Raw genomic sequence first — 115,343 nt, 5'->3', positions numbered from 1 at the left:
CCGGATCGCGTCCGGCCGCCGCCCACCGGCGAGGCTGCGTCGGCTCGCTGGGCCCCGATGCATCACCCGGCCCGCCCCGGCGTCGCGCCAAGCCGTTCTGCCCAAAGGAGGCCCACGACCTGCAGGGCGACCGCGAGAACCGCACAGGCTCCACCGACCGTGCTGTGCAGGAGCACCGCCACGGGGTCGACACCTATCCCGTAGCCGAGGCCGATCCCGCCGATCGGCAGGGCCGCCAACAGCCAGGCCGTGGCACGGGCGCCGGCTGCCTGGGCCGCTGCGGCCGCCAGACCCCGGTCGGTCGCCCGAGCGTCCGCCTCGATTCGCTCGACGAGTTCCGCCAGCGGTGCGCCGGTCCGGTCAGCCAGTCGCACTGCCGCCGTGGTCAGCTGGCGCAGCCGGTCCGACCCGTCCCGCCCAGCGGCGGCGGCCGCGACCGCGTGCTGGACGGGCAGGCCGGCCCGGAGGTCCGCCGCCAGGCCACACAGTTGGTCCAGCCCATGTCGTCGGCTTCGCTCGGCGCTCCGGTTGAGTCGCCACCGCAGCACGGCCCGCACGGCCAGCGCGCCGTACCCACCCAGCGCTACGGCGGCCACCGGGCCTCCAACCACGGCACCGACGCCCCCTCCCAGCAGACCGACCAACGGCAGCACACGCCGCGCCGATAGTGAGACGCGCTCCGGTGAACCCGCGCTCGGCTCGCCGGCCGTCAGGTCGACCGAGCCGACGAACCGCTCGTCACCGCGAACGACACCCCCGGCCCCCTCGGCCGTAGCAGGCCCGGACGTGTCGCCCAGGCAGCTCATTTCGACACCGCCGCTGTCGATCGCGACCACGGATGTGCCACCCTGCGGTGTCGCGTCCAAGGTCGTGGCCGCCTGCCCGGCGGCGCTCGGGCGCCGGGGGTCCCGACGGATCGGCGGGCGGCTCGGGCCCGCCGGACGCGTCGACCCCATCGACCCACCCGCCGCCCCGGGCCAGCCCTGCCTGCCGGTGACGTCCCGGCTGGGCCAGCCGAGCGCCGTCCGTCTCCCGTTCGAACCCGCAATGGTTTGCGGCTGATACGGGACGCCGGCCAGCTGACCCGGAGTCGGCGAGTCACCTGCCCCGTCGGTCGGCCCGTCGGGCGTACGGCCGAGTTCCCGGATCCACTCCACGAGCACGTCATCGGGGTCGACGACGCCACTCGCACGCCCCGTCGCCAGCACGCGGCGCCGGCGGGCCCGGATGCTGTGCACGGGCCACGCCACCAGGGTGGCGGCGACCAGGAGCAGCGCCGCCACCAGCACCGTCCCGCCGGTCATGCCGGGCCCGCCGATCCGGGCCACGGCTCGCTGAGGATCGGCGGCACCGCCACCCCACGCTCCCGTAGCAGCGCCCCGAGTGCACGGGCGGCCAGCCCGAGCCCGCGGCCGCGCACCCAGGCGGGCACCACGGTCACCAACCGTTCCGGCCCTTCGGGCAGCAGTAGGCAAACCGATTCGAGCACCCGGCCCCGATCACCGCGCCGGACCTGGAACAGCACCTGCAATGCCGCCGCCACCTGGGCGTGCAGCGCGGAGCGGGGAAGCCCACCCAACATGCCCAGCGCCTCCAGCCGGGCCGGAACATCGGACGGGGTGTTCGCGTGCAGCGTGCCAGCGCCCCCGTCGTGGCCGGTGTTGAGCGCGGCCAGCAGGTCGACCACCTCACCGCCCCGGCATTCCCCGACCACCAGCCGGTCCGGGCGCATCCGCAATGCCTGCCGGACCAGGTCGCCGAGGCTGACCACGCCCGTTCCCTCCACATTGGCGGTCCGCGCCTGGAGCCCCACCACGTGCGGGTGCCCCGGACGCAGCTCGGCGGCGTCCTCCACCAGCACGATCCGCTCGGTGGCCGGCACCATCCCCAGCAACGTGTTGAGCAGGGTCGTCTTGCCCGACCCCGTGCCCCCCGTCACCAGATACGCCAGCCGGGCAGCGACGACGGCGGCGAGCAGCGGTGCCACCGGACGCGGCACCGTCCCGTGCCGCACCAACTCGTCGAGGGTGAACGGCCGGTGCCGGAAGGTCCGCAGGGACAGGTAAGGCCCCTCGGTCGCCACCGGCGGCAGCACGGCGTGCAGCCGAGTGCCGTCCGGGAGCCGGGCATCCGCGTACGGAGAGCCGTCGTCGAGCCGCCGGCCAGCGCTGGCGATCAGTCGCTGCGCCAACCGGCGTACGTCCTCCATCGAGCCCACCGGCACCGCGACCTGCTGTAGCCCCGAGCCACGGTCGACCCAGACCCGGGTCCCGTTGACGAGAACGTCAGTGACCTCCGGGTCGGCGAGCAGTGGGGCCAGCGGCCCGGCGCCGACGAGATCGTCGTGCACCCGGTCGGCGATCCGCAGCACGGCGGTGTCGCCGAGCACCGCGGCGTTTGGCTCGGCCCGTACGGCGGAGACGATCGCCGCCGGTGTCACCGGAGTGGTGGCGGCGGCAATCCGTTGCCGCACCCGGGCGGCGAGGGTGCCGTCGGCCGGCTGGCCGGTCATGCCGCACCCGTCGCGGGCACACCGGTCAGGTCGGTGACGATCCGTTGGCAGAGGGCCGCCAGTGGACCCTTGCCCCCGGCGGCCGGCGCCTCGCCTCGTTCCAGCCCACGGCAGAGCCCCGGCTCGGGGCGCAGCGTGCCAGCCAGGGGTAGCCCGAGCGCGCGTGCCACCTCGGTGGCGCGCAGCCGGCCCGGGGCGGGCCCGCGCACCACCACCGAGAGCGCAGCGCAGTGCGGGGCGGCTGCGGCCACAACCCGGGCGGCCGCTGCGGTGGCACGCAGCTCGGCGGGGACAACGACAAAGGCCTGGTCGGTCGCCTGCAACGCCACCAAGGCTGCGTCATCCAACTGTCGGGGCAGGTCGACCACCACGAAGTCTCGCCCACGCCGGGCGGCGTCGACGGTCGCCGCCATTGCCGCCGCCGGCAACGGCAGCATCTCGCCGCGGTCCCAAGAGAGGACCACCAGGTCACCTCGGCTGGGTAGGGCCTGCACCAGCGCCGGAGCGTCCACTCGTCCGTCGGCACCGGTGAGCGACGGCCATCGCAAACCTTCCAACTGCTCCCAGCCCAGCACGAGGTCGAGGCCACCGCCGAGCGGGTCGGCGTCGACCAGCAGGGTGCGCAACCGGGCCCGGGCGGCAGTCACGGCAAGACCACCGGCGAGCACACTCGCGCCTGCACCGCCCCGACCACCGAACACCGCGACGACCCGGGCGCCGACGCCGTCCGAACGGTCCGGACCGTGTTCGGCGAACCGATCCACAAGCCACGGCTCTGCGGCGGGCAGCATGGCGACGTGCTCAGCCCCGATCAGCTCGGCGATCTGCCAGCCGGGGTCGAACTGACCAGCCCGGCCAACCAGCACCAGCCGAGGCCGCTGCGGCATCCGGGCACGCAGACACGACTGCGCCTGGTCGGCGCCGAGCAGGACCAGCGGCGCGGTTTGCCAGCGGGTACGGGCCGCTGCCGGGTCGGCCGCGAGCTCCACCTCGGTGCCGCCGGCAGCGGCGAGCCGGAGCACATCGTCGAGTAGATCTTCGTCGCCGGTGACGACCAGCGGAAGCCGGCGGATCGGCGGAACCGAGGTACGGGATGGCATCGCGGCCTCCAGCGGTCGGGCTCTGGTATGCCGCCGACCCTGCTCGGAAACCGCCCTGCAAGCCGCCCCGACCGCGCCGCCTGTGGACAACCAGGTGGGCTGTGGACAACGCCCGCCACGACAGTTGATCTGCTACGCGCGCGGCTTGTCCGGCCACAACTCAAGCTGCTGGGAGAACGCAGCGGGGCCGCTCCCGAAAGGAGCGGCCCCGGAAGCGGACGGTCAGCCGGGTTGGTCGGTCCAGGCGGCATCGAGGATCACCTTGTACGAGCTGATCCGCACGGGCGACAGCGTCAGCCGCTCGTGGGCGAGCAGCTCACCCGTCTTCGGGTCGAAGATCAGGAGGGACTGCGCATCGTGTTCGCGGTCGTCGAAGGTGACAGCGACCCCGGCGCGGCCGGCGCGGTCCGTCACCTGTCCCCGCCAGCGGAAGCCGGGCACGTCGGCGAGGACCCGCAGGATCTCCGCGCGGGTCGCACGCGACACCACGTACCGCGAGTAGAGCGTGCTGACCTCCTTGCTCGCCGCACCCGGGCCGTACTCGACCTTCAGCAGTTCACGCAGCCGTGACGTGTCGGCCGGCGGTGGCGTGAGTTCCATGGGCGGCAGCGGGATCATGGCCGGGGTGCTGGTGACTGCCGGCTCAGAATCGATTCTGCGCTGCCAGTAGTCCTGCGATTCCTGGTCCGGGTACTGCGGCTCCAACTGGATGTTGATCTGACTGCCGGTGCCGTCTGCGGCCTGCCAGACCTTCGACTCCCCGGCGTAGGCGATGTGGTGACGGCCGTCGGCGGAGGTCATCACCGGGTCGCCCCACAGCTTCGTGTGGTGATACATGTAGCGCCCGCCGCTGTGGTCGTACTCCGCGTCCTTGATCTTGTCGGCCAGGGCGCGGAGCTGCGGGCCGGCCGCCGGCGGGTCCGCGTCGAACTGGTAGGCGACCGGCACGAGTACCAACCCCACCGCGTTTCCCGGGGCGTCCGGTGCGGGCCCGTCGAAAGGCTGGAGGACCGCCACGGCACCGGCCGCGACCGCCAGCGTCCCGGCCGTCAGGACCAGGCGGCGAGTCGGGCGTACGCGGCGACGCCCGGCGACCATTTCGGTGGTGCCGGCGCGGTCGATCAGTTCGCGTGCCGGGACCAGCGGCGGCGCGACGGCGGCGGTCCGGGCCGGGTCGACCGGGCCGAGGAGAATACGGGTGCGCGCTGCTCCGAACATCACAGATCCTCTCGAAGGGTCGCCAACATCGGGCGCCGGGCGTGGATGGTCTGGTCCGACATCGCTTCGGCGAGCCGGCGACGGGCGCGGTGCAGGCGCACCGCCGCAGCCGCCCGGGTGCAACCAAGAACCTTGGCTGCCTCGGACACTGTCAACTCCTCCCAGCCGACCAGCCGGAGGATCTCCTGATCGAGTTCGCTGAGGATGGCCAGCGCGGCCCGGACATCGGCGACCCCGACGGTCACGTCGGCACCTGATGAACTGGCCACTCGCGCCAGGTCCGCGTCGGTGATCGGCAGGACATCCGGGGCACCGCGCCGCGAGCGCCACTGGTTCGCCAGCAGGCGCCGGGCAACCCCGTACAGCCAGGGCAGGCTGCGGTCTGGCACCTCGCCGCGACGCCGCCAGGCGACGACGAAGACCTCCTGGGCCAGCTCCGCCGACGCGTCGGCGTCCGCGAGTCGGCGCAGGCCGTACCTCACGATGTGCGCGTACTCGGCGGCGTAGAGACTGGTGAACCAGTCCTCGTCCCGCATCTTCGGTGGACCCACCCCGAACCCCCATTGCCTCGGCGACTCTCACCCTGGCTTGTGTCACGGCGAGGCCGATGATTACCGATGGATCGGTCCTGGTGGTCGGGTACGGGCGCAAACGGCTTCATCAGTGCGAGCGATCGTTGGCTGGCGGGCTCCAATTGATGGAGTCGGTACCCTGCATCCCGTGGTCAGTCGGGTGTTCGTTGACGACAACGGCATCAGCCTGGCGGAAGTGGCCGGCACAGTGCTATATCGATGGCCCGAGATAGCCGAGGTCTCCGTGCAAGCTTGGCGGCTGCCGCCGGAGAATCAGCGGTTCGTGGAGCTGGACATCAGTCATGTCTCGGGTGACTTCGTCACGGCCAACGAACTGTTTGAGGGCTTCTACGACGCTGTGGCCGCCATCGCGGCACAGGCTGGTGCCCGGCTCCCTGACTTGGCGGCCCTGGATCCCTCGGACGGCGTCGTTCAGATCTATCCCTAAGCAGGGCCAGGGCAGAACAGGGCGGCGATGTGGCGTTTGCCGTGGGCTCTCAGAGGGTGGTCCGCAGTAACTTGATCTGATCTATGGGGTCTGCTGCACCCTTGTTACGCAGAGCAGCGGCGGCGTGACTGCGGTTGGTAGCTTCGCCGGCATGAGTCGTGGGCGAAGGCCGGGCAACCGCAGCGTTTGGCAGAAGGTTCCTGAGGAGGAACAAGCCGAGGCAGCGGAGGTCTACCGCGACTCGGTTGCGTGGTTGCAGGCGACGGCCTATCGGAACCTACGACAGTCGATCGCCTTCGGGACGATAATCTGGGCTGTCCTGGTCGCTCTGATGTTCGTCATCGGTGAAGTCACTGGTGCGCGTCTGCCCTGGTACGCCGCCTCCATCGTGGGCGGGGCGCTCGGACTGAGCACCTACGCCGTGCGGGAGCCTCGTGCGCGCTTCTACGTGCTCGTAGCTGCCGTCGCTTTTACTGTCGCCGGCCTGGTCGGCGTCTTCCTCGTGAATTAGGCGACGAGATGACGCTGTTCGTTCAGCCCGATGCCCTGGTCGGCTTCGCACGTCAGGTCGACCCGCGCGGGCGCAGAAGGCGTCGACGACGCTGGACCGGTACACGCACATGCCCGAGGACTACGCCGACCTGGGCCGGCTGACCTTCGCTGACTTCCCGCCCACCCCTCCACCGGCCTACCCCGGAGACACGCCTTCACCTGGCCGGGAGCGCTCCCCGCAAAGGGACGACCCCCGTCGGGGGGAGACGGGGGTCGTCGAAGGTTCGGCTCCGGGGGGGTCGAGCCGAACCACTCAGCGGTCACGGGGGGTGCAACCGCTGAGGGTCTGTCTGTTTTCGAAGATGTGAAGGCTCGTCGTACGGGCAAGTCTGCCTGAGCGGGCCCGTCACGTCGAGTGGTGCCGACCCCACGCACTGCGAAAATCTCCTCGCAGAGTGTGATCGTGATCACGCGGAGCGGAGATCGTGGCGCCAGCCCGCAGGTCTGAGGCGTGGCCTGACCCCGGGCACCCGCCGACGATAGACCATCCGGCTAGACTTTCGCGCCGTGGGCCGAAGTGCCGCTTTCTTCGATCTGGACAAGACCGTCATCGCCAAGTCGAGCGCCCTGGCGTTCGGTCGGCCGTTCTACCGGGACGGGCTGATCACCCGGCGTGACGTCGTCAAGTCGGCGTACGCGCAGCTGATGTTCCGGCTGGGCGGCACCGACGAGCAGACCATGGCCCGAACACGGGACTACCTGGCTGCGCTCTGCAAGGGCTGGCAGGTCGAGCAGGTCCGCCAGATCGTCGCGGAGACACTGCACGAGCTGATCAACCCCTACGTGTACGCCGAAGCCGCCGCTTTGATCGAGGAGCACCAGGCGGCCGGGCGGGACGTGGTGCTGGTCTCAGCGTCCGGCGAGGAGATGGTCCGGCCGATCGGCGAGCTGCTCGGGGTGACCGATGTGATCGCCACCCGGATGACGGTGCAGGACGGCCGGTACAGCGGCGAGGTCGAGTTCTACGCGGCCGGTCCGAGCAAGGTCGAGGCGGTCGACGAGTTGGCTGCCGCCCGGGGTTACGACCTGGCCGACTCGTACGCCTACTCCGACTCGTACAGCGATCGCCCGCTCTTGGAGTGTGTCGGCCACCCGAGCGTGGTCAACCCGGACCGGCAACTGCGCAAGCTGGCCTCGGAGAACGCGTGGCCGGTGCTGGAGTTCCGGCACCCGATTCCGCTGGGCCGCCGCCTGCGGGAGCGGCCCGCCGTCCCGGTGGCCGCGGCGGCCCTGGGTGTCGGCGTGGGCGTGGCCATCGGCATCGCGTGGTACGGCCGGCACCGTCGCACCCGCGCCGCCGCCAGCGCCTGACCTCTGAGCGTTCAGTCGGCGGCGAGGATCTCGTCGCCGATGGTGGCGAGTTGGTCGGCGCCCACCTCGACGGCCGCCATGTAGTGGCGTAGCCAGGAGCGCAGCCCATCGTGGGTGCCGGTGGCGAAGGCGCCGGCCGACCCGACGTACTCGGGCTCCCGCTCGCGGTGCCCGACGTCGACGGCGAGCAGGCCCCGCGGGTCGAGGCCGCTGGCGAGCAGCACCAGGCGGGCGGCCCCGCGTGCCACCACGCCGGACGGCCCGGCGAACGGGCGCAGGTTCAGCAACTCCCCGTGTACGACGGCGGCGAGCACCAGTGGGGAGACCTTCGTGCCACCGGCGACCAGCCCGGCCAGCCCGTCGAGCCGGGTGGCGACCACCGGGTCGGCTACCGGGCGGCCCAGCTCGGCTTCCGGCACCAGGTCCCGGGCTGCGAGCACGTGCAGTTTCGCGAGAGCCTGCCGTGGGGCTTTCGGCCAGAGTTCGCTCAGGCCGGGCAGCGCCCCGGCGACCCGCAGCGCCCCCTGGAGCACGGGGTCGGTGACGGTGCCGGCGCGGACCCCCTCGCGTTCGTGCACGGCCCCCTCGAGGGCGGCGCTGGCCACCGCTGAGCGGAGGCTGACCTCGGCCGCGACCTGTCCACCGTGCCGGCGCAGCGCACGGTGCCCGAGCGCCTGGTCGAACCGCTCGCGGGAACACTCGACGGCGGCGGTGATGTCGGCGAGCGCGAGCAGGGGTGCGAGCGGGTCGGTGGTCACCCCGCCACGCTAGCGACCCGGCCCGGCCGCCCGGGCCGCACCCGCCCGCATCGCGGCTCCCGCCACCGGACGATCCGGGCAAGGTCAACACGAGGTCGCCGATGTGGGGGTATCCCACCGCCGAGATACCGCCACATCGCCGACCTCGTGTCGATCAAGCGCGAGGCGAGGCCCGCGGGCGCTGGGGCGCGGGCGCTGGGGCGCGGGCGCTGGGGCGCGGGGTGGGCGCGGGGTGGGCGCGGGGTGGGCGCGGGGTGGGCGCGGGGTGGGCGCGGGGTGGGCGCGGGGTGGGCGCGGGGCCGGGCACGGGCTACGACGCCCGTCGGGCGCGTAGCGGGGGCCGCTCGGCGCGACGGAGTGGGCAGCCGTGGCCGGTCGAGGACCCCGCGACTACCCTCGTGCCATCGAGACGCAGGTCACCCCGAGGACGAGGAGTCACGGCATGAGCGAGGCATTGGCCAATCTGCTGAGTGAGACGCGCCAGTTCCCGCCGCCGGCCGAACTCGCCGCGCACGCCAACGTCACCGTCGACGCGTACGCCGAGGCCGAGGCCGACCGGCTCGTTTTCTGGGCGAAGCAGGCCGATCGTCTGGCCTGGTCGAAGAAGTGGGACGAGGTGCTCGACTGGTCGAACCCTCCGTTCGCGAAGTGGTTCGTCGGCGGGCAACTCAACGTGGCGTACAACTGCCTGGACCGGCATGTCGAGGCGGGTCGCGGCGACAAGGTGGCGATCCACTGGGAGGGCGAGCCAGGCGACACCCGCACCATCACGTACGCCGATCTGCACGAGTTGACCTGCCGGGCGGCGAACGCGCTCACCGACCTGGGGGTGACCGCTGGCGACCGGGTGGCCATCTACCTGCCGATGATCCCCGAGGCGGCGGTGGCCATGTTGGCGTGCGCCCGGATCGGCGCCGCGCACAGCGTGGTCTTCGGCGGTTTCTCGGCCGACTCGCTGAGCAACCGGATCCAGGACGCCAGCGCCAAGGTGGTGATCACGGCCGATGGTGGCTACCGGCGGGGCAAGCCGTCGGCGTTGAAGCCCACCGTCGACGAGGCGGTGGCGAGCTGCCCGTCGGTGGAGCACGTGCTGGTGGTGCGCCGGACCGGTGAGGAGGTGGCGTGGTCGGAGAAGGACCTCTGGTGGCACGAGACGGTCGAGACCGCGTCGGCTGAGCACACCGCGCAGCCGTTCGACGCCGAGCACCCGCTGTTCATCCTCTACACCAGCGGCACGACGGCCCGACCGAAGGGCATCCTGCACACCACCGGCGGCTACCTCACCCAGGCGTCGTACACCGCGAATGCGGTCTTCGACCTGAAGCCGGAGACGGACGTCTACTGGTGCACGGCCGACATCGGCTGGGTCACCGGTCACTCCTACATCGTGTACGGCCCGCTCTCCAACGGCGTCACCCAGGTGATGTACGAAGGCACCCCGGACACGCCGCACAAGGGCCGTTTCTGGGACATCGTCGAGAAGTACCGGGTGAGCATCCTCTACACCGCGCCGACGTTGATCCGCACCATGATGAAGTGGGGCGAGGACATCCCGGCCGGCCACGACCTCTCGTCGCTGCGGCTGCTCGGCAGCGTCGGTGAGCCGATCAACCCTGAGGCCTGGATGTGGTACAGGGAGCACATCGGCGGCGGTGCACTGCCCGTCGTGGACACCTGGTGGCAGACCGAGACGGGCGCCATCATGATCTCCCCGTTGCCGGGTGTGACCGCGGCCAAGCCGGGTTCGGCGATGACCCCGCTGCCGGGCATCGTGGCCGACGTGGTGGACGACCAGGGCCAGTCGGTGCCGAACGGTGGTGGCGGCTACCTGGTGCTGCGGGAGCCGTGGCCGTCGATGCTGCGCACCATCTGGGGTGACGACGACCGGTTCATCGACACGTACTGGTCTCGGTTCGAGGGCATGTACTTCGCTGGTGACGGGGCGAAGAAGGACGACGACGGGCACATCTGGCTGCTCGGCCGGGTCGACGACGTGATGTTGGTGTCGGGGCACAACATCTCGACGACCGAGGTGGAGTCGGCGTTGGTGTCGCACCCGTCGGTCGCCGAGGCGGCGGTGGTGGGCGCGACCGACCCGACCACGGGTCAGGCGATCGTCGCGTTCGCCATCCCACGGGGCAGCACGGACATCGCCGGCGAGGCGGGTGAGCAGCTCATCGCCGACCTGCGCAACCATGTGTCGAAGACGCTCGGCCCGATCGCCAAGCCGAGGCAGATCATGCTGGTGCCGGAGCTGCCGAAGACCCGCTCCGGCAAGATCATGCGCCGGTTGCTGCGGGACGTGGCGGAGCACCGGTCACTGGGTGACGTGACCACGCTGCAGGACTCGTCGGTGATGGACCTCATCTCCTCCGGGATGACCGGCGCGAAGTCCGACGAGGACTGACGGCAGACGTACCCCAGCGGTGGGTGGCGGTCCGGACGGACCGTCACCCACCGTTGTCTTGTGTGGAGGTACGCCACGCAGCGCCCCGACCGAACGGGTAACGCATCGATCACGATCCCGCCGTGCGCGTTGATTCTCATCTAGTTTCACGCGCGTTGGGCGGTATCGACGCGCCTCACCGCGCTCGGAGCCGGCCGACGTCCTCTGCCCGAGAACGGAGTGGCATGAACAGAACCTCCCATCCGGGGTCGCGCCGACGACTACTCGTCGCGCTGCCCGTCATCGCCCTTGCGGCCACGTCACTGACCGTGAGTGGCAGCGCGGCCGCCCAGTCGTCGTCCGTCACCCCCCGGGCGGTGATCGGGGCCGATGAGCACTACATCAACTACGCCGAGCCGGAGGTGCAGCCGGACACCACCGGCCGTGAGGTGAAGGGCAAGGGTGGCGTCTACACCCCTGCTGCGGAATCCGCGCGCGCGTTCGACCAGAAGCACGCCCGGGGCAACCCGGTGACCGCGCGGCAGTTGGCCAAGGACGAAGCCAAGTCGATCAAGACGGGCAAGAACCCCCGTGAGTTCAAGAAGTCGCCGACGACCCAGACGGCGAAGCTGCTCACGCTGCTGGTCGAGTTCAACGACAAGGCTAACGACGACTTCACCGGGGTGATGGTCCCCAAGACGGTGTTCGAGGACCGGACCTGCGTCCCCGGCACCGTGCAGAACGGCCCGAAGCACAACAACATCCCGAACCCGGCGACCCTCGGGTACGAGGACAACAACTCGATGTGGGTGCCGGACTTCTCGCCGACCCACTACAACAAGATGCTCTACAGCAAGGAGGGCATCACCGAGCGGGTCCGCAAGGACCTGAAGGGGCCGGACAACAAGAAGGGCATCGACCTGTCCGGTCGCACCATGCACAACATGTACCTGGAGATGTCGAAGAACGCGTACACAGTGGCCGGGCAGGCCAGCCCGTGGATCACCGTGCCGCACTCGGAGGGCTGGTACGCGGCCAACCGCTGCTTCCAGGACGAGACCGGCGCCTGGGTTCCCGGCCGTGAGCAGTCGATGAACGGCCACCCGGACAACCCGGCCGGCGCGGGTCGCCTGGCGACCGACGCGATCGACGCGCTCGCCGCGAAGGACCCGAGCTTCCCCTGGGCCGACTACGACATCGAAGATCAGGCCGACCGCGACGGTGACGGAAACGTCTTCGAGCCGGACGGCGTGATCGACCACCTCGTGCTGGTGCACGCCGGTCAGGGCAAGTCCCGCGGTGGCGGCGCCGAGGGTGTGTACGCCGTGTGGGCGCACTCCTCCACCGTCGCCGGTGGCTACAGCATCCCGGGCACCAACCTCAAGGTGTCGAACTACATCGTGCAGCCGGAGGACGCCGGTGTCGGTGTCTTCGCCCACGAGTTCGGTCACGACCTGGGCCTGCCGGACCTCTACGACACGTCCGGCAATGCCGACTCCGACGTGGACTTCTGGGACCTGATGGCCTCGGGCTCGCACTCGGGTGAGATCTTCCAGGCGTTGCCGACGCACATGGGCATCTGGGACAAGTGGGTGCTCGGCTGGGCCGACCCGCTGGCCATCCGCCCCGGGTCGAACCCCCGCGAGGTGAAGCTCGGCCAGACGTCGCGGACGCCGATCGACGCCGAGGACGGCATCAAGGTCGACCTGCCGGACAAGGTGACGACGCTTGCCACGCCGCACAGCGGCACGAAGATGTGGCACAGCAACAACGACCAGGAGTGGGCTGACGTCAAGCTGAGTCGCTCGGTCGACGTGCCGGCCGCGGCCGACTCGAAGTTCTGGATGTGGAACAACTACATCATCGAGGAGGACTGGGACTACGGCTTCGTCGAGCTCTCGACGGACGGCGGGACGACCTGGACCGAGCAGAAGGTGTACGACGAGGCCGGCACGGTGGTCACCACGCCGGACGGCTACCCGGACCCGAACGGCCGGATGAACGACTTCGGCGGCAAGAAGTACGGGCTGACCGGCAGCACCAATGGCTGGCGGCACGACTACGTCGACCTGTCGGCGTACGCGGGCACGACCGTGCAACTGCGGCTGCGCCAGGCCACCGACGAGGCGTTCCAGGAGCGCAACTGGTTCGCCGACGACTTCTCGGTCACCGGCGGCGGTGCCACCACCTGGAGTGACGACGTCGAGGGCGGCGCCAACGGCTGGACGGCCACCGTGGGCACCTTCGTCGACACCACCGGCGCCGGCTGGAAGGTTTCCTCCGGCACCGAGGTCCACGCCCAGTACTACCTGGCGGAGTGGCGCAACTTCGACGGCTTCGACAAGGGTCTGCAGTACGCCTATGACACGATCTACTCGCACGACGCGTGGAAGGTCGACCGGATCTCGTACAACGCGCCGGGCATGCTGGTCTGGTACCGGGACACCGCGCTGGGCGACGTCAACCACGTCACCGGGCAGATGACCGCGCTGCCCAGCTACGGCGCGAAGGGCGGGCTGCTCATCGTCGACTCGCACTTCGACCCGCTCCGGCGCACGGGCGTGGCGGCTGCGAAGGACCCGTCGGTGACGGACAACCTGCCCAGCCGCCCGCAGTCGGCGAACGCGGCCTTCACGCTCCAGAAGACGTACCCCTTCACGGAGTGCCTGGAGGCGGCGGGCGAGCCGTACAGCGCGTACTGCACGAAGTTCAAGGCGCAGCCGCCGGTGAAGGCGTTCACCGACGCCAAGGGCTGGTACCCGGGCATCGAGATGCGCGACGGTGCTCCCTACGCCCGGGACAACGACGCGTCGGTGGTGCTGCCGTCGCGGAACAATGCGCCGTACACCACCCGGGTCACCCACCCGGACGGCAGCCCCGCGCCGGAGTTCTACGGCGTGACCCTCAGCGGTGGCGCGATCGTGCTGGGCACCGGCAACCCCGGTGACCTGGGCGTGAACTATGGCGTCTCGCTCACGATCAAGAAGGCGGCACGGGACAACTCGTCCGCCACGATCTTCGTCACCCCGGCGAAGAAGTGACCCGCAACAGCTCCGTCGTCTGACGGATCAACGCGGCGGCCCGCCCGGAGCAGCATGCTCCGGGCGGGCCGTTCCGCGTTCGGGCCCACCGCAGGACGTGACGTTTCCGTCGGCTCGGGCGCTAGGTATCGGGAACCTCGTAATCCCGCGAGGAATCGACGATCTTGACATCACCGTCGTGTAAATAGTTGCCTCGGGCCACGACCGTTTCGTCATGATTTATCGCTCCGAAACCACTCAAAATCACCTTCGGCCCGCTTGATCGACTCGTGACAACCGGTCGGATGCTCTGTAAAGGTGTGTATCGCACGACATGACAGTGACTGCTTCGACGATCACTGTCATGTAACACAGGTCCACAAAGGAGGAGACCTTTGAGGCGACGAGTCACAGCCGGTCTGGCCACCGCCACGGCCGCGCTGCTGGCAGCGGGAGTCATGGCGACGCCAGCCTCCGGCGCCCCGGCGGCAAACCCGACCCCCTCATCCGACAAGGCGAAGCACGGCCGGGAGAACCTCCCCGACCCGAAGGCGGATCAGCAGCGGGAGATCCGCAAGCAGGCCATCGCCGACCTGCTCTCCGGCAAGGCCAAGCTGGAAACCCGCAACGGCTCAAAGGTCATCAAGATCAAGGACCGGTTCGTCGAGTACCAGCAGCCGCCGAAGGTCGACCCGATCTTCACCATGCTGGTGAACTTCGGCGACAAGACCGACCCGCGCACCGGCGGGGCGGCCGGCCCGACGGTCGGCCAGATCCAGGAGCCGGACCGGAACTGGGACGGCGGCGCGACCGACGACAACACCACCTCGTGGTCGTCGAACTACGACCGCCAGCACTACCTGGACACGTTCTACGGTACTGGCGGCGAGTCGATGCGGGACTTCTACCTGAAGCAGTCCGGCGGCCGCTACACCGTCGGTGGCGATGTCAGCGACTGGGTCACCGTGCCGTTCAACGAGGCGCGGTACGGCAGCAACGCCATCCCAGAGAGCGACGGCTCCTGGAACTTCATCAAGGACAGCGCCACGTCCTGGTACGACTCCCAGATCGGACTGGGCAAGACCCCGGAGCAGATCAAGCAGTACCTCTCCCAGTTCGACATCTGGGACAGGTACGACTTCGACGGCGACGGCAATTTCAACGAGCCCGACGGCTACATCGACCACTTCCAGGCGGTGCACGCCGGTAAGGGCGAGGAGGCCGGCGGTGGCGCCGAGGGCGAGGATGCCATCTGGTCGCACCGCTGGGGTGCCTTCACCGACCTGGCGGGCAAGGCCGGGCCGGCCGGCAACCTGGCTGGTGGCGTGCAGATCGGCGACACCGGTCTCTGGATCCGCGACTACACCACGGAGCCGGAGAACGGCGGCCTGGGCGTGTTCGCCCACGAGTACGGCCACGACCTCGGCCTGCCGGACCTGTACGACACGGTCGGCGGCGACAACGGCGTCGGGTTCTGGAGCCTGATGTCCGCTGGTTCGTGGCTGAGCCGCGGCAAGGACGACATCGGGACGACCCCGGGCTACATGGACCCCTGGTCGAAGCTCTTCCTCGGCTGGCTGAACTACTCCACCGTGGAGTACGGCAAGGGCACCACCCAGGTGACGCTCGGGCCGGCCGGTGACAGCGATGGGCCGAAGGCCCAGGCGGTCGTCGTCAACCTGCCGCCGCAGGAGAAGACCAGCACCTACAACACGCCGTTCGCTGGGTCGAACGAGTGGTGGGGCGGCAGCGCGGACAACCTGAACAGCAGCCTGACCCGCCAACTCGACCTGACCGGCGCCAGCTCGGCCTCGATCAACGCCAAGGCCTGGTACGACACCGAGGAAGACTACGACTTCTTCTACGCCGAGGTGTCGACCGACAACGGTGCCACCTGGGCGTCGCTGGACAGCCCGCTCATCGACGCCGGGGAGACCGGTCTCGACGGGTCGTCCGGCGGCAAGTGGGTGGACCTGAACTACGACCTCGCGGCGTACGCCGGAAAGGTCATCCAGTTCCGCTACCGCTACCAGAGCGACAACGGGACGAACCTGACGGGCGTGTTCCTGGACAACATTTCGCTGGTCAAGGACGGCACGGCGGCGTGGACCGACGACGCCGAGACGCTGGCTGCCGAGTGGACCGCCGACGGCTTCACCCGGATGGGCGGCTCGGTGACCGCCTCGTACCCCCGCTTCTACATCGCGGAGAACCGGACCTACGTCGGGTACGACGACGCCCTGCGGACCGGTGGGTACAACTACGGCTTCAGCAACACCCGGCCGAGCTGGGTGGAGCGGTACGCGAACCAGCCCGGCATGCTGGTCTGGTACGTGAACTACGCCTACGGCGACAACAACACCTCGGAGCACCCGGGGTACGGCCTGGACCTGCCGGTCGACGTCCGCCCGGGCGCGATCACGGTCAAGGGCCAGGGCACCGTCACCAACCGCCGTAACGGCTTCGACGCGGCGTTCAGCCGGCACGACAAGCCCGCCCAGACCTTCCACCTCAACGGGGTGCCGGTCACCCTGCCGAAGTTGAAGGCCAACCCGGTCTTCAACGACAGCGCGGTGGACCGCTACTGGACGGCGGACAACGAGCAGAACTCGGTGAAGGTGGCCGGCACCGGCACCCGGATCGAGATCGTCAAGCAAGGCAAGAAGCCGACCGATGACATGGTCGTGCAGATCAGGAACTGATCACTGAGTGGACAGTGGGGCCGGTGGCGGAAACGCCGCCGGCCCCACTGTCGTACGCCGACCGAATTGATCGATGCTGGTCACTGCAAACCGGAGCCGCCCGCCCTCGGCTGACCAGCGTGGCTGATGAAGCCCCGGTGTGTGACGGTGAAAAGCATTGCCAACAAAATCTTGCAACAAATCGACGCGCGCGTCTTCCCACCCGTCGCAGCAGTGTCTATGTTCACCTTTGGTCCCACTAGTGGGATCGATATCCCACCGGCCCGTACCCCCGTTGGGCCGGTTCCCTCAAACCGGAGGTACCACGTGCGCAAAGTCGCAGTGGGTCTGCTCGGGCTCTCACTGACGGCGACGGGCCTGTTCTACGGCCCGTCCGCCTCGGCGGCGCCTCAGCCCAAACTGCCGGCGGCACCGGCCGCCGCCGAGCCACAGGCGTTGAAGGACGAACTCCCCGACAAGCTCGAGGACAAGCGCCGCGCGCTGCTTCAGCAGGGTCTGAGCGACGTGCTGAGCGGTCGGAGCAAGCCGATTGAGCGCAACGGAAGCACGGTCGTCAAGGTCGGCGAGACGAGCGACACGAGCGGCACCAACGCCCGCGCCGCCGCCGGAGCGAAGAAGACCAAGGATCAGTACGTCGAGCTCAAGCGCCAGCAGACCGACAAGATCTTTGTGATCCTCGCCGAGTTCGGTGACGAGCGGCACCCGTCCTACCCGGACAAGGACATGAACCCGGACGTCGCCGGGCCGGCGACCTTCCAGGGGCCGCTGCATAACAAGATCCCCGAGCCCAACCGGGCCGTGGACAACTCCACCATCTGGCAGCCGGACTTCAGCCCGGAGCACTTCCGCCAGGTCTACTTCGGCACCAACCCGGGCGACGAGTCGCTCAAGCAGTACTACGAGGCACAGTCCTCGGGTCGCTACACCGTCGAGGGTGAGGTGACCGACTGGGTCAAGGTCCGGTACAACGAGGCCCGCTACGGTCGCTCCGACGACCCGAAGGCCGACGACGACCCGACCGGCGACCCCGCCGTCTGTGGCGACAACGTCTGCCCGAACACCTGGAACCTGATCCAGGACGCCGCGAACCAGTGGGTCGTCGACCAGAAGGCCAAGGGCCGGACGGACGCGCAGATCGCCACGGAGATGAAGTCCTTCGACAAGTGGGACCGGTTCGACTACGACGGTGACGGCGACTTCAACGAGTCGGACGGCTACATCGACCACTTCCAGATCGTCCACTCCGGCGGCGACCAGGCCGACGGCGACCCGCAGCAGGGTGAGGACGCCATCTGGAGCCACCGCTGGTCTGCCTTCAACAGCTCGCCCGTCGGCCCGCCGAACTTCCCGATCGGCGGCACCCAGATCGGCAACACCGGCGTCTGGATCCGCGACTACACGATCCAGCCGGAAAACGGCGGCCGCAGCGTCTTCTACCACGAGTACGGCCACGACCTGGGCCTGCCGGACGACTACGGATCGACGGACAACAACAACGAGCACTGGACCCTGATGGCCCAGAGCCGGCTCGGTGCCAAGAACGACGTCGGCATCGGCGACCGTGGCGGCGACCTCGGCGCGTGGAACAAGCTCCAGCTCGGCTGGCTCGACCACGAGACGGTCATCGCCGGGGACAAGCAGACGCTGAAGCTCGGCCCGCAGGAGTACAACTCGAAGGAAGCGCAGGCCGTCGTGGTCGTGCTGCCCAAGAGGGAATACACCTTCAACTACGGCGCACCGTTCCAAGGCTCCAAGCAGTACTTCTCCGGTAACGAGGACAACCTCAACAGCAAGATGACGAGGACGTTCGACCTCACCGGCAAGTCCACGGCGGCGCTGTCGCTCAAGGGCAAGTACAGCATCGAGACGACCTACGACTACCTCTACTTCGAGGCGTCGACGGACGGCGGTCAGACCTGGACCGACCTCGATGGCACGGTCAACGGCGCGCCGATCGGCACGGACGGCGCCGGCCGTCCGGCTCTCGACGGCAGCAGCAATGGCGCCTGGGCGGACATCAACATCCCGCTGACGTCGGTCGCCGGCAAGGTGGCGCAGGTCCGCCTGCACTACGTCACCGACGGTGGCGTCTCCGAGGGCGGCTTCTTCGGTGACGCGATCACCGTGACCGCCGACGGTCAGACCATCCTCAGCGACGGCGCCGAGACCGACGCGGGTTGGGCCCTCGACAAGTTCCAGGTGGTCGGGGCGACCTACACCCGGCTGTTCGACAACTACTACATCGCGGGTAACCGGTCGTACGTGTCGTACGACAAGTACCTGAAGACCGGCCCGTACTTCTTCGGCTACGCGAACACCCGCCCGGACTGGGTGGACCACTACGCGTACCAGGAGGGTCTGCTCATCTCGTACTGGAACACCCGTTGGGCCGACAACGACACGGGCGCCCACCCGGGTGAGGGTCGCAACCTGTACATCGACGCGCACCCGCGCCCGCTCTACAACCTGACCGGGGAGCCGTGGCGCGCCCGGATCCAGGTGTACGACGCACCGTTCAGCCTGAACAAGGCTGACTCGTTCACCCTGCACCTCAACAGCCAGGCGCAGTACGTCCGCGGCCAGGCTGCGGAGCCGCTGTTCGACGACACCAAGAAGTTCTTCTACGAGGAGTTGCCGAACCACGGCGTCAAGCTCCCCGCAGCCGGTGTCAAGATCAAGGTTCTGGAGCAGGACGGCACCTCGATGAAGATCAAGCTCGGCTAACCACTGATCCCGCACCAACAGCGACGCCCGGGCAGGTTGACCTGCCCGGGCGTCGCCCTTTGTCGAGCATCCGCGCCAGCCTCATCGCGCATTGACGGTGCCTCCCGCCCGCTAGGGGACAACCCGGGCTTCTCCCTGTTCAACGCGACCACCAGGGCCGTCATCGGTGACCAAGTCCTAGGCTGTCTGCCATGACCGACCAGCGCGGCGGAGCCGTCGACGAGTCCTGCGTCCTCACCGAGGGGCCGTGGACGCACCGCTTCGTCGGCGCCAACGGCACCCGGTTCCATGTGGTCGAGGCCGGCACCGGGCCGATGGTGCTCTTCCTGCACGGTTTCCCGGAGCACTGGTGGGCGTGGCACCAGATGCTGCCGGCGGTCGCCGACGCCGGTTTCCGGGCGGTCGCCGTCGACCTGCGCGGCTACGGCGCCAGCGACAAACCACCCCGGGGGTACGACGGCTACACCCTCGCCGCCGACATCGCCGGGTTGATCCGCGCGCTCGGTGAACGGTCGACGACGATCGTCGGTAGCGGGGTCGGCGGCATGGTCGGCTGGACGGTGGCCTCATTCCACCCGGCCCTGGTCCGCCGGCTCGTCGTGCTGGGGGCGCCACACCCGCTGCGACTGCGCGCCGGCATCTTCGCCGACCCGCGCGGGCAGTTCGCCGCCTCCACCCCTGCGCTGAAGTTCCAGCTCCCCCGCTACGAGCACGTACTGACCCGGGACGGCGCGGCGGCCGTCGCGGAGATCCTGCGCCGCTGGGGCGGGCCACGCTGGGTGGCCGGGCCTGATTTCGAGGCGTACGCCGAGCGTTGCCGGGAGGCGATGTGCATTCCACAGGCCGCGTTCTGCGCGTTGGAGGGGTACCGCTGGGCGTTCCGCTCGTTGCTGCGGTTGCACGGCTACCGGTTCGTGCGTCTGATGCAGAAACCGCTGGCCACCCCGACCCTGCAACTGCACGGTGCGCTGGACGTCGCCTCCCTGCCGCGCACCGCCCTGGGCTCCGGCCGCTACGTCGTCGCACCCTACGAGTGGCGGCTGCTCGACGGGGTGGGGCACTTCCCGCACCTGGAGGCACCGGAGTTGGTGCTCGGCGAAATCCTGCGCTGGGCCAAGAGTTGACCGCTCAGACCCGTTGCTCCCGCAGGTCGGTGACCTCGGCTGCCGGTGCCCAACCCTGGTAGACGCCGAAGTCGAAGACCTCCAGCCGCATTGCCTCAGCCACCGGCCAACGGCCACCGGTGTATTCCACCCGCAGCCAGGCGTCGTGCTCGCCGAGCACGATGAACGGCTGCCCCTGCCAGGTGCAGGTGGTCCGCACGTACGCCAGATCCTCGATCTCACTCGCCGGCAGCACCCGGACATACCGGCCCGCGCGGATCTCCTCGAAGCCCTCGCCCGGCTCGGGCTGGTAGAGGCGGATGTCGTCACCATCTGGGCTGGCCTGGTATTCCCGGCCCTGCCAGCGGGCCACGTAACCGTCGCGCATCACGCCTCACCGACCCGTCGCCAGAGCACCGCGTCGGTGTCCAACTCCGCGACCACCCGCTCGGTGCCGTCCGCGCCGATCCGCCACAACTGTGTGCCGTGCGGGAGGCGCGCGCTGTCCACTTTGAACTCCGCCACCACGTCGCTGCTCTCGCCCGGGGCGAAGCCGTTGCCCCGGAAGGGTGGACGCTCGATGACCCAGCCCTCCATGGCCCGCATCGCCGCCTCGTTCTGACCGCCGTACGGGATCCGGTAGAGGCTCGGCCGATGTGCCGGCCAGCGCAGCACGTAGATCTCGTCGGCGTCCGGGGTGAACGGCGAGCCGGGGTAGCTGAGGCCGAGCGCTTCGTGCACCTGAGCCGGCGTGGTCAGGTGGGCCAGCTCACCGGCCCGGTGCACGAAACCGGAAACCCGGTCGTATCCCCGGTCCAGGTAGTACGCGAGCTGACTGGGCGCGATCGCCTTCTGCATGACTGTCGGTCGGGTCGGGTCGACCGCCGTTGGGGCGTACCGGGGGCGGGCGGTGGGCTCGGCCACGGCCGGCGCTTCCTCCGGGTCCACCTCCAGGTCGTCACCGAGCCCCACCTCGGCGGCCCAGTTGGCCAACGCGACGATCTGCTCGCCGGGCAACTTGGCACCGACCGGAGTGCCCGGGTTGACGGCGAACGACCAATCCTCGTCCGGCCAACGCCGAATCAGTTGGGCGAACTTCACCCGGACCGTGTCGACGTCGCCCTCGACGTGGTCGGCGAGGCGCTCCGGCGACGTGTAGACCACCACGTACGTTTCGCCGTCGAGCTCCGCCGTACGCCAGACGAAGCCCGAATCACCGGGGCGGCTGCCCGGCACCGAATCCGGTGCCGCCGGCAGCAGCACGCGGGCCAGCAGCAGGGTGGACAGGAACGTGTCGGTGCTGCCGGCACCGGCGGCACCGAGCAGGTCTTCCTCGACAGTGTTGGCCGGATCGAACTCGACCGGCACGGGCTCGTCGGCGGGCGGGCGCTGCCCGTCGCCGTCTGCGGTCGGGCTCTCGCCGCTGACGGTCCGATCCGAGCCGGTCGCGTCGACCGACGAACCCTCGATGTCGGTGCCATCGCCACCAACCGGGAAGCCACTGTGCTGATCGGTGTGCAGACCGCCCAAGCCAGCGTCGCCCAAGCCAGCGTCGCCCAAGCCAGCGTCGCCCAAGCCGGCGCCGCCCAGGCCATCGTCGCCCAAGCCGGCGCCGTTCAGGCCATCGTCGGCGGGGCCGGTCTCTGCCGGACCCGTGGCGGGCGGCGCGAACGGGCCTGGAGCGGGCTGGCTGGGGCTGAATGACGCGGGACCGGACGGGCTGGGGCGGTAAGACGACGGGCTGAACAGGTCCGGACCGGAGGGCGAGGAACCGAACGGTGGCGGGGCCGCCTCGGCGGGGCGGGGCCGCCGAACCTCGTCGAATGGGCCGCTGGTCTCGACCGGGTCGGCGAGGTCGCGGGACTCGATGATGGTGCCCTCGATCACGATGGGCGTGAAGCCGCGGCGCGGAGCGGGCGGGCTGGAGACCGGCTCTGCGACCGATGCCGGCAACTCCTCCACCGGCCCGAATCGGCTCGGCCGGTCACGCGGGATCGCCTGGGTCTCCTCCGCCGAGGGGCTGGGCCGCTGCGCCACCCTGGTCATCGGCGGCTCGCCCGTCATTCGGAAGGCGCGGGTGGGCTCCTCTGCCACCGGATCGGGTCGGCGCGGAGGCAGAGGCTGGGTGACTTCCTCGCCTGGTGCCGGTGCGCGTACCCCTCGGGACGCACCGAGGTCGCCTGCCGGCTGCCGCAGCGGCCGGGTGGCGTCCGTGCCCATCATCGGGAAGGCCCGTGTCGCAGCCTCCTCGGCCGGCGCGTCGGCCGGGCGGCGGCGTGGGAAGGGCTGGCTGCCCGGCCCGAATCGAGTTGGTGGGACCGCGCGGTCACCGGATCGGCCCCCACTCGGCGTCGCGTCGGACACCCGATCGCGGGGGGTGGGTTCGAAGAAGGAGCGTCGAGCCGCCGGGGGCCCGCCGTTGCCGTTGCCCGCAGTCAGGCCGTCGACTTCGCCCGGTCGATTCGCTGCCGGCCAACCCACGCCCGGGCCCGGTTGATCGGCCGGACCGACACCGGGACGGTCAGCGGGCGCCAACGGTGTGAACCGGGAAGGCCGGCCGGTGCGGGGCAGGGCGCCGGTGCCCGACACGCCTGGTCGGGTCGGGTCGCTCGGGTACCGCTGACCGGCGGCGGGCATGTCCTCCTCGCCGGGTCGACGCGGCGGTTCAGCGGGGCGGGGCGTCCACGGCGCTGGGCCGGGCGCCGACGGGGCGCTCGCCGCCCGGGGCATCGCACCCCGCGCGGCCCTGAGGGGTGAGACCGGAGCAGGCGGATTCGAGGCGGGTGGGACCGCAGCGGGTGGGAACGGAGGAGGTGGGACCGCAGCGGGTGGGAACGGAGGAGGTGGGACCGCGGCGGGCGGAACCGGGGCGGGACCGGGCGGCGATCCAGCGGCTGGCGCTGCGTCCCGGCCGGGCGCGCCGGTCCGGGTGCGGGCCAGGGTTTCCGCCCGCTCCAGGCGAGCGCGGGCACCCATGGCGCGACCAGGCAGTCGCACGTCACCCCGGGAGAGCTGAGCCACGAACCAGGCCGGCAGGTAGCCCTCGACCGGCAGACCCGGGTTGACGGCGAGCCACCACTCCTGGTTGGGCCAGCCGATCGCGAGGTCGGCGAAGGGAATGCGGCGATTACTTCCGGGGTGCTCGCCAAGGCAGGCGCGCAGCGCGGCGGCGGAGGTGAAGGCCAGCACGTGGGTCCGGCCCCCGGTGGTCCAGGTGCCCCAGCCAGAGGGTGCCTGGCCGGGCTGCGTCGGCGCGGAGACCGGCAACAACAGATCTGCGCGGGACAGCAGCCGGAAGTACAGCTCCTGGTCGTTGGCGCGCAGCGCGTCGCGCATCGCCACCTCGGCCTCCGTGGCCGGCTCCCATTCGGTCACGGCCACCTCTCCTTCCGAGAACAGGCCACAGGTATCGCGTACAACCTACAAGGTGGTACCAAGATCACAATGGCTGGCCGCCAGCGGTCTGCCTGGGCGCGGGCGAGGCGATAACATCCCGTCCCGGAGCCGACACGATACGGAGGCTGTCGATGTCCCGATCGATCATGCGCCCGGTCCTCGCAGGTCTCGCCGCCAGCCTGCTGACCGTACCGGCCCTCCCGACCGTTGCCGCCACCGCCAGGCTCCGGACGGCACCGGCGTGCGCGACCCCCCTCGCCCCCGTCCGACCGGTCACGGCCGCACCGTGGCCACAGCAACGGTACGACCCCGCTCGGCTCGCGCCGCTGGCCACTGGCGCCGGGGTGATCGTCGCGGTGGTCGACTCCGGGGTGGATCGGGTGCACCCTCAGCTGGCCGGGCGCGTGCTGGCCGGCACCGACCTGCTCGACCCCGGCGGGGACGGCAGTCAGGACTGCGCTGGGCACGGCACCGGCGTGGCGAGCATCATCGCGGCGGCACCCCAGCCCGGCGTCGCCTTCCGCGGTTTGGCGCCGGGTGCCCGGATCATGCCGGTGCGGGTGAGTGAGCAGCAGGTGGTGCAGGGGCGGGAGTCGGGGCGTACGGTCAGCGCCGGGGAGTTCGCCCAGGCCATCCGGTGGGCTGTCGATCACGATGCCGACGTGGTGAACCTGTCCGTGGTGCTGTACGCGGACGACCCGGAAGTCCGTTCGGCCGTGCAGTATGCGGTCGACCGGAATGTGGTGCTGGTGGCCGCCGCTGGCAACCTGCACGACAGCGGGGACCCCCGACCGTTTCCCGCCGGCTACGAAGGGGTGCTCGGCGTCGGGGCGATCGGCGCGGACGGTGGGCGGGCGACCTTCTCGCAGACCGGCTCGTACGTCGACCTGGTCGCACCGGGCAGCGAGGTGCTGACCGCAGCCCCCGGGGCAGGCCATCATCAGGTCGAGGGCACCAGCTACGCCGCGCCCTTCGTGGCCGCCACGGCGGCGTTGCTGCGCCAGTATCGGCCCGAGTTGACCGCTGCCCAGGTGGCGGAACGCATCATCGCGACCGCCGATCCAGCTCCCGGCGCGGGCCACGGCGGCGGGTACGGTGCCGGCGTGCTGAACCCGTACCGGGCGGTCACCGAGACCAGCGGCGGCCGCGCGGCCGACCCTCAGCCGGTCGCCGTGCTCGCCGACGACCGGACCGATCCGGCACTGCTCGCCCGTCAGGCTCGCCGTGCGACCGCGCGGGACCGGGCCCTGTTGCTCGGTGCGGTGGTCGGCACGACGGCAGCCACCGTGGTGCTGCTCGCCCTGGTGTTGCCCCGCGGTGCCCGCCGACGCTGGCGCCCGGCCGATCCAGCCTGACCCTGCGAGCTGACCGCCTCGACCTCTGCGACGCAGCGGCCGGGGCACTGACCCAGACACGATCAGCGCTCCCGGCCGACCGCGCTCACTGGAACAGCCCGGTGTTCTTCTTCTCGGTGTCCAGGTAGTCGGTCGCGGAGTCGTCCACCGCCAACTTGATGTCACGCAGCATCGCCTGGAGGTCCTGCGAGGCGGAGCGCCACCGGGCCTGCCGCTGCTCGTATGCCTGTCGGGCCTCACCCGTCCAGCTCGCCACCAGTGGTGCGGCATCTCGTTCGAGTTGGCCGAGCTGCGAGTCGAGTGTGTTCAACGCCTTCTGAATGTCTGCGCCGGCCTGCTGAAGCGCGGCGAAGTTGACGACCAGCACACCGTGGTCCATCGGATTTCCCTCCTTAACAGGATCAGAGCGGCAGCTGGATGCCGCCGCGGTTGGTGCCGGCTACCCGGCTGGCCACGTCGTCGTCGGAGACGTCGTACTGCCGGCCGGCGGTACGGATTGCCCCGGCGGTCTCCCGCAGCGCTCGGTGCAGCGCCGCCTGGTCCTGTGACCACTGCTGTTTGACCTGCTCGAAAGACCGGCCACCAGCGCCACGCCAGGCCTGCTGCAACACCTGCAGCTCGGCCAGCAGGCCGGTCAGCATGGTTTGCAACGACTGGTCCACCTGCTCGAACTTCGCGGCGGTCTGCTGCATCACCGCGGCTTCTGCCTGGGTCTGGGACACCCGGACGTCACCTCGTCTCTCTGATCGCACCTTGGCCGTCGACGCGCCCGCCCTGGGGACGCGTCGTTCGCTTGGCCCGGTCGTCGAGCACTGGCAGACGCGGGTCAGCGACGGACTTCGTGGCTGACGGTAGCGACCTCCTAGCGGTTCTGCTACCCCCTACGCCTCCCCTGTGGACAACCATGGCAGCCATCGGTCGCTTACGATGTGCGGCAGCCACGTCGCGGCGTGTGACGGGCCGCCGGAGGGTGGCCGCCGACCCGCCACGGTCCCCACTGGTCGAGGAGGCACGGTGCCGGCGATCACCACCGGAGGCCCGCACCCGACGACCCCGGTCGGGTCCGGGCCAAGCGCCGTTCCGGGAGCAGTCAGGCGCGACGAGCCGAGCCGGCCCTCCGCTGGCGGGCTGGGCTCGGCCGGTCAGCGCACACCCCGTCGCCGACCGCTCATCGAGCGCTGGGCCTCGTCCAGTCGACGGGCGGGCGCAGGCGTACGGGCCGGGCAACTGGTTACCGCGCAGGTCGCGGCGGTGCTCGTCCTCAGCGCCCTCGGCCGGCCCGCACCCGTCGTCGCCGCGGCCGCACTCGTGGCGGTGTTGCTGGTGGCGGTCGCCGGGGTCCGGCTGCGGGGCCGATGGCTCTTCGAATGGCTGGGCACCGCCGTCGCGCACCTGACCCGACGGCGGGCGCTGGCCGGGCCGGCCGGAGCCGCCGACCTGCTCGACCTGGTCGCCCCGGGCACCGTCGTCCTCTCGACGGAGCTGACCGGCGGGGCGGCGGCTGTTCTCGAGGACACCGCGGGCATGGTCGCGCTGCTAGAGCTCGGCGACCCCGGCGATCTGCTCGGCGACGTGTCTCGGGCGATACCCGCACCGTCCGCGTTGCTGCCCCCGGCCGGGCCGGACGTGCCCCCACTGCGGGTCCAACTCCTGCTCGGCGGGGTGCCGGCGCCGGTGCCGGCCGCGGGCGGCACAGTCGGCACGTCGTACCGGCAGCTCACCGATGGGCGACTCGCCGGACGGGAGCGGGCGGTGGTGGCGGTCCGGGTGCTGCGGGTGGACGGGTGGTCTGAGGAAGACCTGCGCCGCGTCCTCGCCGGCACGGTGCGCCGCATCGTCCGCCGGCTCGGCTCGCTGACCGCGCGGCCACTCGGCGTGCCTGCGGCGCTGCGTGTCCTGGGCGAGTTGGCTCACCATGACGGCCAGCCGGTTCGGGAGTCCTGGCCGGCGCTCCGGTCCGGTGCCCTGCTCCAGGCCACCTTCCGACTGATCCAGTGGCCGGAGCCGGACGGTGCGGGTGGACGACGGCTGGTGCCCCGGCTGCTTGCGCTGCCGGCGACCGCGACGACGGTGTCGATCACCGCGGGTCCACCGTCGGTCACCGGTGCCGGTGGAGTGCCGACCGAGCTGACCGTACGCCTGGCCGCCGGCACGGCGACCGAGTTGGCCGTGGCCAGCGAGGCACTGGGTCGTCTGGTGACCGACCTGGGCGGGGAGTTGCAACGGCTCGACGGCGCACACCTGTTCGGGTTGGCCGCCACGCTGCCATTGGCGCTGACCGCACCCGGGGCGCAGCCCCGCCCCGCAGTCGAGGACTGGGAGCTGACCCTGGGCGACGCCGGGATGATGGTCGGCACGAACAGGCACGGCAGAGCCGTCACCGTGCGGCTGTTCCGGCCGGAGAGCACCCGGGTGCTGCTGGTCGGCGGAGTGCGCGTCGCCCAGTTGGTGGCCCTGCGCGCTTTGGCGCTCGGTGCCCTGGTGGTGGTGCAGACCGCACGGCCGCGCGCCTGGGAGCCATTCGTCCGAGGGGTGGGCGCGCCGGGCGGCACGATCCCGCTGATCCCACCCGGTCGACCCATCGCCGACGGGGTGGGCACCGCGCTGCGTCCGTTGCTGCTTGTCGTCGACGCCGGGCCGGTGTCGGCCGAGGCCGAGCCGGGCCCACCGTGGCGGGCCACTCTGGTGGTGCGGGACGAGCTGACCGCAGCGGACGTGGACGCGTTGAGCCGGGCCGACCTGGCATTGCTTCAGCCGCTGAACGCCGCCGAGGCCGCGCTGGCCGGCGCTGCGCTGGGGCTGGGTGGCTCGGCCGAGTGGCTGACCCGGATCCGGGACGACATGGTCGCCGTGGTCAACCGGCGGGCGCTGCGCTGGGCGCTGGTCTCTCCCACTCCGATCGAGGCGCAACTGATCGGGCGGCCGGCGCGGGGGTGATCCACCAGGATCGTCATCTGCCGGGTTACGGCGGTGCCAGGTCCGTGGCACGATCCCCGCCATGGGTTTTCTGAAAGGTCTGCTGATTCGGCTGGCCAGCACAGCGTTGGCTTTCTGGCTGGCCACACTCCTCATTCCGGGCATCTCTCTGGAATCCGACTCCGCCGGCGAGACGGTGACCACGCTGCTCCTGGTGGCGGTGATCTTCGGCGTGGTCAACGCGGTTCTCCAGCCGGTCATCAAGACCGTCGGCTGCGGCTTCTACCTACTGACCCTTGGTCTCATCGCGCTGGTGGTGAACGGGCTGCTGTTCCTGCTCACCAGCTGGATCGCCGATCAGGCCGGGCTGCCGTTCTCTGTGGACGGCTTCTGGCCGGCCGCCGTGCTCGGTGCTCTCTTCGTGAGCATCGTGACCTGGATCCTCGGCGCCGTCCTCGACCGGGACTGACCGTCCACCGGCCAGCACCGACCCGGCCCGTCCGGGGCTCCGACCAAGGCCGGAGCCCCGGCGGGCCAATGACCAGAGTTCGGGAATTGGTCGGTACGGGAGCCCACCTCGGCGGTTAACGTCGAGGGGTGTTCTCGCTGACCCGCACCGACGGCCACCTGCTCAGCACCGATCCCGCCCGGCTCGATCTGGACCTGGTGCACCTCTGGTTGTCCACCGACGCGTATTGGGCGCTTGGCCGGGACCGGGAGACCGTCGCGCGGGCGTTCGCCGGCTCACTGCCGTTCGGCGTCTACCGGCCTGAGGACGGCCGCCAGGTGGCGGTCGCCCGGGTGGTCACCGATGGTGCCACCTTCGCGTGGCTCTGCGACGTGTACGTCGACCGCGCCTCCCGGGGCCGTGGGTTGGGTGGGTGGCTGGCCGGCAGCATCCGCGACCATCTGGCCGAGCTGGGCGTACGCCGGATCCTGCTCTGCACGAAGGACGCACACCAGGTGTACGCGCGAGCGGGTTTCACGCCCTTGGACGTGCCGGAACGGTGGATGCAGCTCGACCAGCGTCCGCCGGTGACCCCGGTCACCGGAAAGGAGCAAAGCAGCGGCATGCCCCTTACGGTGGAGGCGTGACGCCACTCCGTCTGGGATACCTCTACGGCCTCGGCGCGTACCTGCTCTGGGGTTTCTTTCCGCTCTATCTCAAGCTGTTGCGCCCGGCTGGCCCGCTGGAGATCCTGGCCCACCGGATCGTCTGGTCGGTGCTCTTCGTGGCCCTGTTGCTGGCCGCGTTGCGCAACGTCGGCTTCCTGCGGGCGCTGCTGCGACGCCCCTGGGCGGTGGCCGGGATCGTCGCCGCCGCCGCGCTGATCGCTGTCAACTGGGGCACCTACATCTACGGGGTCAACTCGGACCGAGTGGTGGAGACCGCGCTCGGTTACTTCATCAACCCGCTGGTCGTGGTGCTGCTCGGGGTGACGGTGCTGCGCGAGCGACTACGCGCGACACAGTGGGTGGCGCTGGGGATCGGTGCCTCGGCGGTTGTGGTGCTCACGGTGGACTACGGCCGGCTGCCGTGGTTGGCGTTGACCCTGGCGTTCAGCTTCGCCGGCTACGGCCTGGTCAAGAAGCGGCTCGGGCTGCCTGCGGCGGAAGGGCTCTTCGTCGAGTCGGCGGTGCTGGCGCTGCCGGCGCTGGGTTACCTGGCCTGGCTGACGAGTCGGGCCGAGTCCACCTTCGGGCACGTCTCGGCCGGGCACACCGCGCTGCTGGTGCTGGCCGGTGCGGCCACGGCGATCCCGCTGCTCCTGTTCGCCGGGTCGGCCAACCGGCTGCCCCTGAGCAGCCTCGGCATGATCCAGTATCTGGCTCCGATCCTCCAGCTCGGCTGCGGCGTGCTGATCTTCCACGAGCCGATGCCTCCGGCCCGCCTCGCCGGCTTCGCGCTGGTCTGGCTCGCCCTCGTAGTCTTCACCGCCGACGCAGTGAGAAACTCCCGCCAAACCCGAACGGAAACCCGCAAACTGCTCATCCCCGCCCCGTAACCCACCCCGCCCCCGCCCCCACCCCCGCGATCTTGCAGTTTCGGTCGCCGATATAGGCACTTCGCCCCTTATGGCAGCACAGAAAGTGCAAGATCGGCGCGCGACGGGTGGGGTGAGGGAGGGCGAGGGCGAGGGGCGGGGCGGGGCGGGGGCGGGCGGGGCGGGCGGGGCGGGTTACGGGACTGCGTAGGTGAGGATTGGTGTGCCGTCGGCTCTTTGGAGTTCGACGCTTACCAGTTCGGCATCGGTGAACCTCGTGGCACCGGTGAACTGGAGGGCGTCGCCCGGTGCGGCCAGCCAGGAGCCGATCTGCTCGCTGGCACCGTTCGGGCCGCGCGCCATCAGCCGGAACGGGTACGCCTTGCCATAGCTCGTCCGCGCGTCGTACCCGCAACGCATGGTCACCTCGGTGCCCCACTCGGTGCCGGTGAGTCCAATGTCGGCATGCACCGGCCCGGCGGCGGCCACCGGTCGCATGGCGACCATCGACACCTGCGGTGCGGTCGTGCTGCCCTGCGCTTCCGGAGGGCCGGGCGGGCTCGCAGGGCCGGGCAGCACCACGGCTGTGCCCACACCGACAACCAGGGCCAGCCCGGCCGCAGCCAGCGTGGTCAGCGCGTACCGTCGTCGGCCCGCAGTGCGTTCCCGACGCCGGCGACGCCGGGCCTCCTCGAGCAGCGCGGGCACCCGGGGCGGAGCCGGCGGCGGCAGGATCTGCTCCAATCCCGCCGGGTCGAGGCGCCCGAGCAACCCGGGCAGGACGGCGATCTCGGCGACCGCCTCCCGGCAGGAGGCGCAACCGCCAAGGTGCCGCTCGTAGGCAGCCCGCTCGGCGGGAGCCAGGGCACCCAGCACGTACGCGCCATCGTCGTGCGCGAACTCGCACCGGGTCATCCCGTCACTCCCATCTCAGCCAGGACCAACCGTAGAGACCGCAGCGCGTAGTGGGTGCGGGACTTCACGGTCCCTGGGGGTACGCCCAGGCGGGACGCGGCCTCAGCCACCGACCGTCCCTGATAGAAGCACTCAACCAGCACTTCCCGGTGGGTCGGGCTGAGTCGGTTCAGCGCCTCGGCGACGGTCCACGCCTCCACCGCCCGCTCGGCCTCGTCGATCACCTCGGGCGGTTCGGGCAGGTCGTCGGTGAACACCTCGCCGACCCGGGAGGACCGCCGCCGCCAGGCGTCGATGGCCAGGTTGCGGGCGGTGGTGAAGAGCCAGGACCGCACCGAACCGCGTTGCGGGTCCAGTGACTCCGGGTGTCGCCAGGCCCGCAGCAACGTCTCCTGCACCAGGTCCTCGGCTCGCTGCCGGTCCCCGTTGACCAGCCGCAGGGCATGGGCGTACAGCGCCTCCGCGTGCTCGTCGTGCAGCGCGCGCAGCAGTTGGGCGTCGTGGTCGCTGATGGCGGTCTCCTCGCTTCCGGCGCGCGTCCGGCGGTGCGTTCGATCAGAAGTACGCGCAGTCACGCCGATCAGTTCAGCCCGAGGTCACACCGGTCACATGCCGGTTGCCGCCCGTGAATGTGTTCACGCCCGGTTCAGCTCAAGGCCGACGAGCGCTCACCACGTTCTCCTAGCGTCCGCCTGGTACGCGCCGCCTGTCGTGCCACCGACTTTTCTGGAGGCTTCTCTCATGAGCGACCGTCCCCGGCTGCTCCCCCTGTTGACTGGCACCCGCCATGGGACCCGTGACGCCATGACCTGCTTGTACCGCTGCGGAAACGCCTGTGACCACCCGGTCCCGAACACCTCCGAGAACGCGTACTTCGGGGACGTCGTCAACGCGGAGGTCTCGCGGCGCGGCGTGGTCCGGGCCGGCGCGGTCGGGGCGCTGGTCCTCGGTTTCGGCGGCGCGGCTGCCGGCGCGCTGGCCGGCGCGGCCCCCGCCATGGCGGCCCCCACCACCCCGGACGTCCCAGAGGCCTTCGGCTTCGGCCGTCCCAGCACCGGTGTCGGCAACGGCGCGTTGACCTTCAAGCCGATCCCGCCGAACAAGCTGGACACCCTGGTCGTTCCGAACGGCTACGACCATGCCGTGGTGATCAAGTGGGGTGACCCGGTGGTGCCGGGCGCGCCGGAGTTCAACCTGCACCACCAGACCGCCGCGGCGCAGTCCAAGCAGTTCGGTTACAACAACGACTTCGTGGGCGTGCTGCCGCTGGACAAGCAGGGCAAGCGGGCGCTGCTCGTGGTCAACCACGAGTACACCAACGAGGACCTGATGTTCCCGGGCTTCCCCGGCCTGGACGGGCTCTCCGTGGAGCAGTTGCGCATCGCCATGGCCGCGCACGGCATGTCCGTGGTCGAGTTGGAGCGGGTCGCTGGCACCGGGCAGTGGAAGCCGGTCGACAACGGCCGCCGGCCGTACAACCGGCGGGTCACCGCGCTCAGCACCAAGTTCGATCTGACCGGCCCGGCTGCTGGCTCGGCTTGGCTGAAGACTGCCGCCGACCCCAAGGGTCGTACGGTCGTCGGCACGCTGAACAACTGCGCCGGTGGCGTGACCCCGTGGGGCACGGTGCTCTCCGGTGAGGAGAACTTCAACCAGTACTTCGTCGGCGCGGATGCCGCTCCGGCCGAGCTGAAGCCGAAGCTGGACCGCTACGGCATCAGCACCGCCAGCCGCTACCCCAGTGGCAGCCGCAAGTGGGAGCGCGCCGACGACCGCTTCGACCTGGCCAAGCACCCCAACGAGGCGCACCGGTTCGGTTGGATCGTCGAGATCGACCCGTTCGACCCGGAGAGCCGCCCGCGCAAGCACACCGCGATGGGCCGGTTCAAGCACGAGGGCGCGAACGTGATCGTGGCCAAGGACGGCCACGTGGTCGCGTACATGGGCGACGACGAGCGGTTCGACTACCTGTACAAGTTCGTTTCGGACAAGAAGTTCATGAAGGGCAACTCCTGGGCTGCCCGTAAGCACAACCTGACCCTGCTGGAGTCCGGCACGCTCTACGTGGCGAAGCTCGACCAGACCAGCGCTGCCGAGATCGACGGCTCGGGCAAGCTCCCCACCGACGGCGCATTCAACGGTCGGGGTCGCTGGATCAAGCTGGTCAGCGGCAACCGGTCGTTCGTCGACGGGATGACCGCCGCGGACGTGCTCACCTTTACCCGGCTCGCCGGTGACAAGGTCGGCGCGACCAAGATGGACCGCCCCGAGGACGTCGAGCCGAGCCTGCTCACCGGCAAGGTGTACGTGGCGCTGACCAACAACACCGACCGCGGCAAGGCCGGCAAGGCGGCAGCCGACGAGGCCAACCCGCGCAACGAGAACAAGCACGGGCAGATCCTGGAGCTGGTCGAGGACCGCAACGACAACACCGCCGAGACCTTCGCCTGGTCACTGCCGATCGTCTGCGGCGACCCGACCGACCCGTCGACCTTCTTCGCCGGGTACGACAAGACCAAGGTCTCCCCGATCTCCTGCCCGGACAACGTCGCCTTCGACGCCACCGGCAACCTGTGGATCTCCACCGACGGCAACCAGCTGGGCAGCAACGACGGCCTGTTCGCCACCGCTGTGGAGGGCCCGGAGAAGGGTCACCTCAAGCAGTTCCTGACCGTGCCGCTCGGTGCGGAGACCTGCGGGCCGTTCATCACCGGCGACAACCGCTCGGTCTTCGTCGCGGTGCAGCACCCGGGTGAGATCACCGGCGCCTCGGTGGAGAACCCGGCGTCGAACTGGCCCGACGGCGACTACGCCAAGCCGGGCGTGGTGGTCACCTGGCGCCTCGACGGCGGCCCAGTCGGCAGCTGACGCCGTACCCACGGCCGAGAGGCCGCTGACGTTGCTCCGGCGGTCCGGCGCTGGACCGCCCCGAGAGGCCCTCTCCCAGCCCGGGAGAGGGCCTCTCGGCGGTCAGCTGTCGGCGGCGATGCCGTCGGCGACGCTGCGGGCCACGGTGAGCAGCTTGGCTCGTACCACCCGGGCGGAGGTCATCATCTCGCTGGCCGGCAACGCGCAGGCCAGCACGACGCGACGCTCCATGTCCTTGTCCGGTGCGACGAGCACCGCCGCGCAGGCCACCCCCTGGCGGAACTGCCCCATCTCCAACTGCATGCCGCGCCGGTCACCGGCGGCCAGGTCGGCCTCGAACGTCTCGGTGGTCGTCAGCGTGGCGGTGGTGAACGGACGCATGCCGTACTCGCGCAGATAGCGGTGACGTTGGTCGGCGGTGAGAGTGGCGAGCAGCGACTTGCCGAGGGCAGTCGCGTGCGCCCCCTCGTCGAAGCCGGGGACCAGGTCCTCCAGGTAGGGCGAGCGGTGCCCCTCGGCGACCGCCGTGAGGGCCACCTGACCGCCGACGAAGCGACCAAGGTAGTGGCTGTAGCCGGTGTCCAGAGCAGCCCGCCGTAGCGTCTCACCGACCGCTGGCGGGCCCCGGAACGCGGTCACCAGCTCCCGGTAACGGTCGGCCACTTCCAACCCCACGATGTACGTGCCGTCCTCGCGACGGATCACGTAGCCCTCGTAGGCGAGGGTGCGGACGAGGTGGTAGGTGGTGGCCACGGTCAGCTCGCACCGCCGGGCGATCTGCTTGACGGTCAGGCCTTTCGGGGCGCGACCGACCGACTCCAGCACCCGCAGCGCTCGGGACACGCTGCGGATCAGGTCCGAAGGTTCTGCCAAGGGGTCGCGCACAACCACCTCCGCCGCCGGGGACTTACACCATATGAAAAACAGGCCCGGTGTGAAATGCCCGTTCGGGTGGAGGATGCCAGATCACCATCCACAGCTTGTGCCCCGTCGGTCACCAAGAGTGGTCTGAGCAGGATTCGCGTAGGTTTGCCGGACGATGACCAACACCGACCTCACTCCCGAAACGCCAAGCGCCCGGCCCCGCCCGATCAGGGCGAGTGCTGGCGCAGTCGTCACCACCGTGGCCTGCGTACTGCCCGTCTTCCTGCTCGGCGGTCTCGCCGTGCAGATGGGCACGGACCTGAACTTCTCCCCGGCCGGCCTGGGCCTGGCCGTGGCCGTCTACTTCGGGGTCAGCGCGCTGGCCTCGGTGCCCTCCGGCCGCCTGGTCGAGCGGTACGGGCCGGCCCTGGTGGCCCGCTGCGGCATCCTGCTGGCCGCCGGGTCGATGCTGGCCGTGGCCGCTCTCGCCCGGTCGTACCCGGTGCTGGTCGGGCTGCTGGCGCTCAGCGCTGCGGCGAACGCGCTCGGCCAGTTGGCCAGCAACGCCGCGCTGGCCCAGCATGTGCCGGCCCGGCGGCAAGGGCTGTCGTTCGGCGTCAAGCAGGCCGCCATTCCGTTCTCCACCCTGCTGGCCGGGGCTGCGGTGCCCACCATCGCGCTCACCGTCGGCTGGCGCTGGGCGTTCGTGGCCGCCGCCGTCGCCGCGTTGACGACGCTGCCCGCCGTACCCCGGCAGTTGCCCGGCCTGGCGCGGCGGGCCGGCGCAACGCGCGCTGGCCGGGCGACCACGGCGCTGGTGGTGATCGGCGCGGCGGCGACACTGGCCGCGGCCGCGGCCAACGCGCTGGGCACCTTCCTGGTGGACTCCGCCGCGGCTCGCGGGCTGTCGCCGGGCCTCGCCGGCCTCACCCTGACCCTGGGCAGCGCGGTCTGCATGGTGGCCCGGGTGGGTGCCGGCTGGCTGGCCGATCGCCGCGACACCGGTCACGTCGCCCTCATCGCGGCGATGCTCGTCGTCGGCGCGGCCGGCCTGGGCCTTCTCGCGATGACCGGCGCGGTGCCGCTGGTGGCCGGCGTGCTGCTCGGCTTCGGCCTGGGTTGGGCCTGGCCCGGCCTGATGAACTTCGCGGTGGTCCGGCTCCACCCACAGTCACCGGCCGCCGCCACCTCGATCACCCAGACCGGGGTGTACGCGGGCGGCTGTCTCGGCCCGCTGAGCCTCGGCCCACTCGCCGCTCACCTCGGCTACCCCGCCATGTGGACAACCGCAGCGGTGGCGATGCTGCTCGCCGCCGCCCTCATGCTCGTCGGCAGCCGCCTGTTGACCCGCGTCGCCGCCGAGGCGAGCGCGGACGCGGATCAGCTGGTGCGGTCGGCGATGTAGTCGCAGAGCGATTCGAGAGCCTGGCGGGACGGGCCCTGCGGAAGCGGGGCCAGGCGCGCACGGGCGTCCTCGGCGTAACTGCGAACGGTTTCCCGGGCCCGCTTGAGCGCCGGGCTCTCCCGCAGCAGCCCCAACGCCTCCGCGTGCAGGGCGTCATCGGTCAGCGCACCGGTCGCCAGGATTTCCCGCAGACGCATCGAGGACGCGTCGGAGTCGTCCGCCGCGCGGGCGTAGAGCACCGGCAACGTCGGGACACCCTCGCGCAGGTCCGTGCCGGGCGTCTTGCCCGACTGCACCGACTCGGAGGCGATGTCCAGCAGGTCGTCGGAGAGCTGGAAGGCGACGCCGATCGTCTCGCCGTATCCGGCGAGGGCCTCGACGTGCTGCACGGGGGCGCCACCGAACATGCCGCCGAAACGGGCCGATGTGGCGATCAGCGAGCCGGTCTTCTCGGCGATCACGTGCAGGTAGTGAGCCACCGGATCGTCGCCCGGGCGCGGCCCCACGGTCTCTGCGATCTGGCCGTGCACCAGGCGGGCGAAGGTGCGCGCCTGCAACCGGACCGCTTCGGGGCCCAGCTCGGCGGCGATGTCCGCCGCCCGGGCGAAGAGGTAGTCGCCGACCAGGATGGCGACCGAGTTGGTCCAGCGGGAGTTCGCGCTCGGCGCGCCCCGGCGGACGGCAGCCTCGTCCATCACGTCGTCGTGGTAGAGCGTGGCGAGGTGGGTGAGCTCCATCACCACGGCAGCCGGGACCACCTGCGGGCCACTGGGGTCACCGAACTGGGCTCCGAGCGCCACAAGCAGCGGCCGGAAGCGCTTCCCGCCGGCCTCGACGAGGTGCCGGGCAGCCTCGGTGACGAACGGGTCGGAGCTGGCCACACTGGCCCGCAACTCGACCTCGACCGCGTCCAGCACACCCAGCACGGACGCCTCGACGCGAGGATCGACGAGGTTGAGACCGACCGCGCCAAACTGACTCGTGCTCGCCCGACCCCGCCGACCGCCGGAGCCGGAGGCACCTGAACGCTCGCCCGCCGGATTCACCACGCTATCAACCATGCCACATGCGTTCGACCTGCTCCGGGTCGGGGATACGCACCGAGGGCCGGCACGTGAACACGTGCCGGCCCTCGGTGATCGAACCCTCGGTCAACGAACGAATTCGGCAGCTCCGGTAGCCAGATCGAGCAGCGGCGCCGGGGCGACACCGAGCACCAGAGTGGCCAGCACGCCGATCATCAGCGCGGCGGCGGTGAGCCCACCGGGCACCGTGACCGTCGGGGTGGACTCGCCCGGCTCGGAGAGCCACATCATCACCACGACCCGCAGGTACGGGAACGCCAGCACCATGCTGGTCAGCACACCGGCGATCACCAACCAGGCCTGACCGCCCTCCAGCGCCGGGCCGAAGATGGCGAACTTGCTGGTGAAGCCGCTGGTCAGCGGGATACCGGCGAAGGCCAGCAGGATGAAGGTGAACAGCCCTGCGAAGAACGGCGACCGCCGGCCCAGCCCGGCCCAACGGGACAGGTGGGTGGCCTCCCCGTCGGCGTCACGCACCAGGGTCACCACCGCGAACGCGGCCAGCACCGAGAAGCCGTACGCGACCAGGTAGAACATCGTGCCGGAGAGCCCGTCACGGCTCGGCGCCAGCACACCGACCAGCAGGTAGCCGGCGTTGGCGATCGAGGAGTACGCGAGCAGCCGCTTGATGTCGGTCTGGGTGACCGCGAGCACCGCACCGACCAACATGGTCAGCACCGCCACCGCGCCGAGGACCGGCGTGAAGTCCCAGGAGGCGTCGGCGAACGCGACGTGGAAGACGCGCAGCAGCGCACCGAACGCGGCGACCTTGGTGCAGGCCGCCATGAAGCCGGTGACCGGGGTCGGCGCACCCTGGTAGACGTCCGGAGTCCAGACGTGGAACGGTGCCGCCGCGGCCTTGAAGAGCAGGCCGATGGAGAGCAGCGCCATGCCGGCGAAAAGCAGCACCTGACTGGCCGGCGAACCGGTCACCGCCGCGTCGATGGTGGCGAAGTCGACGCCAGCCGTGCGGCCCGGGGTGCCTGCGGTGAAGCCGTAGATCAGGGCCACGCCGAACAGGAAGAACGCGGAGGCGTACGCGCCGAGCAGGAAGTACTTCATCGCCGCCTCCTGGCTCAGCAGGCGCCGGCGACGGGCCAGCGCGCAGAGCAGGTAGAGCGGCAGGGAGAAGACCTCAAGCGCGATGAACATGGTCAGCAGGTCGTTCGCCGCCACGAAGATCAGCATGCCGCCGATCGCGAACGTGGCGAGGGGGTAGACCTCGGTGAGGCCGTTGCGCCCCTCGGCCTGCCGCCTGTCGTCGGCCGACTCGGCGGTCACCGCCGCCTGGGCGACGAACGCCCCGCCCCGCTCCACCGAGCGGTCACCGATCAGCAGCAGCGCCATCGCGGCCAGCACCAGGATCGCGCCCTGGAGGAAGAGCGTCGGCCCGTCGATCGCGAGGGCCTGGCCGGCGGTGATGATCCGCTCGTCGGCGTTGAGGACCACCATGGTCAGCGCCGCGAGCACCGCCAGCAGCGCCAGCGTCAGCTGCACCACGTGTCGCCAACGCCGAGGCACGAATGCCTCCACCAGCACACCGAGCAGCGCGGTACCCAGCATGATCAGGATCGGAGAGACCGCCGAATAGTTGATCGACGGCAGGTTCAGCTCGGTCACAGTGCCGGCCTTTCGTTCGCGACTGCGCAACACGTTGCCCGCGACTGCGGGGCTCGCTTCGCTCTCTCCTCGCGCGGGCGGATGGGGCTCGCAAGCTCACTCCTCGCGCTCACCGGCCTGCCTCCTGGACGGTGCCGCCCACGGACGGGGCCGGGTCGGTTCTGCCGATGTCGTCCATGGTCGCCTGGACGGCCGGGTTGATCACGTCAGTGACCGGCTTGGGGAAGAAGCCGAGCAGCACGATCAGTGCGATCAATGGGGCGACCACGACCTTCTCGCGCAGGTTGAGGTCCCGGCGCATGCCGTCGACCTCGGTCAGCGCCGGGTTGAGCGTGCCCTGGGTGGTGCGCTGCACCATCCACAGCACGTACGCGGCGGCCAGGATGATGCCGACCGTGGCGATGACGGCCACCGGCTTGTTCACCGTGAAGGTGCCGATCAGCACCAGGAACTCGGAGATGAACGGCGCGGTCCCCGGCAGCGCGAGCGAGGCGAGACCGGCGAAGAAGAGCACCCCGGCGAGCAACGGCACCAACTTGCCGGCACCACCGAAGTCGCTGATCAGCGACGAGCCTCGCCGGGAGATCAGCATGCCGACCACCAGGAACAGCAGGCCGGTCGCCAGACCATGGTTGAGCATGTAGAGCACCGCACCAGTGCCGGCCTGCGTGGTGAACGCGAAGATGCCCACCCCGATGAAACCGAAGTGCGCGATCGAGGTGTACGACACCAGCCGCTTGAGGTCGTTCTGGCCGACCGCCAGCAGCGCGGCGTAGACGATGCCGATCACGCCCAGCGCCAGCGCCCACGGCGCGAACCACTTCGACGCCTCAGGGAACAGCGGCAGGCAGTAGCGCAGGATCCCGAACGTGCCGACCTTGTCGAGCACACCGACGAGCAGTGCTGCGGCGCCCGCCGGGGCCGCACCACCGGCATCGGGCAGCCAGGTGTGGAACGGGAAGAACGGGGCCTTGATGGCGAACGCGAGGAAGAAGCCGAGGAACAGCCAACGCTCGGTGCCGGTGCTGATGTCGACCTGCGAGAGAGCCTGCCAGTCGAAGGTCTTTCCACCGACCACCCACAGCCCGATCACCGCGGCCAGCATGAAGAGGCCGCCGACGAGGGAGTAGAGGAAGAACTTCACGGCCGCGTACTGCCGCTGGTGGCCGCCGTAGCTGCCGATGAGGAAGTACATCGGGACCAGCATGACCTCGAAGAACACGTAGAACAGGAAGACGTCGGCGGCCGCGAAGACGCCGATCATCGTGCACTCGAGGACCAGCAGCAGCGCGAAGTAGACGGGCACCGACCGCTTCGACGACTCGGCGTCGTGCCAGGACGCCAGGATCACCAGCGGCACCAGCACCGCGATCAGCATCAGCATCACCAGCGCGATGCCGTCGGCGGCGAAGGTGAAGCTGACACCCCAGTTCGGGATCCACGAGTACGACTCGCGGAACTGGAAACGGTCACCGCCGGCGTTGAAGCTGACCCACATCACCACCGAGAGCACCAGCACGAGCAGCGACCAGGCGAACGCCACCTGCTTGGCCAGCTCCGGCCGGTGGCGCGGCAGGAAGGCCACCACCAGGGCGCCCACCAGTGGCGCCACGGTGAGCACCGAGAGGAACGGGAAGTTGGACATTATGCGGCCTTACCTCCGTCGTCACTGCGTGGTCCGCCGGCACGGGCGGCCGGAAAGAGGTCGATCACGCCAACCACCCCGCCTGCACCGCCAGGAACGCCGCCATCACCAGCAGCGCACCGGCCAGGATCGAGGTGGCGTACGAGCGGACGAAGCCGGTCTGCATCCGCCGAAGCCGACCCGAGCCCCCGCCGACCGCGGCGGCGAGCCCGTTGACGAGCCCGTCGATGCCCCGGTTGTCGAGGTAGACCAGGGCCCGGGTGAGGAAGATGCCCGGCTTCTCGAAGACCGCCTCGTTGACCGCGTCGGTGTAGAGGTTGCGCCGGGCGGCGGTGACCAGCACCCCGGCCGGCTGCGGCGCGGTGGCCGTGCCAGCCCGGAACAGGAACCAGGCCAGGCCCGCGCCGAGCGCGGTGACCAGCAGCGACAGGATGGTGACCACCTCGTGGGAGAGCACCCCGTGCGCCTCGCCGGCGGCTTCCTCGCCGAGCACCGGAGTCAACCAGGAGGCGACGCCGCCGTTCCAGACCATCAGTCCGCCGGCCGCCATCGACCCAACCGCCAGGAGGATCAGCGGGATGGTCATCAGCATCGGCGACTCGTGCGGATGCTCGATGTCCTCGGTCCACCGCTTCGGGCCGTGGAACGTGAGCACGAAGAGCCGGGTCATGTAGAACGCGGTCAGCCCGGCGCCGAGCAGCGCCGCACCGCCGAAGAGCCAGGCGGTCCAGTCCTCCCGCTCGAAGGCGCTCGCGATGATCGGTTCCTTCGAGAAGTAGCCGGAGAGGCCCGGGAAGCCGATGATCGCCAGCCAGCCCATCATGAAGGTCAGCCAAGTGATCTTCATGTGCTTCCAGAGGCCACCGAAGCGCCGGATGTCCACCTGGTCCTTCATGCCGTGCATGACCGAGCCTGCGCCCAGGAACATGTTGGCCTTGAAGAATCCGTGTGCCAGCAGGTGGATGATCGCCAACGCGTACGCGCCACCGCCCAGGCCGACACCGACGAACATGTAACCGATCTGGCTCACCGTCGACCAGGCGAGCACCCGCTTGATGTCGTCCTTCGCCGCACCGATGATGCAGCCCACCAGCAGGGTGAGCGCACCGACGCTGAGCACCACGAGCTGGAGGGTCGAGTTGGCGGAGAAGATCGGGTTGGAGCGGGCGATCAGGTAGACACCCGCGGTGACCATGGTGGCCGCGTGGATGAGCGCCGACACCGGGGTCGGGCCCTCCATCGCGTCCGGCAACCACGCCTGCAGCGGGAACTGACCGGACTTGCCGGTCGCACCGAGCAGCAGCAACAGGCCGAGGACCAGCACGGTGGCGCCGGTCAGCGAACCGACACCGTTGAACACCTCGTCGTACTGCGTGGTGCCCAGCGTGGCGAACATGATGAAGATGCCGATGGCCAGGCCGGCGTCGCCGACCCGGTTCATCAGGAACGCCTTCTTGCCGGCGGTGGCCGCGCTCGGCCGTTCGGTCCAGAAGGAGATCAGCAGGTACGACGCCAGACCGACGCCCTCCCAGCCGAAGTAGAGCATCACGTAGTTGTTGCCGAGCACCAGCAGCAGCATCGCCGCGACGAACAGGTTGAAGTACGCGAAGAACCGGCGACGGCCCGCGTCGTGCGCCATGTACTCCACCGCGTACAGGTGGATCAGGAAACCCACCCCGGTGATCAGCAGCACGAAGACCGCGGCCAGCGGGTCGAACAGCAGGCCGAAGTCGACGCGCAGGTCACCGACCGCGATGAAGTCCCAGAGGCTCAGCTCGACCGACTTGTTCTCCAGGCCACGCAACTGGAAGAAGAACGACAGGCCGAGCACGAACGCGGCACCGATGGCGGCGACGCCCAACCAGTGCCCCCAGCGGTCGGCACGCCGACCGAGCAGCAGCAGGATGGCCGCGCTGAGCAGCGGGATCGCCACCAGCAGCCAGACGCCCCCGAGCAGCCCCGTGGCCTGGGCGTATTCCACAGTCTCTTCCACCGGTGGGCCCCTTAGTACTTGAGCAGGTTGGCGTCGTCGACACTCGCCGAGCGTCGCGTCCGGAAGATGGACATGATGATCGCGAGCCCGACCACTACCTCGGCCGCCGCCACCACCATCACGAAGAACGCCATGATCTGGCCGTTGAGGTCACCGTTGATCCGGCTGAAGGTGACCAGCGTCAGGTTGGCCGCGTTGAGCATCAGCTCCACGCACATGAACAGCACGATCGCGTTGCGCCGGATCAGCACCCCGGCGGCGCCGATGGTGAACAGCACCGCGGCGAGGACCAGGTAGTAGTTCGGCTCGACCGAGAAGAACGTATCCATTAGTTGTTCGTCCCCTTCAGCGCGGTCTCCTCGGCGGTCAGCTCGCGCTGCGGAAGGATCGCCGGCGTGCTGCGGTCGGTCAGGCGGCCGTCGGGCAACCGGGCCGGCGTGGCCACCGAGGAGGAGGTCGCGAAGACGCCCGGGCCGGGCTTCGGGCCGGGGTAGTTGCCCGGGGCGAAGCGAGCCCGCATCGTCGACGGCTGGTCGATCTTGTCCTGCTTGCGCCGCTCGACGTGGGCCAGCACCATGGCACCGACCGCCGCGGTGATCAGCAGCGCCGAGGTCAGCTCGAACGCGAACACGTACTTGGTGAACAGCAGCCGGGCGATGCCCTGCACGTTCCCCTCCGCGTTGACCTGCTCCAGGCCGACCGCGGTGGTCTTCTCCAGCGCCTGGTAGACGCCAGTGCCCACCAGGCCGGCGAAGCCCAGGCCGAGCAGGATCGCGGCGACCCGCTGGCCGCGCAGCGTCTCGATCAGCGAGTCCGTGGAGTCCCGACCGACAAGCATCAGCACGAAGAGGAACAGCATCATGATCGCGCCGGTGTAGACGATGATCTGCACCATGCCGATGAACGGACCGGCCTGGAGCACGTAGAACACGCCCAGGCAGAGCATGGTCAGCACCAGCCAGAGCGCCGAGTGCACGGCGTTGCGCGCGGCCACCATCCCGATCCCGCCGATCAGCGCGAGCGGCGCGAGGATCCAGAAGGTGACCGCCTCGCCGCCGGACACCGAACCCGCCGCGGCGAGGACCGTAGACGTGGTCATGCTCCCTCTCCCTTGCCTGCCGCCACGCGCTGGGCGGCCTGCTCGGCACCCGGGAACGTCACGCCGGGGTGCTCCTCGACCTCGTAGCGGCCGGGGCTCATCGGGGACGTCTCCGCACCGGCGGACGTGCCCGGGTTGTCCAGCGCGCCGACGTAGTAGTCCTTCTCGCTGTCACCCAGCCGCATCGGGTGCGGCGGCTGCTCCATGCCCTCAAGCAGCGGCGCGAGCAACTGCTCCTTGGTGAAGATCAGGTCTTGCCGGTTGTCCCGGGCCAACTCGTACTCGTTGCTCATCGTGAGCGACCGGGTCGGGCAGGCCTCGATGCACAGCCCGCAGAAGATGCACCGGGCGTAGTTGATCTGGTAGATGCTGGCGTACCGCTCACCCGGCGAGAAGCGCTGCTCGTCGGTGTTGTCGCCACCCTCGACGTAGATCGCGTCCGCCGGGCAGGCCCAGGCGCACAGCTCGCAGCCGATGCACTTCTCCAGGCCGTCCGGGTGCCGGTTGAGGATGTGCCGCCCGTGATAGCGCGGCGCCGACACCGGCGGCTTGAACGGGTAGTCGGTCGTGACGACCTTCCTGAACATGTGCGAGAAGGTGACACCGAATCCCTTGAACGTTCCGGTGATCGCGCCCACGTCACACCTCCCTGGAGTCCGAGCCGGCGACGATGTTGGCCGGCTCCCGCTCGGCGACCACGCGCGTGATGCGCGGGCTCGGTGGTACCTGTAGATCCATTGGTGGCAGCGGGAAGCTTCCGTACGGCCGGCTGTCGACCTGTTCCTGTGCCGTCGGCTTGGGCTGCGGGCGGCGGCTGGGCCAGAACAGCGTGGCGATCAGCAGGAGGCCCGCCGGGATGCCGACGGCGATCACCTTGCCGCGCGAGTCCCAGTCTTCGATGGACCGGAGGCCCGACAGGACCAGGATCCAGACCAGGTTGATCGGCAGCAGCACCTTCCAGCCGAGGCGCATGAACTGGTCGTAGCGCAGCCGGGGCAGCGTGCCGCGCAGCCACACGAAGACGAAGACCAGCGCGATCACCTTGCCGAAGAACCAGAGCATCGGCCACCAACCGGAGTTGGCGCCCTCCCAGATGGTGATCGGCCACGGCGCTCGCCAGCCACCGAGGAACAGCGTGGTGGTGACCGCTGACATGGTCACCATCGCGACGTACTCGCTGAGCATGAAGAGCGCGAACTTCAGCGAGCTGTATTCCGTCATGAAGCCCGCGACCAGCTCGGACTCGGCCTCGGGCAGGTCGAACGGCGCCCGGTTGGTCTCACCCACGGTGGCGATGAAGAAGATGACGAAGCTGGGCAGCAGCAGGATCGCGTACCAGCCCGGCGCCGGGATCTCCCAGCCGTTGATGGTCAGCCGCGTGGCGTCGCCCTGAGCGGCGACGATCCCGCTGGTGCTCATCGTGCCGGCCGTCATGAAGACCGCCACGATGCTCAGCCCCATGGCGACCTCGTAGGAGATCATCTGGGCGCTCGACCGCAGGCCACCGAGGAGCGGGTAGGTCGAGCCGGAGGCCCACCCACCCAGCACGGAGCCATAGATGCCCATCGAGGAGCAGGCCAGCAGCAGCAGCACCGCGACCGGCACGTCGGTGACCTGCAACGCCGTGTGGTGGCCGAAGATGCTCACCATCGGGCCGAACGGCACCACCGACAGAGCGGTGACCGCGCAGATCACCGAGATGGTCGGGGCGAAGAAGTAGACGACCTTGTCGGCCGCCTTCGGCAGGATGTCCTCCTTGAAGGCCATCTTCAGGCCGTCGGCGAGGGTCTGCAGCAGGCCGAACGGACCGACCTGGTTGGGGCCGGGCCGCACCTGCATGTAGCCGACCACGCGCCGCTCGAACCAGACACCGAGCAGGGTGGCCAGCAGACCGAAGGCGAACGCGAAGACGATCTTGCCGAGGACCAGCCACCACGGATCCTGGCCGAAGTCGGCCAGCGTCGGATCCTGGGCGAGGAGGAGACTCACAGTGCCCACCTTTCGTTCGCGACTGCGGCGCTCACTGAACACCCCCAGCGTTGAGCTTCGAACCCGGGAGGCCGGTCTCGTCGGCCGCCACGCGCCCGGCCGGGATGGCCGAACTCGGTGCGGGGACGGAGATCCGGACGACCGCGCCGGACGTCGCCCCGAGGCTGCGTCGCACGGTCGAGCCGGGTGAGTTGGTCGGCAGCCAGACCACGCCGTCCGGCATTTCGGTGAGCTCAGCCGGCAGGGTCAGTGCCCCCCGGTCGGTGCCGACCGTGACCGCGTCGCCGTCGACGACACCGAGTGCCTCGGCGGTGCCCTTGCCCAGCCGAACCACCGGCGGGCGGGCAGTGCCGGCGAGGTTCTCGTCGCCCTCGGTCAGGGTGCCGAGGTCGACCAGCTGGTGCCAGGTGGCCAGCACGGCCTCCCCGTTGCCCGGCTGCGGCACCCGGCCCGGCGCCACCGACGGCGCGGCCGGCCGAGACGTACGCGTCGCCGGCAGCGTGCCCAGCTCGCGACGCACGCTCGGCACGTCCGCGGTGCCGAGCCGCACGTCGAGCAGCGCGGCCAGCGCGTCGAGCACCCGACCATCGGTCATCGCCGCGGTGTTCAACACCGGCTCGAACGGGCGCAGCCGGCCCTCCCAGTCCAGGAAGCTGCCGGCCTTCTCGACCACCGGGGCGATCGGCAGCACCACGTTCGCCCGCCGGGTCACCGCGCTGCTGCGCAGCTCCAGGCTGACCAGGAACGGCACCGCGTCCAGGGCCGACTCGGCAAGTCGCGGGTCGGCCAGGTCGGCCGGGTCGACACCGCCGACGACCAGCGCGCCGAGCTGGCCGTTGGCCGCGGCGGCGAGGATGCCGTCGGTGTCCCGACCGGCCTGGCTCGGGATCACCCCGGCCGGAATGTCCCACGCCTCACCCAGCTCGGCCCGTGCGGCCGGCTCGGTGACAAGCCGCCCACCGGGGAGCAGGTTGGGCAGGCAGCCCGCGTCGACCGCGCCTCGGTCACCCGCGCGCCTCGGCACCCAGGCAAGCTTCGCGCCGGTACGCCGGGCCACGTCCGCCGCCGCGGAGAGCCCGCCCGGCACGCTGGCCAGCCGCTCACCGACGATCAGGATCGCGCCCGGCGCGCTCAGCGCCTCGGAGACCGTGGCGTGCTCGGCGAGCACGCTGGCCTCCTCGCCCGGCACGACCCGGGCCAGCTTGGCACCGAGCTTCTCCAGGCCGCGGGTGGCGAACGGCGCCAGCGCGTACACCGTCAGGGTCTTCTTCAGGTACGCCTTGCGCAGCCGCAGGAAGAGGATCGGGCACTCCTCCTCCGGCTCCAGGCCGACCAGCACGACCGCCGGCGCGTTCTCCACGTCGGTGTAGGTGACGTCGGTGACCCCGGCGACCGAGCTGGCCAGGAAGTCGGCCTCCTCGCGGGAGACCGGCCGGGCCCGGAAGTCGATGTCGTTGGTGTTCAACGCGACCCGGGCGAACTTCGCGTACGCGTACGCGTCCTCGACCGTCAGCCGGCCGCCGGTGAGCACCGCCGTGCCCTGCCCGCTCTCCCGTGCCGCGTGCAGCCCCTCGGCGGCCACGGTGAGTGCCTCGCTCCAGGAAGCCTCGCGCAGCTCACCGGTGCGCTCGTCGCGGACCAGCGGGGTGGTCAGCCGGTCGGTGGCCCGGGTGTACTGGAAGCCCCACCGGCCCTTGTCGCAGTTCCACTCCTCGTTCACCGCCGGCTCGTCGCCGGCCAGCCGCCGCAGCACCTTGCCGCGCCGCCAGTCGGTGCGCTGCCCGCAGCCGGCCGAGCAGTGCTCGCAGACGCTCGGGCTGGAGACCAGGTCGAACGGGCGAGCCCGGAAACGGTACTGGGCACCGGTCAGGGCGCCCACCGGGCAGATCTGCACGGTGTTGCCGGAGAAGTAGGAGTTGAACGGGACGTCTCCACCGGCGTCGCCCTCTTCGCCGTACGCGTCGTCCCGGTAGATGTTGATCTCCTCGGCGGACGACCGGCCCATCAGATCGATGAACTTGTCGCCGGCGATCTCCTCGGAGAACCGGGTGCACCGCTGGCAGAGCACGCAGCGCTCCCGGTCCAGCAGCACCTGGCTGCTGATCGCCATCGGCTTCTCGTACTCCCGCTTGTGCTCGTGGAAGCGCGAGTCGGTGCGGCCGGTGGACATCGCCTGGTTCTGCAGCGGGCACTCGCCGCCCTTGTCACACATCGGGCAGTCCAGCGGGTGGTTGAGCAGCAGCAGCTCCATCACCCCCTCCTGCGCCTTCTTGGCGACCGGGGAGGTGATCTGCGTGCGAACGACCATGCCGTCGGCGACGGTCTGGGTGCAGGAGGCGACCGGCTTGCGCTGCCCCTCCACCTCGACCAGGCACTGCCGGCACGCGCCGGCCGGAGCCAGCAGCGGGTGGTCGCAGAACCGGGGGATCTCGGTGCCCATCTGCTCGGCGACCCGGATCAGCAGCGTCCCCTTGGGGGCGGTGACCTCGACGCCGTCGATGGTGAGCGTGACGGTCTCGGTCTGCTTGGCTACATCGGTCATCAGAGTCGCCTTCCATTCGCGACTGCGGGACTCGCAAGCTCGTTCCTCGCGCTCATCAGTGAGCCCCCACCAAGGTCTTCTCTGACAGCTTCGGTGCGGTCCGTCCCTCGATGTAGTCGAGGTAGTCCTGCTTGAAGTACTTCAGTGACGAGGTCACCGAGCTGGTCGCGCCGTCACCCAGACCACAGAACGATCGGCCGAGGATGTTGTCGCAGGTGTCCAGCAGGGTGTCCAGGTCCTCGTGGGTGCCCTGCCCGGCGAGGATCCGCCGGTAGACCCGGACCATCCAGTAGTTGCCCTCGCGGCACGGGGTGCACTTGCCGCACGACTCGTGGTGGTAGAACTCCAGCCACCGGTACGTCGCGTACACCGGGCAGTCCTGGTCGGAGAAGATCTGGGTGGCCGTGGTGCCCAGGATCGAGCCGGCCGCCGCCACACCCTCGAAGTCCAGCGGCACGTCCAGGTGCTCGGCGGCGAGCAACGGGGTGGACGATCCACCCGGGGTCCAGAACCGCAGGTTGTGCCCGGGCTGCATCCCGCCGGCCAGCTCCAGCAGCTCCCGCAGCGTGACGCCCATCGAGCACTCGTACTGGCCGGGATTGGCGACCCGGCCGGACAGCGAGTAGATCATCGGCCCGGAGGACTTCTCGGTGCCCATGGACTTCCACCAGTCGGCCCCACCGAGCACGATCGGCGGCACGCTGGCGATGGTGCCGACGTTGTTCACCACCGTCGGGCTCGCGTACAGGCCGTGGGTGGCCGGGAACGGCGGACGCAGCCGAGGCTGACCCCGGAACCCCTCCAGCGAGTCCAGCAGCGCCGTCTCCTCGCCGCAGATGTACGCCCCGGCGCCGGAGTGCACCACCAACTCCAGGTCGTAGCCGGTGCGCAGGATGTTCCGGCCGAGATAACCCTTGTCGTACGCCTCCTGGACGGCGCTGCGCAGCCGGCGCGCGGCGTGCACCGCCTCGCCCCGGATGTAGATGTAGGCGCGGTTGGCCCGGATCGCGTACGACGCGATGATCACGCCCTCGACCAGCGCGTGCGGGTCGTGGGTCATCAGCGGCAGGTCCTTGCAGGTGCCCGGCTCGCCCTCGTCGGCGTTGACCACCAGGTAGTGCGGCTTGCCGTCGCCCTGCGGGATGAAGCCCCACTTGAGGCCGGTGGGGAAGCCGGCGCCGCCTCGGCCACGCAGCCCGGAGTCCTTGATCAGCTGGATCAGGTCGTCCGGGTGGGCCTTGAGCGCCTTGCGCAGTGCGGCATAACCGTCCAACTGCTCGTACGTGCCGATGCGCCAGGCATCCGGTGACAGCCAGCGCTTGGTCAGCACCGGCGTCAGCTTGGCCAGCGTCTCCGGGCGGGGAGTGGTCACTTCTGGGCCCCCGTTTCGCTCTCGGCGGCGGAGTTCGCGCCACCGGCGCTCGCCGACGCATCGTTGAGGTTGCGCTCCTGCGGGCCAGTGGCGTCACCGGCGGGTTTGCCGTCGCTGGCCGGCGGGTTTGCCGCCACCCCGGCGGCCTCTGCCTTCTGCGCGTGGCGCGGGCCGGGCGGCGAAGTCTCCGCCGGCACCGTGGCGGAAGCGCCGTCGCCACCCTTCACCGGGCTGTCCGGCTTGGCGGGCTCGACGGCCTTCGCGGTGGCCTCGGCGGCCTTGGCCTTCGCCGCCGCCTTGTCCGCCTCCGCCTTGCTGCGGATCGGGGTGTTCGGGTCGAAGCCCGGCACCGAGACACCGTGCTGCTGTGCCAGCCGCAGCCCGCGCAGGGTGGGCTCGCCCGGGCCGCCGTCGGCGACCGCGCCGTCGCGATCGTCGGCGAAACCGGCGAGCTGCACCGCCATTTCCTTGAGGGTGCAGAGCCGGGCACCACGGGTCGGCATCGGCCGCTCGCCCGCCCGCAGCTCGTCGACCACACCGATCGCGGTGGACGGGTCCACGCCGTCGAAGAAGTCGTAGTTGACAGTCATCACCGGGCCGTAGTCACACGCGGCCAGGCACTCGGCGTGCTCCAGCGTGATCGTGCCGTCGGCGGTCGTCTCGTCGTGCCCGACACCCAGGTGCTCGGAGAGGGTGTCGTAGATTTCCTGGCCGCCGAGCACATTGCACATCGTGTTGGTGCAGACGCTGACCAGGAAGTCACCGGTCGGCTTGCGCTTGTACATCGTGTAGAAGGTGGCCACCGCGCCGACCTGGGCCTTGTTCAAGCCCAGCACCTCGGCGCAGAACGTGACCCCGGCCGGGGAGACGTACCCCTCTTCGGCCTGCACCAGGTGCAGCAGCGGCAGCAACGCCGAGCGGGACCGGTCCGCCGGGTAACGGGCGATGATCTCGCGCGCCCGCTCCCGGGTCTCTTCAGTGAAAACACTCATCGGCGTCGCCTTCCCGTTCGCGACTAGACTGGCGTCTGCCCGCGACTGCGGGGCTCGCTCCGCTCTCTCCTCGCGCGGGCGGCTGGGGCTCGCAAGCTCACTCCTCGCACTCACCTGTCACACCCGCCCATCACCGGGTCCAACGAGGCACCGCCGGCGATCACGTCGGCGATCAGGCCACCCTCGGCCATCGCCGGGAGGGCCTGGAGATTGACGAAGCTCGGCTCCCGGTAGTGCACCCGGTAGGGTCGGGTGCCACCGTCGGAGACCGCGTGTACGCCCAACTCGCCGCGGGGCGCCTCGATGGCGACGTACACCTGGCCGGGCGGGACCCGGAAGCCCTCGGTCACCAGCTTGAAGTGGTGGATCAGCGACTCCATCGACTGACCCATGATCTTGGCGACGTGCTCCAGCGAGTTGCCCATGCCGTCGACGCCCATGGCCAGCTGCGCCGGCCAGGCGATCTTGCGGTCCGCGACCATCACCGGGCCCGGACGGAGCCGGTCGAGTGCCTGCTCGACTAGCTTCATCGACTCCCGGATCTCGGCGAGCCGGACCTGGTAGCGGCCCCACACGTCACCGTCGGGGTGGGTCGGCACGTCGAACTCGTACGTCTCGTAACCGCAGTACGGCATCGTCTTGCGCAGGTCCCATGCGAGGCCTGCGGAACGCAGCACCGGCCCGGTGATGCCGAGCGCCACGCAGCCGGTCACGTCCAGCACCGCGACGTTCTTCGTACGCTCGGTCCAGATCGGCTGACCGGAGAGGAGGTCCTCGTACTCCTTGAGCTTCTTCGGCATCATCTTGAGGAAATCGCGGATCTTGACGATCGCCTCGTCCGGCACGTCCTGCGCCACGCCGCCCGGCCGGACGTACGCGTGGTTCATCCGCAGGCCGGTGATGGTCTCGAAGATGTCGAGGATGTACTCCCGCTCGCGGAAGCCGTACAGCATGATCGAGATCGCGCCGAGCTCCATGCCGGTGGTGGCCAGCCAGACCAGGTGCGACGAGATCCGGTTGAGTTCCATCATCAGCACGCGGATGGTGGTGGCCCGCTCGGTCACGTCATCGGTGATGCCGAGCAGCTTCTCGACGGCGAGGGCGTACGCCGTCTCGTTGAAGATCGGGGCGAGGTAGTCCATCCGGGTCACGAACGTCGAGCCCTGGACCCAGTTGCGGTATTCGAGGTTCTTCTCGATGCCGGTGTGCAGGTAGCCGACGACGGACCGGGCCTCGCGGACCGTCTCGCCCTCCAGCTCCAGGATCAGCCGCAGCACCCCGTGCGTGGACGGGTGCTGCGGACCCATGTTGACCACGATCCGCTCGTCGTTGATCGGGTCGGTGCCCGCGACGATCGTGTCCCAGTCCCCACCGGTGACGGTGAAGACCCGACCTTCGGTGGTCTCGTGCTCGCTGGCGTAGTTCGACGTCGTCACTGGTACGACCTCCGCTTGTCCGGCGGCTGGATCTCCGCGCCCTTGTACTCGACGGGGACGCCGCCGAGCGGGTAGTCCTTGCGCTGCGGGTGACCCTCCCAGTCGTCCGGCATGAGGATCCGGGTCAGGTTGGGGTGGCCGTCGAAGACGATGCCGAACATGTCGTACGCCTCCCGCTCCTGCCAGTCCGCGGTCGGGTAGATCGCGGTCACGCTGGGCAGGTGCGGGGCCTCCACGGAGACTGCGGCCTCCAGTCGGACCCGCCGCCGGTACGTCATCGAGGTGAGCAGGTAGATCACGTGCAGCCGGCGCTCGTCGGCGCCCAGGTAGTCCGCACCGGACACCGAGGAGCACAGCTCGAACCGCAGCGCCAGGTCGTCCCGCATCACCTGGCAGACCTCGGCGATCCGTTCCGGGCGTACGTGCAGGGTCAGCTCACCCCGGTCGACCACGACCTTCTCGATCGCGTCACCGAAGGCCGGGTACGCCTCCTCCAACGCGTCGCGTACCTCATCGAAGTAGCCCCCGTACGGCCGGGGGGTCTCCTCGATGGGCTGGCGCTGGCGGACCAGGCCGCCGTAGCCGGACACGTCGCCGGTGCCGTGATTGCCGAACATCCCGCGCCCAGCAGGGCTGGCGGGAGGCAACTCGGCGGGGGCACCACTGGAGGCGCCGGCCGGCACCACCGGCACCGGTACGCCGCCGTCGTTGGGCTTGTCGCTCATTTGGGGCCTGCCTGCGGGTGGAGGTGGTTCTGCGCGTTCATCCAGTTCTCGATCCGCAGCTGCTCCTCGCGGCCCTCGCGGACCGCTCGGGTCCACTCGGCACGCCGCGCCTTGTCGCTTCGGTACGAGGAGGGCATGGAGCCGTACGGCACGACCGGAACATCGCCGCGCTCCTGGCGGGCAGCCAGCATCTTGCGGCCGTTCGGGCCCAGCGGCTCATACATGATCTTCTCGCGGAGCTTGAGGATCGCGTCGATGAGCATCTCCGGCCGGGGCGGGCAGCCGGGCAGGTACATGTCGACCGGCACCACGTGGTCGACGCCCTGCACGATCGCGTAGTTGTTGAACATGCCGCCGCTGCTGGCGCAGACGCCCATCGAGAGCACCCAGCGGGGCTCGGCCATCTGGTCGTAGATCTGGCGCAGCACCGGGGCCATCTTCTGACTCACCCGGCCTGCCACGATCATCAGGTCGGCCTGCCGGGGCGACGCCCGGAAGACCTCCATGCCCCAGCGACCCATGTCGTAGTGCGGACCACCGGCGGCCATCATCTCGATGGCGCAGCAGGCCAGGCCGAAGGTTGCGCCCCACACGGACGACTTCCGAGACCAGTTGACCAGCTTCTCCACCGAGGTGAGCAGGACGCCGGCGGGAAGCTTCTCCTCGATGCCCATCTGACGTTCCTTCCTCAGTCCCAGTCCAGGCCGCCGCGCCGCCACACGTAGGCGTACGCAACGAAGACCGCGACGATGAACAGGACCATCTCCACGAAGCCGAAGATCGGCAGAGCGTCGAACGTGACCGCCCAGGGGTAGAGGAAGATGATCTCGATGTCGAAGACGATGAAGAGCATCGCCGTCAGGTAGAACTTGATCGGGAACCGGCCGCCGCCGACCGGCTGCGGGCTGGGCTCGATGCCGCACTCGTAAGCCTCGAGTTTGGCCTTGTTGTAGCGATGGGGACCGGCAAAGCGGGCGGCGCCAACGGAAAACAGCGAGAACGCCGCGGCGAGGGCGAACAGCCCGATGATCGGTGCGTAAGGCGAGAGCGACATCGTTTTCTCCTGCTCGTCCTTCCCTGCCCTCGGTGCTTGACGAAAATCACACTATTCACGTCCCTCGCAGTGGCAGTCGGCGGGGGTCGATCTTTGTCGGCCCGAGGCTGTGACCAGCTCCGATGCCGTCCTCCTTACACGGCTCCCGCTTTCGTTCGCGACTGCGGGGCTCGCAAGCTCACTCCTCGCGCTACACGGCTGGCGCAGCCTTCGTCATCGCATTGATGACCCGGTCCATCGCATCCCCGCCGCGCGGGTCGGTCAGGTTGGCCAGAAGCTTCAGCACGAAGCGCATCAGCGTGGGGTGCGGCATGCCGTGTTTGGTGGCGATCCGCATGATCTCCGGGCGGCCGATCAGTTTCACGAAGATGCCGCCCAACCGGTAGTAGCCGCCGAGCCGGGCCTTCAGCTGGTTCGGGTACGCCATCAGCGCCCGCTCCCGCTCCGGGCCGGCCGGCCGAGCGAGGGCCTGAACCATGACCTCCGCGGCCAACTCGCCGGACTCCATCGCGTACGCGATGCCCTCGCCGTTGAACGGGTTGACCATGCCGCCCGAGTCGCCGACCAGCAGCATTCCGCGGGTGTAGTGGGGCACCCGGTTGAAGCCCATCGGCAGCGCGGCGCCGAGGATCGGGCCGTCGGCGTTGGTCTCGTCGGTCATCCCCCAGTCCTGCGGGGTGTTGGCGAGCCAGTCGGTGAGCAGCCGGCGGTAGTTGGTCTTGCCGAACGCGGAGGACGAGTTGAGCACGCCGAGGCCGACGTTGACCCGCCCGTCACCAAGGCCGAAGATCCAGCCGTACCCGGGCAGTAGGTTGTCGCCGCTGTCCTTGCTGCGCAGCTCCAGCCAGGACTCGAGGTAGTTGTCGTCGGCCTTGGCCGGGGAGCGGTAGTAGCGGCGGACGGCCACGCCGAGCGGCCGGTCCTCCCGCTTGGCCAGCCCGAGCGCGAGCGGGAACCGGCCGGAGACCCCGTCCGCCGCAACGACAAGCGGGGCATGGAAGGTGGTGGGCTCCTTGCCCGGGCCGACCTCCGCCTCGACGCCGGTGACCCGGCCGTCGCCGTCGAGCACCGGGCCCAGCACGTTGACGTTGGTGCGCAGTTTGGCGCCGGCGGCCACCGCCTGCCGGGCGAGCAGATCGTCGAAGTCCAGTCGCGTTCGGACCAGGCCGTAGTTGGGGAAGCTGGCGAGCTCGGGCCAGTCCAGTTCGAGGCGTACTCCGCCGCCGATGACCCGCAGGCCCCGGTTGTGCAGCCAGCCCGCCTCCGGTGAGGTGTCGACACCCATCCGGATAAGCTGGCGCACCGCACGCGGGGTCAGCCCGTCGCCGCAGACCTTCTCCCGCGGGAACTCGGTCTTCTCCAACAGCAACACCCGTACGCCGTGCCGAGCCAGGTGGTACGCAGTCGCTGACCCACCGGGACCGGCGCCCACCACAATGACGTCGGCGTCGTGTTCTACCGCGGTCATCCGCGCCTCCTCCCGCACGCTCGTGAAATCCTTCACAAGCCAGACGGGACGAGTGTATGACCGGCGTCATACCTGCGCAGGATCAGGGGTACCTAATTCGCCGATGTGACAGCCCGCGACCGTCCACAGCGGCCAGGTGTCATGCCGGGCTGGGGGCGTCCAGACCCGCATCGACGCGGATGGTCTCCGGCAGATGCTCGCGGAGCGCGCCACCTGCCGCCCGATCCAGCGCCGCCAACACCTCGGCGACCACCTGCCGGACTTCCCCGGGATCAGCTCCGGCCAACGCGCGCAACTGCGCGATGAGTTCGGCCGCGTCGTCGTCGGTGGCGGCCACCGGGTCCGCCGGGTCTGATCCGGTCATGCGAACGAGCGTACGGGGCAAAGTGGACTAAAGGCCGATATTCACGGAACCTGAATAAGATCCGTGCCCATCTCGCGCGGTGCGTGCCGCCAACTACTCGCGGATCCCCCGGTGCAGGGCCACCACGCCACCGGTCAGGTTGCGCCACGCCACCCGCCCCCACCCGGCTGCGGCGACCCGGCCGGCCAGCGCGGCCTGCGCCGGCCAGACACGGACCGACTCGGCGAGATAGACGTACGCCTCAGGGTTGCTCGACACCGCGCGGGCGACCACCGGCAGCGAGCGCATCAGGTACGACAGGTAGACCGTCCGGAAGGCCGGGTTGACCGGGGTGCTGAACTCGCAGACCACCAGCCGCCCGCCGGGCCGGGTCACCCGAGCCAACTCCCGCAGGGCGGCGTCGGTGTCGTTGACGTTGCGCAGCGCGAAGGAGATGGTCACCGCGTCGAAGCTGGCGTCGGCGAACGGCAGCCGCAGTGCGTCTCCGGCCAGGAGCGGCACCTCGGGCCGTACCCGTTTGCCGATCTGCAGCATGCCCAGCGACAGGTCGGCCCCGACCGCGTACGCCCCGGACTGCGCCAACTCCTTCGTCGAGACGCCGGTGCCCGCGCCCACGTCCAGCACACGCTCGCCCGGCCGCAGCCCGAGCGCCGCCCGGGTAGCCCGGCGCCACGAGCGGTCCTGACCGAAGGAGAGCACCGTGTTGGTCAGGTCGTAGCGCTCGGCCACGCCGTCGAACATCGCGGCGACCTCGTGCGGCTGCTTGTCCAGGCTGGCGCGCTGGCCCTGCGGGTTACGACTCACTCCTCCCACTCTGCCAGCCGACCACCGATCCGCGCTCGCTGGGTGGTGCGGCACCGGACCGGTACGCGAAAGGGCGGGGTGGTCGCCCACCCCGCCCTTTCGCATCGAGCCGTTGTCAGTCGGTCGACTTCTCGTCGGCCGGGGAGACCATGACGACCTTGCGCCGGCGAGAGAGCACCAACAGCGCGCCGCCCACGAGCAGGATGATGCCGCCGATGCCGCCGATCAGGCCGACCTGCACACCGGTCACCGGCAGGCCGCCACCACCAGAGCCGCCACCACCAGCAGCCGGCGACGTGGTCGCGCCCGGCGTCGTCGTACCGCTCGGGCTCGGCGTGTCGCCCGGCGTCGGGGTGGCCGTCCCGCCCGGGGTCGGCGTGGCGGTGGGCGTCGGGGAGGCGGTGGGCGTCGCGGTCGGGGTCGGGGTCGGCGTCGGGGTCGGCTGCGCGGTCAGGTCGACGAAGACATCGAAGACCGCCTGGTTGTCTCCCTCGTCGACCTCGGTGAAGGCCTTGCGCTGGGCACTGGTTGCCTGCTCAGGCTGCTCCTCGGGCTGACCGGCCACAGCGTCGAGACCCTGCGCGACCAGCTCACCGACCCGCAGCACCGGCTCGGTGACATCCGCGCCGACCGTAACCTCGACGTCCGCCGTGTAGTACTCACCGGGCTTGATCACCGCGCCGTCGTCCTGGCAGAGCGCCTGGGCGACACCGCCGAAGGTCTGCGACGTGCAGGTGTCCGGCAGGGTGGCAAAGGTGACGCCCGCCGGGAGCGTGAGCACGTAGGACAGGCCGGTGGCCTTGCGGCTACCGTCGTTGTAGACCGCCCAGTCCAGTGGCACCGTCTCGCCGCGCTTGACCGGCCTGAGATCGGGATCATCGCCCTGGACGCCGTTCACCACGACGTTCGCGTAGACGTCCTGCACCCAACTGGTCAGGTCATAGCCGGGCTTGGCGACCGTGATGTCGTGCTCGACCGTGTTGTCGTCGCGGTTGGGGTCGGCGGTGGCCGAATTGATGGTGACCACCAACGTGCCGGCCTCACCGCGACCACCGGTGGAGAAGAGCGGAATGCCGAAGTCTTCGCTCGTCCCAGCCGGCAGGTCGCCGAGTTGGCAGGTGAACGTCTCGCCATTCAGCTGGCAGCCGTCGGGCACCACGAACCCGACCTTCTTGTTCAACTGACTGGTGTCCACGGTGTAGCTGACGCCCTTGGCGGCGACCGAGCTCCGGGTGTTGTCGACCAGGAACTTGAACGGCTTTGCCTTGGCCGCCTTGACGCCCTTGGCCAGCTCGTAGCTGAGCGGCACCAGCGCCAGATCGGCCTGGTCGGCGGCCTGCGCTGGGGCAGCCGCAGTGGCCAGGCCACCAGCCGCGAGCAGGGCCACAACGCCAGCGCGGGCCAGGGCCGAGCGGTGGAACGCTGTCATCAGTCCCCCGGGGGTAGGGAAAAAAGTAAATGGTTGCGGAACGAGCGGACGTTATCGGAGGTCGATCACGCACACCAGAGTGCGGGACCCTTTTCATCCGTCTGGCCCGATGTGAGCAGACGGTACGGGCGGGATGGTCACCCATCCCGCCCGTACCGCCGTGCGTTATATGAACGACCCTCAGCGGGCCGATGGAGGACAGCCCACGACAGGACCATCAGACCATCCGCCAGCAGCTCGGTCGTGCTGATTTCGCCGTTCCACGATTGCGACGGATATGAGCCGCGACGCTAGCCGCCGACGATCATCTCCACCACCCCGTCACAGGCAGCCTGACGCTGCGGAGGCGGGGACCACCCGTACCGCCGACGCGACCGGGCAGGAAGCATGAGCCCCGGTCAGCCGAACGGCCGGGCGTCGACCGGCGTCAGTTGACCTCGACCAGTGGTAGCGACTTGCCCGCCCCACCGCCGGGTAGCGCGATCGAGGAGAAGTGCGAGACGACCCGATCGTCGGTCGGGTCGTCGGCCGGCGTGTGGTGCACGGCGAGCCGGTTGTAGAGGGTGTCGCGCTGCGCGGGAATCCGGTCCGCAGAGCGGATCATGCCGATCAGCTCGTGCAGGTTGGAGCGGTGCCGCGCACCGGCGGAGGAGATCACGTTCTCCTCCAGCATGATCGAGCCGAGGTCGTCCACGCCCATGTGCAGCGCGAGCTGCCCGACGTCCTTGCCGGTGGTCAGCCAGGACGCCTGCAGGTGCGGCACGGTCTCGAAGAAGAGCCGGGCCACCGCGACGAGCCGCAGGTATTCCAGCGTGGTCGCCTGGGTGCGGCCCTTGAGGTGGTTGTTCTCCGGCTGGTACGTCCACGGAATGAAGGACCGGAAACCGCGGGTGCGGTCCTGCACGTCGCGGATCATGCGCAGGTGCTCGATCCGCTCGGCGTGCGTCTCGCCGGTGCCCATCATCATGGTGGCGGTCGACTCGATGCCCTGCCGGTGGGCCAGCTCCATGACCTCCAGCCAGCGCTCGCCCGACTCCTTGAGGGGCGCGATGGCCTTCCGCGGCCGCTCGGGCAGCATCTCCGCGCCGGCACCGGCGATCGAGTCCAGGCCGGCGGTCTTGATCCGGGCGATGGCCTCGTCCAGGCTCACACCGGAGACCTTGGCCATGTGCAGGATCTCGCTCGGGCCGATCGAGTGGATGACCAGCTGCGGGTACGCCTGCTTGACCGAGGAGAACAGCTCCTCGTAATACTCCACGCCGTAGTCCGGGTGGTGCCCGCCCTGGAGCATCACCTGGGTAGCGCCCAGCTCGACCGCCTCGCCGCAACGGCGCAGGATCTCCTCGGTCGGGTGGGTCCACCCTTCGTTGTGCTTGGGCGCGCGGTAGAACGCGCAGAACTTGCACGCCGTCACGCAGACGTTCGTGTAGTTGATGTTGCGGTCGATCAGGTACGTGACGATGTTGTCCGGGTAGCGCCGCCGGCGCACCGCGTCCGCCGCCTCACCGAGGGCGTGGAAGGGCGCCTCGGTGTAGAGCAGCAACGCCTCCTCGGGCGTGATCCGCCCGCCGTCCGCGCCACGCTGCAGGATGTCGTCAATCTCCCGGCTCACCGTCACGTCCCCGAGCCTACGCCGACGACGCGCCCCTTCCTGGAGGGGTGTTCATGGCTGTGATTCGCTCCGCACACCCCTTGAGCGGGCTGGTACCAGGATCTCGCTGCGCCCTCTCCGCGATCTTGCACTTGCTGTGGCGGCATAAAGGGCGTTCCGCGCATCTCAGCGACCGAAACTGCAAGATCGGCGCGAGCGGGGCGATCCCGCTTCGCGCACCGAGACAACCAGAAAGACGGTGCGGGCCGCCTGGAGGCGGCCCGCACCGTTAGCCGGAATGCTGGCGGGTGGGAGAGTTCCCGGCCTACAGGTCGGCCTTCGTCACGCGGGAGGATTCGTACGTCGTGGAGGCCTGGGGGGTGCCCGGCACGGTGGAGACGTCCTTGACCAGCATGCCGGTCTCGGCGTCGATGGTCAGCACCTCGCTGGCCACGCCGCTGAACACCTCGGGGCCGGCGGTGATCGTCAGCGTGGCCTTGCCGTCGGTGGTCGAGTTCTTGACGCTGACCGCGGAGATGGTGGACAGCAGTCGCAGCACACCGGCCCGGACCTGCGTGTTGCCGTCGCCAGCGGACAGCGCTTGGGTGCTGAACGTCCACAGGGCGTTGTCGAAGTGCCGCTCAACGGCCTCGGGGCTGTACGGCTTCGGCTCGGCGTTGCCGCCCTTCTGCTTGATGATCACCTGGGCGGCCGCCTGCTGCTTGTCCCACACCGCCTTCTGCGCTGCGGGGTCGAGGCCCACCAGCGGATCCTTGGCTGCCTTGAGCATCTGGGTCCGGCCGTCGGCCGGGCTGCTGTCCGCCGCGGCGACGGCTGCCTTGAGGAGCGGAGCGTAGCCGCCTTCCGTCATCTGGTCCTGGTGACGGGCGATCGCACGCTTGATGTCCTGCACGCTGTTGCCCGTATAGATCGCGTGACCGTCGGTGTAGAGCGTGTAGACGACCTGCATGGTCTTGGTGCCGTTTACCTGCGTCGCCTTCACCAGCCACGCGTCGCCCGCCGACGGGGTGACCGTCGTGATGGACCCGGCCAGGGTCATCAGCGGCGCGCGCTCGGCGGACCCGTCGACGGTGGTCGAGCCCGAGGCGGCAGCCGACGAAACCTTGCCGGCCTCGATGCCCCCGGTCGCCGGAGAGTTGAGCACCACAGCGACGACTGCCGCCGCGGCGGCAACCCCCACCCCGGCGCCGATGCCGAATCGGCCCGCGATACCGATCCGGCGGCGGCGCTGAATCGCCGGGCTGGATTCGTGGTTCTGCGTGGTCGTCGTCGTTTCCATACTTGAAGTCGCCTCCATAGTCGTGTCCTCCGCTGATATCGCGCCCAGCAGCCGCACGGTTCCGGGATCGGCCATAGCCGCCCGCAGCACCGCCCGCGCCCGCTGATACGCCTCCGGGCGCAGTTGTTCTGCGCTGCCCAACGCACCGACCAGATCGAGCTCGTCGGTCATCGGTGTCTCTCCTTCGCGCCGTTGCGGTCCTTCAGAAGCGCGGACACCCCCGGCGCGTCGCGCAATGCCGTCCTGGCCTGGCTCAGCAGCCGCCGCGCGGTGCCGGCCGGTATGCCGAGTGCCCGCGCGGCGTCGGCTGCGGTCAGGTCCTCCCAGGCGACGAGCCTCAGGACCTCCCGCTCTTCGGGTTTGAGCCGCGTCAGGGCCGACCGGAGCACCGCCCGGGCGTCCACGCCGAGGTCCACCGCCGACCACGGATCCCATCCAGTAGCCACGTCCGGCACGTCCGCGACCAGGTCCTCGGCCGGCCGGGACCGCCAGTAGCGCCGCAAGCGATTCAGTGCCACCCCGTACAGCCACGGCCGCGCATCGGTGTACGACCGGTCGTACAACCGCCGCGACTCGAACGCCGCAACCCACACCTCGCCCAGGAGGTCCTCAGCCGCATCCCGCCCCGCCCGGCGAACGAGGTACGAACCGACGGCGGCCTCATGACGCTCGACCACCTCCACGAAGGCGTCGACATCGCCATTCAGCGACCGGCCTATCAAATCCGCATCCGAAGCCATGGCCCTCCTCGGCAAAGTCCGCGCTTCAACCTGTCATTGCCGATCAGGCGGGAAAGTGTTCAGGCGTCGAGGTCCGAGGGCGAGCGGTGTTGTCGCCGCACCTGCTCCGCGGATTGGCCGTCGAAGTCGATCTCAGGTCGCCCCGCGCCGGGCAACGCGGCCGAAGCCCAGGCGAGACGCCCGGCGGTGTCGGCGATGACCTGGACGTTCACGCCGTGGCGTTTGTGCTTTCCGGAGTAGTACGGCTTCTGGTCGGCGACGCGGTCGATCGGGATCAGCGTGCCGTCCAGGATCGCGTAGGACAGCCGCCGTATGCGTTTCATGGCGGTGTCCAGGTCTTCTGCAGTCGCGCTGAGCAGGACGATCGCTTCCTGGACGTAGCGCCAGGCGGTGGCTATCCCGATCTCGAAGCCGGGGGCGAGGTGGGTATTAGGTGTCGCCGTTGCGCAGGTAGGCCAGGGCGAGCAGGGCTGGCGGCCCGGGTTCAGCCGCTCCGCCAGAAGCTGCTGGACGGGGTCTGCGTAGGTCAGGCGTCGTAGTCGACCGTGAGCTTGTCGGTCGTCGGGCTGGACTGGCAGGTCAGGACGTAGCCGGCGGCCAGCTCGTCGGGCTCCAGCGCGTAGTTGCGGGCCATCGTGACCGCCCCGTCGACGACCTTCGCCTTACAGGTGGAGCAGACACCGCCCTTGCAGGCGTACGGCAACTCGCCACGCACCTTCAGCGCGGCGTCCAACACCCGCTCCTCGCGACCCATGGTGAAGCTCGAGGACCGGCCGTCCAGCACGATCGTGACCTCGGCTCCGGCACCGGCCTGGTCGACGGGACGGCGGACCGGCTCGGGCGGCGCGTCGACGTGGAACAGCTCGGTGTGCACCGCCGACTCGGGAAGCCCGCGTGCGGTCAGCACGTTCCGGACGTCGACCACCATGGCGTACGGGCCGCAGAGGAACCACTCCTCGATCGCGTCGCCCGGCACGATGCTGCCCAGCAACCGGCCGAGCCTCTCAGCATCGATCCGCCCGGAGAGCAGCGCCGACTCGCCCTGCTCCCGGGAGAGCACGTGCACCAGGTGCAGCCGTGTGGGGTAGCGGTCCTTCAGGTCGGCCAGCTCCTCGGCGAACATCACCGTGTTCGCCGTGCGGTTGCCGTACACCAGCGTGAAGGTGCTGGCCGGCTCGACGGCCAGCGCGGTCGCGACAAGCGCGAGCACCGGGGTGATCCCGGAACCGGCGACGACCGCGCCGTAGTGCCGCACCCGCTCCGGCGCGAACGCCGTGGTGAAGGTGCCCAGTGGCGGCAGCACCTCGACCAGGTCGCCACCGCGCAGCGCCCCGCACGCGAACGCCGAGAAGGCACCGCCGGGAATCTCCCGCACCCCGATCCGCAACCGGCCGTGCCGGACCAGGTCGTCGGGGGTGGAGCAGATCGAGTACGACCGGCGCACGTCCGTGCCGTCCGCACCAGCGGAGCTGGTGGCCCCGGCTCCGCCGGGAAGCCGGACCGTGAGGTGTTGGCCCGCGCGGAACGCGAAGGTCTCCCGCAACTCCTCCGGTACGGCGAAGGTCACCGCCACGGCATCGTCGGTGAGCCGGTCGACGGCGGCGACCGACAGCGGGTGGAAGACCGGCCGACGGCGGACCGGGCGGGTGATCGTGACAGTCACAGCGCCTTCAGGTGGTCGAAGGGTTCGGAGCAGGAGCGGCACCGCCACAGCGCCTTGCACGCGGTGGAGCCGAACCGGCTGACCTGCTCGGTCTCCGGTGACCCGCATTGCGGGCAGCGGACCGCGAGGGTCAACGGCACGACGCCAGCGGCGGGCACCGGGGCCGGCGGGGCGATCCCGGAGGCGGCAAGCTTGGCCCGCCCACCCTCGGAGATCCAGTCGGTGCTCCACGGTGGGCTGTAGACGGTGCGGACCTCGGCGTCGAGGTGGCCGGCGACCGCGAGCGCACGACGGATGTCGGCCCGGATCACGTCCATCGCCGGGCAACCGGTGTAGGTCGGTGTGATGGTGACGGTGACCCGACCGCTGGTCGGGTCCTCCTCGACCGCCCGCAGGATGCCCAGCTCGTCAATGGTGATGACCCGGATCTCCGGGTCCACCACGCTGGCCGCGGCCTCGCGCGCGCTCACTCTGCCAGCTTCGTTCGCGACTGCGGGGCTCCGCTGCGCTGCACTCCTCGCGCTCACCGTGCCAGCTTCGTTCGCGACTGCGGGGCTCCGCTGCGCTGCACTCCTCGCGCTCACCACTTCGCCCCCGGATGGGCGCGGTGCAGCACCTGCATCTCGGCGAGCAGGAAGGCCAGGTGTTCGGTGTGCACGCCGGCCCGCCCGCCGGCCGGGGCCCAGGCGCTCTCCGGCCGGGTGAGTGTCGCCTCGGCCAGCACCGAGCTGACGGTCTCGTCGAACGCCGGCCGCAGGGTGGCCGGGTCGACCGGCGCCGTCGGGTTCGCGGCGAACAACTCATGGGTGTACGGCCACACCTCGTCGACGGCGGCCTGCATCCGACGGTGCGACTCCTCGGTGCCGTCGCCGAGCCGCTTCACCCACAGCGCGCCATGGTCCAGGTGGTACGCCGACTCCTTGCGGGCCTTCGCGCCGATCGCGGCCAACCGCTCGTCCGAGCCACCGGCCAGCGCCGTGTACAGCGGCAGCTGGTAGGCCGCCAGGAAGAACAGCTTCGCCATCGTCACCGCGAAGTCGCCGTTGGGCAGCTCGACCAGGAGCGCGTTGCGGAACTCGCGGTCGTCGCGCAGGTACGCCAACGCGTCCTCGTCGCGGCCGGCGCCCTCCAGCTCACCCGCGTACGACAGCAGCAGGCGAGCCGCGCCGAGCTGGTCGAGGGCGATGTTGGCCAGCGCGATGTCCTCTTCCATCTCCGGGGCGCGCGTCGTCCACTCGGCCAGGCGCTGGGCGGCGACCAACGCGTCGTCGCCCAGGGCGAGGGTGAAGTCGAAAGGCCCGTTCACAGGTGCGCCACCCCGTCCGGCACCTCGTAGAACGTGGGGTGGCGATAGACCTTGTCGGCGGCCGGGTCGAAGAAGGCGTCCTTCTCGTCCGGGCTGGACGCGGTGATCGCGGCTGCCGGCACCACCCAGATCGACACACCCTCCTGACGGCGGGTGTAGAGGTCCCGGGCATTGCGCAGGGCCAGCTCGGCGTCGGGGGCGTGCAGGCTGCCGACGTGGGTGTGCGACAACCCACGCCGGGCCCGCACGAAGACCTCCCAGAGCGGCGAATGTTCGGTACTCACGCGGCTGCCACCTTCTCCCTGTTCTCCGCCCGCTTGGCGGCGTACGCCGCGGCGGCCTCGCGTACCCATGCGCCCTCGGTGTGGGCGGCCCGGCGGTGGGCCATCCGCTCCCGGTTGCACGGCCCGTCGCCGGAGATCACCCGCATCAGCTCGTCGTAGTCCGGCTGGGTGTAGTCGTGCGCCTGCCGCTCCTCGTTCCAGCGCAGGTCCGCATCGGGGATGCGTAGCCCGAGGATCTCGGCCTGCTGGACGCACATGTCGACGAAGCGCTGACGCAGGTCGTCGTTCGAGAAACGCTTGATCTTCCAGGCCATCGACTGGGCGGAGTGCGTGGAGTCGCCGTCCGGCGGGCCGAACATGGCCAGCGACGGGTACCACCAGCGGTCCAGCGCGTCCTGGGCCATGGCCTTCTGCGCCGGAGTGCCGTGCGCCAGCGTGTGCAGGATCTCGAAGCCCTGCCGCTGGTGGAACGACTCCTCCTTGCAGACCCGGATCATCGCGCGGGCGTACGGGCCGTACGAGCAGCGGCACAGCGGCACCTGGTTGACGATCGCCGCGCCATCTACCAGCCAACCGATCGCGCCCACGTCGGCCCAGCTCAGGGTCGGGTAGTTGAAGATCGAGCTGTACTTCTGCCGCCCGTCGAGCAGCAGCCGGACCAGCTCGTCGCGGCTGATGCCGAGCGTCTCGGCTGCGGCGTAGAGGTAGAGGCCGTGGCCCGCTTCGTCCTGCACCTTGGCCAGCAGGATCGCCTTGCGCTTGAGCGACGGCGCCCGGCTGATCCAGTTGCCTTCCGGCTGCATGCCGATGATCTCGGAGTGGGCGTGCTGGGCGATCTGCCGGATCAGCGTCCGGCGGTACGCGTCGGGCATCCAGTCGCGCGGCTCGATCTTCTGCTCGGCGTCGACCACCTCGGCGAAGTACGCCGCAAGGTCCTCGTCGGGCGCGGGGCCGCCGCGTCGCCCGCGCATTGCCGCCGCGCGTAGCTCCGCCTCGGCGGCCTCGACCTCGCCCAGCAGGCCGCCGCCCGGCGCGTCACCCGCAGCGGCACCCGAGGCGTCGGCCGGTGTCGAGAAGTCGTTGCCATACATGGGACAAGTGTTACAGCTTGCGACTCAAGAAACCAGAGCGTGTAACAGGAAACCGAGGATCCCATCCGTAACGGAATGAGCGCTTTGCGTCACCTGGACAGTCTGATTCCGTCGTGACTTAGGCCACGAAACGAAGGTGAATCCCCGTAAGAACCGCATACCGGGCGCATATCCCGCCTTTATCGCGGATTGCCCAGTGTCAGGGCCTGGCGGGCCACCCGACCGGACGTAGACTTTTCGCCGTCACACCGATCGGCTTCAACTGATTGCCGCCAGACAGAGGCCACCTCCCCCGGCCTCGGCGATCGGTCGATCTGCCCAGACACAAGCCGGCCCCCCGGCCCTGACACCTGGAGCTCACCCACTCATGCGATCCCGCGTGACCCTGGTGCTCGCCATCACGGCGGTCCTGCTCGGCGGCGTCCTCCTGGTCCCCGCCGCGTACGCCCGCCTCTCCAGCGGCGACAGCAGCGGAGGCGGAGGCGGCGGTGCCTCGGTCGCCGCGCCATCACCCACGCCGCCGCCACCGCCCACGCTGGCGGCCGGCCCGGTGTCGGTGGACTTCAAGGGCCAATTCTTCTCGTGGGCGCTGATGGATCGGCAGACGGGCAAGATCGCCGGGTCGCCGAACATGACCGCGACCAGCTCCACCGAGTCGATGATCAAGTCGTGGTTCGCTGCCGACTACCTGCGCCAACTCGGCAGCAAGCCGATCCCGGCGGCGATGAAGAAGAACATCACCACCGCCATCCGGGACAGCAACGACGACGCGGCCAACGCCCTCTACGCAGCGGACGGCAAAGCAGCCACGATCAAACGGATGGTCAACACCTGCGGGCTGACCGACACCGCGGCACTGACCAGCGCCAACCGCGGCACCATTCCCGCCATGTTCATCGGCTGGTGGAGCTTCACCCGGATGTCTCCCCGGGACGCGGTCCGGCTCGGCGACTGCATCGCCGACGGCAAGGCAGCCGGCCAGAAGTACACCGCCTATCTGCTGAGCGAGATGAGCAAGGTCCAGGGGACCACCGCGGACAAGGACCAGAAGACCAAGTCCGGTGGCGGTCGGTGGGGAATCATCGACGGCCTGCCCAAATCGATCACCGATCAGGGACCGGTCAGCATCAAGAACGGTTGGACGAGACTCGTCTACGACGGCAACTGGCACGTCAACTGCCTCGCCGTCACTGACAAGTGGACTCTCGCGGTGATGCTGCGCTACCCGGCGGCGAAATACCCACTGGACTACGGCGCGCAGGTCTGCGCCAGCGTGGCCACCCAACTGGTCACGCCGCAGCCCGGTGCCGCGCTCAAGGTGCCGCAGCAGCCGGTCGGGAAGCTCTGATGGCCGGCAATCGACGGGCCGGCCGGCGCGGCGGCGGGGAGGCCTCCCCGCTGCGGCTGGTCGCCATCGCGGTCATCCTGATCGGGTTGGTCCTGGTGTCGCTGCGGCTGCTGCCTGGGTCGCCGTTCGAGTCGTCCGCCGCCGCCAAGTGGGGCGACGCCGGCACGACGGCCAGTGATCGGTCCACGAGTGGGGCCACCAACCGCAGCGCCCGCCAGCCGGCCTCGCCGTCGCCCAGCCCCAGCCCATCGCTGGAGCCGCTGCCGTTCGTGGCCAAGGACCTCAACCTGGACATCGAGGGTTGGTACTCCTGGAGCGTGCTGGACCGCCGGACCGGGGCGATCATCGGCTCCAAGAACATGGGTGAGACCAGCACCACCGCCTCGATGATCAAATCCTGGATCGTCGCCGACTACCTGCGCCGCACCGCCGACGCCGGCCAGACGCCGAGCGACGCGAAGCTCGCCGACGCGACGCGGATCATCCGGGACAGCGACAACACCCGGGCCGAGCAGTTCTACAACTCCGTCGGCCGGGACGCGTCGATCAAGCGGCTGATCTCCATGTGCAAGTTGACCGACAGCAGCGTCGCCCCCGACAAGGGCTGGTCCCGGACAGCGCTCTCCCCCCGGGACACCGCCCGCCTCGGCAACTGCATCGCCACCGGCACCGCCGCCGGGCCGAAGTGGACCAAGTGGCTGCTCAACGAGATGAAGCTGGTCCGCGGCGCGGGAGACTTCGGCATCCGCAAGGCCTTCCCGGCCGCCGAGCAGAAGCAGATCGCCATCAAGAACGGGTGGATCGACCGGACCAAGGAGCAGGAGATGCACATCAACTGCCTGGCCATCGGTGACACCTGGACGATGGGCGTGATGGTCAAATACCCGATCAACATGGGCTACGACTACGGCATGAAGAACTGCCAGAAGATCACCGAGGCGCTACTGCGCCCCGGCGTCTGACCCGCTCGCTCCGGCCGGTGCCGGCTGATCGGCCCCGGCGGATGCCGGCCGATCAGCCGGCGAAGAACTCCGGGCCGCCTTCCGGCAGCGCCGGAGCTTCGCCGATCGCAGCGGCTCGCCGGGCCCACTCGCGCAGCCCGGCGACCTGCCGGTCACCGAGAGAGAAGTCCAGGATCCGGAAGTACGTGGCCAGCGTCGCCGCGTCGAACGGCTCCCAGCGGGCCGCGGCCTCGGCGACCTGGTCCAGCTCAGCGATGCAGAGGTCCCGGGAACGCAGGAACGCCTCGTGCACCTCCTTGACCAGGCCCGGATGGGCGGCGGCGAAGTCTCGACGAACCGCCCAGACGGCGAAGACCATCGGCAGACCGGTCCACTCCCGCCACGCCTGCCCAAGGTCGGTGACGATGAGCCCCCGCTGCGGCGCCTCGTAGTACGCCCGCAGCGCCACGTCTCCGATCAGCACCCCGGCGTCGGCCTCCAACAGCATCTGGGTCAGATCCGGTGGGCAGCGGAAGTACTCCGGCCGCACGTTGTACTGCTCGGCAAGCAGCAGCTGAGCCAGCATCACCCCGGTCCGCGAGGTGGAGCCGAGCGCCACCCGGGCGCCGTCCAACTCGGCGAGGGGGCGGGTGGAGACGATGTTGACCGAGAGCACCGGCCCGTCGCTGCCCACCGCCAGGTCCGGCAGGAGGAGCAGTTCGTCGGCGTGCTTCAGGTACTCCAACAGCGTGATCGGGCCGATGTCGAGGTCCCCAGCGATCAGCGACGCGCTCAACCGATCCGGTGAATCCTTCTGCAGGTCGACGTCGAGCAGGGTGCCTGAGCGCATCAGACCCCAGTAGATCGGTAGGCAGTTCAGGAACTGGATGTGCCCGACCCGCGGGCGTGCGATGCGCTCAGCCATGAACCGACCGTATCCCTGGCCGTCGGTGTCGGCTCGGCGGGCCGGCCCGGAGTGGCCAAACCCGCATCCGTGGCGGCCGGCCGCGGCTGTCGTCCATCCGGGCCGCTCAGCGTCTCCCGGATGAAGAAGACCTCGATCACGTTGATGCCGAGGGCGCTATTCCGGCTGCTGGCCTGAGTCGCGGATCGCCGCGACGCACCGGGCCAGCAGGTCGCGAAGCTGGTCCCGCTCGTCAGGGCTCAGCGCGTCGGCGATCCGCCGCTCGATGCGCACCGCCTCACGGTCGCACCGAAGCAGCGTGGCGCGCCCCTCCTCGGTGAGGTGGGTCTCCAGGACGTGGTGGTGCCAGGGGTGCGGCGAGCGGAGCACCAGCCCCCTGTCCTCCAGTGCCTTCAGGACACCGGTCATGGCCTGGGGCGTCACCAGGCAGGCCCGGGCCAGCGCGGCTCCCGACATGCCCGGGTTGTCGGCGAGGGTGAACAACGCCGCGTACTGGGCGACGGTCAGGTCGGCCGGACGCAGCGCGGCGGCCTTGGCCGCCATCAGCGCCTGTTCGGCGCGCTTGATGTCGAGGCCAAGGCGTTCGCTGGCGGACATTCTCACAGCCAGATCATACCGGGCTGAACGACCATCAAGTCCGTTGCTAGCATCAAGCCCTTGATTGTTTACAAGCGCTGGAGGATTCGTGAAAGACAAGGTCGTACTCATCACCGGCGCCACCACCGGCGTCGGCCGCCACCTCGCCCGCGACCTCGCCGTGCGGGGTGCCACGCTCCTCCTGCACGGGCGGGACCAGACCCGGCTCGACGCCGTCGCCGGTGAATTGCGCGGGTTGGCACCGGCCGTCCGCACCTACCTGGCGGACCTGGCCGACCTCGATCAGGTCCGCGCCCTGGCAGCACAGGTACTCGAGCGGGAAGACCGGCTCGACGTGCTGGTCAACAACGCGGCCGTCGGCGCGGCCGACCCGACCCGGCGCGTGGTGAACCGGCAGGGCCACGAGCTGCGGCTGGGCGTGAACCACCTCGCGCCCTACCTGCTCACCACCGAACTGCTGCCGCTCCTGACGGCGTCCGCCCCCGCCCGCGTCGTGAACGTGACGTCGATGGGCCAAGCCCCGATCGACCTCGACGACCTCGGCTTCGAGAACAACCCCTACGACGCCGTCGTTGCGTACTGCCGCGCGAAGCTTGCGATGATCATGGCCACCTTCGACCTGGCAGCTGACGTGCCGGCCGACACGCTGACCGTCAACGCGGTGCACCCGGCCCACCTCATGGACACCCCGCTGGTGCGCACCAGCGGCCTGATCCCTGCCACCACCGTCGATGCAGGAGTGCTGCCGACGCTGCGACTCGTCGCGGACCCGGCCCTCATCGGAGTGTCCGGTCGATACTTCGACCGGTTCGACGACGCCCCGGCCCACGAGCAGGCATACGACCTCACGATCCGGCGGCGGCTCGCCGCCGCGACCCGGGCGCTCGTAGACGCGGCCTAGTCGCTCACCAACTCGCCGGCGTCGCACCAGGCGCTGGACATGACGGAGGGGCGCTTTCACGGGTGCCCCTCCGTCAGGCACGAGGCAAGGATCGCGTGCAGCCGCCCTTCCTCAACACCGGCATGGGCGGCCGGAGGCGATCAAACGACCCGACCGATCGCGGACCACTGACGCCGGGCCGGCGTTCGACGAGCCAGAAGTGTCGTACAGGTGTTCTATTCTGCCTTCATGTTGAGGGCGTTGACGCAGGCAGGCGGTGCCGTCCACGACTGCGCCGAGGCCGCGCCCTGGGGGCTCTCCGATGACGAGCTGCAGGCTTCCCTCGATGCGACGCACGTGTTGGCGCAGCGGCTGGCCACGATCCAGCTCGGCTTGGTGCGCGAGTTGGACGCCCGAGGCGTGGCGGTCACTCAGGGCGCCTCGTCGACCGCCGTCTGGCTACGGGAGCGACTCCGGCTAACCGGCCGCGCCGCGCGCCAGCTCGTCCAGCTCGCTGCCTCCGTCGATGCCGCGCCACCGGCGGTGCGCGACGCGCTGTTCAGTGGTGCCATCACCGTCGAGCAGGGTCGGGTGGTCGCGGAGACGATCGCGGCCCTGCCGGTCGAGGCCGGTCCCGAGGTGGCGGACAAGGCCACCGAGTTGCTGATCGCCTGGGCCGACCGTTTCGATCCGACCATCCTGAGTCGTCTCGGGGAGCGCGTCCTCACGCACGTCGCACCGGACTTGGCCGACCAGGCCGAGCTGGCGGCCCTTGAGCGGGCCGCCGAGCGGGCCGAGGCTCGTCGGCACGTCACGCTCTCGGAGCAGCAAGACGGGCAGGTACGCCTCAGCGGAAACCTCGACACCGAAACCGCGAGTTTGCTGCGTGAGGCGATCGATCCGCTCTGCGCCCCTTCCGGTGAGCACGACGATCGCAGTCCCGGTCAGCGCCGGGCCGACGCACTGGGCGAGGTCTGTCGGCTGGTGCTGCGCACCAGTCAGCTGCCCGACAACGGCGGTGACCGGCCGCAGCTCGTGGTGACCGTGTCGCTGGACGAGCTGGTCAACGGCGTACGCGCGGGCACCCTGGAGACCGGGGCGCGCCTCACGCCGGGCGCGGTCCGCCGGCTCGCCTGCGACGCGGCCGTGCTACCTGCCGTATTGAGCGGCGACAGTCAGGTTCTCGACGTGGGGCGCCAGCGCCGGCTCTTCACCGGCCCGCTGCGACGCGCGCTGGTGCTACGAGACGGTGGTTGCGCCTTTCCTGGCTGTGACCGGCCATCCCGATGGTGCGACGGCCACCACGTCCAACACTGGGCCGATGGCGGGGCGACGGCACTGGGCAACGCCGTGCTGCTCTGCGGCTACCACCACCGGCTCGTCCACCGCGGCGACTGGACGGTCCGCATCGCCCCGGACGGTCGGCCCGACTTCCTCCCGCCCAGTTGGCTCGACGCGCAGCGCACACCACGGCGCAACCTCTACCACCGGCGCTGCTGATACCGACAAGCACCGAAAAGGCCCAGCCCAGCAGCGGAGGCCAGCCCGGGGACGACGCCGTGCCGGTGCTCGGCTGCGACCTGACCGACCCGGCGGCCGTGCCAGCGGCTGTCCCAGCGGCGGTGCCGGCGGCCGACCCAGCGGCCGTCCCAGCGGCGCGGCCGTCCCAGCGGCGGTCCCAGCGGCGGTGCCGGCGGCCGTCCCAGCGGCGCGGCCGTCCCAGCGGCGCGGCCGTCCCAGCGGCGCGGCCGTCCCAGCGGCGCGGCCGTCCCAGCGGCGGTCCCAGCGGCGGTGCGCCGAAAGGCCAGCCCAGCAGCGACACGCCGACGCAACAGCGACCCGCCCGGCGACACGCCGACCCTGACAGGTGGTCGACTGGGTAATTCGGTAGTGGAGATGGGCTGATGCGCGTAGGGTTGCAGGCCGCTTGACGGCCGAGGTGAGCTGCACCGGAACGGACGTCGTCGCGCCGGGCGGCCGGCCATCCGCCCCCGGACACGCGAGCGCGCAGCAGATGTGAACGATGGGACGTCAGCATGCCCGCACTCGATCTCGACACACACCTCGACACGGATCTGTCGGCTGAACGCGCCCACCTGGCAACGTCGCGGGCGGCACTGCGGCGGATGCGGGAGCGGGCCGAGGACCTCTTCGCCACCGGTGACCAGGTGGCCGGCGACGCGTACGCGGCGGAGACGCTCGGCCGCACCCTGGCCCGCCGGGTGGCCGAACTGGCCGACGACCCGACGACGCCACTCTTCTTCGGCCGCCTCGACTTCGCCGAGTCCACGGACCCTGACACCGCTGGCCACGACACCACGGACCGCGACACCACGGACCACGACACCACAGGCCACGACACCACACACCGCGACACCACAGACCGCGACACCACGGACCGCGACACCACGGACCACGACACCACGGACCACGACACCACAGGCCAGGACACCACACAGCGCCACACCACGGACCGCCACACTGCGGACCGCTACACCACGGACCGCGACGCCATGGCGGGCAGGACCAGCGACGAGGGCTCCGGCGCGGGTGCGAACAGCACGGACGGTCGGCGGTATCACGTGGGGCGGCGGCACGTCGCCGACGAGCGCGGCGAGCCGTTGGTGTTGGACTGGCGGGCGCCGGTCTCCCGGTCGTTCTACCAGGCCAGCGCGCGGGATCCGCAGGGCGTGGCGGTCCGGCGACGGTTCGGGTTCAGCAACGGGCTGCTGACCAGCTTCGAGGATGAGCGTCTGGATCGGGGCGAAGAGCTCGGCACGACCAGTCGGATCCTCGCCGCCGAGATCGAGCGACCGCGTGTCGGGCCGATGCGCGACATCGTCGCCACGATCCAACCGGAGCAGGACGAGCTGGTCAGGGCTGACCTTTCCGAGTCCATCTGTGTCCAGGGAGCGCCGGGCACCGGGAAGACTGCGGTCGGCCTGCACCGGGCCGCGTACCTGCTCTATCTGCACCGGGAGCGGTTGCGGCGGGCCGGTGTGCTGATCGTCGGGCCCAACAGGGCGTTCATGTCGTACATCGCGGCGGTGCTGCCGGCCCTGGGCGAGGTCGAGGTCGAACAGGCCACGGTGGAGGAATTGATTTCCAGGGTGCCGGTCCGGGCGGTCGAGGCATCGGCGGTCGCGGTGCTCAAACACGACGTACGCATGGCGCGCGTGCTCCAGCGCGCGGTGCAGGCACAGATCGGCACGCCGACCGACTCGATCACCGTGTCGGACGGTTCGTTCCGATGGCGGATCGGTCTGGAGCCGTTGCACCGGATCGTTGAGGAAACCCGCCGGGAAGGTCTGCCGTACGGCACGGGGCGGGAGCGGGTCCGGGCGCGGGTGGTGAGTCTGCTGCAACGGCAGGCCGAGGCGCGGCGGGCGGAGTCGCCAAGCGACGCGTGGCTGCGTCGGATGGGCCGCTGCCGGCCGGTGCTCGACTTCCTGGACGCGGTCTGGCCGGCGCTCACCCCCGAGGGGCTGGTGCACAGCCTGTTCTCCGACCCGGCCCGGCTCGCCGCCGCGGCGGACGGGCTGCTCAGCGGCACCGAGCAGGCGCTGCTCATCTGGGCGAAGCCGGCTCGCACCGCGAAGGCGACCCGCTGGACCGCCGCCGACGCGGTGCTGATCGACGAGGCGACCGGGCTGCTGGAACGGCCCTCCGGGTTCGGGCATGTGGTGGTGGACGAGGCGCAGGACCTCTCCCCGATGCAGTGTCGGGCCATCGCCCGGCGCAGCGAGCACGGCTCCGTCACCCTCCTCGGCGACCTGGCTCAGGGCACCGCGCCGTGGGCGGCTACCGATTGGCGGGAGTCACTGGCCCACCTGGGCAAGCCGGACGCCGTGGTGGTCCCGTTGACGGTCGGCTTCCGGGTGCCCGCTGCGGTGGTCACGTTCGCAAACCAGCTGCTGCCGGCACTCGCGGTGGACGTACCGCCGGCCGAGTCGCTGCGCCACGACGGCGGCTTGGACGTGCGTACCGTGACCGACCTGACCTCGGCGACGGTGGCCGAGGTGCGCGCGGCGCTCGCGCACGACGGCTCGGTCGGTGTGATCGCCGCGGACGACGCGGTCGACGGGCTGCGCGCGGCGCTGGCCGCCGCCGGTGTCGCGACCGCGACCGCCGACGACGTGGCGGCCGCGGAGCGGGTCACTGTGGTGCCCGCGACGCTGGTCAAGGGCCTGGAGTACGACCATGTGGTGGTGGTCGAGCCGGCCGCGATCGTCGCGGCCGAGCCGCGCGGGCTGCACCGGCTGTACGTGGTGCTCACCCGCGCGGTGTCCCGGCTGTCCGTGGTGCACCTCGCGCCGCTGCCCGCCCCCCTGACCGGCGGCTCAGCCGGAGAGGGCTGAGGCGACCTCGCGCAGCGGCCGGCCGGACTCCGCGATCGGCACGGTGAACGCGAGCCACGAGTGGTCGGTGAACTCGATCGTCAGCCGCTTCGGGTTGAGCCGGTGCCAGCCCACCCGGGCCTGGGTGATCTCGGCGCGCGGAGCCGACCACATGATCTCGGTGCCGGCCACCTCGGCGGCCGGGTCGGTCCGGCGGTACAGCGACGTCCGGCCGCCTCGGCAGACCAGCAGGCGCCGGTTGGTCACCACGAGCAGCGTGCTTCGCAGGCCGGGCTCGACCAGGGTGAGCCAGTGGGCGTGAGTCAGTCGGGACGCCGCGGAGCCGGGGGCCCCGCGACCGGCGATGCCCCAGACGACCAGGTCGACGAGGCGGTCCCCGGCTGCGAAGACCACGTTGGGCGAGAGCACGTTGAGCAGTAAGCCGAGGGGACTGAAGCCACCCCGAGTGGTCTTCGGCTGCTCCGCGTTCGGCGGCTCGGGGGGCCGGATCCCCTGCGCGACGTCGGTAGAGGCGATGGCGAGCACCTGCTCACCCGGCTCCACCAGCTCGCGGAGCCGGTCGAGGTATGGCGACTCCACCATCGGCTCAGTGCCCATCTGTCCGGCTGGCGAACGCCTTCAGCGCCTCCGGCTGGACCTCCAGCTGATTGCTCGGGCTCGACACTGACCCTCCCCTGTGTCCTGTGCGACGGATCAGCCGCTACGCCTCCCCACCATAGGCACCCCCACCGCGATCGATTACCCCGCCCGAGACGTCAGGGGCATCCAGCGTTGACTTTGTTGCGTAAAGTTCTTTGCGTGGACCCCGACGACGACTTGCCGCCTGAGGACGCCGCAGCGGCGCTCCGGCTCATCGAGGATCAGCGGTCTGCGACCGTCCGTCGGCTCGATCCCGACGCCCGTCTGGTCTACTGGCCGTGGGGAGTTGCCTGGCTGGTGGGCTTCGGGCTGTTCTTCCTGCGGTTCTCCCCCGATGATCGGGAGCTGCTCCGGCTGCCGAGCTGGCTGCCGCTGACCGTTCTCTACGCGCTGCTGCTGGTTGCCGCAATCGTCCAGACGACGGCCGGCGCGCGGGCCTACGGGCAGGTGACCGGCGCCTCCGCCCGACGTGGACACTGGTACCTCTGGGCCTGGGGCCTAGGATCCGTGAGCGTCTACGCGGGACTCGGCCGGGTCTCTGAGCACCTGCCACACGACCTGGCGGCGCTGCTCTGGTCGGCGACCGCCGTCGGGCTGACCGGCGCGCTGCACATGGCCGGCGGAGCGATCTGGCTCGACCGGGACCTGTTCCGGCTGGGCATCTGGATCAGCGTGCTCAACGTGGTCGGTGTGATCGCCGGGCCGGGCTGGCACGCACTGGTCGTGTCGGTGGCCGGCGGCGGTGGGATCCTGGTCGCTGGCGCAATCGCCCGACGGCGACAGCGAAACCGCCGATGACCGAATTGGACCCGGTCATCCACGCACAGGCCCGGCTGCGGGTGGTCGCCAGCCTCTCCGCACTCGGCGATGGTGACCGGATCGCGTTCCCCCGGTTGCAGGAACTGCTCGCGATGACCGCCGGCAACCTCTCCGTGCACCTGCGCAAACTTGAGGACGCCGGCTACGTGGAAATCAGCAAGACCCACCGTGGACGCACCCCGGCAACCCTGGTCTGGCTCAGCCGGCGGGGTCGGCTGGCGTTCGAGGAATACACCGAAGCGATCCGCACCCTGCTCGACCCCACCCAGTCGAAGGAGCATCCATGACCCTCGCCCGCGCCGACCAGGCCAGTCGCCGGTATGGCGACGTCCTCGCCCTCGACCGCGTCGACCTGGAAGTCCATGCCGGTGAACTGGTCGGCCTGCTCGGGCCGAACGGCGCCGGCAAGAGCACCCTGATGAACCTGCTGGTAGGTCTGCGCCGCCCCAGCTCGGGGCGGGTCGAGCTGTTCGGCGGCGACCCCCGCGACCCGGCGACCCGGCGGCAGATCGGGGTCACCCCGCAGGAGACCGGCCTGCCGGGCACGCTGCGGGTCGGCGAGGTCGTCGACTTCGTCTCCGCGCACTACCCGGACCCGGTGCCCCGAGGGGAGTTGCTCGACCGCTTCGGTCTTGGCGATCTCGGTAAACGGCAGACCGGTGGGCTCTCCGGTGGGCAGCGCCGCCGGTTGGCGGTGGCGCTCGCGTTCGTCGGCCGGCCCCGGCTGGTGCTGCTCGACGAGCCGACCACCGGCCTGGACGTGGCCGCCCGGCACACCCTGTGGGACGCGATCCGCGCGTTTCACCACGACGGCGGCACCGTGCTGCTGAGCAGCCACTATCTGGAGGAGGTGGAGGCACTGGCCCACCGGGTGGTGGTGATTGGTCAGGGCCGGGTGCTCGTCGACGACACCGTGGACGCCGTGCGCGGCATCGTCGGCGTACGCCGGGTCAGCCTGGTCGCCGACCAACTGCCCGACCTGCCGGGCCTGGTCCGCACCGAGCGGATCGACGGCCGGCTGCACCTGCTCACCACCGACGCCGACGAACTGGTCCGCGCGCTGGTCACGGCCGGAACGGCCTTCAGCGACCTGGAGGTACGGCCGACCTCGCTGGAGGAGGCCTTCCTCGCCGTCACCAGCGGGGACCAACCCGCCGGGGGCCAACCCACCGCTGAGAGCCAGCCCACCACCGCCGCTGCCGGCGGCCAGCCCACCACCGCCGCTGCCGGCGGCCAACCCACCACCATCTGAGGAGGCGACCGTGCAGCTAGCTCTGGTCCACGCCCGCTACCAGCTTCTGGAGATCATCCGGATTCCGGTGGCCGTCTTCGGCAGCGCGTTCTTCCCGGCCGCCGCCATGATCTTCTTCGTGGTCCCGTTCGCGGGGGACGACGCGACCGGCGCCACCTTCGCCACCGCGTCGATGGTCACCTTCTCGGTGATGAGCGCCAACATCTTCCAGTACGGCATCGGCGTCGCCGAGGATCGCGACCAGCCATGGAACCCGTACACCCGGACCTTGCCGGCCGGGCCGGCACCGCGGTTCGCCGGCCGGGTGCTCGCCGGCCTGGCGCTTACCTACCTCTCGCTGATCCCGGTCGTGGTGATCGGCGCGACGCTGACCGCAGCCCGAATCAGCCCGGTGGAGTTCCTGTTGGCCGCCGGCACCGTGGCCGTCATCTCGGTGCCGTTCACGCTGATGGGGCTCGCCATCGGCTACTCGCTGCCGAGCAAGGCTGCGATCGTGGTGGCGCAGGTGGTCTTCCTGCCCCTCGCGTTCGGCGGCGGCCTGCTCTCCGCGCCGGGTGAGGCACCGGGGTTCATCGAGACGATCGCGCCGTACCTGCCGACCCGGGGCGCGGCGGAGCTGATGTGGGCGGCGGTCGGGGACTACCGCGTCCAGCCGATAGCGCTGATCATGCTCGGTGTCTGGGTCGTGGTGCTCGCATCGCTCGCCGGCTGGGCCTACCGGCGAGACGAGGGTCGCCGGTTCAGCTGACGATTCGTCCGTTTCCGCCCCGAACGGCGGCGGGACGGTGCCAGGATTCCGGCAGGGGGTCGTCGTGACCGCCCGGGCCGAGAGGGGTCTTGACCGTGAGCACCGTCCCGCCGGGTACGCCCTGCTGGGCCGACCTGGCCACCCCGGACCTGACCGACGCGCGGCGCTTCTACCCGGAGTTGTTCGGTTGGACCGGCCGGGTGACACCGGAACCTGAGGCGGGCGGCTACACCGTCTTCCTGCTCGACGGCAAGCCGGTGGCCGGGGCCGGACCGCCAGCGATCCCGGACCAGGTGCCCATCTGGTCGACGTACCTCGCGACCGACGACGCGGAGCTGGTCGCCGGTCGGGTCGAACGGGCCGGCGGGCAGGTGGTCGTGCCGCCCTTCGAGGTCTTCGACCGAGGCTGGATGGCGGTCTTCGCCGACCCGGCCGGCGCGACGTTCAGCGTCTGGCAGCCATTGGCGATGGCCGGCGCCGAAGTGTTCAACGTGCCGGGCGCGATGAGCTGGAACGAGCTGGTCACCCCCGACCCCGAGGGCGCGAAGGTCTTCTACGAGCTGGTGTTCGGTTGGCAGCCGGACGACCAGCCGGTCGGCGAGATGACGTACACCGGGTGGCGGCTCGGGACGCAGATCGTCGCCGGGATGATGCCGCCACTGGCCGACGACTTCCCGGCCGACCTGCCCGCGTACTGGACGGTGTACTTCGCGGTGGCCGACGCGGACGCCGCGGCAGCCCGCGCCGCCGCACTGGGCGGGACCATCCTCGTTCCGCCACGTGACATCCCGGCGGGCCGGTTCGCAGCCCTACGCGACCCCCAGGGCGCACTCTTCTCCGTAATCGACCTAGGCCCCTAACGGACCCCCACCCCCACCCCACCCCACTGTCGAGCCCGGCGATCATGAGGTTGACGGGCACCTTCGCCCTATTTGCGCTCGCAAACCCCATGATCAAGCGTCAGGCGGGTGGGGTTGGGTCAGGCGGGGTGGGAGTTGGGGCGGGGTGGGCGGACGGGGACCACCAGGGGGCCGTGGGTGCCGGGGACTACTCGGACGCTGGCCCGGTAGTGGGTGGCGAGCAGGTGCTCGGTCAACACCTCGGACGGGGTCCCGGCGGCCACCACCTGACCGCCTGCGAGCAGCACCATCCGGTCGGCGTACTCACCGGCCAGGGAGAGGTCGTGCATCGTGGCGAGGACGGTCAAACCATGCTCACGGCGCAACTGGTCGACCACCTCCAGCACCTCCTGCTGGTGGCCGATGTCGAGAGCGCTGGTCGGCTCATCGAGCAGCAGCAGCGTCGCACCCTGGGCGAGCGCCCGGGCGAGGAACACCCGCTGCCGTTCACCCCCGGAGAGGGTCACCAACTCGCGGCGGTCGAAACCAGTGAGGTCCAACCGACCCAGCACCTCGTACACGGCATCGACGTCGGCGGTCGACTCCCGTCCCAGCGCCGGGATGTACGGGGTGCGGCCGAGCAGCACGTAATCCAGCACCGACATGCCGGGCGGCACCACCGGGGACTGTGCCACCGTGGCCACCACCCGGGCGCGGTCCCGGCGGCGCAGCGCGGCACTCGCCGTACCGAACAGGGTGATCGCCCCGGGCGGCGCGGGCAGCAGGCCGCCGACGGCCCGCAAGAGGGTCGACTTGCCGGCGCCGTTCGGGCCGATCACGGTGACCCACTCGCCGCCGGCGACAGTGAGGTCGACGCCGGCCAGGACCGGCGCGCCGTCCAGGCTGACGTGCAGCCCCCGCACCTCGACGGCCGGCACACCGCCGTCGACCGGCCGGCCAGCAGCGGACGCGGTGGATTCGGGACTCACGTGAGCGCCCGTCGGGCGGTCCGCAGCACGAGGACGAAGAACGGGCCGCCCAGCAGGGCGGTCACCACCCCGATCGGCACCTCGGTCGGAGCCGCGGCGGTGCGGGCCACCACATCGGTCAGCGCCAGGAACGCACCGCCGAACAACAGTGACATCGGCAGGATCACCCGGTAACTCGACCCGGCCAGCAGCCGGACGGTGTGCGGCACGATGATGCCGACGAAGCCGATCAGCCCGGTCGCCGAGACCGCCGCCGCAGTACCCAGGGAAGCGGCAGCGATCAACAGGTACCGGGTGCGCTGCGGGTGCAGGCCCAGACTCCTCGCCTCGTCGTCACCGACCGCGAGGACGTCCAACTCGCGGCGGTGCAGCAGCACCACCACGGTGGTGAGTGCGGCATACGGGAGCACCAGCAGCACGTCATGCCATCCGGCGGTTGCCAACCGACCGAGCAGCCAGGAGTAGACCGGCTGGATGCTGTCGGAGTTTCGTTGCAGCAGGTACGTCTGCCCGGCGGAGAGAAAGGCGGACACCGCCACCCCGGCCAGGATCAGCATCGCCGGAGACCCTCTGCGCCCGCCGGCAGCGCCGAGCACATAGGTCATCGTCACAGCGAGCAGTGAACCGGCGAACGCGGCCAGCGGGATGGTAATCGGCAACCCGGAGATCGAGCCCTGTCGGCCGGCACCGCCGAGGGCGATGGCCGCGGTGACCGCGAGGCCGGCGCCGGCAGCCACACCGAGCAGGTACGGATCGGCCAGCGGGTTGCGGAACACGCCCTGGTAGCAGCCGCCCGCGAGAGCCAGCAGACCGCCGACGAGCAGGCCCAGCACCACCCGGGGCAGCCGCAGCTCGGTGACGATCGCGATCTCACGCTCGGACAGCCCGCTGTCGAGGTGCACCCCCGGGATCAGGTTGAGCAGCTCGGCGGCGACACTGCCCGGAGGCAGGCTCACCGGGCCGAGCGACACCCCGGCGACGAGCGCGACGAGCACCGCGAACACCCCGGCGACCAGCCACCGCATGCGCAGCCCCGCAGGCCGGGCGACCGACTGCGGGGCTCGCAAACCCGGCTCACTCCTCGCGCTCACCGAGCCACCCACATTCGCGACTGCGGGGCTCGCAAACCCGGCTCACTCCTCGCGCTCACCGAGCCACGGGGGTCACGCGGGCACCTTGACGACCGCGTCGATGATGACCCGGAGCAGGTCCACGACGCGCGGGCCCCAGCGGGAGGCGATGTCGTCGTCCAGTGCGACCACCTGGTTGTTCTTCACGGCGGTGAGCCCAGCCCAGCCGCTGCGCGCCTTGACCGAGTCCGCGTTCTGCTGGCAGCACTTGGAGTCGGACAGGAAAACGAAGTCCGGGTCCGCGTTGACGATGAACTCCTGGGACAGCTGCGGGTAGCCGGCGCTCTTGCCGTCCGCGTCGGCCGGGTCGGCGATGTTGGTCAGGCCGACCAGGCTGTAGAGCGAACCGATGAAGGTCTTGCTGGTGGCGGTGTACAACTCCGGGCCCAGCTCATGGAAGTAGGTGAGCTTCTCGGCGCGTTGCGGCAGGTCCTTGACCAGCTTGGCGATGTCGTCCTTCATTCGGGTGGCGACGTCGGTGGCCTGGTCGGCGTGCCCGGTCAGCGTGCCCAGCTCGGTGATCTGCTTGTACGAGTCGTCAAGCGTGGTCGCCGCCGGGGTCAGGTAGACCGGGATCTTCAGCTTGCCGAGCTGCTCGACGACCTTGTTCCGGTCGTCGGAGATCACCACCAGGTCGGGGTTCTTGCCGGCGATCGCCTCAGCGTTGGGCTGGAAGCCGGACAGGTCCGTCTTGGGCGCCTCGGCCGGGTAGTTGGACTGGCCGTCAGCGGCGGTCACCTGCGGGCCGGCACCGATCGAGAAGAGCATCTCGGTCGCGGTGGGCGACAGCGAGACGATCTTCTCGGGGCGCTTGTCGAGGGTGAGCGCACCGACCGTGACCGGGTAGGCAGCGGCTGCTGTTGCGGTGCTCGGCTTGTCGTCGGCCTTCTCGGCGCAGGCGCCGAGGGCGAGCGCGGCAACCGCGAGGGTCGCGGCGAAGAGTCGAGGGGTACGTCTGAACATAGGGGCCTCCTGTCGGTCGAGGAGTGTGGTGCTTCGCCGACAGGGACTTTCGTACGCCCGCCCACGAGGCGCCCTTCCTCGAGAGCGCGTATCGCGACCGATCCGAGGCGACCTGGCTCGTCCCCACCCTCGGGTGGGGCATCACAGTTGCGGGACAGCGCCGGGTTTCGCACCGGCTTCGCTGCGGACTTGTCGCTAAGACGGTAGCGCACCGTCGCGACGTGCCGGATCGTTCACGGGCCGATCGTCACGAGTCGATCCGCCTGAGTGCCGCAGAGCGGGAGCTGAGGGGCAAATGTCCGGGATCCTGGCGTTCAGAAACGGGTGGTGGGGCCCCGTCGTGGGCGGGACGGGACCCCACCCGATCAGGAGGACGTGATGGTGACGTTGTCCACAGCCGCCTCCACCAGGCTGGCACCGGAAGAGTCCGCCGCCTCGACGAGGATGCGGACCGACTGGCCGGCGTACGGGGTGAGGTTGAGGTTGGCCACCGCCCAACTCCCGTTGCGGTTGGACGCCGCGCCGGCCTGAGTGAACAGCGCGGTGGTGCCGCCGTTGTGCACCACGCTCACCCGCAGGTAGTCCGCCGACGAGGCGTTCGAGCCGTGCGCCAGGTACCACGCCAGCGAGAGCGTCAGCGTGCCGGACGACGGCAGGGTCACCGCCGGGGACCGCGCACTGGTCACGCCGCCGTCCACGTCGTAGTCACCGGCCGCCGAGCCGGCGAGCCGGCCGGTGACCAGGTCGTTGGCACCGGCGTACGGGGTGAGCTGCTTGGCGCCGGAGGACGTGGTCGCCTGGGCGGCACCCCGTTCGAACGCCCCGACGGTGGCGGTGTCGGTGCCGGCCGGGTTGATGGTCCAGCCGGTGGCGGTCTCGAAGGTGTCCGACCAGACCGTTGTGCCGCCACCACCACCGCCGCAGTACTGCGCCTGCTTGCCGATGGCCCGGTACGGGCAGTCGGCGTACTCACTGAGGATCAGCACCGCCTCCCGGTTGCGCGAGGTCTGCGCTCCGATCACCTCGTCGGGCGGGTAGAAGCCGCCGCCGCCGGACGAGCCGGGATACATCTCGAAGGTGTACGCCCAGATGTTGTGGGTTGCCCACAACCAGTCGAGGCTGTCCCCGTCGGTGATGTAGAGGTCGCTGGACTGCTCCGGGGTGTAGTTGTTGGTGGCCGCCATCTGCTGGCCGATGGTGGCGAAGGTGTTGTACTGGTCCGCGCTCATCCCGGTCGCGGTGTTCGCGGTGGTGTAGCCGTAGGGCCAGAGCACCAACTGCGAGTACGTGTGGAAGTCGATGTTGGCCTTGATCTGCTGCACTCCACCGACCACCCGGCCGTTGACGAAGTTGCGCAGCGCCTGCGTTTCGGGTGCGGAGAACGCCGACGGCCCCCGGTAGGTCTCCGACGAGGTGCTGCCGGACGAGCCGCCGCAGCAACCCCAGTTGTAGCCCCAGTTGCGGTTCAGGTCGGTGCCGACGTTGGACGAGCCGCTGTTGGGCTGCCGGTTCTTGCGCCAGGACCGGTACGACCCGGTGGCGATGTCGTATTCGCTGCCGTCCGGGTTGACCGTCGGGACGATCCAGATCTCCCGGCTGTTGACGATGTTGGTGATCCGGGAGTCACCGCCGTAGCTGTCGGTGAAGAGGTTGAGCAGGTAGATCGCCATCTCGACGGTCAGGTGCTCACGGGCGTGCTGCTGGGAGTTGAACAGGATCTCCGGCTCGGCCTCGTCGGTGCCGACGTTGTCGGAGATCTTCACCGCCATCAGGTCGCGGCCCTCGTACGACGAACCGATGCTGATCTTGCGAGCGATCGCCGGGTGGTCGGCGACGACCTGGTTCACGACGGCGGTCAGTTCCGCGTAGTCGTGGTAGTTGGAGTCGGCGGGCGGGAAGGCCAGCGTGCCCACCCCGTCGGCGCCGCGCTCGGCGTTGGGCGGTGGGGCGAGCGGTTCGAGCCGGAAGCCGAGTTTGCCGATCGCGGCGGCCTCGACCGCAGTGGCCGAGATGTGCAGCACCCCGTGTTCGGAGTAGTCGATGGCGGCTCCGGTGCGGGCCACCGCGTTGCGGTCGGCGAGGGTTCGAGGTCCGAGGACCCGATAGCCGGCGGCGGCCGGCTCGGCGGTCCGGTCCGGTGCCGGTCGGGCGGCGACCGGACCCGCGGCGACGGTGACGATTCCCAGCCCGGTGACGACGGCGAGCACCAGGACGCGGCGGAGAGGGATTGGCGTGCGGAGGGCCATGGACTACCTCCTCGATGGGCGGGAGATCCCGCTCGGTGAAGGACACTTCACCACCCGTCACATGGTCATATCAATATTGATCACTGTCTAATGCATCCCGAGCTGATCATCCCTGCGGCAATGGTTTTCCAAGCTTGAACATATGGCGAAACTTCTCTCCAAGCGGAAAACTGGCCAGCGACGATGCCCCTCTCGACACCGCGGAGCACTCATGGCCAGATCCCGCTTGCGCGCGGCCGCCATCGCCGGCGTCACCGCACTCACCCTGTTTGCCACCACCGCACCCGCGACGGCGGGCCGCCCGCCCACCCCCAGCCACGACGAACAGATCACCTACCAGGACTGGTCCGGGCCCGCCGACTGGCACCGGGGCAGCCGGGCCGGCACCCGCGTGGTGCCCGGTGCCCGCGCGGGCCTCACCCTGGCCCGCCCCGCCGGCACCACCGAGTACGCCGACCCGCACACCGGCGCCACCCGCACCTGGGAGTACGGCACCTGGACCTCACCGGTCACCCGGATCGGGTTCGACGCCACCGAGCTGATCGCCTCGTGGAACGCGGAAACCCCCGCCGGCACCTGGATCCAGGTGGAGATGCAGGGCAGATACACCAGCGGCGACCAGACCCCGTGGTACGTCATGGGTCGCTGGGCGTCCGGCGACACCGACATCAAGCGGACCAGCCTCGACGGGCAGGGCGATCCCTTCTCGTCGATCTGGACCGACACCTTCAGCATCGACGACGCCGCCGCCGGGGTGCTGCTGCGGTCGTACCAGCTGCGGCTGACCCTCTACCGGGCACCCGGGCAGACCGCCGCGCCGGTGGTCCGGATGCTCGGCGCGATGAGCTCCACCGTGCCGGACCGGTTCACCGTGACGCCGAGCGCCGGACACATCGCCTGGGGCGTCGAGCTACCGGTGCCCCGCTACTCACAGAACGTGCACGCCGGGCACTACCCCGAGTACGACGGCGGCGGCGAGGCGTGGTGCTCACCCACCTCCACCGAGATGGTGGTCGAGTACTGGGGTCGCAAGCCGTCAAAGGCCGACACCTCCTGGGTGGACCCGACCTACCCCGACCCGACGGTCAACCACGCCGCCCGGTCGACCTACGACTACGAGTACGACGGCGCCGGCAACTGGCCGTTCAACACCGCGTACGCGGCCAGCTTCCCCGGCCTGGAGAGTCGGGTGACCCGACTGCACTCACTGGACGAGCTGGAGCGTTTCATCGCCGCCGGCATTCCCGTCGTGACCAGCCAGTCTTTCCTCGCCAGTGAGCTGGACGGTGCGAACTACGGGACCTCTGGGCACCTCTTCGTGGTGGTCGGCTTCACCGCCGACGGCGACGTGATCGTCAACGACCCGGCCTCGTCCAGCAACGACGTGGTGCGCAACGTCTACAAGCGTGCGCAGTTCGAGCAGATCTGGCTGCGGACCAAGCGCACCAACGCCAGCGGCGGCGTCTCCGGCGGCTCCGGTGGTATCGCCTACCTGATCAAGCCGCTCCAAAAGCCCTGGCCCAAAACCCCCGGCTCCACCAACTGGTAAAACCCCAACCCCGACTGCTCCCCCACCCCGCCGAACGCAGGTTGATCAAGAGGTTTGCGTCACCAGATCGGCTGTCGGTGACGCAAACCTCTTGATCAACGCGAAGGTTTGTCGGTGGGGTCGGTGGGCGGGGTGGGGTCGGTGGGGGTGGTGGGGGTGGGGGTGGTGGGGTCGTCGCCGGCTAGGGCTGAGCGGAGGCGTTCCTTTTCGGTACGGCGGCGCTCGGAGGCGCTGGCCATCTCCTCGGCCATCTCGTCCCGCCAGCCACGCAGCAGAAAGAAGGAGAGCGCGGCAGAGAAGACCAGTGCCAGCATCAGCTTCAGGAACACGTTCATGTCGATCAGCCAGAGGGCCGCCAGCACGGCGACGAACAGCCCGATCCGGCCCAGCGTGTACTTGAGCGCGGCGCTCACCTGCACCACTCCGTTCTCTCCGTCACCCGCCGGTGCCGGCGGAAAAGTCGATCCGCCCAGCGGGCGGTCACGGTCAGCCGGTCCGGCGGGCCAGCCAGCGGACGCCCGGAAACCAAACCGTCGCGTACGCCACTGTGAACGCCCCCGCCGCCAACGCGCCGGAGAGCAGCGGCGGCAACCCGGCGCCCAGACCAGCGATCAGCAGCCCGACGAACACCCCGACGGCAGCGGCGACCACCGCCGCCACCACCCGGGCCGCGCCGAACCCCCAGGCCCGGAAATCGTCCCAGAACAGCCAGGCGGGCAGGATCACCGCCAGCCAGCCGTTGGTGTGCCCGAAATCGCCGGCGCCGGCCGAGGCGAACCCCCACTCGAACAGCACCAACGCCAGCACGCCGATGACCAGACCCGCCAGGCACACCCCGAGCAGATCGCCCAGGGTACGGATGCGCCCCTCGTCGTCCCGGCGAGGAAACCCGCTCTGCTGCTCAGAACTGCGTTGCTCGGTCATCGACTGCGAGAGTACGTGGTGACTCAGGCCCAGACCTGCTGCGGCTCAGCGCGCCGCTCGGCCAGCGACGGGGCCTTGTCGTACTCCCGGACCACGTTGTAACGGGTGTCCCGTTCGACGGGCTGGAAACCGGCATCCCAGATCAGTTGCAGCAGGTCCTCGCGGTGCATGGTGTTCGGGGTGCCGTACGAGTCGGCGTCGTGCGTGATCTTGTATTCGACGACCGAGCCGTCCAGGTCGTCCACGCCGAAGTTCAGAGAGAGCTGGGCCACCGACAGCCCGTGCATCACCCAGAAGTTCTTCACGTGCGGCACGTTGTCGAAGAGCAGCCGGGAGACGGCGAACGTCTTCAACGACTCGGCCGGCGAAGCCATCGTGGTGCGCGCCTGGATCCGGTTACGGATCTTGCCGTCGGCCGAATCCACGAAGTCGTGCTGGTAGCGCAGCGGGATGAAGACCGCGAAGCCACCGGTCTCGTCCTGCAGCTCCCGCAGCCGGAGCACGTGGTCGACCCGGTGCCGGGGCTCCTCGATGTGGCCGTACAGCATGGTCGCCGGGGTTTTCATGCCCTTGCTGTGCGCAAGGGCATGGATGCGGGACCAGTCCTCCCAGTGGCAGGCGTGGTCGACGATGTGCTGCCGGACCTCCCAGTCGAAGATCTCCGCGCCACCGCCGGTCAGCGACTCCAGGCCGGCGTCCATCAGCTCGTCGAGGATCTCGTCGGCACTCAGACCGCTGATCTTCTCGAACCACTGCACCTCGGTCGCCGTGAAGCACTTGAGCTTGACGTTCGGCAGCGCCGCCTTCAGCTCACGCAGCACCTTCGGGTAGTAACGCCAGGGCAGCGTGGGGTGCAGGCCGTTGACGATGTGCAGCTCGGTGAGCTGCTCATCCTCCATCTCCTTGGCCTTGCGGACCGCCTCGTCGATGCGCATCGTGTACGCGTCCTTCTCGCCCGGCTTGCGCTGGAACGAGCAGTACGCACAGGACGCCGAGCAGACGTTGGTCAGGTTGAGGTGCCGGTTGACGTTGAACATCACCCGGTCGCCGTTGAGCTCGGTGCGCTTGTGGTGGGCGAGCCGCCCCAACCAGGTCAGGTCGTCGCTGTCGTAGAGGGCGACCCCGTCCTCCCGGGTCAGCCGTTCACCGGCGTACACCTTCGCTTCGAGCTCACGCTTGAGTCCGGCGTCCATGGCACGTCCCTTCCACCTGCGGTCCCGATCGAGAGTACGTCGGGGCGCCGACAACCCCAGCGGCACGGTCGGCGGCGACCTACTTCACCTAACTCTCAGCCTCCCGTAACCCCATCACGCATCGACAAGGGTGGCGAGGTGCGGTAGTAACAAGATGGGGCGGAACACACACACTGGTACCGTCCCGACGGCCGTGCCCACCGAGCGCGGCGACGAGCGGCGGGACGGGGAGCGGCATGGTCGACAGCGAGCGCGGGCGACGGCAGCGACGACGGAGCCCGGTGATCTCGCCGGTGCTGCGTCCGAAGCTCTGGGCCGCCCTGCTCGGCGCGATCGCCGCCGCAGTGCTGGCCACCCCCGCGTACGCCGAGCCTGGGGTGCCCACGACCGTGCCGGACACCGGCTCCCGCCCGCAGGCGGTCGGCGCGCTTCAACTGCCCGGCGGCCCACCCGTCGCTGGTGTGCCGGCCCCACCGATCGGCAACATCGGCACCGGGCCGCTGGCCGCGCAGATCTACGCCGCCGAGACCGAGGTCGGCACACTCGGCGAGGCGCTTCTGGAGAGCCGGCAGAAACGCACCGAGGCGCAGGCCCAGCTAGAAGCTGCCGGCAAGGTGCTCGCGACCACGCAGGACGCCCTGCTCCGAGCCCAGCAGGCGGCCGAGGCTGCCGCCGCGGACGCCGTCAGGGCTGCCGCCGCGCTGCCGCCCGGCGAGCTTGCCCAGGAGATCCGTGGGCTGAGCCGCCTGCAGCAGATCACTCGCGGCGAGAAGGTCGACGGCGGCACCACCGGAGTGGCCGGGGAGTTGGCCCGTGCCCGTGTCAATGAGCAGGACGCCTACCAGAAACACACCCAAGCCAAGGACCTGCTCGCCGCCGCCGAGGCGAAATTCACCGCAGGCGAGACGGCGCTCCGCACCGCCGAGGCGAGTCTGCTCAAGCTGCGCCGGGACAACGCCGCCCAGCTGATCGCCATCGAACGCCTGCAGGAAGCCACCGAGCAGCAGATCGGTGCCGGGTACGTCAACAACCAGAACATCAGCGGCATGGCCGCGCACCCCCGGGCGCTGGCCGCGGTCCGGTACGCGCTCGCGCAGCTCGGCGATCCGTACAAGTGGTCCGAGGAAGGGCCGAACCAGTTCGACTGCTCCGGCCTGATGTGGGCGGCCTACCGGTCCTCGGGTGCCGACTACTTCGACCTGCCCCGGGTCGCCCGTGACCAGTACGCCGCCACCCGGAGCCGGACCGTTCCGCAGAGCGCACTACTCCCTGGTGATCTGCTCTTCTTCGCGTCCGGCAGCAGTTGGACGACGATCCACCACGTCGGCATGTACATCGGCAACGGCAAGATGGTGCAGGCGCCCACCACCGGCGACGTCGTCAAGATCTCGGTCGTCGGCTGGTCCCGGCTGTACGCGGCCACCCGGGTGATCGGCGCAGTGCCGGCACCGATCGTGACCATCCCAACGCTGCCGGTCACCACACCGAAGCCGACGCCCACACCGAAGCCGACGCCCACACCGAAGCCGACGCCCACCCCGAAGCCGACGCCCACGCCCACGCCGACCACGAAGCCGACACCGACGGGGTCAACCACTCCGAAGCCCACCGGCAGCGCGACGCCGACGCCCAAGCCGACGCCGACGCCCACGCCCACGCCCACGCCGACCAAGGGCACCTCGCCGACACCGACGAACACCCCGACGACCATGCCCTCGGCACCGACCAGCGCCCCGGGCAGCACCGCCCCGACGACCACGCCGAAGGCCAGCACGAGCGCGACGGGCAGCGGCAGCGCCAGCGCCACGGGTTGATCCGCCACGACCGGCTCCGGCTGTCCGCTCGGGAAGATCTGTGGCACCGTGGCAACCAGGCACATCCGACTCGACGTCACGGGTCCGGGTGCGAGCATGGCGCGGAGGGCGGAGATGGCCGAGCAGAATGATCCGGCGGAGACTTTCGACCCCGTGGTCGACCGAGCCGACCCGCCCAGGCCAGGCACCGCCGACCCGGTGCCCCCCGTCGACGCCGACCCGGCTGCCACCGGCGCTGATTCGGCTGCCTCTGACGCCGGCCCGGCCACGAGCGGCACAGCCGCGGCCACCCCTGACACCAGTGCCGCCGACGCCTCCGCCGTCGTTGCCACGGACGTTCCCGAGCCGGACGCCCAGCAACCAGCGGCCACCGACCAGGACGCCCAGCAACCAGCGGCCACCGACGTGGGCGCCGGACAGCCGGCGACCGCCGACGATCGTCCGAACCAGGCTGCCGCGCCGGTGCGAGCCCGCGCCAGCGTCTCGACTGCCGGGGCTCTCCGCAGTGATCTGCCGGCCAGTTCCCCGGTCACCGCAACCACCTACCGTGCGACCGGCTCGCCCGACCCGGCCGATGTCGCGTTGCCCGGACAGCGGCCCGCCGATGTCGCGTTGCCCGGACAGCGGCCCGCCGATGTCGCGTTGCCCGGACAGCGGAACGACTCAGCCCCGCCGGCCCGGGCCAGCGCCACGGTTCCCGGCAGCAGCCGGCTCACGGCCGGTGCCATGGGCACCCCGGCCGGTCGGGGGAGCACGCCGGCCGTCTACCGAGCCGGGCCGGTGAATCCCGAGCCGGCCCAGCCGCCTGAGCCGGCCCAGCCGCCGACGCCATCGACTCCGGAGCCGGGGCCGGCACCCACGCCACCCGGCCCTGGGCCGACCCAGCCGACACCACCCGAACCGGAGCCCGCACCGACCCCGGGTCCGTACCCGCCCAGCCCGATGCCGACGCCGGGGCCCCGACCCACGCCGCCGCCCGGTCCGGTTCCGCCCGTCCCGGGTCCACCTGTCCCGCCGCCCTCGCCGATGCCGCCCATCCCGGGCCCTCCGGCACCGCCCATCCCGAGCCCACCCGTGCCGCCACCCGGTCCGCCGGTGCCCACGCCACCAGCCCCGCCCGGCCCGATGCCGGCGCCGCCGTTCCCGCCGCCGCCGGCGATGACCGACACGCCCGGCGTACGAGCCAACGCATCGATTTCCGCACCGCCGGCCGGGTGGCCGTCCACCCCCGGGACGGCACGCCCGACGACCGGCGGGGCGTTCGCTGAGACACCCGCCCCTGCCTCGCCGGTGGTACCCGCGCCAGCGCTGCCGAGCTGGCCGCCGTCCACCGCCGGCGCTTCCCCGTTGAACGGGAACGGCAGCCGAAACTCGCGGATGACCGTGCCGACGGGCAGCTCTTCGGGTAGCTCCGCTGGACAGGGTGTGGCCGGTGCCCGTGGGCGGCACGGCGGTGGCTCTGACCTGGCCGGCACCGTCTACGGCAGCGGCGAGGGGCCGGGTTTCACCACGATCGCGATGCCCGCCAACGCGGTGGAGAATTCCGGCTCGCTGACCGGGCACATCCTGGCCCAGGGCTGGTCGGACGCACCGGCCGAACGGTCCAGGAACACTCGGGTGATGATCGTCCTGGCCGCCGCTCTGGGGCTGCTGGTGGCGATCAGCGTCATGGTCGTACTGCTCGCCGGCGACGCCCTGGACGGTCTGATGGGCAGCGTGCTCAACGGGTGAGCCGCCGAGTGGGGACGATGGTGAGTCCGCCCACTACCGTCGGGCAACCGGCTGGCGGCTTCGCCAGATCGCCGTACACTGGCTGAGATCACTGACCCGGCGCGCGTGGTGTGCGCCCCTGGGCGATCTTGCGGGCGATCCGGCGGCACAGCCGCGGCAGGCCATCGCGAAGATGCGCCCCGCTCGAAAGGCTTTTGTTGACCACCTCTGCTGACCACAGCACCGTTACGTCCGTTTCCAACCCGGCCCCGGCGACCGACAGCACTCGGGAGCCGCTCGACGCTTCCCCGAACGAGGCCGGCGCTCTGCCGGCAGGGACCGCTCCGACGGAGACCGCCGCCGATCCGATCAGCTTCGCCTCGCTCGGCCTGCCCGAGCCGCTGGTGCGCGCGCTGGCACAGCAGGGCATCACCAGCCCGTTCGAGATCCAGCGGGCCACCGTTCCGGACGCGCTCGCCGGCCGCGACGTGCTGGGCCGCGGGCAGACCGGTTCGGGCAAGACGCTCGCCTTCGGTCTGCCGATGATCGCTCGGCTGTCCAACCGCAACCGGGCCCGGCCGATGCGTCCGCGCGCCCTGGTCCTGGTGCCCACCCGCGAGCTGGCCATGCAGGTCAACGACGCGCTGGTGCCGCTGGGCAAGTCCGTCGGCATCTTCCTCAAGACTGCCGTCGGCGGTGTCCCGTACGACCGTCAGATCGACGCACTGCGGCGCGGCGTGGAGATCATCGTGGCCACTCCGGGCCGGCTCGGCGACCTGATCGAGCGGGGCATCTGCCAGCTCGACGACGTCGAGGTCACGGTGCTCGACGAGGCCGACCAGATGGCCGACATGGGCTTCCTGCCCGAGGTGACCGACCTGCTGTCGAAGACGCCCGCAAACGGGCAGCGGCTGCTCTTCTCGGCCACCCTGGACGGTGACGTCGACGCGTTGGTCAAGCGGTTCATGACCGACCCGGTGACCCACTCCACGGCGCCGTCCACCGCATCGGTGTCCACCATGGACCACCACATGCTGTTGATCCCGCCGCACGAGAAGTTCCCGGTGGCGGCCTCGATCGCTGCCCGTGACGGCCGGACCATGGTCTTCGCCCGCACCCAGCTCGGGGTGGACCGACTGGTCGAGCAGCTCGCGGCCGTCGGCGTACGCGCCGGTGGGCTGCACGGCGGCAAGACCCAGCGGATGCGTACCAAGACGCTGGCCGAGTTCCGTGAGGGCCGGATGAACGTGCTGGTCGCCACGGACGTGGCGGCTCGGGGCATCCACGTCGACGGGGTCACCCTGGTGCTGCACGTCGACCCGCCGAAGGACCCCAAGGACTACCTGCACCGCGCGGGGCGCACCGCACGGGCGGGCGAGTCTGGCGCGGTCGCCACGCTGGTGCTGCCCAAGCAGCGCCGCACCACCCTGGCGATGATGGAGAAGGCCGGCGTGGCGCCGGCCGAGAGCCGGGTCCGGGTCGGCGACCCGGCGTTGGCCGAGCTGGTCGGTGCCCGCGAGCCCAGCGGCGTCCCAGTTCGTGTCGAGGCTGAGCCCCGGGGCTACGGCGACCGCTCCGGCGGATCGCGTCGCTTCGACGACCGGGCCGGGGGCCCGCGTAGGTTCGGCGACCGCACGGGCGGCGAGCGCCGTTACGGCGACCGCCCCACCGGCGAGCGGCGTTACAGCGACCGCCCCCAGGGCGACCGCCAGTACGGCGACCGCCCGCAAGGCGAGCGACGTTACAGCGACCGCCCTCAAGGTGACCGCCAGTACGGCGACCGCCCCACCGGCGAGCGACGTTACAGCGACCGCCCCCAGGGCGACCGCCAGTACGGCGACCGCCCGCAAGGCGAGCGACGTTACAGCGACCGCCCCCAGGGTGACCGCCAGTACGGTGACCGGCCGACCGGCGAGCGGCGTTACGCCGACCGGGACACCCGGGGTTACGGTGACCGGCCGCAGGGCGAGCGTCGGTTCGGCGACCGGCCGCAGTCCGGTGACCGGGACGGCCGGGGTGACCGGCCGACTGGCGAGCGGCGCTTCGGCGACCGGGAAACTCGGGGTGGCTTCCGCCCGGAGAGCCGTGGCCGGGACGACCGGCCGCGCGACGACCGGCCGCGCGACGACCGGCCGCGCGACGAGCGGCCGCGCGACGACCGGCGCGGTTTCGGCGGGCGACCGCCGGCGCGCACCCACTGATCCACTGATCCACCGAACGCCGTCGCGGAGCCCATGCTTCGCGGCGGCGTTCGCGCATGCGCTGCCGTTGCCGGCCCGGTCGCGTAACGTCCGGCTCATGCCGACCATGCCGAAGTCGATCTTCTGGTCCCGGACGGACACCGCAGGCAGCGAGCAGGTGCTGCTCGACGACGGCCACGGGTTGGCGGCCCGCGGCACCCTGCTCGCCGTGGACCCGATCCCCTGGACCGCCCGCTACCAGCTGACCACCACGCCGGAGTGGACCACCGCCCGCGTCGAGGTCGAGGCCGAAGGGTTGGGCTGGCTGCGCAAAGTGACGCTGGAGCGGGCCGCCGACCGGTGGCGGGTGACCACCGCCGAGCAGGGCGACCTGGACGCGGCGTTGGTCGCGGCCGGTCATCCCCGGGCCGGTCTGCCGGGCACCGATGACCCGGACCGGCTTGCCGACGCACTCGACGTCGACCTGAGCGGTTCGCCGCTGTTCAACACCCTGCCGGTCCACCGGCTCCGGCTGGCCGCCGAGCCGGCCGACCTGGCACACCGGATCACCGTCGCGTGGGTGCTGCTGCCTGGCCTGGAGGTGGTGCCGGCCGAGCAGATCTACACCGGGCGCGGGCCGGGCCGGGTGCGGTTCGCAAGCGGCACCTTCACCGCCGACATCGATCTGGACGACAGCGGCTACGTGGTGCGCTACCCCGGCCTGGCCGAACGGATCGACCCGCGCTGAACGGGGCTGACAGAGCTCAGGCGGGCCAGGTGCCGCTGGCCAGGAACCGTTCGATCGTGGCCAGGTGCGGCGTCAGGTCGAGGCCCTGGGCGGCCACCCAGTCGTCGGCGTAGTACGTGTCCGCGTACCGATCGCCCGGGTCGCAGATCAGGGTGACCACCGACCCGGTCCGGCCTTCGGCGAGCATCGCGGCGATCAGGCCGAACGCACCCCACAGGTTGGTGCCGGTGGAGCCGCCGACCCGCCGGCCGAGCACCGCCGATCCGGCGCGCATCGCGGCCAGTGACGCCGCGTCCGGCACCTGGACCATCCGGTCCACCACCGAGGGCAGGAACGAAGCCTCCACGGTGGGACGGCCGATCCCTTCGATCCGGGAGCCCTTCCCGGTCCGCACCGACCAGTCGGCGGCCAGCCAGGCTGGGTAGAACGCCGAGTTCTCCGGGTCTACCACGCAGAGTTTGGTGGAGAGCCGGCGATACCGGGCGTACCGGCCGATGGTCGCGCTGGTGCCCCCGGTGCCGGCACCCACCACGACCCAGGACGGGATCGGATGCCGCTCCAACTCCAACTGCGCGTAGATCGACTCGGCGATGTTGTTGTTGCCCCGCCAGTCGGTTGCCCGCTCGGCGTAGGTGAACTGGTCCATGAAGTGCCCGCCGGAGTCCTCCGCCAGCCAACGGGCCTCGACCACCACGGTTGCGGGATCGTCCACCAGGTGGCATCGGCCGCCCTGAAACTCGATCTGCGCGATCTTCTCGGGCGAGGTGGAGGCGGGCATCACCGCGATGAACGGCAGACCGAGCATCCGGGCGAAGTACGCCTCGGAGACGGCCGTGGAGCCCGACGACGCTTCGACGATCGTGGTGCGTGGTCCGATCCAGCCGTTGCAGAGACCGTAGAGGAACAGCGAGCGGGCCAGCCGGTGCTTCAGCGAGCCGGTGGGGTGTGACGACTCGTCCTTCAGGTAGAGGTCGATCCCCCAGTCCCGCGGCAGCGGGAAAGGCAGCAGGTGGGTGTCGGCGGAGCGGTTCGCGTCCGCCTCGACGGAGGCGATCGCCTCCGTCACCCAGGTCCGGCTGGCCGCGTCGCACCGGTCGAGATGAGTCACGTCGGGAAACGTAGCAAGCAGTCCAGAGGGGGTCAGCGCCGGTCCGGCAACGCGGTCCGGCGGCGTGCACCCGCCGGTACCCGGCCATCCACAGGTCGGACAGGGTGCCGAGGCTGAACGCCAGCAGCGCGTGCCTGTTGGCCGCGTACACCGTCTCACCGGGCGACACCAGGGGTACGCCGCCTGTCAGGCCACGGGCGGGCCGACCGGCTGGGGACGGTTCTCCCATTTGGTGGAGAGAGCGATGGCGGTGCGGGTGGAGGCGACCCCTGGGGTCCGGTTCAGCCGCACGATCAGCTGCTCCAACTCGGCGATCGTGCCAACTCGGGCCTTGAGCAGGAACGACTCCACGCCAGCCATGAAGTAGCAGGACTCGATCTCGGGCAGCACCCGCAGCGACTCGAGCATGTCGTCGGTGTCGGCGCCGGAGTCCTCGACGATGCCGATCAGCGCGGTGACCCCCAGCCCGATCGCCTCGGGGGCCACGTCCGCACCGTAGCCGCGGACCACGCCGCTGCTCTCCAGCTTGCCGACCCGCTCGTGTACGGCCGGGGCCGAGAGGCCCACCTGTCGGGCCAACTCGGCGTACGAGAGGCGGGCGTTGCTGCGCAGCAGGTCGACGAGGCTCAGGTCGATGGCGTCCACGGAGAGTGACCTTAACCGGTTAGGCGTAACGCGACGCCTTCGGCATCCGTTGGACCGAGCAGTGAGTAACTGTTCACAAACAGACGGTCAAGGCGGGGGTTGCACCAGTAGCATTTACTAACTTCCCAGTCAGTGCATTTTTCGCGTTTGGCGGACAGGCCAGGTCCCTGGTGCTGTAATTGCCATACGTCCCTCATGACGGCTCTGGGCTCGCACCAGCCGGGGGCAGTGTGTTCAGCCAGGGGCTTCGTCGACGCGAGGAGGGGGCTGTGGACACTGGAGATCGCCTGCTGACACCGGGTGAGGTCGCCGCGCTGTTTCGGGTGGACCCGAAGACTGTGACGAGATGGGCGGCGGCCGGCCGGATAGGAAGCATCCGGACTCCAGGCGGGCATCGCCGGTTTCGGGAATCCGAGGTGCGAGCCCTGCTTGAGGGGGAGGGCATGCTGGACGAAGTGGACGAGGTCGGAAAGCCACGCAATGTGGGGCCGGCCGCATCCACGGGGCCGGGTCCGGCCAACGCCGGCATGTACTGAACTGGTGCGGACAAACGCCACGCGGACCGGACACCAGTCCGGTCCGCGTCCCGCTTCGGCCAACCGGCCGGGCGGCGGCACGACATGCGTTGGGCAGCGGCCGGGTGGCAACGGCGCAGGCGCTGAGCAGGCAGCCCGTGCAGCCCGTGCTCGCTGAGCGGACCGCTCAGCTCCGGGCCGCGCCGAGCTGGCCGGACCACCTGCGGAACAGGGTGTGTGGGACGCCGAGCGCGTCCAACACCTTGCCGGCCACGAAGTCGACCAACTGCTGGGCGCTGGCCGCAGCCCCGGCTCCGTAGAAGCCGGGGCTGGCCGGCAGTACGACCGCGCCGGCGTCGTGCAACGCGATCAGGTGTTCAAGGTGGCTGCGGGTCACCGGTGTCTCCCGGGGGACCACCACCACGGGCCGCCGTTCCTTGAGGTTGACCTCGGCGGCGCGCTGCAAGAGGTCCTTGGAGAGCCCGATCGCGATGCCCGCGCAGGCTGCTGTGCTGGCGGGGACCACGGCCATCCCGCGTACCCGGTAGGAGCCGCTGCTCGGCCCGGCGGCCAGGTCGCCGGCCGGCCAGTGCCGCACATCCGCGCCGGTCAGGTCCCGGTCGAGCCAGGCGGTGAGGTCCTCGGCCCAGTGCCCGTCGCGAAACGGTCGGCCGGTCTCGTCGAGCACGGTGAGCCGTGCCGCCCGGGACACGATCAGGTCCACCGGCTCGCCCGCGTCGAGCAGTCCTCCGATGACGGCCGCCGCGTACGGCGTGCCGGAGGCCCCGGAGACCCCGACCACCCATGGTTCCCGCATGCCCTCCAGCCTGCCTGGTCCGGCTGGCCTACTGGTCAGCACCCCCGGGATGCTCAGTCCGACATGTCCGGCGGGTAGATGGGCGATCCGTCGACCTGACATGCTGCCGCTGGCGATTCGCACCGGAACCATCTCGCACAGGAGGCAACGGTGACGACCGACGAGACCCTCTGGGCGCTGCGTGCCGAATGTCCGATCCCGTCCCGGCTCTCCCCGTACGCCGACCACGTGCAGGAGTGGCTGCTCGGCTTGCTGCCCGAGCTTGGTCTCCCGCTGGACGACGCCGCGCTGCACCGGCTGGCCCGGGGAGCTTTCGCTAGGTACGCCGGGCGGCTCTACCCGGAGGCGACCGAAGCCGACCTGCGGGTGCTGACTGCTCTGTTCACCTGGTTCTTCCTGGTGGACGACGCCTGCGATGGGCCGGACCGACTCACCCCTGAGCAGATCCGAGCACTGCGCAACGGCACGCTGGCGCTGCTGCACGACGGCCCCCGGCTGCGTCAGGCGGGGCTGGCCGGCCCACTACGGCGGCTGCTGGTGCTGGGCTGGCGGGAGCCGCGCCGCCGGATGTCGTCCCGGTGGCGGCTGCGCTTCGCCGACGCGGTGGCCCGGCATCTCGACGGCGCCTGGCAGGAGGCGGTCAACAAGGAGGCCGGCCGCCGACCCAGCGTCGACGAGTACGTCGAACTGCGGCGGGCGACCTCGGCGGCGGAGGTGTCGTACTCGCTCGTGGAGTTCGCCACCGGTCGAACGTTGCCCGACCCGATCTATCAGCACCCGCTGCTACGCCAAATCGGCCACGTCGGCAACGACCTGCTCTCCTGGTACAACGACCTGGCTTCCCTTGAGCGGGACCGGGCCACCTCGGGCGGGCACAACCTGGTCCTGGCCATGCAGGGCGAGTTGGCCGTGTCGTCGACGGACGCGATCGAGCAGGCGGCCGAGCGCTGGCGGGACTCGATGCAGCGCTTCGTCGCTCTGCGGGCCGCGGTGCCGTCGTTCGGCCCGGGGTGGGACGAGGCGGTCACCGACCATCTCGACGGGGTCGCGTACGCCGTTCGCGGCACCATCGAGTGGACCTTGGAGAGCGCCCGCTACCCCGCCGGTGCCGCTCAGCGAGCCTCAGGGTCGTAGGTCGAGCCGGATCACCAGGTCGAGCAGGGCGAAGACGAACAGCACGATGCCAACGAACCCGTTTGCGGTGAAGAACGCCCGGTTGACCTTGCTGAGATCGGTGGGGGTGACCACCAGGTGCTGGTAGCCGAACGCGACAGCGGTCAGCGCAAGCCCGATCCACCAGAGCCAGCCCAAGCCGATCAGCGCGCCGAACCAGATGAACAGCGCGAAGGTCACCACGTGCGCGACGGTGGAGGCGTGCAGCGCGAAGCGCCGACCGTACCGGGCAGGCACGCTGTGCACGCCGATCTCCCGGTCGATCTCGGAATCCTGGCAGGCGTAGATCAGGTCGAAGCCGCCGATCCACAGCCCGACCGCCGCGCCGAGCAGCCCGGCCGGCCCGGAGCCGTCCAGGGTGCCGGTGACCGCCAGCCACGCACCGACCGGGCCGACCGCCTGGGCGATCCCGAGGATGGCGTGGGGCCAGTTGGTGAACCGTTTGGCGTAGGGGTAGACGACCAGCGGCACCACAGCGAACGGCGCGAGCACCAGGCAGAGCGGGTTGAGCAGGGCGGCTGCGGCGAGGAAGACCACCACCGCGACGGCCGCGCCGGTCCAGGCCGTCCGCACGCTCACGGCCCCGGTCACCAGTTCCCGGCCGGCGGTACGCGGATTCCGCGCGTCGATCCCCCGGTCGATGATCCGGTTGGCGGCCATCGCGAACGTCCGCGCCCCGACCATCGCCACGGTGATCAGCAGGAGGTCCCACCAGCGAACCCGCCCGCCGAAGGCCTGCATGGCGGCGAGCGCCGACAAGAACGCGAACGGCAGCGCGAAGACGGAGTGCTCGATCTTGACGAGGTCCAGGAAGGCACGCACCCGCCCCGGCGATCTTGCACTTTCTGTCGTGACAGAAGTGGCGGAAGGGGACGGATCGGGAGCCGAAAGTGCAAGATCGCGGGGGTTGTCGGCGGTCGCCATCAGATCCCGTATTCCTTCCAGCGCTTGTCGACCAGGGCCGCGATTTCCGGACTCATCTTCATCTCCTCTGGCCACCCACGGGTGTACCCCTCGGTGGGCAGTTTGCGGGTCGCGTCGACACCCGCCTTACCGCCCCAGAACTGCTGGTACGACGAGTGGTCGAGGTGGTCCACCGGGCCTTCGGTGAGCAGCAGGTCACGGGCGTAGTCGACGTTGCCGAAGGCGCGGAAGGCGACCTCGTTGTAGTCGTGCACGTCGCAGTCCTCGTCGACGATAACGATGAGCTTGGTGAGCGACATCAGATGTGCGCCCCAGATTGCGTTCATCACCTTTTGTGCGTGCTTCGGGTAGCGCTTACGGATCGACACGATCGCGCAGTTGTGGAAGACCCCGGCGGCCGGCAGGTCGTAGTCGACGATGTCCGGAATCATGAGCTTGAGCAGCGGCTGGAAGATCCGCTCGGTGGCCTTGCCGAGGCCGTGGTCCTCCTGCGGCGGCTGGGAGGTGACGATCGAGTGGTAGACCGGCTTGCGCTGCATGGTCATCGCCTCGATGTGCAGCACGGGGAACGGCTCGACCGGGGTGTAGAAGCCGGTGTGGTCACCAAACGGGCCCTCGGGCAGCCGCTCACCGGGCTCCAGGTAGCCCTCCAGGACGATCTGCGCATGCGCCGGCACCTGCAACGGCACGGTGAGGCAGTCGACCATCTCCACCCGCTCGCCACGCAGGAAGCCGGCGAACAGGTATTCGTCGATGTCGCTGGGCAGTGGGGCACTGGCCGCGTACGAGACGACCGGGTCGCAACCGATCGCGACCGCGACCGGCAGACGCTGCCCGAGCCGCTCGGCGACCGCGTGGTGGGCGGTCGAGTCCTTGTGGATCTGCCAGTGCATGCCCAAGGTGTTGCGACCGTGCTGCTGGAGGCGGTACAGGCCCAGGTTGCGCTTGCCGGTCTCCGGGTGCTTGGTGTGGGTCAGCCCGTAGTTGTGGAAGATCCCACCGTCACCGGGCCAGACCTGCAACCCGGGCAGCCGGTCCAGGTCGACGTCGTCGCCCCGGTAGACGACTTCCTGGCAGGGCGCGGTCTTCACCTTGCGCGGCGGCACCGACTTGAGCTGCATGACCTTGCCGAGGCCCTCACGGATGCCGGACCAGCCGACCGGCAGCTCCGGCTTGACCAGCGCGCCGATCCGAGCGCCGATCTCGTCCAGCGAGTCGACGCCGAGAGCCATCGCCATCCGCTTCTCGGTGCCGAACAGGTTGATCGCCAACGGCATCTCGCCCCGGGTCGGACGTTCGAAGAGCAACGCCGGGCCGCCGGCTCGTACGGTGCGGGTGACCACCTCGCTGATCTCCAGGGTGGGATCGACCGGGACGTCGACCCGGCGCAACTCCCCCGCGCGCTCCAGCGCCGCGAGAAAGTCCTTGAGATCGGTGTACGGGAAGCCACGAGCCGCCATGTCGCCCAGTCTCCCGCACCGGGTCCCGCACGGCCCAAGCCGGGTGCTGTGACACTCGTGATGATCAACGGTCCCGGTCCCGTTTCCCCAGGTATGGGCCACGGCACAGCGGGTAGCCGGACGTCCGGCGGCGGGCAGCCGGCGGACGGAGGCGGCAATGAACGGCGAGCGGGTTCCGGCGGGGTTCACCGAGCAGCGGGCACGGGTCGGCCAGATCAGCATGAACTACGTCCGGGGCGGCAGTGGCCCGCCACTGGTGCTGCTGCACGGCTACCCGCAGTGCTGGTACATGTGGCGGCACCTGCTGCCCGAACTGGGACGCTCCTTCGACGTGGTCGCACCCGACCTGCGCGGCTTCGGGGACAGCGACGCCCCGGCCGGCGGCTATGACAAGAAGACGGTCGCCGCCGACCTGCACGGCCTGCTCGACCAACTCGGCCTGACCAGTGACCTCCGGCTGGTCGGGCATGACCTGGGGACGATGGTGGCGTACGCGTACGCCGCCGCGCACCGTGACAGGGTGAGCCGCTTGGCGCTCACCGAGGCACCGATCCCCGACGAGGGCATCTACACGCTTCCTGCGCTCACCTCCGCCGGGCCTGGGGTGTGGAATTTCGGCTTCTTCTCGCTCGGCAACGGCCTGCCGGAACAGGTGGTCACCGGGCGGGAGGTGCTCTGGGTGAGCGGGTTCACCGACGCCCTGATGGTGCGCAAGGGCAGCATCGCGGCAGAGGACGTCGAGGAATACGCGAGCCACCTGCGTGACCCGGCGCACCTCCGGGCCAGCTTCGGCCACTTCCGGGCTTTCGCGCAGGACATCGCCGACAACGCGGCGTACCGGGCCACGAGGCTGACCATGCCGGTGCTGGCGGTCGGCGCGCGGGCCAGCCTTGGGGAGAAGTTGGCCGAGCAGGTCGGCAGGTACGCCGACACTGTTCGAGGCGAGGTGATCGAGGACTGCGGGCACTGGCTGTACGAGGAGCGCCCGGACGAGATGCTCGCCCTGCTGCGCGACTTCCTCCAGGCGGCCTGACCCCTGGACGGTCAGGCGGCGGGTGCCCAGGCGTGGGCGGCCAGCTCGCCCCGTCGACCTACCGCACCCGCCCACCGGCGTCGGGCTTTGATCGACACCAGGTCGCCGATGTGGCGGCTTGCAGGTCGCCGGATACCGCACTGTCGCCGACGTGGAGTCGATCAAGCCGGGTCAAGCCGGGCGGACACATCTCACCGACGCTGGCGCGCCGCCCTGGTCCAGGCGCAGGCTCGAAGCCATGTCGGATGCATACGTCGTCGGCAACCCGGACGGGTTGTCACCCCTGCTGGTCGAGCTCCGCGACGCCATCGCCCGGGAGCTGCACGCCCAACTGGCGCTGCGCGCCGAGCGGATCGAACTGGCCGACCTGCCGGAGGTGTCCTACCAGGTCACCATCCAGGTCGAGCGGACGCTGCGCGCCTGGCGACCCGCACCCGGCTGACGCCGGGCAGCAGGGTCAGCTCAGCCCGCCGTACGAGTGCAGGCCGGTGAAGAAGATGTTCACGCCGAACAGGTTCATCAGCATGGTGAGGAAGCCGAGCACCGCGAGCCAGGTGGCCACGTTGCGCTTGACGCTGGGCGTGGCCCGGGCGTGCAGGTAACCGGCGTACACGACCCAGGAGATGAACGCCCAGGTCTCCTTCGGGTCCCAGCCCCACGGCCGACCCCACGCCGCCTCGGCCCAGATAGCACCGGCGATCACCGCGAAGGTGAAGATCGGGAAGGCGAAGGCGTGCAACGCGAAGGTCAACCGCTCCAGGCCGACCGCGCTGGGCAGGCGCTTGGCCAGGGTGTACGGGAAGCTCCGCTTGCCCTGCTCGTACCCGTTGCGCATCAGGAAGCCGACCGCCGGCACCACGCCGAGCAGAAAGATGCCGGACGCGAAGACGATGGTCGAGACGTGGATGACGAACCAGTACGAGTTCAGTGCCGGCACCAGCGGCACGATCGGCACATACAGCACCAGCTCGGCGGTGGCGACCAGCAGCACCATCACCAGGGTCAGGAACAGCCCGAGCTTGCGCAGCGACGGTCGCTTCCAGAGCACCACCAGCCACGCGGCGACCCCGATGAACGTCACCGTGAGCACGAACTCGTACATGTTGCCCCACGGCATCCGGTCCGCGGCGAGGCCGCGAGTGACCAGTGCCGCCAGGTGCAGCACGGCGGCGACCGCGGTGGCACCCACCGCGATCAGGCCCGCGAGGCGGGCACGCCGCTTCGCCCGGTCGTCCCCGGTCGACGGCGGGACCGGCGCGGGCGGCATCATCACGGGACCGCCGGCGCCCACCAGCTCGCGGACCGGCGCCGCAGCAGCGATTCGGGTACGCGCGTTACCGAGCGCGTACTCCACGGCGTGGCCGATCATCGCAACCAGGTACGCCAGGATCGCGAAGGTCACCAGATTGTCGGAGAGTTCGGACATCACTCGGCTCCTTCTCGCACGCCGGCCCGGTCACTGGAGTCAGCGCCCGCACCGGCCCGCTCAGCCACCCGCTCGTCACCGTTGACCGCGGCGATGAGCTGGGCGAACTCCTCGGCGAATCCTGGATAGTCGGTGCGCGGCAACCCACCGGCCTCCATCAAGCTACTACCGCCCGTCGGAGATCCTTCCACGGGGTCGGCCGGGGTCACCCGGAACCACACCCGACGGCGTCGCCCGAACAGCGAACCCATCAGCCCGACCAGCAGGAAGCCGCAGCTGATCAACAGCGGCGTCGCGCCCGGGTCGTGCCGAATGGAGAGCGTCACGTACCGCTCGGTGCCCAGGAACTCGAGCTTGGTGCCGTCGTCCAGCGTCCAGGTCTCGCCCTTGCGGAGCAGCTTGGTGCCGACCTCCTTGACCTTCCCGGTCCGCACCTGCCGCTGGTCGAGCTTGTAGATCGAGGTGGGGATGCCGGCGTCCAGGCCGAGGTTGCCCCGGTAGGCGACCAGGTTCAGCACCGGGTTGCGTTCGGTGGGGTACTGCGAGCGGACCATCGGCGGCTGCTCGGGTGCCGTGGGCAGGTAGATGCCGGTGAACGCCATCTGCTCATCCGGTGCGCGCTTGCCGGTGGCCGGGTCGACGTTCGCGTCCGGGAATGCGGCCAACCCTTCGCTGGTCAGGCCCATGTCGCCGGTGGTCAGGAACGGCTCGTCACTGATCTGACTGTTGCCGAAGCGGTCGGTGTAGCGAATCACCGGGGCGTACCCGTGGCCGAGCAGGTAGACGCTCGCGTCGTTCAGGCGCAGCGGGGCGTTCACCGAGAAGTTCGCGCTGCGGGTCGGCTCGTCCGGGCCGTCGACGGTGACCGTGGCGTTGAAGAAATCCGGCTGGCCGCTGTCGAGGAACCGGGCCTGGAAGTCGTCCAGCCGCAGGCAGAAACGAGGGAGGTCCGCGCTGTCCACGCGGGGGCCGAGCTTCGCCTCGGCGTACTGCTGCCGGGTGTTGCAGAACGAGTTGTCCGCGCCCGCCACGAGCAGCCGGTTGCCGCTCCAGCCGTACCACGAGCCGAGCCCGACGCCGATCAGCACCGCGATCAGCGAGGTGTGGAACAGCAGGTTGCCGGTCTCCTTGAGGTAGCCCTTCTCGGCGGAGACCTCGTCGCCGCGCACCTCGACGCGCCAGCGGCGCTTGCGCAGCACCTCAGCGATCGCCGCCGCACCACCGGGCGGAGCCGGCAGCACCGTGTGCTGTGGCAGCCGTGCCATCCGCTTCGGGGCGGCCGGCGGCCGGGACCGCAGCGCCCGGAAATGGTCGCGCAGCCGGGGCGTGATGCAGCCGATCAGGGAGGTGAACAGCAGCAGGTAGATCGCGGAGAACCAGACCGAGCCGAAGACCTCGAACGCGCCGATCCGGTCCAGCCGGGGAGCCAGGTCCGGGTGGTCGGTGAAGTACTGGTTGACCTTCTCCGGGCTGATCCCGCGCTGCGGCAGCACCGAGCCGGGGATGGCGGCGACCGCGAGCAGGAAGAGCAGGATCAGCGCCGTACGCATGCTGGTCAGCTGCCGCCACGAGTTGCGCAGCAGCGCCAGGAGCCGGTTGGGCCGGCGCCGGGGCGCTGGGGCCACGGTCTCCGGCCGGTCGTCGACGACCGTCATCAGATGCTCACCTCGCCCACCCCGACGGTGGTCTGCAACCAGATCACGAAGCTCTGCCATCCGCCGGTGACCAGCGCCAGGCCGATCAGGATGAGCAGGGCGCCGCCGACCCGGGTGACCCAGCGGCTGTTGCGCCGTACGGCGCGGAAGACCCCGAGCAGGCGCTCGAAGCCCAGCCCGAAGACGACGAACGGTATCCCCAACCCGAGGCAGTACGCCACAGCGAGCACCACGGCGCGGTCACTCTGGCCGCTGGCGGTGGCCATGCCCATCACCGCGCCCAGCGTGGGGCCTGTGCAGGGCACCCAGCTGAGTGCGAAGACCGCGCCGAAGACCGGTGCGCCGAGCAGCCCGGCCGATGGCAGTCGGGAGATCCGGAACTCCCGTTGCAGGGCGGGGATCATCCCGAGGTAGCCCAGACCGAGCACGATGATCAACGCGCCGACGCCGATCTGCAGCTCGCGCTCGTAGTCGAAGAAGACCCGGCCGATGCCGGCGAACAGGATCGCGGTGGCGACGAAGACGACTGTGAAGCCGGCGATGAAGAGCAGCGTCCCGGCCAGTACCCGACCCTTGACGGCGCCAGCCCGCGCGATCCGCTCCCGTACGGCGACACCCCCACCGTCGCGGTCGCGCTGGGCGGCGGCGTCAGCCCCCGGCGTGCTCTTGCGTGCATTGCCTTCGAGGTCCGCGCCGGCCAGGCCGGTGACGAACGAGAGGTAGCCGGGGACCAGTGGGAGCACGCACGGGGAGAGGAAGCTGACCAGGCCGGCGAGCGCCGCCGCGCCCATGGCGAGCAGCAGCGGCCCGCTGCGAGCCAACTCCCTGAAGGTCTCGCCCATCAGTTCGACGCCGGTTTCTCGGCCGTGACCCGTTCGACGATCGGCCTCAGCTCGTCCTGCGTCACGGCGCGACGGATCACCACGGCGATCCGACCGTCACGGTCGAGGACCACTGTCGCCGGGACGGTGTTCGGCGGGATGTCCAGGTCGAGCGCCAGCCGACTGGACGGGTCGAACAGGCTCGGATAGGTGACCCGGCCCTCCTCGAACGCCTTGGCCTTGTCCCGCGAGTCCTGGACGTTGATGCCGAGGAAGCTCACCCCGGAGCCCTTGGTGGCCTGGTAGACGGCCTCCAGGTCGTCGGCCTCGGCCCGACACGGCGGGCACCAGGAACCCCAGAAGTTGACGACCGCGACCTGGCCCCGGGCCTGGCTGACGTCGTAGCTGCCGCCGGCGAGCAGCTCACCGGCGAGCTTCGGAGGTGCCGAGCGCTGGTCCGGTGCGCACTCGAAGATCCCGTCGGTGGTGGTCGTGCAGGTCTTCTCCTGGCTCTGCGACGTGCAGCCGACCAGCGCCACCGCGGCGACGGTGGCGAGCAGACCGGCGGTCCACCTCCGGGCGTTCATCAGGCCCCCTTGGCCGTCCTGGCGGTCGCGGAGAGGGCGATCAGGTGCGCGGCCGGCTCGCTGTAGCCGATGCCCGCCACCTTCGCGCCGTCGAAGTGGAACGAGGTGAGGCTCGCCAACCCGCACTGCCGCTTGCGCGGGTCGTGCCAGAGCCGCTTGCGCTCGACGTAGCGGCGCAGCGTCCAGATCGGGAGCTGGTGCGACACCAGCACCGCCTCGCGCCCCTCGGCGGCGACCCGTGCGGCGTGCACGGCCGCGAACATCCGCTCGGCGATCACCCGGTACGCCTCACCCCAGGACGGGGTCACCGGGTCGCGCAGCACCCACCAGTTACGCGGGTCGCGGAACGACCCGTCACCCGGGGACACCTTCTTACCCTCGAACCAGTTGGCGCTCTCGATCAGCCGCTCGTCCACCCCGACCGGCAGCCCGAACTGGGCGGCAATGGGCTCGGCGGTCTGCTGGGCGCGCTCCAACGGGCTGGCCACCACGTGCACGATCTCCCGCTCGGCCAGGCCCTGCGCGGCGGCCTTGGCCATCTGCACGCCCAGCTCGGAGAGGCGGAAACCGGGCAGCCGACCGTAGAGAATCTGGTCGGGGTTGTATACCTCGCCGTGCCGGAGCACGTGCACCACCGTCTTGCTCACCGTGTATTACCCCCCGTGACCAGCCGCTGCCGCCGCGTTCGCCGCCGTGGGCAGCGCGTCGGCGATGTGCTCCAGAGCGGCGTCGTCGATCGCCGCCGACACGAACCACGACTCGAACGCGCTCGGCGGCAGGTAGACGCCAGCGGCGAGCATCGCGTGGAAGAACGCCTTGAACGCCGGCACCTGCTGGGTGCGGGCGCTGTCGTAGTCGACCACGTCGGCGTCGGTGAAGAAGATCGAGAACATGCTGCCCGCGTACGACAGCCGGTGCGGAACCCCGGCGGCGGCCAACGCGTCGGATGCCAGCTTGCTCACGACGGCGGCCGTGGAGTCGAGGCGGTTGTACAGCGCGTCGTCGGCGAGCCGCAGCGTGGCCAGGCCGGCGGCGCAGGCGAGCGGGTTACCGGAGAGGGTGCCGGCCTGGTAGACCGGGCCGGCCGGGGCGAGCCGCGCCATGATGTCGGCGCGCCCGCCGAACGCGGCGGCGGGCAGGCCACCACCCATGACCTTGCCGTACGTCCACAGGTCGGCGTCGGAGGGGTCGAGGCCGTGCCACCCGGCGCGGGAGACCCGGAACCCGGTCATCACCTCGTCCACCACCAGCAGGGCGCCGTGCGCGTGCGCGATCCGGGCGAGCTCTTGGTTGAACCCGTCGCGGGGTGCGACCACGCCCATGTTGCCGGCGGCTGCCTCGGTGATCACCGCGGCGATGTGCTGGCCCTCGGCGGCGAAGGCCTCCTCGACGGCCCGGATGTCGTTGTACGGGAGCACGATCGTCTCGCTGGCCGCCGCGCCGGTCACGCCGGGCGAGTCGGGCAGGCCCAGGGTGGCCACGCCGGACCCGGCGGAGGCGAGCAGCGCGTCGACGTGCCCGTGGTAGCACCCGGCGAACTTGACGATCTTGGACCGGCCGGTGAAGCCGCGGGCCAGCCGGATCGCCGACATGGTCGCTTCGGTGCCGGAGTTGACCAGGCGGACCTGCTCCATCGGGGTCCGGGCGACGAGCTCGGCGGCCAGCTCCACCTCACCCGGGGTGGGAGTGCCGAAGCTGGTGCCCAGTGCGGCGGCGGCCTGAATGGCGTCCACCACTTCCGGGTGCGCGTGCCCGAGGATCAGCGGACCCCAGGAGCAGACCAGGTCGACGTAGCGGCGGCCGTCGGCGTCGAACAGCCACGGGCCCTCGCCACGAACCATGAAACGCGGGGTGCCGCCGACCGCTTGGAAGGCGCGTACGGGTGAGTTCACCCCGCCCGGCACGATGGCGCGAGCGCGGTTGAACAGGGCCTCGGAGGCCGGCGCTTCGGCTGGGTAGCGGCCGGATCCGGCGGGAAAGATGTCGGTCACGATGCCGCCATTGTGTCAGCGCCGGACGGTCAACCAGCACCCACCCCGCAGTGGGGTTACCGGGCTCACGCATGGCCGACACCCGCCAGTAGCGGCGACGCGATGCCAAGGCGACGGCCCGTGACCTCGGTCCGTGTGGCTCGCGGCATCGACTGGCGACGGCTCGCGGCCTGCCGGCGACGCCACGCGGCCTCGACAGGCCGGGGCGGGCGGATCGCGCTAGGCTGACCGGGTGGATCGTGCCGAACTGTCCATCACGCTGCACCGAACGGGCGACGAAGCAGTGCTGCGCCTGGCCGGTGAGATCGACATGCTCACGGCCGCCCAGCTCTCCACCGTGGTAAACGAGGTGCTGGCCGACCCCCCACCGAAGATCGTGCTCGACCTCGGCGGCGTCACCTTCTGCGACTCGCAGGGCTTGGGCACGCTGGTCGTGCTCAGCCGCAAGGCCAGCCATGCGCAGAGCCTGCTGATGCTGACCCATGTGGGTGATTTCCTGATCCGCGTCCTGGACATCACCGGCCTCCGCAGCGCCCTGATGATCCGCAACGACCAACCCACCGGCTAACCGCCGCTCCCCCTGGCCTCCCCCGCGGGGTGGGGACCGGCGGGGGTGGCGTTAGGGGGTTGGGATGTCGCGTTTATGGAAGGTCAGTAGGGCCAGGGTCAAGAGGGCTGCTGCTGCGGTTGTCAGGGCGGCCAGCGGGGTTACGGACCAGTCCTGACCGAGGACCTGCGGGGTGTGGGTGAACGGGGAAAGGTCCAGCGCCCACTGGTCCAACTTCAACACCGCACCTAGCTGACCGAGCAGCAGGCAGCCGGCGAGCACCGCCCAGGCACCCCCGGAGAAACGGGGCAGCCAGCCGACCAACAGCGCCGCCAGCCCGGCCAGCACCCAGGCCGCGGGCACCTGGGCCAGCCCGGCACCGAGCAGCCGCGGCAACTCGCCGCCGACGTCGGAGACGCTGATCCCGTAGGCAAGCCCGGTGGCGAGCCCGGCGACGGCCAGCACCACCGCGGGGCCGACCAGCGCGAAGACCAGCTGCGCCGCCAGCCAGCGGGTCCGGCTCACCGCCGTCGCGAGCAGCGGTTCGACCCGTCCGGCGGTCTCCTCCGTCCGGGCCCGCAGCGCGGCCTGGATGCCGTACCCGGCGGCGGCCAGCGCGGTCAAGCTCAACGTCCCACCGAGGTACGCCTCGGCGAGCGCGGAGCTGCCACCGAGCCGGGAAAGGATCTCGGCGAGCTGCTGGTTGCCCTGCACCGCGTCGCCAGCCGCGTCCGCCGCACCGCCGAGCACCAGGCCGAGCAGCCCGAAGCCGATGGTCCAGCCGAACAGTTGGCCCCGGTGCAGCCGCCAGGCGAGGCCGAACGGGCCGGCCAGCCCCGCGCCGGCGGTGGCCGGGCCGAGCCGGGACGGGAACACTCCCGCGCCGAGGTCACGGCGGACCGAGACGGGGTACGCGACGAGCGCGACCACCGCGCTGAACAGCACCGGCAGCAGCAGCACCCACCAGCGCTCATCGGCGTAGGCCCGACCCCGTGCCGCCCAGCCGAGCGGTGAGAGCCAGCTCAGCCACTCCGCGCTCCCACCGGTGCCGCCGGAACCACCGGCGTCGCCGCCCAGCCGCAGCACGAAGGCCAGCCCGAGCGCACCCAGGCCGATCCCACGCGCCCCACCGGCGCTCTCGGTGAGCTGTGCGGCCAGCCCGCCGACCGTGGCGAAGACGACCCCGGTGAGCGCCATGCCAGCGCCGAAGAGCACCGAACCCGCGCCGGGCAGGCCAGCGGCGACCAGGCCGGCGGCGGTGAGCAGGCCGAGCAGCACATTCGCGGAGTACGTCACCAGCAGCGCGGCGGTCAACCCGGCGTACCGACCCAGCACGGTGGCGCCGAGAAGCTCCCGGCGACCGGCCTCCTCCTCGGTGCGGGTGTGCCGGACCACGGTGAGCACGCCGACCAGCCCGACGATCAACGCCAGGAGACCGGCCCGCTGAACGGTGAGGGCGCCGACGCTGTCGCCGTACACCGGGCCGAGCAGGGCGACGATCGACGGGTTGCTCGCCGTGCCGGCCAGGTACGCGGCCCGCTCGGCAACGGTCGGGTACAGCTCGGCGTAGGTGCTGGCGTAGCCGGCCGGCAGCACGGTGAGCAGGAGGATCCAGATCGGCAGCAGCACCCGGTCCCGGCGCAGAATGAGGCGCACGAGCTGCCAGGTCCCGGTGAAGGCGGTCATGACCGCACCGACTCGGTCTGGTAGTGCCGCAGGAACAGCTCCTCCAGAGTCGGCGGCTGGCTGACCAGACTCCGTACGCCGATCTCGGTGAGCCGGCGCAGCGCTGCGTCCAGCGCGGCGTTCTCCACGTCGAAGCGCACCCGGTGCCCGTCCACCCGCAGGTCGTGCACGCCGGCGAGTTGACCCAGCCCGTCTGCGGGGCCAGTCAGTTCGGCCTCGATCGCGGTGCGGCGCAGGTGGCGCAGCTCGGTCAGGGTGCCGGTCTCCACGTCCCGTCCGTTGCGGATGATCGTCACCCGGTCGCAGAGCGCCTCGACCTCGGCCAGGATGTGGCTGGAGAGCAGCACGGTGCGACCGTCGGCCTTCGCCCGGCGGACCCAGTGCTGGAACACCTCCTCCATCAGCGGGTCCAGCCCGGAGGTCGGCTCGTCCAGGATGAGCAGTTCGGCGTCGGAGGCGAGGGCTGCCACGAGGCCGACCTTCTGCCTGTTGCCCTTGGAGTAGGCCCGCCCCTTCTTGCGCGGGTCCAGCTCGAAGGAGTCCAGCAGTTCGGCCCGCCGGGCCGGGTCCAGGCCGCCGCGCATCCGGCCGAGCAGGTCGATGACCTCGCCGCCGGAGAGGTTGGGCCAGAGCGTCACGTCGCCCGGCACGTACGCCAACCGACGGTGCAGGGCCACCGCGTCGCGCCACGGGTCACCACCGAGCAGGCGGACGGCCCCCGCGTCCGTCCGCAGCAGTCCGAGCAGTGCTCGGATGGTTGTCGACTTGCCGGCGCCGTTCGGGCCGAGGAAGCCGTGCACCTCGCCGGTGCGGACGGTCAGGTCGAGACCGTCGAGCGCCCGTGTCCGGCCGAAGGTCTTGACCAGGCCGGACACCTCAATCGGAGTTTCCATATATCAGAAGCTACACTCGTTTCACAAAGTTGTGAAGACTGTGAGATCCGGGGACCATCGGGCCACACGACAGGCAGGAGAGATCGTCATGGCAGCCGCTGACGGCCACGACCCGGTGCACCTCTTCGTCGAACGGATGGCGTTGGCCTTCGCCGAAGTGGGTTCCCCGCGGATGGCCGCCCGGGTGCTGTTCACCGTGATGAGCTCGGACGACCCCGTCACCGCCGCCGAGATCGGCGAGCGGCTCGGAGTGAGCGCGGCGGCGGTCAGCGGTGCCGTCCGCTACCTCACCCAGTTCAACATGCTGATCCGCGAGCCGGTCCCACGGTCCCGCCGGGATCGCTACCGGATGCCGGACAACCCCTGGTACGAGGCGACCATCACCAAGACCGGGATCTACAAGACGTTCATCGACGTGGCCGAGGCCGGGGTGACCGCCCTCGGGGCCGAGACGCAGGCAGGTGAACGGGTAGCCGAGATGCGGGACTTCTTCCTCTTTGTCCAGGAGGAGATCGACTCACTGGGTGAGCGGTGGCGCGCCCGGCGGGCCGCCACCGGCCACCTCAGGCCCGGCGAGGTCTGAGCGTCAGGCGGTGTTGCCCCAGCGAGCCTGCTCAAGCATGCGTACCGCCCGGTCGCGGGCCTCCGAGTCGTCCGAACGGAGCAGGGTGGTCGCCTCGTCGACCGCGTCGGTGAGCCTCCGCCACTGCGTGTCGCGCTCCCGAACCAGGTCCGACTGAGTGGCCAACTGCCGGGTCTTCACCCACAGCTCGACGAAGACCGACACCTTGGCCCGCAGCACCCACGGGTCGAACGGCTTGGTCAGGTAATCCACCGCGCCCACCTGGTAACCACGGAGGGCGAGTTGGGCGTCCCGGTCAGCGGCGGTGAGGAAGATGATCGGCACGTGGCGAGTCCGCTCCCGGCGCTTGATATGACTCGCCGTCTCGAAGCCGTCCATGTCCGGCATCTGCGCGTCCAGCAGGATCACCGCGAAGTCGTCCACCAGGAGCTGCTTGAGCGCCGCCTCGCCGCTCTCCACCGCCACGGACTGGAGCGGCAGCCCCTGGAGGATCGCCTCCAGGGCCGTCAAATTCTGCCGCCGGTCGTCCACGAGCAGCGCCTTGGCGATCTGGGTCACGAAGTCTCCTCGGTCCGGCTGCCGTTGATCCAGGACGACATCAACTCGATCAAGTCGTCCAGGTCGACCGGCTTGGTGATGTAGTCGCTGCCCCCGGCAGCGAGCGCCGATTCGCGGTCGCCCGGCATCGCCTTCGCGGTCAGGAAGACCACTGGCAGGTCGGCGAACCGGTGGTTGCGGCGAATCTGGCGGGTGGTCTCGTAGCCGTCCTGGTCCGGCATCATGGCGTCCATCAGCACGATGTCCACCTCCGGATGCTCGGCCAACAGGCGGACACCGTCCGCCCCGTTGTCCGAGTACAGCACGGTCATCCCGTGCAGCTCCAACGCGCTGGTCAAGGCGAAGACGTTGCGTACGTCGTCATCCACGATCAACACGGTGGCGCCATCCAGTTGGCGAGTGGCCGGCGCCTCCGGGCGCTCCGACAGCAGCTCCAGCGGCGGCATCAGCAGCGACGACGGCAGGCCGGCGCGCTGCGGAGACGGAAGCTGGGGCGCGACCACGGCGTCCGGGGCCAACACCTGCGGCACGAACAGGGTGAAGGTCGAACCCTGACCGGGCGCAGACGACACGGTGATCGTGCCGCCGATCAGCCGGGCCAGATCGCGGCTGATCGACAGGCCCAGGCCGGTGCCGCCGTAGCGGCGACTGGTCGTGCCGTCCGCCTGCTGGAACGCCTCGAAGATGATCGACAACTTGTCGTCGGAGATGCCGATCCCCGTGTCGATCACGGTGAACGCGATCACTTGCTGGGCGTTGGTCAGCGCCGGCACGTCGAAGACCACGTTCTCCGCCGCCGGAGCGATCCGCAGCGTCACCGCACCGTTGTCGGTGAACTTCACCGCGTTGGAGAGCAGGTTGCGCAGAATCTGCTGCAACCGCTGCGCGTCGGTCACCAACGCCGGCGGCAGATCCTTGCTCACCCGTACCTGGAAGTCCAGGTTCTTCTCCTCGGCCTGCGGTGCGAACGCCTGCTCGACGTAGCCGCGCAGCTCGGCGAAGCGAATCTCGGTCGGCTCGACGTCCATCCGGCCCGCCTCGATCTTGGACAGGTCGAGGATGTCGTCGATCAGGCGCAGCAGGTCCGAGCCGGACCCGTGGATGGTCCGGGCGAACTCGATCTGCTTCGGGCTGAGGTTCTGCTCCGAGTTCTCCGCCAGCAGGCGGGCCAGCAGCAGCAACGAGTTCAGCGGCGTACGAAGCTCGTGGCTCATGTTGGCCAGGAACTCCGACTTGTAGGCAGAGGCCCTGGTCAGCTGCTGTGCCTTCTCCTCCAGGCCCAGCCGAGCCAGCTCGATCTCCCGGTTCTTCGTCTCGATGTTGCCCTTCTGCTCCGACAGCAGAGTGGCCTTCTCCTCCAACTCGGCGTTGGTGCGCTGCAACTCCGCCGACTGTTCCTGCATCTCGTGCGCCAGCCGCTGCGACTGGGCCAGCAACTCCTCCGTACGCCGGTTGGCCTGGATGGTGTTGACCGCGATGCCGATGGTGAGCACCAGCCGCTCCAGGAACGACAGGTGCAGCTCGGAGAAGGCCGACACGCTCGCGAACTCGATCACCCCGAGCAGCTCGCCCTCGAACAGCACGGGGAGCACCACCAGGTCGGACGGGGGTGTCTCGGCCAGACCCGAACGCAGGGTGAGCCTGCTGTCCGGGGAGGCGCTGACCCGGATGGTGCGGCGGGAGAGCGCGGTCTGCCCGACCAGCCCCTCACCCGGCCCGAAGGTGACGTCATGCCCCCGCGCCACGTACCCGTAGGAGGAGGTCAGCCTCAGTCGCATGCTGCCGTCGGTGTCGTCGGCCAGGAAGAAGGCGCCGAGCTGGGCGTCGACCAGCGGGGTCACCTCCGTCATGATCATGCGGCAGACCTCGCCGAGGTCGCGCTGGCCCTGCAACAGGCCGCCGATCCGGGCCAGGTTGGAGTCCAGCCAGCCCTGCTCGGCGTTCTTCTTGGTCGTCTCCCGGAGGGTGACGATCATCTGGTTGATGTTGTCCTTCAGCTCGGCGACCTCGCCCTGCGCCTTCACCGCGATCCGCTGGGTCAGGTCGCCCCGGGTCACCGAGGTGGACACCTGGGCGATGGCCCGCAGCTGCGTGGTCAGCGTCGAAGCGAGCTGGTTGACGTTCTCGGTGAGGTCGCGCCAGGTGCCGGACACGCCCTTGACCTGGGCTTGACCGCCCAACTTGCCCTCGATACCGACCTCACGGGCCACCCGGGTCACCTCGTCGGCGAACGACGACAACTGGTCGACCATCGTGTTGACCGTGGACTTCAGCTCCAGGATCTCACCCTGGGCGTCCACCGTGATCTTCTGCGACAGGTCACCCTTCGCCACCGCCGTGGTCACCGAGGCAATGTTGCGGACCTGGCTGGTCAGGTTCGACGCCATCGAGTTCACGTTGTCGGTCAGGTCCCGCCACGTACCGGAC

General features: G+C 70.3%; 102 protein-coding genes, 1 pseudogene and 1 riboswitch (1 of these 104 cut by a window edge). Of the genes and pseudogenes, 36 read left to right on the top strand and 67 right to left on the bottom strand.

Annotation, left to right across the window (positions count from 1 at the left end; translation table 11 throughout):
- The 6 genes from ACLQ28_RS06745 to ACLQ28_RS06720 all read right to left on the bottom strand — a co-directional run.
- Positions 1–63, bottom strand: partial view of a type II secretion system F family protein gene (locus tag ACLQ28_RS06745; RefSeq protein ID WP_425685359.1) — the start only. Its footprint begins 576 nt before the window's first position; the window shows 63 of its 639 coding nt (coding positions 1–63); it begins with the start codon at positions 61–63; its stop codon lies beyond the left edge, outside the window.
- Positions 63–1,328 (bottom strand): hypothetical protein, encoded by a 1,266-nt coding sequence (locus ACLQ28_RS06740; RefSeq protein ID WP_425685299.1) that lies wholly within the window; start codon positions 1,326–1,328, stop codon positions 63–65. The genes ACLQ28_RS06745 and ACLQ28_RS06740 overlap by 1 nt, the downstream gene beginning before the upstream one ends.
- Positions 1,301–2,512 (bottom strand): TadA family conjugal transfer-associated ATPase, encoded by a 1,212-nt coding sequence (locus ACLQ28_RS06735; RefSeq protein ID WP_425685298.1) that lies wholly within the window; start codon positions 2,510–2,512, stop codon positions 1,301–1,303. Before ACLQ28_RS06735 ends, ACLQ28_RS06740 begins: the two co-directional genes overlap by 28 nt.
- Entirely contained in the window at positions 2,509–3,612 is a 1,104-nt protein-coding gene (gene ssd / locus ACLQ28_RS06730; RefSeq protein ID WP_425685297.1) for a septum site-determining protein Ssd, read from the bottom strand. The genes ACLQ28_RS06735 and ssd overlap by 4 nt, the downstream gene beginning before the upstream one ends.
- A 222-nt stretch (positions 3,613–3,834) precedes the next feature.
- A complete protein-coding gene (locus tag ACLQ28_RS06725) occupies positions 3,835–4,830 on the bottom strand; it encodes a CU044_5270 family protein (RefSeq protein WP_425685296.1) in 996 nt (331 codons plus the stop codon).
- Entirely contained in the window at positions 4,830–5,381 is a 552-nt protein-coding gene (locus ACLQ28_RS06720) for an RNA polymerase sigma factor (RefSeq protein ID WP_425685295.1), read from the bottom strand. Before ACLQ28_RS06720 ends, ACLQ28_RS06725 begins: the two co-directional genes overlap by 1 nt.
- 169 nt (positions 5,382–5,550) lie before the next feature.
- Here ACLQ28_RS06720 and ACLQ28_RS06715 point away from each other — a divergent pair, with 169 nt between their 5' ends.
- From ACLQ28_RS06715 to ACLQ28_RS06705, 3 genes are all read left to right on the top strand, one after another.
- Entirely contained in the window at positions 5,551–5,850 is a 300-nt protein-coding gene (locus ACLQ28_RS06715) for a PH domain-containing protein (protein WP_425685294.1), read from the top strand.
- A 151-nt stretch (positions 5,851–6,001) separates the two neighbouring features.
- A complete protein-coding gene (locus ACLQ28_RS06710; RefSeq protein ID WP_425685293.1) occupies positions 6,002–6,361 on the top strand; it encodes a hypothetical protein in 360 nt (119 codons plus the stop codon).
- A gap of 548 nt (positions 6,362–6,909) precedes the next feature.
- Complete coding sequence (locus tag ACLQ28_RS06705) at positions 6,910–7,713, top strand: HAD family hydrolase (protein WP_425685292.1); 804 nt, start codon at positions 6,910–6,912, stop codon at positions 7,711–7,713.
- Between the two features lie 11 nt (positions 7,714–7,724).
- Here ACLQ28_RS06705 and ACLQ28_RS06700 read toward each other — a convergent pair whose 3' ends face one another.
- Positions 7,725–8,471 carry an oxidoreductase gene (locus tag ACLQ28_RS06700; protein ID WP_425685291.1) on the bottom strand — a complete coding sequence of 249 codons (747 nt, stop codon included), beginning with the start codon at positions 8,469–8,471 and terminating at the stop codon, positions 7,725–7,727.
- Between the two features lie 442 nt (positions 8,472–8,913).
- Here ACLQ28_RS06700 and acs point away from each other — a divergent pair, with 442 nt between their 5' ends.
- From acs to ACLQ28_RS06675, 5 genes are all read left to right on the top strand, one after another.
- Positions 8,914–10,878: an acetate--CoA ligase gene (gene acs / locus ACLQ28_RS06695; RefSeq protein ID WP_425685290.1), complete on the top strand. Its 1,965-nt coding sequence runs from the start codon at positions 8,914–8,916 to the stop codon at positions 10,876–10,878.
- A 224-nt stretch (positions 10,879–11,102) separates the two neighbouring features.
- Positions 11,103–13,898 (top strand): immune inhibitor A domain-containing protein, encoded by a 2,796-nt coding sequence (locus tag ACLQ28_RS06690; protein WP_425685289.1) that lies wholly within the window; start codon positions 11,103–11,105, stop codon positions 13,896–13,898.
- 374 nt (positions 13,899–14,272) lie between these two features.
- Positions 14,273–16,579, top strand: a complete 2,307-nt coding sequence (locus ACLQ28_RS06685; protein WP_425685288.1) for an immune inhibitor A domain-containing protein — start codon at positions 14,273–14,275, stop codon at positions 16,577–16,579.
- A 321-nt stretch (positions 16,580–16,900) separates the two neighbouring features.
- Positions 16,901–19,303, top strand: coding sequence for an immune inhibitor A domain-containing protein (locus ACLQ28_RS06680; protein WP_425685358.1), 2,403 nt, complete (start codon positions 16,901–16,903; stop codon positions 19,301–19,303).
- Positions 19,304–19,494: 191 nt separating this feature from the next.
- A complete protein-coding gene (locus tag ACLQ28_RS06675; RefSeq protein WP_425685287.1) occupies positions 19,495–20,427 on the top strand; it encodes an alpha/beta fold hydrolase in 933 nt (310 codons plus the stop codon).
- A 4-nt stretch (positions 20,428–20,431) separates the two neighbouring features.
- Here ACLQ28_RS06675 and ACLQ28_RS06670 read toward each other — a convergent pair whose 3' ends face one another.
- Together ACLQ28_RS06670 and ACLQ28_RS06665 are read right to left on the bottom strand one after the other, a co-directional pair.
- On the bottom strand, positions 20,432–20,797 hold the full coding sequence (locus tag ACLQ28_RS06670; protein WP_425685286.1) for a hypothetical protein: 366 nt from the start codon (positions 20,795–20,797) through the stop codon (positions 20,432–20,434).
- The gene (locus ACLQ28_RS06665) at positions 20,794–23,781 is read right to left on the bottom strand and encodes an SseB family protein (RefSeq protein ID WP_425685285.1); all 2,988 of its coding nucleotides are present in this window, start codon (positions 23,779–23,781) and stop codon (positions 20,794–20,796) included. The genes ACLQ28_RS06670 and ACLQ28_RS06665 overlap by 4 nt, the downstream gene beginning before the upstream one ends.
- A gap of 152 nt (positions 23,782–23,933) precedes the next feature.
- On the opposite strand from ACLQ28_RS06665, the gene mycP reads away from it, so the two are divergent.
- Positions 23,934–25,157: a type VII secretion-associated serine protease mycosin gene (gene mycP / locus ACLQ28_RS06660; protein ID WP_425685284.1), complete on the top strand. Its 1,224-nt coding sequence runs from the start codon at positions 23,934–23,936 to the stop codon at positions 25,155–25,157.
- An 85-nt stretch (positions 25,158–25,242) separates the two neighbouring features.
- On the opposite strand, the gene ACLQ28_RS06655 is transcribed toward mycP, so the two are convergent.
- A complete protein-coding gene (locus ACLQ28_RS06655; RefSeq protein WP_425685283.1) occupies positions 25,243–25,536 on the bottom strand; it encodes a WXG100 family type VII secretion target in 294 nt (97 codons plus the stop codon).
- A gap of 22 nt (positions 25,537–25,558) precedes the next feature.
- Complete coding sequence (locus ACLQ28_RS06650; protein WP_425685282.1) at positions 25,559–25,879, bottom strand: WXG100 family type VII secretion target; 321 nt, start codon at positions 25,877–25,879, stop codon at positions 25,559–25,561.
- A gap of 205 nt (positions 25,880–26,084) precedes the next feature.
- On the opposite strand from ACLQ28_RS06650, the gene eccE reads away from it, so the two are divergent.
- From eccE to rarD, 4 genes are all read left to right on the top strand, one after another.
- Positions 26,085–28,094 (top strand): type VII secretion protein EccE, encoded by a 2,010-nt coding sequence (gene eccE / locus ACLQ28_RS06645; RefSeq protein ID WP_425685281.1) that lies wholly within the window; start codon positions 26,085–26,087, stop codon positions 28,092–28,094.
- 61 nt (positions 28,095–28,155) lie between these two features.
- A complete protein-coding gene (locus ACLQ28_RS06640; RefSeq protein ID WP_425685280.1) occupies positions 28,156–28,542 on the top strand; it encodes a phage holin family protein in 387 nt (128 codons plus the stop codon).
- 128 nt (positions 28,543–28,670) lie between these two features.
- Positions 28,671–29,168, top strand: a complete 498-nt coding sequence (locus ACLQ28_RS06635; RefSeq protein ID WP_425685279.1) for a GNAT family N-acetyltransferase — start codon at positions 28,671–28,673, stop codon at positions 29,166–29,168.
- Positions 29,165–30,079 (top strand): EamA family transporter RarD, encoded by a 915-nt coding sequence (rarD, locus tag ACLQ28_RS06630; protein WP_425685278.1) that lies wholly within the window; start codon positions 29,165–29,167, stop codon positions 30,077–30,079. Before ACLQ28_RS06635 ends, rarD begins: the two co-directional genes overlap by 4 nt.
- A 174-nt stretch (positions 30,080–30,253) precedes the next feature.
- Here rarD and ACLQ28_RS06625 read toward each other — a convergent pair whose 3' ends face one another.
- Positions 30,254–30,973 (bottom strand): anti-sigma factor family protein, encoded by a 720-nt coding sequence (locus ACLQ28_RS06625; RefSeq protein ID WP_425685277.1) that lies wholly within the window; start codon positions 30,971–30,973, stop codon positions 30,254–30,256.
- The gene (locus tag ACLQ28_RS06620; RefSeq protein ID WP_425685357.1) at positions 30,970–31,485 is read right to left on the bottom strand and encodes a sigma-70 family RNA polymerase sigma factor; all 516 of its coding nucleotides are present in this window, start codon (positions 31,483–31,485) and stop codon (positions 30,970–30,972) included. Before ACLQ28_RS06620 ends, ACLQ28_RS06625 begins: the two co-directional genes overlap by 4 nt.
- Before the next feature lie 229 nt (positions 31,486–31,714).
- Between ACLQ28_RS06620 and ACLQ28_RS06615 the strand changes: the two genes are divergently transcribed.
- Positions 31,715–33,841: a PhoX family protein gene (locus ACLQ28_RS06615; protein WP_425685276.1), complete on the top strand. Its 2,127-nt coding sequence runs from the start codon at positions 31,715–31,717 to the stop codon at positions 33,839–33,841.
- A gap of 102 nt (positions 33,842–33,943) precedes the next feature.
- Here ACLQ28_RS06615 and ACLQ28_RS06610 read toward each other — a convergent pair whose 3' ends face one another.
- Positions 33,944–34,726 (bottom strand): IclR family transcriptional regulator, encoded by a 783-nt coding sequence (locus tag ACLQ28_RS06610; protein ID WP_425685275.1) that lies wholly within the window; start codon positions 34,724–34,726, stop codon positions 33,944–33,946.
- Between the two features lie 154 nt (positions 34,727–34,880).
- On the opposite strand from ACLQ28_RS06610, the gene ACLQ28_RS06605 reads away from it, so the two are divergent.
- Positions 34,881–36,110: an MFS transporter gene (locus ACLQ28_RS06605; RefSeq protein WP_425685274.1), complete on the top strand. Its 1,230-nt coding sequence runs from the start codon at positions 34,881–34,883 to the stop codon at positions 36,108–36,110.
- On the opposite strand, the gene ACLQ28_RS06600 is transcribed toward ACLQ28_RS06605, so the two are convergent.
- From ACLQ28_RS06600 to paaA, 28 genes and pseudogenes are all read right to left on the bottom strand, one after another.
- Entirely contained in the window at positions 36,086–37,171 is a 1,086-nt protein-coding gene (locus tag ACLQ28_RS06600; protein ID WP_425685273.1) for a polyprenyl synthetase family protein, read from the bottom strand. The genes ACLQ28_RS06605 and ACLQ28_RS06600 overlap by 25 nt on opposite strands.
- 90 nt (positions 37,172–37,261) lie before the next feature.
- A complete protein-coding gene (nuoN, locus tag ACLQ28_RS06595; RefSeq protein ID WP_425685272.1) occupies positions 37,262–38,815 on the bottom strand; it encodes an NADH-quinone oxidoreductase subunit NuoN in 1,554 nt (517 codons plus the stop codon).
- Positions 38,816–38,924: 109 nt separating this feature from the next.
- Positions 38,925–40,460: an NADH-quinone oxidoreductase subunit M gene (locus ACLQ28_RS06590; RefSeq protein WP_425685271.1), complete on the bottom strand. Its 1,536-nt coding sequence runs from the start codon at positions 40,458–40,460 to the stop codon at positions 38,925–38,927.
- Between the two features lie 64 nt (positions 40,461–40,524).
- Entirely contained in the window at positions 40,525–42,453 is a 1,929-nt protein-coding gene (gene nuoL, locus ACLQ28_RS06585) for an NADH-quinone oxidoreductase subunit L (RefSeq protein WP_425685270.1), read from the bottom strand.
- Positions 42,454–42,464: 11 nt separating this feature from the next.
- Positions 42,465–42,782, bottom strand: coding sequence for an NADH-quinone oxidoreductase subunit NuoK (nuoK, locus tag ACLQ28_RS06580; RefSeq protein ID WP_204942998.1), 318 nt, complete (start codon positions 42,780–42,782; stop codon positions 42,465–42,467).
- Positions 42,782–43,552 (bottom strand): NADH-quinone oxidoreductase subunit J, encoded by a 771-nt coding sequence (locus ACLQ28_RS06575; protein ID WP_425685269.1) that lies wholly within the window; start codon positions 43,550–43,552, stop codon positions 42,782–42,784. Before ACLQ28_RS06575 ends, nuoK begins: the two co-directional genes overlap by 1 nt.
- Positions 43,549–44,190 carry an NADH-quinone oxidoreductase subunit NuoI gene (nuoI, locus tag ACLQ28_RS06570; RefSeq protein ID WP_425685268.1) on the bottom strand — a complete coding sequence of 214 codons (642 nt, stop codon included), beginning with the start codon at positions 44,188–44,190 and terminating at the stop codon, positions 43,549–43,551. The genes ACLQ28_RS06575 and nuoI overlap by 4 nt, the downstream gene beginning before the upstream one ends.
- 1 nt (position 44,191) lies before the next feature.
- Entirely contained in the window at positions 44,192–45,541 is a 1,350-nt protein-coding gene (nuoH, locus tag ACLQ28_RS06565; protein WP_425685267.1) for an NADH-quinone oxidoreductase subunit NuoH, read from the bottom strand.
- 31 nt (positions 45,542–45,572) lie between these two features.
- Entirely contained in the window at positions 45,573–48,083 is a 2,511-nt protein-coding gene (locus ACLQ28_RS06560) for an NADH-quinone oxidoreductase subunit G (protein ID WP_425685266.1), read from the bottom strand.
- A 55-nt stretch (positions 48,084–48,138) separates the two neighbouring features.
- Entirely contained in the window at positions 48,139–49,455 is a 1,317-nt protein-coding gene (gene nuoF / locus ACLQ28_RS06555; protein WP_425685265.1) for an NADH-quinone oxidoreductase subunit NuoF, read from the bottom strand.
- Complete coding sequence (nuoE, locus tag ACLQ28_RS06550; RefSeq protein WP_425685264.1) at positions 49,452–50,447, bottom strand: NADH-quinone oxidoreductase subunit NuoE; 996 nt, start codon at positions 50,445–50,447, stop codon at positions 49,452–49,454. Before nuoE ends, nuoF begins: the two co-directional genes overlap by 4 nt.
- Before the next feature lie 110 nt (positions 50,448–50,557).
- Positions 50,558–51,883 (bottom strand): NADH-quinone oxidoreductase subunit D, encoded by a 1,326-nt coding sequence (locus tag ACLQ28_RS06545; protein WP_425685263.1) that lies wholly within the window; start codon positions 51,881–51,883, stop codon positions 50,558–50,560.
- Entirely contained in the window at positions 51,880–52,608 is a 729-nt protein-coding gene (locus ACLQ28_RS06540; protein WP_425685262.1) for an NADH-quinone oxidoreductase subunit C, read from the bottom strand. The genes ACLQ28_RS06545 and ACLQ28_RS06540 overlap by 4 nt, the downstream gene beginning before the upstream one ends.
- Entirely contained in the window at positions 52,605–53,282 is a 678-nt protein-coding gene (locus tag ACLQ28_RS06535) for a NuoB/complex I 20 kDa subunit family protein (RefSeq protein ID WP_030486262.1), read from the bottom strand. Before ACLQ28_RS06535 ends, ACLQ28_RS06540 begins: the two co-directional genes overlap by 4 nt.
- 14 nt (positions 53,283–53,296) lie before the next feature.
- Positions 53,297–53,662, bottom strand: coding sequence for an NADH-quinone oxidoreductase subunit A (locus ACLQ28_RS06530; RefSeq protein WP_334629974.1), 366 nt, complete (start codon positions 53,660–53,662; stop codon positions 53,297–53,299).
- Between the two features lie 190 nt (positions 53,663–53,852).
- A complete protein-coding gene (locus ACLQ28_RS06525) occupies positions 53,853–55,130 on the bottom strand; it encodes a geranylgeranyl reductase family protein (RefSeq protein ID WP_425685261.1) in 1,278 nt (425 codons plus the stop codon).
- A 139-nt stretch (positions 55,131–55,269) separates the two neighbouring features.
- A complete protein-coding gene (locus tag ACLQ28_RS06520; protein WP_425685260.1) occupies positions 55,270–55,494 on the bottom strand; it encodes a hypothetical protein in 225 nt (74 codons plus the stop codon).
- 93 nt (positions 55,495–55,587) lie between these two features.
- Entirely contained in the window at positions 55,588–56,298 is a 711-nt protein-coding gene (locus tag ACLQ28_RS06515) for a demethylmenaquinone methyltransferase (protein WP_425685259.1), read from the bottom strand.
- Positions 56,299–56,413: 115 nt separating this feature from the next.
- The gene (locus tag ACLQ28_RS06510) at positions 56,414–57,727 is read right to left on the bottom strand and encodes an LPXTG cell wall anchor domain-containing protein (RefSeq protein WP_425685258.1); all 1,314 of its coding nucleotides are present in this window, start codon (positions 57,725–57,727) and stop codon (positions 56,414–56,416) included.
- 427 nt (positions 57,728–58,154) lie between these two features.
- Positions 58,155–59,345, bottom strand: a complete 1,191-nt coding sequence (mqnC, locus tag ACLQ28_RS06505; RefSeq protein WP_425685257.1) for a cyclic dehypoxanthinyl futalosine synthase — start codon at positions 59,343–59,345, stop codon at positions 58,155–58,157.
- Between the two features lie 298 nt (positions 59,346–59,643).
- The gene (locus ACLQ28_RS06500; protein WP_425685256.1) at positions 59,644–60,789 is read right to left on the bottom strand and encodes a hypothetical protein; all 1,146 of its coding nucleotides are present in this window, start codon (positions 60,787–60,789) and stop codon (positions 59,644–59,646) included.
- A complete protein-coding gene (locus ACLQ28_RS06495; protein ID WP_425685255.1) occupies positions 60,786–61,358 on the bottom strand; it encodes an RNA polymerase sigma factor in 573 nt (190 codons plus the stop codon). The genes ACLQ28_RS06500 and ACLQ28_RS06495 overlap by 4 nt, the downstream gene beginning before the upstream one ends.
- 143 nt (positions 61,359–61,501) lie before the next feature.
- Positions 61,502–61,841 (bottom strand): annotated as a pseudogene (locus ACLQ28_RS06490) (transposase family protein); the annotation flags it as partial.
- 43 nt (positions 61,842–61,884) lie between these two features.
- Positions 61,885–63,021, bottom strand: coding sequence for a 1,2-phenylacetyl-CoA epoxidase subunit PaaE (gene paaE / locus ACLQ28_RS06485; RefSeq protein ID WP_425685254.1), 1,137 nt, complete (start codon positions 63,019–63,021; stop codon positions 61,885–61,887).
- Complete coding sequence (gene paaD, locus ACLQ28_RS06480; RefSeq protein WP_425685253.1) at positions 63,018–63,491, bottom strand: 1,2-phenylacetyl-CoA epoxidase subunit PaaD; 474 nt, start codon at positions 63,489–63,491, stop codon at positions 63,018–63,020. Before paaD ends, paaE begins: the two co-directional genes overlap by 4 nt.
- 110 nt (positions 63,492–63,601) lie before the next feature.
- Entirely contained in the window at positions 63,602–64,327 is a 726-nt protein-coding gene (paaC, locus tag ACLQ28_RS06475; RefSeq protein ID WP_425685252.1) for a 1,2-phenylacetyl-CoA epoxidase subunit PaaC, read from the bottom strand.
- A complete protein-coding gene (paaB, locus tag ACLQ28_RS06470; RefSeq protein ID WP_184180661.1) occupies positions 64,324–64,611 on the bottom strand; it encodes a 1,2-phenylacetyl-CoA epoxidase subunit PaaB in 288 nt (95 codons plus the stop codon). Before paaB ends, paaC begins: the two co-directional genes overlap by 4 nt.
- A complete protein-coding gene (gene paaA / locus ACLQ28_RS06465) occupies positions 64,608–65,702 on the bottom strand; it encodes a 1,2-phenylacetyl-CoA epoxidase subunit PaaA (protein ID WP_425685251.1) in 1,095 nt (364 codons plus the stop codon). Before paaA ends, paaB begins: the two co-directional genes overlap by 4 nt.
- Positions 65,703–66,069: 367 nt before the next feature.
- Here paaA and ACLQ28_RS06460 point away from each other — a divergent pair, with 367 nt between their 5' ends.
- Together ACLQ28_RS06460 and ACLQ28_RS06455 are read left to right on the top strand one after the other, a co-directional pair.
- Complete coding sequence (locus ACLQ28_RS06460; RefSeq protein ID WP_425685250.1) at positions 66,070–67,050, top strand: hypothetical protein; 981 nt, start codon at positions 66,070–66,072, stop codon at positions 67,048–67,050.
- Complete coding sequence (locus ACLQ28_RS06455) at positions 67,050–68,012, top strand: hypothetical protein (protein ID WP_425685249.1); 963 nt, start codon at positions 67,050–67,052, stop codon at positions 68,010–68,012. The genes ACLQ28_RS06460 and ACLQ28_RS06455 overlap by 1 nt, the downstream gene beginning before the upstream one ends.
- A gap of 52 nt (positions 68,013–68,064) precedes the next feature.
- Here ACLQ28_RS06455 and ACLQ28_RS06450 read toward each other — a convergent pair whose 3' ends face one another.
- The gene (locus ACLQ28_RS06450; RefSeq protein ID WP_425685248.1) at positions 68,065–68,916 is read right to left on the bottom strand and encodes a menaquinone biosynthetic enzyme MqnA/MqnD family protein; all 852 of its coding nucleotides are present in this window, start codon (positions 68,914–68,916) and stop codon (positions 68,065–68,067) included.
- 156 nt (positions 68,917–69,072) lie between these two features.
- On the bottom strand, positions 69,073–69,513 hold the full coding sequence (locus ACLQ28_RS06445) for a MarR family winged helix-turn-helix transcriptional regulator (protein WP_425685356.1): 441 nt from the start codon (positions 69,511–69,513) through the stop codon (positions 69,073–69,075).
- 88 nt (positions 69,514–69,601) lie between these two features.
- On the opposite strand from ACLQ28_RS06445, the gene ACLQ28_RS06440 reads away from it, so the two are divergent.
- From ACLQ28_RS06440 to ACLQ28_RS06430, 3 genes are all read left to right on the top strand, one after another.
- Positions 69,602–70,414, top strand: coding sequence for an SDR family NAD(P)-dependent oxidoreductase (locus ACLQ28_RS06440; protein WP_425685247.1), 813 nt, complete (start codon positions 69,602–69,604; stop codon positions 70,412–70,414).
- A 228-nt stretch (positions 70,415–70,642) separates the two neighbouring features.
- Complete coding sequence (locus tag ACLQ28_RS06435; protein ID WP_425685246.1) at positions 70,643–71,893, top strand: DUF222 domain-containing protein; 1,251 nt, start codon at positions 70,643–70,645, stop codon at positions 71,891–71,893.
- 536 nt (positions 71,894–72,429) lie between these two features.
- Positions 72,430–74,751, top strand: coding sequence for a HelD family protein (locus tag ACLQ28_RS06430; protein WP_425685245.1), 2,322 nt, complete (start codon positions 72,430–72,432; stop codon positions 74,749–74,751).
- Here ACLQ28_RS06430 and ACLQ28_RS06425 read toward each other — a convergent pair.
- Positions 74,734–75,348 (bottom strand): hypothetical protein, encoded by a 615-nt coding sequence (locus ACLQ28_RS06425; RefSeq protein WP_425685244.1) that lies wholly within the window; start codon positions 75,346–75,348, stop codon positions 74,734–74,736. The genes ACLQ28_RS06430 and ACLQ28_RS06425 overlap by 18 nt on opposite strands.
- Positions 75,349–75,549: 201 nt before the next feature.
- On the opposite strand from ACLQ28_RS06425, the gene ACLQ28_RS06420 reads away from it, so the two are divergent.
- From ACLQ28_RS06420 to ACLQ28_RS06400, 5 genes are all read left to right on the top strand, one after another.
- Positions 75,550–76,188, top strand: coding sequence for a transporter (locus ACLQ28_RS06420; RefSeq protein WP_425685243.1), 639 nt, complete (start codon positions 75,550–75,552; stop codon positions 76,186–76,188).
- The gene (locus ACLQ28_RS06415) at positions 76,185–76,496 is read left to right on the top strand and encodes a transcriptional regulator (protein WP_425685242.1); all 312 of its coding nucleotides are present in this window, start codon (positions 76,185–76,187) and stop codon (positions 76,494–76,496) included. The genes ACLQ28_RS06420 and ACLQ28_RS06415 overlap by 4 nt, the downstream gene beginning before the upstream one ends.
- Complete coding sequence (locus tag ACLQ28_RS06410; RefSeq protein WP_425685241.1) at positions 76,493–77,461, top strand: ABC transporter ATP-binding protein; 969 nt, start codon at positions 76,493–76,495, stop codon at positions 77,459–77,461. Before ACLQ28_RS06415 ends, ACLQ28_RS06410 begins: the two co-directional genes overlap by 4 nt.
- Before the next feature lie 10 nt (positions 77,462–77,471).
- Positions 77,472–78,209 carry an ABC transporter permease gene (locus ACLQ28_RS06405; protein ID WP_425685240.1) on the top strand — a complete coding sequence of 246 codons (738 nt, stop codon included), beginning with the start codon at positions 77,472–77,474 and terminating at the stop codon, positions 78,207–78,209.
- Positions 78,210–78,304: 95 nt separating this feature from the next.
- Positions 78,305–79,069 carry a VOC family protein gene (locus tag ACLQ28_RS06400; RefSeq protein ID WP_425685239.1) on the top strand — a complete coding sequence of 255 codons (765 nt, stop codon included), beginning with the start codon at positions 78,305–78,307 and terminating at the stop codon, positions 79,067–79,069.
- A gap of 119 nt (positions 79,070–79,188) precedes the next feature.
- Here ACLQ28_RS06400 and ACLQ28_RS06395 read toward each other — a convergent pair whose 3' ends face one another.
- The 4 genes from ACLQ28_RS06395 to ACLQ28_RS06380 all read right to left on the bottom strand — a co-directional run bounded on the left by ACLQ28_RS06395 (position 79,189) and on the right by ACLQ28_RS06380 (position 84,376).
- Entirely contained in the window at positions 79,189–79,986 is a 798-nt protein-coding gene (locus ACLQ28_RS06395; protein ID WP_425685355.1) for an ABC transporter ATP-binding protein, read from the bottom strand.
- Positions 79,987–80,033: 47 nt separating this feature from the next.
- Entirely contained in the window at positions 80,034–81,062 is a 1,029-nt protein-coding gene (locus ACLQ28_RS06390; protein WP_425685354.1) for a FecCD family ABC transporter permease, read from the bottom strand.
- Between the two features lie 138 nt (positions 81,063–81,200).
- On the bottom strand, positions 81,201–82,130 hold the full coding sequence (locus tag ACLQ28_RS06385; RefSeq protein ID WP_425685238.1) for an ABC transporter substrate-binding protein: 930 nt from the start codon (positions 82,128–82,130) through the stop codon (positions 81,201–81,203).
- Positions 82,131–82,241: 111 nt separating this feature from the next.
- A riboswitch (cobalamin riboswitch) is annotated at positions 82,242–82,307 on the bottom strand.
- 188 nt (positions 82,308–82,495) lie between these two features.
- Positions 82,496–84,376 (bottom strand): M14 family zinc carboxypeptidase, encoded by a 1,881-nt coding sequence (locus ACLQ28_RS06380; RefSeq protein ID WP_425685237.1) that lies wholly within the window; start codon positions 84,374–84,376, stop codon positions 82,496–82,498.
- Between the two features lie 211 nt (positions 84,377–84,587).
- On the opposite strand from ACLQ28_RS06380, the gene ACLQ28_RS06375 reads away from it, so the two are divergent.
- A complete protein-coding gene (locus ACLQ28_RS06375; protein WP_425685236.1) occupies positions 84,588–85,925 on the top strand; it encodes a C39 family peptidase in 1,338 nt (445 codons plus the stop codon).
- Positions 85,926–86,020: 95 nt separating this feature from the next.
- On the opposite strand, the gene ACLQ28_RS06370 is transcribed toward ACLQ28_RS06375, so the two are convergent.
- From ACLQ28_RS06370 to mqnE, 3 genes are all read right to left on the bottom strand, one after another.
- Positions 86,021–86,338, bottom strand: coding sequence for a DUF4229 domain-containing protein (locus ACLQ28_RS06370; protein WP_425685235.1), 318 nt, complete (start codon positions 86,336–86,338; stop codon positions 86,021–86,023).
- A gap of 73 nt (positions 86,339–86,411) precedes the next feature.
- Positions 86,412–86,849, bottom strand: a complete 438-nt coding sequence (locus tag ACLQ28_RS06365; protein WP_425685234.1) for a hypothetical protein — start codon at positions 86,847–86,849, stop codon at positions 86,412–86,414.
- 23 nt (positions 86,850–86,872) lie between these two features.
- A complete protein-coding gene (gene mqnE, locus ACLQ28_RS06360) occupies positions 86,873–88,042 on the bottom strand; it encodes an aminofutalosine synthase MqnE (protein ID WP_425685233.1) in 1,170 nt (389 codons plus the stop codon).
- A 236-nt stretch (positions 88,043–88,278) separates the two neighbouring features.
- Between mqnE and ACLQ28_RS06355 the strand changes: the two genes are divergently transcribed.
- The 4 genes from ACLQ28_RS06355 (at position 88,279) to ACLQ28_RS06340 (ending at position 94,494) form a co-directional block, all read left to right on the top strand.
- On the top strand, positions 88,279–89,856 hold the full coding sequence (locus ACLQ28_RS06355; protein ID WP_425685232.1) for an NlpC/P60 family protein: 1,578 nt from the start codon (positions 88,279–88,281) through the stop codon (positions 89,854–89,856).
- A 96-nt stretch (positions 89,857–89,952) separates the two neighbouring features.
- Positions 89,953–91,587 (top strand): hypothetical protein, encoded by a 1,635-nt coding sequence (locus ACLQ28_RS06350; protein ID WP_425685231.1) that lies wholly within the window; start codon positions 89,953–89,955, stop codon positions 91,585–91,587.
- Positions 91,588–91,892: 305 nt separating this feature from the next.
- Positions 91,893–93,767 (top strand): DEAD/DEAH box helicase, encoded by a 1,875-nt coding sequence (locus ACLQ28_RS06345; RefSeq protein WP_425685353.1) that lies wholly within the window; start codon positions 91,893–91,895, stop codon positions 93,765–93,767.
- 106 nt (positions 93,768–93,873) lie between these two features.
- Complete coding sequence (locus ACLQ28_RS06340; protein WP_425685352.1) at positions 93,874–94,494, top strand: putative glycolipid-binding domain-containing protein; 621 nt, start codon at positions 93,874–93,876, stop codon at positions 94,492–94,494.
- A 16-nt stretch (positions 94,495–94,510) separates the two neighbouring features.
- On the opposite strand, the gene ACLQ28_RS06335 is transcribed toward ACLQ28_RS06340, so the two are convergent.
- Together ACLQ28_RS06335 and ACLQ28_RS06330 are read right to left on the bottom strand one after the other, a co-directional pair.
- Positions 94,511–95,602, bottom strand: a complete 1,092-nt coding sequence (locus ACLQ28_RS06335) for a PLP-dependent cysteine synthase family protein (RefSeq protein WP_425685230.1) — start codon at positions 95,600–95,602, stop codon at positions 94,511–94,513.
- A gap of 186 nt (positions 95,603–95,788) precedes the next feature.
- The gene (locus tag ACLQ28_RS06330; protein ID WP_425685229.1) at positions 95,789–96,247 is read right to left on the bottom strand and encodes an Lrp/AsnC family transcriptional regulator; all 459 of its coding nucleotides are present in this window, start codon (positions 96,245–96,247) and stop codon (positions 95,789–95,791) included.
- Positions 96,248–96,516: 269 nt separating this feature from the next.
- Between ACLQ28_RS06330 and ACLQ28_RS06325 the strand changes: the two genes are divergently transcribed.
- On the top strand, positions 96,517–96,783 hold the full coding sequence (locus ACLQ28_RS06325; RefSeq protein ID WP_007454516.1) for a BldC family transcriptional regulator: 267 nt from the start codon (positions 96,517–96,519) through the stop codon (positions 96,781–96,783).
- A gap of 166 nt (positions 96,784–96,949) precedes the next feature.
- Here the strand turns inward: ACLQ28_RS06325 and ACLQ28_RS06320 are convergent, their stop codons facing one another.
- Positions 96,950–97,579, bottom strand: a complete 630-nt coding sequence (locus tag ACLQ28_RS06320) for a UbiX family flavin prenyltransferase (protein ID WP_425685228.1) — start codon at positions 97,577–97,579, stop codon at positions 96,950–96,952.
- 150 nt (positions 97,580–97,729) lie between these two features.
- On the opposite strand from ACLQ28_RS06320, the gene ACLQ28_RS06315 reads away from it, so the two are divergent.
- Positions 97,730–98,713 carry a terpene synthase family protein gene (locus ACLQ28_RS06315; protein ID WP_425685227.1) on the top strand — a complete coding sequence of 328 codons (984 nt, stop codon included), beginning with the start codon at positions 97,730–97,732 and terminating at the stop codon, positions 98,711–98,713.
- Here ACLQ28_RS06315 and mqnP read toward each other — a convergent pair.
- Both mqnP and ACLQ28_RS06305 read right to left on the bottom strand, forming a co-directional pair.
- Positions 98,702–99,676: a menaquinone biosynthesis prenyltransferase MqnP gene (mqnP, locus tag ACLQ28_RS06310; RefSeq protein ID WP_425685226.1), complete on the bottom strand. Its 975-nt coding sequence runs from the start codon at positions 99,674–99,676 to the stop codon at positions 98,702–98,704. The two genes, ACLQ28_RS06315 and mqnP, sit on opposite strands and share 12 nt — an antisense overlap.
- A complete protein-coding gene (locus ACLQ28_RS06305; protein ID WP_425685225.1) occupies positions 99,676–101,136 on the bottom strand; it encodes a menaquinone biosynthesis decarboxylase in 1,461 nt (486 codons plus the stop codon). Before ACLQ28_RS06305 ends, mqnP begins: the two co-directional genes overlap by 1 nt.
- Positions 101,137–101,293: 157 nt before the next feature.
- On the opposite strand from ACLQ28_RS06305, the gene ACLQ28_RS06300 reads away from it, so the two are divergent.
- Positions 101,294–102,169, top strand: a complete 876-nt coding sequence (locus ACLQ28_RS06300) for an alpha/beta fold hydrolase (RefSeq protein WP_425685224.1) — start codon at positions 101,294–101,296, stop codon at positions 102,167–102,169.
- A gap of 238 nt (positions 102,170–102,407) precedes the next feature.
- The gene (locus tag ACLQ28_RS06295; protein ID WP_110566658.1) at positions 102,408–102,611 is read left to right on the top strand and encodes a hypothetical protein; all 204 of its coding nucleotides are present in this window, start codon (positions 102,408–102,410) and stop codon (positions 102,609–102,611) included.
- A gap of 15 nt (positions 102,612–102,626) precedes the next feature.
- Here the strand turns inward: ACLQ28_RS06295 and ccsB are convergent, their stop codons facing one another.
- Genes ccsB through hemL form a run of 6 tightly spaced genes read right to left on the bottom strand, consistent with a single transcriptional unit; the run spans position 102,627 to position 108,649 of the window.
- Positions 102,627–103,595 carry a c-type cytochrome biogenesis protein CcsB gene (gene ccsB, locus ACLQ28_RS06290; protein WP_425685223.1) on the bottom strand — a complete coding sequence of 323 codons (969 nt, stop codon included), beginning with the start codon at positions 103,593–103,595 and terminating at the stop codon, positions 102,627–102,629.
- Complete coding sequence (gene resB, locus ACLQ28_RS06285) at positions 103,595–105,250, bottom strand: cytochrome c biogenesis protein ResB (RefSeq protein ID WP_425685222.1); 1,656 nt, start codon at positions 105,248–105,250, stop codon at positions 103,595–103,597. The genes ccsB and resB overlap by 1 nt, the downstream gene beginning before the upstream one ends.
- Positions 105,250–106,092: a cytochrome c biogenesis CcdA family protein gene (locus ACLQ28_RS06280; protein WP_425685221.1), complete on the bottom strand. Its 843-nt coding sequence runs from the start codon at positions 106,090–106,092 to the stop codon at positions 105,250–105,252. The genes resB and ACLQ28_RS06280 overlap by 1 nt, the downstream gene beginning before the upstream one ends.
- Positions 106,092–106,658 carry a TlpA family protein disulfide reductase gene (locus ACLQ28_RS06275; RefSeq protein WP_425685220.1) on the bottom strand — a complete coding sequence of 189 codons (567 nt, stop codon included), beginning with the start codon at positions 106,656–106,658 and terminating at the stop codon, positions 106,092–106,094. The genes ACLQ28_RS06280 and ACLQ28_RS06275 overlap by 1 nt, the downstream gene beginning before the upstream one ends.
- Complete coding sequence (locus ACLQ28_RS06270; RefSeq protein ID WP_091395739.1) at positions 106,658–107,305, bottom strand: histidine phosphatase family protein; 648 nt, start codon at positions 107,303–107,305, stop codon at positions 106,658–106,660. The genes ACLQ28_RS06275 and ACLQ28_RS06270 overlap by 1 nt, the downstream gene beginning before the upstream one ends.
- A 6-nt stretch (positions 107,306–107,311) precedes the next feature.
- Entirely contained in the window at positions 107,312–108,649 is a 1,338-nt protein-coding gene (gene hemL / locus ACLQ28_RS06265) for a glutamate-1-semialdehyde 2,1-aminomutase (protein ID WP_425685219.1), read from the bottom strand.
- Between the two features lie 232 nt (positions 108,650–108,881).
- Here hemL and ACLQ28_RS06260 point away from each other — a divergent pair, with 232 nt between their 5' ends.
- Positions 108,882–109,217 carry an STAS domain-containing protein gene (locus ACLQ28_RS06260; RefSeq protein ID WP_088951070.1) on the top strand — a complete coding sequence of 112 codons (336 nt, stop codon included), beginning with the start codon at positions 108,882–108,884 and terminating at the stop codon, positions 109,215–109,217.
- A gap of 51 nt (positions 109,218–109,268) precedes the next feature.
- Here the strand turns inward: ACLQ28_RS06260 and ACLQ28_RS06255 are convergent, their stop codons facing one another.
- Positions 109,269–110,882: an ABC transporter permease gene (locus ACLQ28_RS06255; protein ID WP_425685218.1), complete on the bottom strand. Its 1,614-nt coding sequence runs from the start codon at positions 110,880–110,882 to the stop codon at positions 109,269–109,271.
- Positions 110,879–111,775 (bottom strand): ATP-binding cassette domain-containing protein, encoded by an 897-nt coding sequence (locus tag ACLQ28_RS06250; protein WP_425685217.1) that lies wholly within the window; start codon positions 111,773–111,775, stop codon positions 110,879–110,881. The genes ACLQ28_RS06255 and ACLQ28_RS06250 overlap by 4 nt, the downstream gene beginning before the upstream one ends.
- Positions 111,776–111,863: 88 nt before the next feature.
- Between ACLQ28_RS06250 and ACLQ28_RS06245 the strand changes: the two genes are divergently transcribed.
- Positions 111,864–112,358 (top strand): GbsR/MarR family transcriptional regulator, encoded by a 495-nt coding sequence (locus ACLQ28_RS06245; protein WP_425685216.1) that lies wholly within the window; start codon positions 111,864–111,866, stop codon positions 112,356–112,358.
- Positions 112,359–112,361: 3 nt separating this feature from the next.
- Here the strand turns inward: ACLQ28_RS06245 and ACLQ28_RS06240 are convergent, their stop codons facing one another.
- Positions 112,362–112,916, bottom strand: a complete 555-nt coding sequence (locus tag ACLQ28_RS06240; RefSeq protein WP_425685215.1) for a response regulator — start codon at positions 112,914–112,916, stop codon at positions 112,362–112,364.
- Positions 112,913–115,343 (bottom strand): ATP-binding protein (locus ACLQ28_RS06235; RefSeq protein WP_425685214.1); only part of this gene is annotated, 2,431 nt, incomplete at its 5' end. The genes ACLQ28_RS06235 and ACLQ28_RS06240, both read right to left, overlap by 4 nt.

This window comes from Micromonospora sp. DT201, from assembly GCF_049841575.1.
Taxonomy (GTDB): Bacteria; Actinomycetota; Actinomycetes; order Mycobacteriales; family Micromonosporaceae; genus Micromonospora.
Note: the sequence above shows the minus strand (reverse complement) of the source record. Positions and strands in the feature narration are given on the sequence as shown.

What these genes read in the sequence shown, in the direction of transcription:
- ACLQ28_RS06460 (WP_425685250.1), top strand. Translation starts at nt 66,070, where the DNA reads ATGCGATCCCGCGTGACCCTGGTGCTCGCCATCACGGCGGTCCTGCTC.
- ssd (WP_425685297.1), bottom strand. Translation starts at nt 3,612, where the DNA reads ATGCCATCCCGTACCTCGGTTCCGCCGATCCGCCGGCTTCCGCTGGTC.
- ACLQ28_RS06300 (WP_425685224.1), top strand. Translation starts at nt 101,294, where the DNA reads ATGAACGGCGAGCGGGTTCCGGCGGGGTTCACCGAGCAGCGGGCACGG.
- ACLQ28_RS06710 (WP_425685293.1), top strand. Translation starts at nt 6,002, where the DNA reads ATGAGTCGTGGGCGAAGGCCGGGCAACCGCAGCGTTTGGCAGAAGGTT.
- ACLQ28_RS06390 (WP_425685354.1), bottom strand. Translation starts at nt 81,062, where the DNA reads ATGCGGTGGCTGGTCGCCGGGGTGTTCGCGGTGCTCGTCGCGCTCGTC.
- ACLQ28_RS06385 (WP_425685238.1), bottom strand. Translation starts at nt 82,130, where the DNA reads ATGTTCAGACGTACCCCTCGACTCTTCGCCGCGACCCTCGCGGTTGCC.
- mqnP (WP_425685226.1), bottom strand. Translation starts at nt 99,676, where the DNA reads ATGGCGACCGCCGACAACCCCCGCGATCTTGCACTTTCGGCTCCCGAT.
- ACLQ28_RS06280 (WP_425685221.1), bottom strand. Translation starts at nt 106,092, where the DNA reads ATGGGCGAGACCTTCAGGGAGTTGGCTCGCAGCGGGCCGCTGCTGCTC.
- nuoE (WP_425685264.1), bottom strand. Translation starts at nt 50,447, where the DNA reads ATGAGTGTTTTCACTGAAGAGACCCGGGAGCGGGCGCGCGAGATCATC.
- mycP (WP_425685284.1), top strand. Translation starts at nt 23,934, where the DNA reads ATGTCCCGATCGATCATGCGCCCGGTCCTCGCAGGTCTCGCCGCCAGC.
- paaA (WP_425685251.1), bottom strand. Translation starts at nt 65,702, where the DNA reads ATGTATGGCAACGACTTCTCGACACCGGCCGACGCCTCGGGTGCCGCT.
- ccsB (WP_425685223.1), bottom strand. Translation starts at nt 103,595, where the DNA reads ATGTCCGAACTCTCCGACAATCTGGTGACCTTCGCGATCCTGGCGTAC.
- ACLQ28_RS06410 (WP_425685241.1), top strand. Translation starts at nt 76,493, where the DNA reads ATGACCCTCGCCCGCGCCGACCAGGCCAGTCGCCGGTATGGCGACGTC.
- ACLQ28_RS06430 (WP_425685245.1), top strand. Translation starts at nt 72,430, where the DNA reads ATGCCCGCACTCGATCTCGACACACACCTCGACACGGATCTGTCGGCT.
- ACLQ28_RS06350 (WP_425685231.1), top strand. Translation starts at nt 89,953, where the DNA reads ATGGCGCGGAGGGCGGAGATGGCCGAGCAGAATGATCCGGCGGAGACT.
- ACLQ28_RS06495 (WP_425685255.1), bottom strand. Translation starts at nt 61,358, where the DNA reads ATGGCTTCGGATGCGGATTTGATAGGCCGGTCGCTGAATGGCGATGTC.
- ACLQ28_RS06510 (WP_425685258.1), bottom strand. Translation starts at nt 57,727, where the DNA reads ATGACAGCGTTCCACCGCTCGGCCCTGGCCCGCGCTGGCGTTGTGGCC.
- ACLQ28_RS06375 (WP_425685236.1), top strand. Translation starts at nt 84,588, where the DNA reads ATGGCCAGATCCCGCTTGCGCGCGGCCGCCATCGCCGGCGTCACCGCA.
- ACLQ28_RS06455 (WP_425685249.1), top strand. Translation starts at nt 67,050, where the DNA reads ATGGCCGGCAATCGACGGGCCGGCCGGCGCGGCGGCGGGGAGGCCTCC.
- ACLQ28_RS06255 (WP_425685218.1), bottom strand. Translation starts at nt 110,882, where the DNA reads ATGACCGCCTTCACCGGGACCTGGCAGCTCGTGCGCCTCATTCTGCGC.
- ACLQ28_RS06625 (WP_425685277.1), bottom strand. Translation starts at nt 30,973, where the DNA reads ATGACCCGGTGCGAGTTCGCGCACGACGATGGCGCGTACGTGCTGGGT.
- ACLQ28_RS06245 (WP_425685216.1), top strand. Translation starts at nt 111,864, where the DNA reads ATGGCAGCCGCTGACGGCCACGACCCGGTGCACCTCTTCGTCGAACGG.
- ACLQ28_RS06690 (WP_425685289.1), top strand. Translation starts at nt 11,103, where the DNA reads ATGAACAGAACCTCCCATCCGGGGTCGCGCCGACGACTACTCGTCGCG.
- resB (WP_425685222.1), bottom strand. Translation starts at nt 105,250, where the DNA reads ATGACGGTCGTCGACGACCGGCCGGAGACCGTGGCCCCAGCGCCCCGG.
- acs (WP_425685290.1), top strand. Translation starts at nt 8,914, where the DNA reads ATGAGCGAGGCATTGGCCAATCTGCTGAGTGAGACGCGCCAGTTCCCG.
- ACLQ28_RS06675 (WP_425685287.1), top strand. Translation starts at nt 19,495, where the DNA reads ATGACCGACCAGCGCGGCGGAGCCGTCGACGAGTCCTGCGTCCTCACC.
- ACLQ28_RS06615 (WP_425685276.1), top strand. Translation starts at nt 31,715, where the DNA reads ATGAGCGACCGTCCCCGGCTGCTCCCCCTGTTGACTGGCACCCGCCAT.
- ACLQ28_RS06540 (WP_425685262.1), bottom strand. Translation starts at nt 52,608, where the DNA reads ATGAGCGACAAGCCCAACGACGGCGGCGTACCGGTGCCGGTGGTGCCG.
- ACLQ28_RS06275 (WP_425685220.1), bottom strand. Translation starts at nt 106,658, where the DNA reads ATGAACGCCCGGAGGTGGACCGCCGGTCTGCTCGCCACCGTCGCCGCG.
- ACLQ28_RS06340 (WP_425685352.1), top strand. Translation starts at nt 93,874, where the DNA reads ATGCCGAAGTCGATCTTCTGGTCCCGGACGGACACCGCAGGCAGCGAG.
- nuoK (WP_204942998.1), bottom strand. Translation starts at nt 42,782, where the DNA reads ATGGATACGTTCTTCTCGGTCGAGCCGAACTACTACCTGGTCCTCGCC.
- ACLQ28_RS06305 (WP_425685225.1), bottom strand. Translation starts at nt 101,136, where the DNA reads ATGGCGGCTCGTGGCTTCCCGTACACCGATCTCAAGGACTTTCTCGCG.
- ACLQ28_RS06535 (WP_030486262.1), bottom strand. Translation starts at nt 53,282, where the DNA reads ATGGGCATCGAGGAGAAGCTTCCCGCCGGCGTCCTGCTCACCTCGGTG.
- ACLQ28_RS06415 (WP_425685242.1), top strand. Translation starts at nt 76,185, where the DNA reads ATGACCGAATTGGACCCGGTCATCCACGCACAGGCCCGGCTGCGGGTG.
- ACLQ28_RS06530 (WP_334629974.1), bottom strand. Translation starts at nt 53,662, where the DNA reads ATGTCGCTCTCGCCTTACGCACCGATCATCGGGCTGTTCGCCCTCGCC.
- ACLQ28_RS06590 (WP_425685271.1), bottom strand. Translation starts at nt 40,460, where the DNA reads ATGTCCAACTTCCCGTTCCTCTCGGTGCTCACCGTGGCGCCACTGGTG.
- ACLQ28_RS06575 (WP_425685269.1), bottom strand. Translation starts at nt 43,552, where the DNA reads ATGACCACGTCTACGGTCCTCGCCGCGGCGGGTTCGGTGTCCGGCGGC.
- ACLQ28_RS06365 (WP_425685234.1), bottom strand. Translation starts at nt 86,849, where the DNA reads ATGACCGAGCAACGCAGTTCTGAGCAGCAGAGCGGGTTTCCTCGCCGG.
- ACLQ28_RS06725 (WP_425685296.1), bottom strand. Translation starts at nt 4,830, where the DNA reads ATGTTCGGAGCAGCGCGCACCCGTATTCTCCTCGGCCCGGTCGACCCG.
- ACLQ28_RS06355 (WP_425685232.1), top strand. Translation starts at nt 88,279, where the DNA reads ATGGTCGACAGCGAGCGCGGGCGACGGCAGCGACGACGGAGCCCGGTG.
- ACLQ28_RS06520 (WP_425685260.1), bottom strand. Translation starts at nt 55,494, where the DNA reads ATGACCGGATCAGACCCGGCGGACCCGGTGGCCGCCACCGACGACGAC.
- ACLQ28_RS06560 (WP_425685266.1), bottom strand. Translation starts at nt 48,083, where the DNA reads ATGACCGATGTAGCCAAGCAGACCGAGACCGTCACGCTCACCATCGAC.
- ACLQ28_RS06425 (WP_425685244.1), bottom strand. Translation starts at nt 75,348, where the DNA reads ATGGGCACTGAGCCGATGGTGGAGTCGCCATACCTCGACCGGCTCCGC.
- mqnE (WP_425685233.1), bottom strand. Translation starts at nt 88,042, where the DNA reads ATGGACGCCGGACTCAAGCGTGAGCTCGAAGCGAAGGTGTACGCCGGT.
- eccE (WP_425685281.1), top strand. Translation starts at nt 26,085, where the DNA reads ATGTGCGGCAGCCACGTCGCGGCGTGTGACGGGCCGCCGGAGGGTGGC.
- ACLQ28_RS06500 (WP_425685256.1), bottom strand. Translation starts at nt 60,789, where the DNA reads ATGACCGACGAGCTCGATCTGGTCGGTGCGTTGGGCAGCGCAGAACAA.
- ACLQ28_RS06525 (WP_425685261.1), bottom strand. Translation starts at nt 55,130, where the DNA reads ATGACCGCGGTAGAACACGACGCCGACGTCATTGTGGTGGGCGCCGGT.
- ACLQ28_RS06435 (WP_425685246.1), top strand. Translation starts at nt 70,643, where the DNA reads ATGTTGAGGGCGTTGACGCAGGCAGGCGGTGCCGTCCACGACTGCGCC.
- ACLQ28_RS06655 (WP_425685283.1), bottom strand. Translation starts at nt 25,536, where the DNA reads ATGGACCACGGTGTGCTGGTCGTCAACTTCGCCGCGCTTCAGCAGGCC.
- ACLQ28_RS06735 (WP_425685298.1), bottom strand. Translation starts at nt 2,512, where the DNA reads ATGACCGGCCAGCCGGCCGACGGCACCCTCGCCGCCCGGGTGCGGCAA.
- ACLQ28_RS06605 (WP_425685274.1), top strand. Translation starts at nt 34,881, where the DNA reads ATGACCAACACCGACCTCACTCCCGAAACGCCAAGCGCCCGGCCCCGC.
- ACLQ28_RS06250 (WP_425685217.1), bottom strand. Translation starts at nt 111,775, where the DNA reads ATGGAAACTCCGATTGAGGTGTCCGGCCTGGTCAAGACCTTCGGCCGG.
- ACLQ28_RS06320 (WP_425685228.1), bottom strand. Translation starts at nt 97,579, where the DNA reads ATGCGGGAACCATGGGTGGTCGGGGTCTCCGGGGCCTCCGGCACGCCG.
- ACLQ28_RS06640 (WP_425685280.1), top strand. Translation starts at nt 28,156, where the DNA reads ATGGGTTTTCTGAAAGGTCTGCTGATTCGGCTGGCCAGCACAGCGTTG.
- ACLQ28_RS06380 (WP_425685237.1), bottom strand. Translation starts at nt 84,376, where the DNA reads ATGGCCCTCCGCACGCCAATCCCTCTCCGCCGCGTCCTGGTGCTCGCC.
- ACLQ28_RS06600 (WP_425685273.1), bottom strand. Translation starts at nt 37,171, where the DNA reads ATGGTTGATAGCGTGGTGAATCCGGCGGGCGAGCGTTCAGGTGCCTCC.
- ACLQ28_RS06295 (WP_110566658.1), top strand. Translation starts at nt 102,408, where the DNA reads ATGTCGGATGCATACGTCGTCGGCAACCCGGACGGGTTGTCACCCCTG.
- ACLQ28_RS06445 (WP_425685356.1), bottom strand. Translation starts at nt 69,513, where the DNA reads ATGTCCGCCAGCGAACGCCTTGGCCTCGACATCAAGCGCGCCGAACAG.
- ACLQ28_RS06450 (WP_425685248.1), bottom strand. Translation starts at nt 68,916, where the DNA reads ATGGCTGAGCGCATCGCACGCCCGCGGGTCGGGCACATCCAGTTCCTG.